A 115,343-nucleotide genomic window follows, 5' to 3' on the forward strand; every position below is an offset into this window, starting at 1 on the left:
TTTGTTAGGAATTATGTCCCAGCCTCTTTTAAACATAACTAGCATTATTATTTGGCAATATAAGTTGTCAAAGTACCAATGTTATCAATAGTTACTTTAACTTCATCACCTGGTTGTAAGAATTTTGGTGGTTGTAATCCAGCTCCTACACCCGCTGGAGTACCGGTTGCAATGATATCACCAGGATGTAAAGCAACATATTTAGAAATTTCTTGAATTAAGTCATCAATTTTATTAATCATTTGACTAGTGTTTCCATCTTGGCGAATTTCATTATTCACTTTAGTGACAATATTAACATTTTCTGGAGTAGGTAATTCATCTTTAGTAACAATATATGGTCCCATTGGGCAACCACCTGTTAAACTTTTAGATAAGAATGCTTGATCTTGTGTATTTTGAGCAGTGCGGTCTGTAATATCATTAATGATAGTATAGCCATAGACATAATCTAATGCTAAGCCTTTAGGAATCTTTTCGCCATATTTACCGATCACAATTCCTAATTCACCTTCGTAATCTAACTGATCTGTAATATCTTTATGATTTGGAATTGTTGCGTTATCACCAGTTAAAGAAGAAGCTGCTTTAGTGAACACATATAAACGTTGCACTTCATGATTTAACTCAGAGGCATGATCTTTATAGTTACGACCAAAAGCAATAACATTATTCGGTGGTGTTACAGGAGGTAAAAATTCAATATCATTAAATGAGAATTTATACTGATCTGCTTTTCCACTATTTTCAACAGCTACTATTGCTTTACGTACTTGTTCTTGGAAATCAAGTGTTTGGTTTTGTTGTAAACCTTCAAGTAGCGTTTGTGGATGGAAGTCTCCTTCACCAAATTCAGCAAAAATTTGTTTTAAATCCCATACAGCGTCTTCACGCTTTACTTTAACGCCATATGATTCAGCGTTATTGTATTTGAATGATAAAAATTTCATTCATTATCAACTCCTCATCTATATCTTATTTCATATTATAACTTTAATTATTAATAAATAACAAATATATATGTCTGAAATTTTAGAAATTTGACGCATCTTTTCTAAAATAAAATAAGATTGATATTATAAAGCATCTTCAATGCTCATCTCACCGAATTGGAAGAAATATAAATAGCCGTTCACTCTTTTATTTAGTATTGTTTCTAAGGTGTTTTTGTAATATTTCATTTGAATTTTATACTTATCACGTAATTGTATTCCAATCTCTTGATCCGTCAGCCCTCTTCTTCGATTAAAAGCATCTGTTTTGTAATCTACAAAATAATATTGATTATCTTTAATAAAAATCAAATCAATCATACCTTGGATAATGGAGACATCTTCATCTAAATCTGGTATTTCATCTACACGTGCTTGATTAACTACAAATGGTAGCTCTCTGTATACTTCATCAGCTTGTGCAATTTTCATATATAAGTCACTACGAATAAATTCCATAATTCTTTCAAATTGGATATCTTTTTTAGCGTCTTCTTCAATAATGTGTTGATCAATTAACATATGAATATAGTCATCTAACTCTATTTCAGTTAATCGTTGTTCTCTAAATGGAAGATGCTGCATAACGGTATGCATCAATGTACCAATTTCATTAGCTTTACGTTTTCTTTCTTGTCTTAAGAATTTAGGACGTTCATAAGTATAAGCACCAATGCGATATTGTCTTACTCTATCGTAACTTGTTCCATCTTCTTTAGTTTCTAATTGACGTTTTAATTCAGATACAGATTGTTTTGATGGCTTTTGAGTATTTTTTATAAATGGATACTTAAACGTTAATTGATGAATCATTTGTTGTTCGTTTTCTTTATTATTCGGAGCCTCTTCTTCAATATCATTGATAGTTCGATGTAATGTCTCATTTGAATCACTTATTAAAGATAATTCATCAAAATGAATGATTTTCAAATCTACATATGGTTTCAAACTGTCATCTAATTGATTGATAGATGTCTCAAATTGATAATCGGATGTGATAGATTGAGATAAGTGTTTCGCTAAAATACTATATACCAGATTAAAAGGTCGTTCTACTGATAATCTTTTATGAAGTGCAATGAGTTGATTTGAAATAGGCAAACGTTCATACTTTCTTAACTTTTCTTCTTTATCTACCGTTCCAATTAGAATGAGCTGTTCTTTTGCACGAGTTAATGCCACATACATTAAACGCATCTCTTCAGAAATCAATTCTTTTTCTGTTAACGATTTAACAACTACAGATGAAAGTGATGGATAAGAAATATTATCTGTTAAATCATAGTACTCCATTCCTAAACCATATTTTTGATTTAATACTAAAGGTTTCCGAATATCTTCTTTATTAAAATTCTTAGAAAGACCAGAATAAATAACATATGGAAACTCTAAACCTTTACTACTATGAATTGTCATCATTCGAACTACATTATCATTAGGTCCTATCACATTTTCTTCACCAAAATCTTTTTTACGCTCTATCAATTCATCGATAAATCTTATAAATTGATAAAGTCCTCTAAACGTAGAGTTTTCAAATTCTATTGCTTTATTAAACAATCCAAAAAGATTAGCACGTCTGCCTTTACCACCAATCAGTCCGCTAAAATATTGAATGACATAATGATCATTATAGAACTTATCAATTAACTGATACACAGGATGTGTTTGCCCATAATCTTGATATAAATGTATATCTTCAATAAAACGACGTAATTTATCAACTAATTGTGTGTTAGCTTGATCATATTTTATATAGTGTAAAATTGATTGATAAAAGTAATCATCATTTGAACTGACTACTCGAATTTCAGCAAGTTCATCTTCAGTAAATTGATAAATAACAGAGCGCATTAACCCAACTAGATAAATATCTTGCAATGGGTTATCAATCGTTCTAAGAAACGATAGTACTAGTCGTACTTCCGTTTGTTCAAAATAACCTTCCTTACTATTAACATGGAACGGAATATTATTATCTTTAAATACTTTTTGCAAACGTCTAGCATTACTCATTCCACGTTCTAAAATAACAATATCTTTATAAGTTGCTTTACGATAGGCATTGTTTTTCGCATCGTAAACGAGTTTATTATCAAGGATATGCTTTACTTGTTCAACTACATAATATGCTTCTTGTTCCTGTCTATCTAAGTCTGTGTCCTCATTTTCAGATTTAATCAGCGCATGTAATTCGAGTGGCATTGGTTTTTCTGGATAATAATGAGCGCCGAAATATAAACGCGCATCGACATCATAATTAATTTCTCCAACCGCTTCATCCATCATATGATCAAAAAGATAATTAGTCGTTGAAAGTACTTCCTTTCTTGAGCGGAAGTTATTAGATAAGTCAATTCGAAGTCCCGTTTGTTGCCCTTCTTTAGTGAATCGATGATATTTACTCATAAACAATGTAGGATCCGCTTGTCTAAACTTATAAATAGATTGCTTTACGTCTCCCACCATAAATAAGTTGCCATCTAATTCATCACCACGTTTGATAGTAGATATAATTGCCTCTTGTACCTGATTGGTATCTTGATATTCATCAATAAGTATTTCTTCAAATTGATGACGATAATCTTTAGCGATAGTAGAAGGCATCCCGTTTTCATCTGTTAATATTTGTAAGGCAAAATGTTCATAATCTGCAAAGTCTAGTACATTTCTACTACGTTTTTTCTTAGCAAAATCATTAATGATATCTTTAATGATTTGAACTAAATATTTTATCCGAGGCGCTAACTGTTTCATATCGTCTTTAAGTTCATCTACTGACCGCATTAAATATTTATTTTTTACATCTTGAATGGTTTCATTATATTCTTTATAGAAAGATTTAATATCTTCAAGTGTCTCTAAATCTTCATTTTCTTTTTTTATTTTTGATGACATTTGTGGAAATTTTTCAGGTGTATGATTAAGAAGTGCATCTCTATTCAAAACACCATCTTCTAATATGCTTTGACATATCATTTTCTCTCTTTGGACAACTTCTAAATGTTTTTCAACAGCATTACAATAGGATAAAAGATTTTCTGCTTCAAGAAGTGAGTCAAATGCTGCTTTCATATATATTTCTGCAAGTATTTTTAATTCTTTAAGGTAGTCTTGTTGCTTCTCATCATTCTCGTAAGGATCAACTAATGAATCTAACCATTTAAATGGTGAAGGATTAGCTATACTAAAATAATAAAATCGCTTTAACATTTCTCTAAATCCATCGTCATTTCTATCATTTGATAGTTGTTCGACTAAAGTCAAAAATTCAATATCAGGATTTTCATAATGATGTTCTAGTACTTCATCAATTGATTGCTCCAATAAAAGTACGTTTTCTACTTCACTAATCGTTCTAAAATTAGGGTCTAGTTGGATAACATCATAATGTTGTTGAATCACCTTTAAACAAAAACTATGCAGTGTAGAAATTTGAGCTTGATGTATTTTTATACGTTGACTTTTTAAGTGTTCATTCTTAGGATCCTCTAATGAAGCTTGTTGAATACGTTGTTCTACACGATGTTTCATCTCTCTAGCACTTAAGTTCGTAAATGTTACTACAAGTAATTTATCAACATCTACTTCATCTCTTAAGATTTTTTGAATAATACGTTCAACTAGAACAGCTGTTTTTCCTGAGCCAGCAGCTGCTGCAACTAGTATATCTTGTCCTTTTGCATATATACTGTTCCATTGTGCATCCGTCCATTGTGCGTCTTTAGGTTTTATCGGAATATTATTCATTGTCCTCACCGCTTTCTAATTCGACCTCTTGAATTGCTTGAATTGGATTAATCGATTCATCTACATGGCGATAATGTTTACTATCAATAAGGCTATCTACGTGACATACTGACTGGAAACTACAAAATTCACATGGTAATTTGTCTTCAAATTTAAGTGGAGCTACTTCTGTATGACCATCCATAATATTTGAAGCAGTCTCAATAAAATTATTTTTATTGTGTTGAATAAATTTATGAATCGTTGTTTCATCAGCAACTTGGCTTCCCCGTGCACTAATACCTCCATCTTTTTTTAATGTCACGGGTACAATATCTGATTTAGATATCTCGTTAAGTCTTATATCCATAGCATCGATAACTTCAGCATCACTATTGATTAATCCTTTTAATTTATATTCTTTTAGAATAGCTTGATTAATATTTTTCTTATTTAATGCCTCTTCAGTTAAATCGCCCCATTTTTCAAATTTCAAACGTTCATCATGAATGTGGAAATATAACAATCCACCTGGTTTAACCTCTGAACTTAAACCAAGTCGCTCTGAATTTTGTAATACGATATCCATATACGTCATCATTTGCATCTGTTTACCATAATAAACTTTTTTCAAATTTAAATTGGCGCTATGATTAGATGATTTATAATCAATAATATTTACAAAACTTGTATTATTTTTTGTATAAGTATCGATACGATCAATTTGTCCACGAATATGAATCGGAACCCCTTGTGTCGTCATTAAGGGATGTGCAATCAACTCTTCTTCAGTTCTTGGTTTCTTTCTAAAAGCAGTTTCAAAACGTTTTGGTCTAAATTTTGTATTCTCATTTTGATAACGAAGTGCCTTTAAAGTACTTTCAACAATGACACCTATACGTTTAGATACATAACGATAATATGCATTGGAATCCATTAAATTAAATTGCACTTGTGGTAAAACATGTTGTAGAGCTTCTTCTGTAAGTGCATGGATTTTCTGATTATCCAGTTGACTAAATTCTCCGTTTACTTTATCCGAAATATATTTTAAAGCATTATGAAAAATATTACCTAAATCAAAACTTTCAAGTTGATATTTGGTACGTTCATTTAAACGAAGACCGTAAGTAGTATAATGTTGGAACGGGCAATCATTATAACCTTCAAATCGTGAAACACTAGCATTAATAGACGTTCCATATAATGCTTCTGACAATTGTGGTGTGAGTTGAATGGTTTCATTATCATATGTTAATGCTGTTGATAAATAGTTTATACTGTCATTTAATTCTTCATTTTCACTTATAACTTTATAAGCATCAAGCCACGTATCTGCTACCGCTTCTTCTTCCAACCACGATTTCAATGCTTCAAATAAATGAATTTTAGTTTGATGTGGATGTTCCATTAATGTAAGAGGATATGCATGATGCAGATAATGAATATTTTGGATATCCAAATTACTGAACAATGCTTGAATCTGATTTAAAAATGGACTTTTTTCTTTTTCATCTCCTTGCATCCCCATAAGACTATATGAAAAAGTCATTTGTTCACATGCACGTGTCATAGCAATGTAGCATACAAATGCTTCATCCATTTGTAAGATATCAGAGGTTGGACTTAATTCAACACTTCCCTGTTCCTCTAACAAACGTTTTTCTTCATCAGTGATTAAACTTGAAGATGACATGGACTGTGGCATCACTCCATCATTCATCCCAACCATATAAACGTGTTTTTTATTATCAACTTTTGCTAAATCCATAGTCCCTATGCTCACTTGATCCAATGTTTGAGGAATCATTACAAATTCGAGTTGTTCAAGTCCAATGTCAAATACTTCTAAGAATCGATTTAAACTCATTTCTTCTTCTTCAAATACTGTGACTAAATCATCTAGTATTTGTATTAATCCATTCCATAATTGGTCAATTTCTTCTGCTTTCTCATGGTCCCCTTTTAAATCTAGTTCATCACGGTGAGCCATTAAATATTTAGGTAAATCAAAAGCTTCCATTGTTTCATAAAATGCAGTTGCATAATCTCTAACATTTTTAGAGTGAAGCATGGCTTGCTCAAAACGAAGTATTTTATTTACAACATCATCCTTTAAGCGTATGACGTCTTCAAATGCTTCTTTTTCTTCTTCAGTTAATTGATGCTCTTTACGTCCCATTTTTGTAAAATTACCGATATTAAACAATTTATCATCTAACCATTTTTTACCGTAAATACCTCGTTCAATGACAAAGTTTTCTAATAGATCAATTAAGTAACTACTATTTTTAAATTGATGAGATAAAATATTGGTTTTAAATAGTCTCATCATTGGACTAAGCCCCATATTACTTTGGATAACTTCTAATAAAGAACGTATCATTTCCATTATAGGATGATGTGTCATCGATTTTTTAGTATCAATATTATAAGGAATATCGTATTGTGGCAAAATAGATTCAAATAGATAAGCATATGTTTCATCTCTATATAAAATTGCAATATCTTGATATCTAAAGTGTTTATCACGTGTATCTTTAATAATACGTCGTGCTATTTCATTAACTTCTTCTCTCATATTCGATGACTCAAGTAAATCAATATAACCATGTGATTGAGTTGGATTAACTTGAAGTGCGTCAAATTGTTGTTCTAATTGTAATAAATCTTTATTTTTGAAACGATATGGTGTTGTAAAATAATGTTCATTTAAAGGTATATGTAATTCATTTGCAATTTCTTTTAAGTGAATAAGTACGTCAGAAGGTTTTCTAAACATACTAAAGTGATCTTCATTACCATCTGTAGTTAATAATATAGTAACTTGTTTAGCATTTTGTACTAATGCTTTAATAATTTGATATTCAAGTGTTGAAAAGTTATAAAATCCATCTATATAAATATCAGCATGCTTAATCCACTCAGATTTGTGCATTATTTCAATAAAATAATTAAGACTGTCTTCAGCGGTAATAAATTCTCCATTTAATCGTTCTTCAAAATAATGATAAATAAGCGAAATATCTTCTAGTTTATGTCGGGTTCTTGTTTGTAATTCATTATCTTCTAAAAATGAATCAAGTTGATGAGGTGTTACAGAATATTTCTTAAAATCTTGGATTTGTTCACTTAATTTTTCACTAAAACCATAATAATCTGCTTGAGATTGATATAATTTCATTTCTGATTTGTGTTGTTGAACGATATTGAATATCATCATTTCAATAGCTGCTTTAGTTAAACGTGTTTCAGTTAATCCTCCGAGTTCTTGAAAGATTCTATAGCTCAAACGTTCAAAATGTAAAACTTCCGTTCTTAAACTCCCGTTTAACTCTCGATCATTTACGAAAGATTGCTCCAATTGAAACGTACTTTGGGTAGGTGCAATCAAAATGATAGGATCTCCAAGAGGATTTTCTTTCATTTGTTGTTTAATATTTTTAATCATATGATACGATTTACCGGTACCAGCTCTTCCAAGATATGTATTTAATTCCATTATCTACACACTCCTTTAAACTCATTTTACCACGGAACATACGTTCTTAAAAAGTAAAGTAGATAAAATAAAAGTAGAATGTGAATTCACCTGAATTGACATTCTACTTTCATTTTTAAATTGATATCCTACTTATCTGGATTAAAATTAAATTTAAAATCATTTAGTGGCCAAAATCTAAATGATACTTTACCGACGATTTGTTGTTTATCTATTAATCCAAACGCTCTACTATCTTTACTAACTTCACGATTATCTCCTAGCACTAAGTATTTATTTTTAGGAATAACGTTAGACTTAGGATGAGCATTAAGAAGATCCTTAGTTTCAAAAGATCCTGTAATGTACTCTCCTTGTTTATGTTTTTCATTATAGTCTAAGTAAGGCTCATTTACTTTTTTTCCATTAACATATAGCTGATCTTTTTTATATGTCACACTATCTCCTGGTACGCCTATCACTCTTTTAACATAGTCATCAGATTTATTAGCATGGAAAACAATAACATTTCCTTTTTTTATGTTTCCTACCTTATAACCTAAAATGTTAACCATTACATGTTGTCCATCTTTTAATGTTGGATCCATAGAGTCGCCTTTTATTGTATAGGATTTGGCAACAAAAGTGACTACAAGCCATACAAGCAATAAGCCTACAGCTATCGCAACAATCCATTCTGTTATTTCTTTTTTCAAATATAACACCTCATCTATTTATTAAACTCATAGTTGAATGATCTAAAAGGATAATACCTTAGATATACATTTCCTATAACATCACTTTTTTTAATTAATCCATATTTTCTCGAATCAGTTAATGTATTACTATTATCATTCAACACTAAAAATGAGTCAGGTGGAATAATATCCCCATCAGTATTTTCTAAATCTCGTAATGCGAAATCATTAATATCTCTATTTTTAGCATAATATTTATTCACTTGTCTATCATCTTTATATAATTTACCATGCCTTATTTCTACCGATTCGCCTGCTTTCCCAATAATACGGCTAAAATGAATTTGATCATGATGACGATACATAATAATATCGCCTTCATTTAATAAATTAAATGTCACTTTCAATTTATTAATCATTATATAATCATTTTTATTTAGAGTGGGGGCCATCTCATTAGTATGAACAATTGCACTTCTTAGTAAAAAATTTTGGATAAATATCACAAAAATAATTGCTAAAATAATGGAGATACTCGTACTTATAATTCGACGCAAAATGTCACTCCTCATGTGTTCCCATAAAATGTTTTTCAACTCTTTTTCCAATAAACCATATGACTATAGTAACAATAATTAAAATAATTGCTCTTATAGGATGGGTTAAAAATGTAGTCACTTCTCTACCCATCACTGCTAAAAATGAGATGGAAATAAACTTTGAAAATAATAAAATAATAAAATAATTCTTCATTTTAATATGAGAAAAACTAGCTACAAAGTTTACTACTGTATTAGGTGTAAATGGAAAACACATTAATATAAAAATAGGAACAAGTCCTTGTTTATCTATAAAATGTGTAAGTTTTTTCACACCTTTTTTTGCTTTAACTCTTTGCATAAAAGATGCATCAACGAATTTCCTAAAAAAATAAAATACAGTAAATGTCCCAGCGACGATCCCTAACCAACTAATAATGGTTCCTGTAATAAAACCATAAGCATGAACATTTAAGATGACATATAGAGTTAAAGGAAAAACAGGAATCATAGCTCTTAAATAGAGAATAATAAAACCTGCAAAGTATCCTAATTGTTGTAACACATTAAACCAATGTTCAATTTGATGAAACACTATATCATCAAATCCTTTCTTGAAATTTCATCATTCTCTATTGAGTATAAAATTATTTTACACTCTTTTCTTAAAAAAACTATTAATTCAATAAGAAATCAGTCACAAGTACTAGATAACAGATTTAACATTAGTCATATTAATCATTTAAAAGAGAGTGAGACTGAATTCAAAACGAATTCAGTTTCCTTCTCTTGACCCCATATTACGTTAAACAAAAACTTCTTTTTATGAAAGTCTAGTATGTTGAAAAAGATTGATATAAGTATATATTCAATTGAGTCATTGACTGCCAATATATAAAAAACGCCTAAGACAGCTCATCATGTCCTAGGCTTTAAACTATCATTTTATTTAAATTTATGTTGATATTATAAACGTTCTTCTAATTCTTTTTTCTTATCTTCATAACCTGGTTTACCAAGTAAAGCAAACATATTTTGTTTATAAGCTTCTACACCAGGTTGGTTAAATGGATTAACACCTAATTGATAGCCACTCATCGCACATGCTAATTCAAAGAAGTAAACAACATAACCGAATGTTTCTTCATCTAAACGTGGGATATTCACAACGATATTAGGAACGCCACCATCAGTATGAGCTAATAACGTACCTTCAAATGCTTTTGTATTAACTTCATCGATTGTTTTTCCAGCTAAATAATTTAAGCCATCTAAATCGTCATCATCTTTTTCAATTGTAATATCATGTTTAGGTTGATTTACTTTTACAACAGTTTCAAATAAGAAACGGCGTCCTTCTTGAACGTACTGACCTAATGAATGTAAATCAGTAGTATAGTTTGCGCTTGAAGGATAAATACCTTTAAAGTCTTTACCTTCAGATTCACCGTATAACTGTTTCCACCATTCATTAAAGTACTGCATAGATGGTTCGTAGTTAATTAACATTTCAGTTGTATAACCTTTACTATAAAGAACATTTCGAATTGTTGCATATTGATATGCAATATTCTCTTCTAAATTTTCAGATGATAGTTCTTTACGAGCTTTATTTGCCCCATTCATAATTGCTTCAATATCAATACCTGCAGTTGCAATTGGTAATAATCCTACTGCAGTTAATACTGAATAACGACCACCTACATCATCAGGTACAACAAATGTTTCATAACTTTCATTATCTGCTAATTGTTTCAATGCACCTTTTGCTTTATCAGTTGTAGCAAAAATACGTTTTTTTGCTTCGTCTTTACCATATTTTTCTTCAACTAATTGTTTAAACAATCTAAATGCTACAGCAGGCTCAGTCGTTGTTCCTGATTTAGAAATAACATTTACTGAAAAGTCTTTATCAGACAAGTAATTCACTAATTCTTGTGTATAACTTGAAGATAAGTGATTTCCTACAAATACAATCTCAGGATATTCTGTACTGTTACGGAAAGATGAAGTAAGCATTTCAATTGCAGCACGTGCACCTAAATATGAACCGCCAATTCCGATAACTACCAATACATCTGAATTCGATTGAATATGTTTTGCTGCTTTTTGAATTCTAGAAAACTCTTCTTTATCATAATCTTCAGGTAAATTTACCCAACCTAAAAAGTCGCTTCCAGCACCTGTACCTTCATGAATCGTTTTATGAATTGTTTTTACAATATCTTTTTGTTGATCAAGTTCATGTTGACCAAAAAATTCTAACGTTTTTCCATAATCTAATTGAATATGAGTCATTTATAAATCCTCCAATGTTTATGAATTAGTTTCATTTTACTAACTTTAAGTTATCTATTCAATGAACAAGTTCAATTATTCAAAAAATAGTCTGTTTTTTTTAGAATCATTGAATTACCTTACCTTGTAATGAATACACAATCGAAACAGCAATAAACTCCTTAGTTGTAGTAATATTCAATAAATATAGAAATAACAATAGATGATTAATGATATTCTAATTATCTTTATTTTGTATAAATATGTAAAAAAATGGTTTTATTTTCATAATAAATCTGTTAGTATAGAATTATATCAATTTTCAGAAAACTTTGAGGTGACAATATGAAAGATAAAATTGTTTTAGCTTATTCAGGTGGATTAGATACTAGTGTAGCTGTTAAATGGCTTATAGATAAAGGGTATGACGTAGTGGCAGTATGTTTAGATGTTGGCGAAGGTAAAGATTTAGATGTTGTTTATTCTAAAGCATTAGACATGGGCGCCGTCGAATGTCATATTATTGATGCAACTAAGGAATTTAGTGAAGATTATGTAAGTTATGCAATAAAAGGAAATTTAATGTATGAAAATAGTTATCCTTTAGTATCTGCGCTTTCAAGACCCTTAATAGCGAAGAAATTAGTAGAAATTGCTGAACAAACAAAGTCAATCGGTATTGCACATGGTTGTACTGGTAAAGGTAATGATCAAGTACGTTTTGAAGTAGCAATTAAAGCACTTAACCCTAATTTGAAAACATTTGCTCCTGTTAGAGAGTGGGGCTGGAGTCGTGAAGAAGAAATCGACTATGCAATCAAACATGGTATTCCTGTAAGTATTAATCATGATTCACCTTATTCAATCGATCAAAATTTATGGGGTCGTGCAAATGAATGTGGTATTTTAGAAGATCCCTATGCTGCTCCACCGAAAGATGCATATGATTTAACTGCTGAATTAGAGGATACACCAGATACACCAGATGAAATTATCTTATCATTTAAAAATGGTGTTCCTGTTCAACTTAACCATAAAGACTATGATTTAGATCAGCTAATTCTAACATTAAATGATTTAGCTGGTAAACATGGTATCGGACGTATCGATCACGTAGAGAATCGTTTAGTTGGTATAAAATCACGTGAAGTATATGAAACGCCAGGTGCTGAAGTGATATTAAAAGCTCATAAATCTTTAGAAACATTAACATTAACTAAAGATGTAGCGCATTTTAAACCGGTCATTGAAAAACAATTTGCTGAACAAACATATAATGGTTTATGGTTCTCACCTTTAACAGACAGTCTAAAGCAATTCATTGATAGCACTCAACAATATGTTGAAGGAGATGTCAGAGTTAAATTATTTAAAGGTAATGCTATTGTTAATGGTAGAAAATCGCCTTATACACTTTATGATGAAAAGTTAGCAACTTATACTAAAGAAGATGCTTTTGATCAATCAGCTGCAGTCGGCTTTATCGATATTTATGGACTACCAACACAAGTAAATGCTTATTTACATGGAGGTTATAGTAATGAGTAATAAAGCATGGGGAGGTCGTTTTCAACAACAACCTGAAGAGTGGGTAGATGCGTTTAATGCTTCTATTGACTTTGACCAAACGCTTTTAGATGAGGATATTCAAGGTAGTATTGCACATGCAACAATGCTTGCACACCAAAACATTATTTCTGAAGAAGAAAAAAATGCCATTGTAAAAGGTTTGAAAGATATACAAGCAGATTTTCATAACCATAATATTGAATTTAAACATGCTTTAGAAGATATACATTTAAATATCGAACATGAACTGATACAACGCATTGGAGATCCAGGTGGCAAATTACACACAGGTCGTAGTAGAAATGATCAAGTAGCAACAGACTTACATCTCTATGTAAAAAAACAAGTCATTGAGATTCAAGCACTCATTCGTTCATTCCAAGAGTCTATTTTAACTTTAGCAAAATCTCATGTAGACACGATCATGCCAGGTTATACGCATTTACAACGTGCTCAACCTATTTCTTTCGCACATCACATCATGACATATTTTTGGATGTTAGAAAGAGACTATACACGTTTTGCAGATAGTTTAAAACGTATTGATATATCTCCACTTGGCGCTGCAGCATTGAGTGGCACTACACATCCTATCGATAGACATAAAACTCAAGAACTACTTGGTTTTGAATATATTTATGAAAATAGTCTTGATGCAGTGAGTGATCGTGATTACATTATTGAAACATTGCATAATATATCATTAACAATGACTCACCTATCACGTTTTGCGGAAGAAATTATTTTTTGGTCTACGGATGAAGCGAAATTTATTACACTATCCGATGCATTTTCTACTGGTTCATCTATTATGCCTCAAAAGAAAAATCCAGATATGGCTGAACTCATTCGTGGTAAAGTGGGACGCACGACAGGACATTTAATGAGTATGCTTGTCACACTGAAAGGATTGCCTCTTGCATATAATAAAGACTTACAAGAGGATAAAGAAGGTTTATTTGATTCAGTTCGTACGATTAAAGGTTCATTACGTATTTTTGAAGGCATGCTTAATACGTTAACAGTTAATACAAATCGTTTAAATGAAACAGTGCATCAAGATTTCTCTAATGCAACAGAACTTGCAGATTATTTAGTAGATAAGAATGTACCGTTTAGAACAGCACATGAAATTGTAGGAAAAATTGTCTTTGAATGTATTCAACAAGGCATCTATTTATTAGATGTACCATTTGAACATTATCAAGAATTAAATGATAAAATCGAAGAAGATGTATATGATTACTTAAAATCAGAAAATTGTTTAAATAGAAGAAAAAGTTATGGTTCTACAGGCCAAGATGCTGTGCGTCATCAATTAAACGTTGCAGAAAATATTTTAAAACAATAATGAATACTATTATTAAATGACTATGAATCGAATAAATAAAGATTCTAATAAAGCATCTACTTGAGGATTAACTCTAAATCGCTTAATCGTTTTATAAGAAAGTTTTTGATTTTGTGAAGATCACATCACTTGTAAGAATAAGTACTGAAGTTTCCTTTCGTAGAGTAAGTTAAGTCATGTTAGAATCTTTATACATAAGGCACTTCGTTAATTTAGTTTAGTGATGTTTATTAAATTATACGAAAGTGCCTTATTTTTTTAAGTATTTCAATGTAAAATTACATATAAATATAAAGTAAATTGGCAAGACTCATTTTTTAGTTAAATTTAATTTAATTATTTTAACTTTCTCTATATTTATTGTTAATAAATTAATAGTTTTGCTAAAATTTTGAAAAAATTATTCTAAAAATTTCTTCTCTTTGCTAAAGTTTTAATGTATTTTTAAATTGAACTGAGAGGATGAATTTTTTGAAGGTTTCTAAAAAAGCAATGATATCTAGTTTAGCAATAGCCACTATCGGTTTAGTAACATTACATAATCCAGTAGAAGCAAATAATAATCATAACAACTATAGCACTACTTCTAATTCCGCTGCAGAACATCAACAGTTTAATCAATCACAAAATAAATATACGTCAGTAGCGATTAGTAAACATCGTAATCAAGATCATTCGAATTGGATGACCAACTTAACTGGCGAACGTTTTACGACTATCGCTCATAGAGGTGCAAGTGGCTATGCGCCGGAACATACGTTTCATGCATATGATAAAAGTCATAATGAGTTAGGGGCGTCGTATATTGAATTAGACTTACAACGTACGAAAGATGGACAACTTGTAGCAATGCATGACGAAACCGTTGATCGTACAACAAACGGTACAGGTCGTGTCGAAGACTATACACTCGCACAACTTAAACAACTAGATGCTGGGTCATGGTTTAACAATGCTCACCCTGAATATGCGAAACCAGAATATAAAAATGCTAAAGTCCCTACTCTAGATGAAATTTTATCTCGATACGGTACAAAGGCTAATTATTATATTGAAACTAAAAATCCTAATGTATATCCAGGTATGGAAGAACAACTACTTGAAACATTAAAAAAACATCACATGTTAACTGGTAACTCTTTAAATCATGGACATATATTAATTCAGTCTTTCTCAGAAGAAAGTTTACAAAAAATGCATCAATTAGATTCACGAGTACCATTGATTCGATTACTTGATAAAAATGAATTGCAACAACAAAGTGAAGCAGATTTACAACATATTCTCTCATATGCCATAGGTGTCGGCCCAGATTATACTAGTTTAAACGCTGAAAACACTAAGCATTTAAAAGATTTAGGTTTCCTAATTCATCCTTATACAGTAGATAAAACTACAGATATGCAACGTTTAAATCAATATGGTATTGACGGTCTATTTACAAATTTTGCTGATAAATATAAAGCTACTATCCCAAACGAGTAATTTTATTAATTAAATCACTCTATAAAAAAACCTCCCAATGACGAGTATATATTTCTCATCATTGGGAGTTTCATTTTTAATAGTTATATTTACGCCCATCCACGATAGCGTGCTGCTTCAGCGGTACGTTTAATTCCTACAATATAAGCTGCCAATCTCATATCAATTTTTCTATTCTGAGCTAATTCATAAATAGTGTCAAAAGCCTCGATTAATTTTTCCCGTAATTTTTCATTGACTTCATCTTCTGACCAGTAATAACCTTGGTTGTTTTGTACCCATTCAAAATAAGATACTGTCACGCCACCTGCACTTGCTAATACATCGGGTACAAGTAAAATATCACGTTCAGTTAAAATACGTGTAGCTTCTGGAGTGGTTGGTCCATTTGCCGCTTCTACAACAATGTCAGCTTTAATATCGTGTGCATTATCTTCTGTGATTTGATTTGAAATTGCAGCCGGTACTAAAATATCACAATCAAGTTCGAATAATTCTTTATTTGAAATTGTATCTTCAAATAAGTTAGTTACAGTACCAAAGCTATCACGACGATCTAGTAAGTAATCGATATCTAAGCCATTAGGATCATGTAATGCACCATACGCGTCTGAAATACCAACTACTTTAGCACCCATATCATTTAAAAATTTAGCTAAGAAACTTCCAGCGTTCCCAAAGCCTTGAATCACAATACGTGACCCTTTAATTTCTTTTCCTCTACGCTTAGCAGCTTGTTCAATAGCAATCACTACGCCAAGAGCAGTAGAACGATCACGTCCTTGTGAGCCACCTAAGACAATTGGCTTACCAGTAATAAAACCTGGAGAATTAAACTTATCTAAAGCACTATATTCATCCATCATCCAAGCCATAATTTGAGAATTTGTAAACACATCTGGAGCAGGAATATCTTTAGTTGGTCCTACAAATTGAGAAATTGCACGTACATATCCTCGTGATAAACGTTCTACTTCATGAATACTCATTTGACGTGGATCACATACAATACCACCTTTACCTCCACCATAAGGTAAGTTGACAATGCCACATTTTAAAGTCATCCACATCGATAAAGCTTTGACTTCTTCTTCATCTACATCAGGATGGAAACGAACGCCACCTTTAGTAGGACCTACAGCGTCATTATGTTGTGCACGATACCCAGTAAATGTTTTAACTGTACCATCGTCCATACGTACTGGAATACGTACTTGCAAGAATCTTAATGGTTCTTTAATTAAATCATACATACCATCATCAAATCCCAATTTATGCAATGCTTCTTTAATGATGCTTTGTGTAGAAGTCACTAAATTATTATTCTCAGTCATAATCACTTTCGCCTCTTTTTTTTCACAAATGTTTTCGCTTTCATAAGTATTGTAACACGCCTATACTTTTTAAAGAAATTAAATCATGCCATATTACGTCATATCTATTTACTTAAATACACTTCTAATTCGATTTAATGCTTCATCTAATTCTTCTTTAGTAATAACCAAAGGTGGTGCAAAACGAATTACTGTATCATGGGTTTCTTTACATAATAAACCTTTTTCTTTCAATGCTTCACAAAATGGTCTTGCACTGTCGTGTAATTCCACACCAATGAATAACCCGCGTCCACGAACTTCTTTAATTGCAGGGTGATTAATCTTTTGTAATTCTGATTTAAAATATTCACCTAGTTCATTTGAATGTTCTGGTAAATTTTCATCGATAATGACATCTAAAGCCGCAATTGACACTGCACAAGCAAGCGGATTGCCACCAAAAGTAGAACCATGAGAACCAGGTGTAAATACATCAAGCACCTCGTTATCTGCTAATACAACTGAAATTGGTAAGACGCCTCCACCAAGCGCTTTACCCAAAATATATACATCCGGTTTAACATTATCCCAATCACATGCAAATAATTTTCCAGATCGTCCTAATCCAGCTTGAATTTCATCGGCGATAAACAAAATATTATGTTCATTACATAAATCTCTAATGGTTTTCAAATAACCTTCTGGAGGAATATTAATGCCTGCTTCGCCTTGAATAGGTTCAACTAAAACAGCTGCTGTGTTTTTATTAATTGCTTCTTTTAATTGTGTTTCATTGCCAAAGTCAACTTTACGAAAACCATCTAATAAAGGACCATATCCACGTTGATATTCAGATTCAGATGATAAAGACACAGGGGCCATTGTACGACCATGGAAGTTCCCATTAAATGCAATAATCTCAGCTTGATTTGGTTCAATACCTTTAACGTCATAGGCCCAACGACGTGCAGCTTTTAAGGCTGTTTCAACTGCTTCAGCACCTGTATTCATTGGTAGTGCTTTATCTTTACCAGCTAATTTACAAATTTTTTCGTACCATTCCCCTAAGTTATCACTATGAAAAGCACGAGAGACAAGTGTCACTTTATCTGCTTGATGTTTTAATGCTTGAATAATTTTTGGATGACGATGACCTTGGTTAACTGCTGAATATGCTGATAACATATCTATATATTTATTACCTTCTGGATCAGTAACCCAAATCCCCTCTGCTTTTGAAACAACAATTGGTAGCGGCACATAGTTATGAGCACCGTAATGGTTTGTTAGTTCAATAATTTTTTCAGATTTAGTCATAATATCTCCCCTTTGCTTATTGTTATATTAAAACTAATCACTATATTTACTGGCTTTCGCAATTCTATTTTAAAACATTAAAGTCTCTCTAAATCCATTTATGAAAGCCCTTACAAATATAATGACATATCCTCTTATCATTTTACAAGTAAATTATTTCTATTAGCTAAAATTTTAATATAAACCTTTTTTTCTTAATAAAAAAAGGTAGTGGACAAAATTCATTATGAGTTCTGTCTCACTACCATACTATTTCATATTTTATTAATTATTTATCTTTACGAGGTAACGGATAAAATCCTTTATTAAATTGTTCCCATAAATTTGGTGGTAACGCATGTTTATCTTCACGATTTGGATCAAAGTATGAGATAATTTCCTCTTCTTTACCCTCTTCAATTTTATGGATAAAGTTATAATCTAGAAGAATTCCACGACCTAATGCTACGAGTTCAATGCCTGTCGATTCTACTGCATCTAAAGCATCATCAGCAGTAAATACAGAACCTATACCAATGACTGGCATACGTCCATCTACCCATTGATGGATAAGTTTTAGACGTTCTTCTCCTTCATATTTACCCTCACGTGTTTGTGAATGAATATCCATAATTGAAATATGAACATAATCCATCGCTTTTTTTGTAATTGTTTTAATTAATTTTTCTGTGTGTTCCATCGAAATACCAGGTGATTCTGCTTCTTCTGGTGATAATCTATAACCTACAATAAAATCTTTATTTGCATAAGTTTCTTTAACTTTTAATACTTCATCAATCACTGCAAGTGGGAATTTTAAATGGTCTCCCCATTCATCTTCACGACGATTATAGTATGGAGAGAAGAATTGATGAATTAAGTAATGGTTCGCTCCATGTATTTCTACGCCGTCAAATCCAGCTTCAATGGCGCGACGTGTAGCTTCACCGAAATCTTTAATTGTTTGTTCGATTTCTTCAGTAGTGATTTCTCTTGCATGATGTTCCTGTTGTTGACCAAAACTTTTCATTGAAACGGGACTTGGTGCCACAACATCTCCATTAGGAGTCAATTCAGGTAAAGCTTGTGCACCACCATGATGAATTTGGACTAATGCTTTTGCGTCATTTTTCTTCATTGCTGTCGCTAAGCGTTTTAAACCTTCGATATCTGAATCGTGTGCGACAGATGGTTGGCCTGGGAAGGCTTTACCAATATCATTTACATTACTCGCAGCATTAATTGCAAGACCTACATCTTTGGCACGTTTCTCAATGTAAGAAATTTCAACATCTGAAATGGTACCATCATCATTTGATGATGTATGTGTTAAAGGGGCAAGTACAAAGCGATTTCTTAATGATACACCGTTGGGTAATGTAACAGTTTCAAATAATTTTTTATATTTATTATTCATAAGTAATTCCTTTCTAAATCTTTTAGTTTTATTATTTTCAAACTATAACATGAACATTTTTATGTCTCTACTTTTATGCTTATATGCATTAACCATCTTTTTAAATTTAGCAATATATTGACATAATAAAAAACGTTACTTAAAAAAGTAACGTTTTAGCGTGTTGACAGTCATTCAATTATTATTACGAATTGCACGTTTAGACTGCTTAATCCAGACCGGTAGGCGTTCTTCAAGCGTTTGAAACCCATACTTTTCTGTCTCTTTAATTTCATCTAATACAGACTGTTTTTCTTTTTTTCGTTCATAATTCTTAAAGTAATCATTATCTTTAAGTGACAAATTAAGCTTTCCTTCATCGTCTATAGAAAGGATTTTAGCTTTTACAATTTGACCTTCTGATAGAAATTTTTTTAGATTATGGACATAATCATCCATAATCTCTGAAATATGGATAAGTCCTTCAGTATGGTCAGGGGTCTCAACAAAAGCGCCATACGGTTGAATTCCAGTCACACGCACTTTAATATGCTGACCTTCTTTATAGTGAGTATTCAACTTGATAACCCCTTATTTCGTTTTTCTTAACATATTAATAATAGCATAAATCCCATACTTGGACTAACGATAAACTAATAAAAAATTAATTTCTTTAGAAATTTATATTTCTTCTTCATAAATTTACATTAAAAAGTTCGTTTTTAATATAAAAAGATGAGCGTAAATGTCTTATTTAAAACAGTTTACGCTCACCTTTTTTTATTTAATGATATTTCTTTGATGAATTAAGCTTTTTTATCTTCTACATCAATAGATTCAATAACCACATCATGTACAGGCTTATCTTGTGCCCCTACTTTAGTATTTGCAATATCTTCTAATGTAGTTTCACCGTCAATTAATTGACCAAACACAGTATGTTTTTGATCTAACCAAGGTGTTCCACCTTTTTCTGCATAAGCTTTAGCAATTGGTTCAGGCCAACCGCCATCAACAAGCTGATTAAGCATTGTATCTGGTACTTCTTTCATTTGAACAACAAAGAATTGTGAACCATTTGTATTTGGACCAGCATTTGCCATTGAAAGAGCACCATATAAATTAAATGCTTCTAATGAAAACTCATCCTCAAATGAACCTCCATAAATACTTTCTCCCCCCATACCAGTAGCAGTAGGGTCTCCACCTTGAATCATAAAATCATTAATGACACGATGGAATGTAATGCCGTCATAATATCCATTTTTTGCATGTGTCACAAAATTTTCAACTGTTTTTGGAGCAATCTCAGGAAACAGCTTAAATGTCATATCTCCTTTATTTGTATGTATAATTACTTTAATTTCATTATCTTGTATTTCTTTATTTAACTGTGGATAGTTAGTCATTTAAATTCTCCATTCATGTTATGATGATATAGATACATATTAACATATTTGAAAGGAAGTAATATAGCATGTTATATCGATTCTCTCACAAAACAGGTACTTATGGTGTAACGATTAAAGAAGATAGCGATCATCAAGTTTTAGTACAAATTGAACAAGTCATTAAACATCCTAAACAAGGAGATTTACATCATCCTGGTGAAACTGAAGGTGTTTTTTTTCATGAAAGACGTGCTTTAAGCCATTATGAAAAACGTTATGCAACACGTTCACAATTGAGAGATTTTAATGTAGAAGAGATGAAATATGAAGATTCTTTACAACAAGCGATTACTAAAATGGAAAACGAATTAAAACAACAACACACAGAATACGCAAAATTGGCATTAGACAATTTAAACAGTCTAAAAAAAGACTATTCTATCCAATATAAACAAAATTTTTTCTAGTCCATTTTACGTCTTTCTTCCTATTTAACAAGATAAGTAAAATTGCTGACTTTACATCTTTTCACAGTTTTTCAGAATAAATTGATTGATGTATAATAAAATTTATAACAATTTTTGAAGGAGGAAAATATAGTGAGTTTGATACATATTGCGGTACTTTTACCGTTAATATTCGCACTCATTATTCCAATCCTTTATCGTTTCTTTAAAAAGATTCATTTAGGATGGTTTGTATTACCTGTTCCTGTTGTCTTATTTATTTATTTTTTATCTTATATTTCAACTACTCAATCAGGTAATACAGTAATAAAAACTTTCAATTGGATGCCACATATCGGCATGAATTTTGATATTTATCTTGATGGCTTAAGCATACTCTTTAGTTTGCTTATAACTGGCATTGGAAGTTTAGTAGTTCTTTATTCAATCGGTTATTTAGATAAATCTGAACGATTAGGGAATTTTTACTGTTATTTATTACTGTTTATGGGTGCAATGTTAGGCGTCGTACTCTCAGATAATATCATTATCTTATATCTATTCTGGGAATTAACTTCATTCTCAAGTTTTTTACTCATTTCTTTTTGGAGAGAAAAGAAAGCTTCTATATATGGAGCACAAAAGTCACTGATTATCACTGTATTTGGAGGACTTAGTTTACTTGGTGGATTAATCTTAATTTCACTTGCAGGACAATCATTAAGTCTACATTATTTAATCCATCATGTATCTCAAATACAAGACAGTGCTTTCTTTACACTTGCAATGGTTTTAATTATGTTAGCAGCTTTCACAAAATCTGCACAAGTGCCATTTTACATTTGGTTACCTGATGCAATGGAGGCACCTACTCCTGTCAGTGCATATTTACATTCAGCTACAATGGTTAAAGCAGGGTTATATCTTGTTGCACGTTTAACCCCATTATTCGCGATATCAGAAGGATGGATATGGACTATTACTTTAGTAGGCTTAATCACACTATTTTGGGCTTCATTAAATGCAACGAAACAACAAGATTTGAAAGGGATTCTAGCATTTTCTACAGTTTCACAATTGGGAATGATTATGTCTATGCTAGGTATTGGAGCTATAAGTTATCATTTTGAAGGTAGTGACAGTCAATTATATATCGCTGGTTTTACAGCAGCTGCTTTCCATTTAATTAACCATGCTACCTTTAAAGGTGCATTATTTATGATTACAGGTGCCATTGATCATGTGACAGGCACACGTGATGTAAAAAAATTGGGCGGTTTACTTACTATCATGCCAATTTCTTTTACTCTTACTGTAATTACAGCATTAAGTATGGCAGGTGTGCCACCATTTAATGGTTTCTTATCAAAAGAAAAATTCTTAGAGGCTATGATAGAAGCTACACACACGCCTCTATTTAGTTTAAATACTCTAGGTATTGTTTTTCCAATTTTAGCGATTGTAGGTAGTATATTTACATTTGTATATTCAATTAAATTCGTACTACATGTATTCTTTGGTAAATATCATTCTGATTTATTACCTAAGAAAGCACATGAAGCATCATTATTAATGTTAATTTCACCAGCAATTCTAGCAACGCTAGTTGTTGTTTTCGGACTATTCCCTGGACTATTAACACATTCTATAATCGAACCAGCTACTAAAGCCATAAGTGGAATATCAACCGTACATGCAGAATTCCATATGTTCCATGGTATTACTCCTGCGTTCATCTCTACTTTAACGATTTGGATTGTAGGTATTATCTTATTATTTACGTTCAATTATTGGATTCGTTTATTAAAAGCACAACCAGACAACTTAAAATTAAATTATTGGTATGATACTACTGGCAAATGGTTACCAAATCATTCCGCTTCTCTAACTAATTATTATGTTAATGGGTATGTACGGGATAGTTTAGTCTTTATTTTTGGTACATTAATTGTGTTAACACTCATCACATTAGTGAGGGTACCGTTTAGCTTTAATTTTAAAAATATAAATACAATTCACATCTATGAAATGATTATTATCATAATACTTACTATCTCAGCGTTCTTAGTTGTTACAGCAACATCTCGTTTATTTAGTATTATTATGCTTAGTGTTGTTGGCTATGCAGTATCAGTTTTATTTGTTTTCTTTAAGGCACCTGATTTAGCTTTAACACAATTTGTTGTTGAGTCTATCTCAACGGGTCTATTTCTATTATGTTTCTATCACTTGCCTAACTTAAATCGCTATAATGAAAAAACATCATTTAAATTAACGAATGCTATCATCTCTATTGGTGTTGGTTTGGTAGTGACAATATTAGGTCTTATCGCTTATGGTAATAGACATTTTTCTTCTATTGGAGAATATTACAAGGCACATGTTTATGACTTAGCACATGGTAAAAATATGGTTAACGTTATTCTCGTAGACTTCCGTGGTATGGATACCTTATTTGAATCTTCTGTATTAGGTATTGCAGGTCTTGCAGTTTACACGATGATTAAATTACGAAGTAAACGTAACAAAACAAGTGAGGTGGAAAGCAATGAATAGACAAAATAACAATTTAATGTTTCAGTATTCAGCTGTAATTATTGCTTTCTTAATTGCTCTTTTTGGTATTACTTTATTTTTAGCAGGACATTACACACCAGGTGGAGGATTTGTTGGTGGATTGCTTCTATCAACCGCTTTAACCATTATTATGATTGCATTTGATATAAAAACGATGCGTAAAATCTTTCCTTGGGATTTTAAAATCTTAATTGGTATTGGTTTATTATTCTGTGTAAGTACGCCTATAACAAGTTGGTTTTACGGAAAAAGTTTCTTTACACATACAGAATTTAATATTCCATTACCACTTCTACACTCTGTTCATATGAATACACCAATGTTCTTCGACTTTGGCGTTATGTGTGCAGTAATTGGTACAGTAATGACTATTATTATAACGATTGGAGAGAACGAATAGTGGAAATTATTATGATTATTGTATGTGGCATACTTACATCAATCAGTGTCTATCTCGTTTTATCTAAAAGTTTAATACGTATTATTATGGGAACAACGCTGATTACACATGCATCAAATTTATTTTTAATTACTATGGGAGGATTGAAACATGGTGAAATGCCAATATATGAAAAAGATATTCATCACTATGTAGATCCAATCCCTCATGCATTAATACTTACTGCAATTGTTATTGCATTTGCAACTACTGCTTTTTTCTTAGTCTTAGCTTTTAGAACGTATAAAGAATTAGGCACAGACAACATAGAACAAATGAAAGGAGTGCCTAGTGATGATAGCAACTAATATGGTTGTTCTTACATTAGTTATACCAATCATTACCGCTATTATTCTTATCTTTTTGGGTCAACGCTATCCATTAAAGCGTGCGGTCACATTGATAGGTTTAGTTTTAACTTTGATTGTAGCGATGATTAATTTAATTAATGTTAGTAAATTTGGTCCTCTTAAAGTAGAATTAGGTTCTTGGCCAGCCCCATATGGTATTATCTTTTTATTAGATACGTTAGGGGCAATGTTGATTGTAACGAGTATTATCATTACTCTGCTCATTACGATCTATTCTTTTTCAACTGCCGGAATCGATAGAGAGCGTTACTATTTTCATTTTTCAATCGTCTTTATGTTAGTGGGTATTATTGGTGCTTTCACTACTGGAGATATTTTTAACCTTTTCGTATTCTTTGAAGTCTTTTTAATGTCATCTTATGCATTGCTTGTATTAGGTGGTACACGTATTCAACTTCAAGAAACGGTCAAATATTTACTTATTAATGTTGTAACATCGACATTTTTCGTTATTGCTGTTGCTATCTTATATTCAATCGTCGGCACTTTAAATATGGCTGACATTAGCGTAAAACTGAATGAATTATCTCATTCACATCAAGGATTATTAAGTATTGTCTTTATTTTGTTCATCTTTGTGTTTGCAACTAAAGCTGGTGTTTTTCCATTATATGTTTGGTTACCTGGATCATACTATGCGCCACCTTTTGCTATCATTGCATTCTTCGGTGCTTTATTAACTAAAGTTGGCGTCTATGCTATTTTAAGAACACTTAGTCTTTTTTTCCATAACACAATGAGTTTTTCTCACTATACTATTTTATTCTTAGCACTATTAACGATTATATTTGGATCCATTGGTGCCATTGCTTATTATGATATTAAAAAAATTATTTTATATAATATTATGATTGCAGTAGGTGTCATACTCGTTGGTGTTGCTATGATGAGTAAATTAGGAATTATGGGTGCTATATATTATACCATTCACGATATGTTAGTTAAGACTGCACTTTTCTTAATTATTGGTGTCATGTATCAAATTACCAAAACATCAAATCTTAAGTCATTCGGTGGTTTAATTAAGACATATCCTATACTTGGTTGGTCTTTCTTTATTGCAGCTTTAAGCTTGGCTGGTATTCCCCCATTTAGTGGGTTTTATGGAAAATACTTTATTGTAAAAGCCGCTTTTGAAAAAGGATTTTATATCAGTGCAATTATCGTATTACTTTCAAGTTTAATCGTACTCTATTCTGTGATTCGTATTTTCCTACATGGTTTCTTTGGTGAACCTAAGGGATATAAACTGAATAACAAAGTAAATGTAAAACAAGCAACAATCGTTTCAGTAATTGCCGTTGTCATTACTGTACTATTTGGTTTATCTGCTGATGCACTTTATCCATTTATATCAGAAGCAGCTAAATCTTTCTATGATCCTAATGTTTATATTAAAAGTGTATTAGGAGGTAGATACTAATGGCTCTTCAATTTGTGTTAAATATTATATTAGCTATTATATGGATGTTTTTAAGTGGCAGTTATACATTTAATAACTTTTTACTAGGATTTTTAATAGGAATTGGGCTTGTTTACTTATTTAAAAAAGTATTGCCTGGTAGTTTTTATTTAAAAAGAGTTTATAAAGTCATTAAATTGATTGTTGTCTTTTTTATAGAATTAATGAAAGCCAATATTGATGTATCCAAAATTGTGTTACAGCCAAGACTTAAAAATCAACCTGGTTTCTTTATTTATCACACAGATTTAAAACATGATTGGCAAATTGTTTTATTATCTAATTTAATCACTTTAACACCAGGAACTGTCGTTTTAGGTATTAGTGATGATAGAACTAAAATATACATTCACTCAATTGACTTTAGTACGAAAGAAGAAGAAATTGAAAGCATTAAATCATCACTTGAAAAAGTAGTGAGAGAGGTGGGCGAAGCTTAATGGTAAAAACAATTATTATTATTGCTTTAATTGTCGTAGTATTATCGATGCTAGCAATGTTTATTCGTATTATTAAAGGTCCCACTTTACCTGATCGCGTCCTTGCACTAGACGCTATTGGCTTACAATTGATGGCGTGTGTTGCATTATATAGTGTATTTATCGGCTCACAATACTTACTTGTAGTTATTTTACTTATTGGTATTTTAGCTTTCTTAGGTACAGCAGTATTCTCTAAATTTATAGATAAAGGTAAGGTGATTGAACGTGATAGCAAAAATCATCATTAGTTTAGCCATCATTTTCATTATCTTAGGTGCATTGATAAGTGCAATTACTGCTATTGGTATTATTCGTTTAAAAGATGTCTATTCACGCGGTCATGCTGCAGGTAAATCTGCAACATTAGGTGCTATATTTTTATTATTTGGAACGTTTTTATATTTTATGGGAACAGAAGGATACGCCAATATGCAACTGATATTCGGCATTATTTTCATTTTGATTACTGGCCCTCTTTCTAGCCATTTAATGATGAAAGCATCATATAATAATAAAACGCCTTATACTAAAGATACAAAAATTGATGAACTTAAAGATGAATTTAACAATAAGAAAATATAATTTGATAAAAATCGAGGTACTTTCTTAAAGTGCTTCGATTTTTTGTTTTGAAAAAGATAGTTTTATGTTATTATAAATCGTAATAATTACGTTTTAAAGGAGTTTTATTATGCATCGGACTATTATTGGTGGCGGTATACAAGGAACCACTATAGCAATTAAGTTACGTGAAGTAGGCATGTCCATCCAAAATCTTACAATTATCGACCCTCATGATTCTTTATGCGAACAATTTCATAAATGCACAAATAGAATTGCTATGCCTTACTTACGTTCACCTATTGTACATCATATTCATCCTGACCCATTTCATTTGAAAAAATTTGCAAAAATGAATTAGTATATTAATCCAACTTTTGGTCGTTATCAAAGATCTCAAACAGAGATGTTTATGGATCACACACATGCTCAAATACATAACTATCATCTAAATCAAAGTTATATTCAAAGTTATGTTCAACGCATTGAAAAAAATCAAAGAGGATGGAGTATTACAACAAGTCATCATTCTGTCATTCAAACTGATTGTGTTGTTTTAGCACAAGGATGTCATAATGAACCTTTTGTCCCTGCCGCATTTACTCAAGCTAAAGATGTATGTCATATATTTAGTGATCATTTTAATTCTCAATTATTTTCACAATCATCTCATGTCATTGGAAGTGGTATTTCAGCTGCTCATTTAACATTAAAGGTTTTAAAATTAGATAAGAATAAAATCGTTCATTTATGGATGAATAAAAATATAGATATTCAACATTTTGATGCTGATCCTGGTTGGCTAGGTCCCAAAAAAATGAAGGCCTTTTTAAATTATTCTTCACATGAAGAAAAACTTCAAACAGTGTTAACAGAAAGACATAAAGGTTCAATGCCTCACGAGTTATATTTACACTTAAAGAAATATGTTCAAAACAAAAGACTTATCATACATAAAGAAGAGATTAAGGACTTAAAATCGCATCAAATTATTACTGAAAATTTAAATATCCCATATGATTACATTCTTTTAGCAACTGGATTTAAGCCTTCAATTTTGCAGCAACCCATGATACAATCCCTAATTCAAAATGCTAATGCTCCCCTCCTATCTTGTGGATTTCCAAAAATCACACATGAATTAGAATGGTTACCTCATTTATTTGTTGCTGGTGGACTAGCTGATTTAGAACTTGGTCCATTTGCTAGAAATATCATGGGAGGTAAAGAAGCAGTTCAAAGAATTTATAGCGTATTTCAAAGAATAAATCACCATAGAGAAGTATCATAAATATAAAATACTAGCCCGTAGATGAATATTTTCTACGGGCTAGTATTGTATAGTTTGTTATTTTAATGGTTTAATTCCTATTGTACCTCTCATGATACTAATTAATTTATCTTGATCACTTTTAATTTCTATATTCCATACTTGTGTCGTATGACCTTTATGAATAATAGAAGCGGTAGCAATCACGCGTCCCTCTTTTACTGAGTGAATATGATTGGCATTCATTTCTAAACCTAATGGGATAAAGTGTTTCGTATCAATTAAATGGGCAGCGCCTAATGAACAAGCTGTTTCACCTAATGCAATACTTGCACCACCATGTAGATAGCCAAAGGGTTGTTTAACCTTATCAGTGACTGGCATAGAAATTACAACTATTCCCTCATCTACTGTTTCGATTTTCATATCAAATGTTTCAAGTAAATTAGACATGTTGTCACCTCTTTTTTTCTATAATACCATTGCAGCTATTGTACCAAAAATCATCAATGGAACATTATAGAAAAGGAAGTTAGGTATACATGTATCTCTAATGTGATCATGTTGACCATCTACATTAAGACCTGCTGTGGGTCCAAGTGTTGAATCACTTGCTGGTGAACCAGAATCTCCAAGTGCAGCAGCTGTTCCTACTAAAGCAATTAATGCCATATTATCTAAACCAAGAGATGAACCTAGTGGTATAAATAAAGCTGCAATAATTGGAATCGTAGCAAAAGATGATCCAATGCCTAACGTAACAATAAGGCCAACAATATACATTGCAATAATAGTAATTAATTTATGTCCATTTGTAATCTCAGTTAAACTAGAAACTAATTTTTCAATATCACCAGTAGCATTCATGACACCGGCAAAACCGTTAGCTGATAAAATAACGACACCAATAAATGACATTATTTTTATTCCTTCTACAAATTGACTATCTAATTCATTCCATTTATAAATACCAGAAATAAAGAATATCAGCACTCCAGCTAATGCTCCAAAAATCATTGAATCCGTAAATGTTTGAACTAAGAAAGTAGCGAAAATAGCAACAATCGTAACAACTAATACATATGGCCGAATTTCTGCTATTTCTTCTTCATTATCTTTAAGTACCTCTTGCTTATATTCACGTGGTTTACGATAAACAAACAACCCAATCACTAAACCGACAATATAACCAAGTGAAGGAATTAACATTGCTTTCCAAATCATATTAAATTCGATAGGATGATGAGCTTTTTGAAATCCACTTTGTATAATTTGGTGGAAAATCTGTCCAAAGCCATAAGGTAGTAAAACATATGGCCAACATAAACCAAATCCTATAACTAAACCAATTAATCGTCTATCAATTTTCAAATCGTTAAATAGACTAAGTAATGGTGGAATTACAATTGGTATAAATGCAATATGTACTGGAATTAAGTTCTGACTCATAATACTCATTGCTAGTAATACTAAAATAATAATCACTTTTACTTTAATCCTTGATAAGCGGCTATTCTCAGTATGAATCGCACGAATAATTTTATTTACTAAATAATCTGTGATGCCACTATATGATATCAGTGCTGCAAAGCCCCCTAATAAAGCGTAACTTAATGCCACTTCCGAACCATCTACAATATTTTTACCGAATACACTAATTACTTTGTTTAAACTCATGCCCGATATTAGACCACCTACAAGTGAACTAATAAATAAACTAATGATAACATTCAGTCTTAAGAGACATAATATAATCATTAATATTACGGCAATAACTACAGCATTAAACATTATACTCACATCCTTTATCACTCTACCGAACTAAAGTGTATAATTATGTGATTAATAATATCAAGTAGTTAGGCGGTTGTCAACGCCTAATATAATAGTATTTTAAAAAAATAAACGTCTAAGGTATCAATGTACCTCAGACATTTATCTATTTTGCCTCACAATGAATGTATATTCATTTCTAACATCCATTTTATATTGATTGTCTTAACCAATTCACAATGGTCATTATCATGCTTCCTGTCGGACCTTTAGGACCTTTATAGTTATTTTTATTAATCGTTGCAGGACCTGCAATATCAAAATGAATATGTGGCGTTTGCTCACTAAAATGCGTAACGAAAGCTGCAGCAAATAAGGCTTTACCTTGTCCATTTGTATGATTCACTAAATCAGCGACCTCTGTATTACGAATCAATTGTTGTTCAGTTTGAGTAATAGGTAATTCAAAAGCGAATTCATCAACTTCTCTAGCACTTTTTAAAATGTGTTTCATATCTTCATCTGCATTCGAACTAAATAAAGCCGCCTTATCTTCTCCTAATGCCGCTATAGCAGCACCTGTAAGAGTAGCAAAATCACATATTAAACGTGGTTGAAATTGATTTGCATAAAATACGCCATCTCCTAAAACTAAACGGCCTTCAGCATCGCTATTTAAAACTTCTACTGTTTCACCACTTAAGGCAGTATATACATCATCTGGTTTCATAGCCTGTTGACTAATCATATTTTCTGCAGAGACAATGACACCTACAATATTTACTGGTAAAGATAATTTAGACGCAGCATCAATCATTCCTACAACGTTAGCAGCACCACACATATCAAATTTCATTGTTTGCATCCCCATTTTAGATTTGATGCTATAGCCACCAGAATCATATGTAATCCCTTTCCCAACTAATGCAATAGGTGCTTCATTTTTATCTGTTCCATGATACGTTAAAGTAATAACAACAGGAGGGTGAGTAGATCCTTTACCTACAGCATGTAGTAAACCAAAACCTTCTGATAACAATGTGTCATTATTTTTAATATCTACTGAAACAGAAGACGATTTAAAGTGATGTGCTACTTCACTTGCAAAGTATTCTGGAGTAAGTATATTGGGAGGCATATTACTAAAGTCACGTGCTATATTCACCGATTCACCAATCAAATACCCTGCTTTTATATTTTTTGTATCCTCATCACTATTAGATGATTCTATATATAATTCCAGTTGATATGGTGTGGATTTGTTAGATTTATAGTTGTTAAATTCATAAATCGATTGTCTACTTTGTAATCCGAAAATCTCTGCAATACTTGTTTTGTCAATTTGTTTTGAATTAAATGTATCAAAAAGAACATTTGCTTCTGTCACACGCTCTTTTTTTAGATATTGAAAAAGTGTACCAAATACTTTTAAAAATGAAGCATAAGATAATGTTTTCAAATTTCCTAGTCCAACCGTAATTAAACGTTTAGGTTCATTATTTATGTATAAAATAGTCGAAGATGTTTTTCCTAATTGACTACTTACAATATGTCGATGTCGGTAATTTTCAATAGTTTGTGTAAGGTCACTATTTTGATACGTGATCTTTCCAATTTGATTAAGATGATCGGGTACTCCTAGAATAATAACGTCGGTCATTTTATTCGAATTATAATTAAAATGTATCATATAACTCTCCTTTAAAATAAAGGAGTGAGATATTGAAATCTAGTTTGCTTCACAGATTTCGGTCTCACTCCTTAATGATTAAATATTTAATTTATTAACTTAGAATTTACCTTTTTTAAATGCTAATCCAACGCCACCCATTTTGAATACAGCACGTGTATCAATCACTTTTTTCATGAACGCAGCTTTTTTACCAGTAATGTCTCTACCAAACACATGACCTACACCATCATGTGAACCTAAAGAACAAACTGTACCACGATCAATATATTCGAAGTCAGTTGTAGCTTGGCCATTTAAGATATTTTCAATATTTTTAGCAACATGCGCACCTTGTTGCATAGCAATTTGAGCAGTTGTTGGTAATGGACGTTCCTCACCTGCTGGGATAAACGCAGAAACATCACCAATAACGAAGATATCATCATGACCATCGATTGTTAAATCTTGTTTAGTTACGATACGACCACGTTTTACACCTTCGAATGATTCTTCCATAAGTTGACTACCGCGAACTCCAGCAGCCCACACTGCAGTATTGGCTTCAAGTTGTTGTTCTTGATCATTTGTTTTAACTTTGAAACCTTTTTCATTACAAGCAACGATTGGCGTACCAATTTTAAATTCAACGCCACGTTCTTCTAAATAATTAACTACATAATTTACAAGATTTTCTGAGAACATTGGTAAAATTTTAGGCATAGCTTCAACACATGTAATTTTAACTTTATTTTGATCTACACCATATTTATTACATAATTCAGGAATTCTGTCTGTTAATTCACCTAAGAATTCAATACCTGTAAATCCAGCGCCACCTACTAAAATTGCTAAATCATTTTCATCTTTCTCTTTTGATGCAGCGTAGTTCGCAAATTTATCTTCAATATGACGAGATAATTCGCGAGCAGTATGAATATTTTCAATTTGGAACGCATGTTCTTTCATTCCGTTAATACCGAATGTTTCACTTTCAAATCCTAAAGCAACAACTAAAATATCATATTCAAAAATACCATGAGTAGTTTCTACTTTTTTAGCGTTTCTATCAATTTTAGTTACTTCTGCATTGATGAAGTTGACTTTATTTTTGTCAATTACACTTTCAATTGGATAAATTAAATCTTCATAATTTAACGTACCAGCTGACGCTTCGTGTAACCAAGTTGCTTCATAATGATATTTGTTTTTGTTAACTAAAGTGATTTCTGCTTCATTTGCAGATACTTCTTTTTGTAATTTAGTAACTGCTTGTAAACCTGCATATCCTGCACCTAATACAAGTACTTTTTTACGATTCTGTGCCATTTCATTCACCTAAGCTTTCGTATTTTTTCTTAAATGTAGATAAAGGCTACAAGTTTCAGAACATGTTGAAACGTAGTATTTTTATAATACAATAGTATTGTAAAAATACTAATTGTTTCGAAAAACTTTGAACTTAACCTATTTGTTCATCCCCATTTATAGTCTTAGTCAACACTTTTATATCCATTTTTGTGAACATTTATTCACAAAAAAGACAAAATTTAATCCACTTCCAATTTTATAGTTTTTATATCATATTTTCAAGCAACAACAGAACGATTATTTAAATTTATTATTACTATATTGTATTAACTTAAAAATATGAAACTTAACAATTTTCAGGATGTCCAGCTACTTTTGCTGTTCTAAAAGAACTGCCACATCCGCATGATGCAATTGCATTTGGATTGTCGATTTGGAATCCACCACCCATTAGTGATTGTTTAAAATCAATTTTAGTGCCATTCAGTACGGGAGCATCATCTTTATCTACTAAAACTTTTAATCCATAATATTCTAATACTTCATCATTTGATCCTGGAGCTTCTTCTGCAGACATACCATAGGTTAAACCTGTACATCCGCCACCATTCACTTTAATTTTTAAATAACCGTTTTCCATATGATTACTTTTCAACATGTCTTTTACTTCATAAGCTGCTGCTTCAGTAAGTGTTACTGTTGGCATTTCTAATCACTCCTATAATAAGTTTGTAAAATCATTTTCTTCTATGTGTTTATAAATATTGTTTAACAAATCTTCAGGTGTATCCCCTTCTATGACTTCTCCATCTACCAATGCATATAACCCAGAAGAACATAAACCACAATTATTGAGACATCCATATTCTAACACATCTACCTCAGGATCACTTTCGAGTTTATCGTAAACGTAGTCTCCGCCTTTGGCCATATTCGATATACAGAATTCGACTAATGGAAACATACTTCACCTTCTTTTTAATTTAATTATATTATTATAACAAATCTCTTTATATGTTGCATTGCTATGGTTTTTAACTAATTGTATTTTGCAATAACATTTTACATTCGTTTGTCGTTATTATTAAAAACATATATAATAAAATTATATTAATCTTTCATTTATTTGTTAGGGGACAATAAATGAAAAATAAGCGTTAAAATAGGCTGAATCACTTATTATTGAACCTATACTTTATTTATACAGTCTGACATTATAAAGGTCTGACATTAATACTACATAGACAATTGATATTTTAATGTAAAGGGGTAACATAATATGAAACATTTAGTTCTGCTTGGTGGAGGGTATGGTAATATGCGTATTATGTCGCGCATTCTTCCAGATGTTCTTCCTCAAGAATACACATTAACTCTTATAGATCGAATGCCGTTTCATGGTTTAAAACCTGAATTCTATGCGCTCGCTGCAGGCACAAAATCTGATAGTGATGTGCGAATGAATTTTCCTAATTCACATCGCGTAAATACAATTTATGGAGAAATAAGTGATATCGACTTAGATAACCAAATTGTTTCGGTAGGACAAACTAAAGTAGATTATAGTGAGTTGATTATCGGACTAGGTTGTGAAGATAAATATCATAATGTTCCAGGAGCTAAAGAATACACGCATAGTATTCAAACGCTTTCTAAAGCCCGTGAAACGTTTCATAGTATTAGCGAGTTACCTAAAGGAGCGCGTGTTGGAATTGTAGGAGCTGGCTTGAGTGGTATTGAATTAGCAAGTGAACTACGTGAAAGTCGCACAGATTTAGAAATTATTTTATATGATCGTGGACCTCGTATATTAAGAAATTTTCCAGAAAAATTAAGTAATTATATTGCGAAGTGGTTCCGCGAAAATAATGTAAACGTGGTTCCTAATTCTTTGATTGATAAAGTTGAGCAAGGAACAATTTATAATGGAGGTACACCAGAGCCTGTTGATATTGTAGTATGGACAGCAGGTATTCAACCCGTTGAAATTGTAAGAAAACTGCCTATTGATATTAATAAAAGTGGTCACGTTATCGTTAATCAATATCATCAAGTACCAACTTATAAAAATGTTTATGTAGTTGGAGATTGCGCAGCTTTACCACATGCGCCAAGTGCTCAATTAGCAGAAGTACAGGGTGATCAAATTGCCGATGTACTAAAAAAACAATGGAATCATGAACCACTTCCTGAAAAAATGCCTGAATTAAAAGTTCAAGGTTTCTTAGGTTCTCTAGGAGAGAAAAAAGGGTTTGCCTATATTATGGATCGCACAGTCACAGGACGTTTAGCGCATATATTAAAATCAGGTGTTTTGTGGCTATATAAATATCATAATGGATAAATAAAACTGGGAAGCAGGACAGAATTTAATTTTATTCATCATCTCAAGCTTCCCCACATTTTTATAAAAATTGAATACTGCACTTTATATTAATTGTTTATAATATATTGTTCTATAAAATGAGTCACTTTTTTTGACTGAATATAACCGTCAGCCACATATTCATCGTTCATTGTAATAAGCGGGTAAAACAACTCATCATTTTCAATTTGCTCAATATATTGTTGATCATGATCACTTAAATTTTCAGTTTCTTTTTGAAAATCGATATATGTATATTCGAAATGAATATTAGGATATTTTCTTTCTAATAATGGTTTTAGCCACTCATACGTATTTTTAGAAGTTGGTGCATTGACACAACTAGCACACACTACATCCGCACCGTAAACAACAACACTTACTTTTGTCATATATTAATCCCCCGTTTAGTTTTATAGATTTTTCTTTCTTTATCTATTATAATAAATTAATAATAAGTTTATGAAGTATTTTACTTGAAAGGAGACATATCTCATGCCTACTGAGAATGCAACAATGTTTGATCAAGTAGCCGAAGTTATTGAACGTTTACGTCCGTTTTTATTACGTGACGGAGGAGATTGTACATTAGTCGATGTAGAAGATGGCATCGTAAAATTACAATTACATGGTGCGTGTGGAACATGCCCAAGCTCAACTATTACATTAAAAGCAGGTATAGAACGTGCTTTACACGAAGAAGTACCAGGCGTTATAGAAGTAGAACAAGTTTTCTAACGATATAAATTAAAGACACCCTACCCTCAGTATTTAATCAGAGTAGGGTGTCTTTTTTCATTTACTATTTAGAATGAGCTTGATGATCGTTCATATGTTTTTCAATTTGACGATCCATGTATACCCAACCTTTCCAACCTACATGTACCACATCACTTAATACATATTTTTCATAGTCTTTATTTGACATATCATACACTTTGCCACCATGTGCGACAACAGTTTTATGTATTTTTTTATAGACAGGTTCACGTGTTGAACGATGAATACCTAAATGATCGTACCATTTACCATTTACTGGAAGAATAACATATTGTACATCAGCACCTGCTTGATGCATTGTATCTACTAGTAAAGATAAATCCTTAAACTCTGGTGAATTCATTTTAAATTCATATTGGCGACGATTCATTGGTTTTTTATGCATTAGTTGTTTCCAATATTCGTTACGAATACCATAACCATTAGAAGTAGAACGTTTTTCACCAAGTTGCACTGCTTTATTACTCATATTTTTCCAAGAATCATTGGGAGATGTAAGTGAGTGTACATGAGCTAATGGTGATTTATCTAATGAAAAGTATGTTTTTATTGCTTCAATTTTAAGAAGTTGATTTTCTTTAAAATTAGAAATATAACGACCTTTTGTGTTGCTTGGATCTTTTACTAATTCTTTTAAATATTCCTTATTAGGTACACTTCTAAATTTTAATAATCGTTTAGCATAGCGTTGTTTTAACTCTGAAGGCATATCCTTTTGTTGAAATATCTGATTGATTTGATTTGGTGTCGTACGCGCAGCCATATCCATATCATTAACGCCATGTGTACTAAACCATTGTGGTGAAATGATAAATGTCATCTTTTTACCTTTAAGTTGATCATATTGACCCGCTAATTCAATAGCATTAATTAAATCTGTATTACCGCCCGTACCAACTAAGAATACGGGCTTTGTATTTTTTCGATGATACATTGCTATCGCAGGATTAAACGGATCACGTTTATTTAACTCACTTGAACCATAAAGTGGATAATATTTATCATTACTAAATAATTGATTTTGAATGAGCGTCCCTTTAAGTACTTGATCGGTTAGTGACGTCCTATTATCAGCAAGTGTCTTATTGTTAACGAGACCAGTAAACCAACTCGCAGGCATTAATACAAAAGCTAAAAATATGATTCCACTAATAAAAATTGGTAAAAATGGTTTGAATTTCATCTTAATTCTTCTAAAGCTTCAACAATTTTATTAGGAGTTGCCCATTCATCGCGATCAAAGTCCATAATTGATACTTCAATTCCTAATCTATTTTGAATTTCTAATAATAATCCAACGGTTTGAAATGAATCAATAATTCCTTCTTCAAAAATCTCAACATCTGGGTTTTCTTTAACTACGTCATTTTCTGCTACATCAGCTAATACATCTAAAACTTGTTCTCTAAATTCCATCATTTATTTCTCCCTTTAAATTAATTTTCCTGAGAATATCAAGAATCCAAATGCTACAAAATGGAATGTGATAATAACACTTAATGCTGTAGTAAAACCATTTTGAAAGCGAGGTGGATGTTTCTTTCTCCAGCGTTCATAATATCCATATCCGATAAACATTAAACCGTGATAAATACCATAAACAATATAAAATACTTCTAATCCGTGCCATACACCCATAATAAAGAAATTTAAGAAGAAGGCAAAATTTGACATTGCAAATTGATTCTTCATTATTTTTTTACGAGACATATAGAACAATGTTCTCATATAAACACAGTCTCTAAACCAGAATGATAATGACATATGCCATCTATTCCAGAAATCTTTAATGTTACGTGCTTTAAACGGCTGTTTAAAGTTTGGTGGTGTATTAATGCCATATAGATAACTCACTGCTATTGCAAATAAACTATAACCTGCAAAGTCAAAAAATAAGTAAAAGCTATAGGCATACATATATAACCATTTATGAGTAAAACCATGTAAATGCATTAATAATGGCATAATTGCATATACATTAATTAAATGAGCAATAATATATTTATATAAGAAGCCTATCATAATCATATGAATCGCTTTAACTACCATACCTCTGTATTGTTCACCAGTTGGTATTTTTTTATCGTCTTTGACAAAACGTTTATAACGGTCGATGGGTCCTGAAGATACTGTTGGAAAGAATGAAATAAATTGAATCAATTTCCCCACTTTAATCTCTTTAATAGAACCATCTCTAATTTCCATTATAAGTTGTACACTTTTAAAAGTAACATATGAGATTCCTAAGAATCCGACAAATTCAATTAACTTATGTTCATGGAAATGTATTTGATGTCCACCTAACCATGAACTTTGTAATATTTTAACAAGTGCTAAAGGTAAAATAGATAAAATCATAACAATTAAAAATTTAATAAAAGTATTATTTTTTTGTCGTGATTTGTAATACCACATGATTAACAGCACTTGCCATATTAAATAAATTACAAAACTGATTAATTGAACACTTAAATATTTCTGTCCAAATAAATTGTATGTATCTGAAGAGAAAATAATCACAATCATAATCACTGTACTTATCCCATTGTATACATAGCTTCGCTTACCTAAAAATCCGAGTATGATGACTGGTAAAAGAACGATAAATGCGACTAAGAAGAAGGTAAACGTACCATAAGGAATCATGCGTCGATATCCTCTGCAACTTGTTTACGATCAAGTTTTCCATTTGATGTTAATGGAAGTTGTTCCATCCAAACGAATTTTCTCGGAATCATATATTCAGGTAAGCGAGATTTCAATTCGTTTTTAATGTTTCTGGTCATCTCTAAGTCATTATCCACTTTTTTAGTAGGTACAATAGCACCTACAAGATAAACAACTTTTCCATTTTTATAAATTGGCACAACAACGGTTTCTCTAACGTATTTTGAGTGTCTTAGTTGTGTTTCAATTTCTTCTAGTTCCATGCGATAGCCGTTTAATTTTATTTGAAAATCGATACGTCCTTGGATAAACCAATAACCATCTTTTTCAATAGCTTTATCACCCGTGTGATAAATGCGAACGCTATTATCAAACTTAAATACTGCTTCAGTTTTTTCTTTGTTTTTTAGATATCCTAAACTCACACTTGTTCCTTTAATAACAAGTTCACCTTCATCAGTTGTTGATAGTGTAGTATTCGGTCTTGCTACACCTACTGGAAGTGGATTATAACGTTCTAAAATCTCGGGTGTGATTTTTACACCAGTAACTGCAACTGTCGCTTCCGTTGGTCCATATGTGTTATAAACAATTGCATTTGGATATCTATCAACAAGTGCTTTAGCTGTTCTATGCGGTAAAATTTCTCCACAAAAGAAGAAATGATTTAAACTTGGATAATCTTTTTCATTAAGGTTAGGAAGTAATAAACACATTTCTATAAATGATGGTGTTGATACCCAAGCATTAATTGGCGTTTGAACAAGCATTTCATTTAATAACTTCGGTTTTTTTATCATATCTTTATCTACTAAGTTAAGTGTTCCACCAGATGTTAAACATGGATAAATTGCCATTACAGATAAATCAAATGAAAATGGTGCTTGGTTCAACCACTCCTGATGATTATCTGTTTCATTTAATGAGACCATCCATTCTGCAAACTCTATTAAACTCGCATACTCAATTTGCACACCTTTAGGCTCACCTGTAGAACCAGAAGTGAATATAGTATAAACAACATCTGTTTTATCCATTTGACTATCAAAAACAATAGGATAATCAGAATGTTTAATATCTTCGATTGTAAGTTCTTTCCTTGGTTGATTCACACTTGAATCAGTTGTATTTAAAATAAATGTTGGATCTACTTTATTCATAATCATTTCTACACGTTCTATTGGAACTGACGTATCAATTGGGACATAGCCACATCCTGCTTTGATTGCTCCTATCATTCCAACTATCATATATGGTGACATATGACCATAGATGATTAATGGCTTATTTGTATCTTGCAAATAATGTGCTAGCTTACTAGATTCTTCTATAAGTTGACGATACGTTAACTCATCTGATTTATGTCTAATAGCTACTCGATCTGGATTTTTTTGTCCAATATCATTAATTAAATTTATAATATCTGTCATCCTTTGACTCCTTACTAGAATTCGTTATATATAAAGTTATTATGTGTATCGCCTGAACCATATATAAGATACAAAGCTATAAAAATTGCTAAGTATAGAATAGTCAGTAGATATGGTTTTGCTTTTTCATAAAAAACACTTATTTTTTTAGTTTCTTTCAATTGAATATTGCACCTCACAAACATTGCTATTTATTTTGAAGAACAATTCTACTTATTTTATATTTAGTAAAGTTATCTTACTATCAAGAAATATTATATCGCACTTTTATTTTTACACTTTATTATATAAAAATATTAATTATATATCAAATTTATTTTATATAATAATTAGTGAGTGTTAAATATGTATCTATCTTATCCGATATGTCCTTATTCTTATCTTTGATATTCTATATATTAGTACTAATGGTTACATATCACAATTACATAGAGCATAACAAAACTGTTAGATATAAAAACTTCTTATTACTCATATTATCAATTTAAGTAATAAGAAGTTATCATAGAAATTATTTTTATTAATTAGTATTACTTTCTAATTCAGCTATAGCCTCATTTAAATCTTTAAATGAATAGGTTGGCTTTGGTTGTTTAGTTTGAATTTCTTCATAAGATGTTACACCTGTTTGTACATGTACCGTATCCATCCCCACATTAATACCAGACATTATATCTGTATCATATAAATCTCCTACCATAGCCACTTCAGACTTATCGAGTTTCAAAATATCTAAAGCAATTTGCATGATGATGGTTTCTGGTTTACCAATAAATTGTGGCTGTTGTCCAGTAGATACACTAACCACACTTGTAATAGCTCCATTTCCAGGTAAGAAGCCTCTTTCTTTAGGAATTGAGACATCTGGATTCGTAGAGATAAATTTTGCGCCTTTACGTACTGCTAAAGTAGCTATTGCAAGTTTTTCATATGTGACTGCTTCATCTAAACCGATAACTACGTAATCTACATTCTCATCTTCTTTTACGGTTAAACCTGCATCGGTTAATGCTGTTCTTAAACCATTACCTCCTAGCATATACACACTAGCTTGACTATTTTCTTCTGCAATGTAATTTGCCGTAGCTAGAGCAGAAGTAACTACTTCGTCTGGTTTAGCGTCAATCTTCATTTCTTTTAACTTTTCTGTTACTTCTTCAGGCGTCTTAGTAGAGTTATTAGTAACATATAAATGAGGAATATCGTTTTTGTTCAAATAATCGATAAATTGAGCAGCACCATCAATTTCTGCTGTACCCATATACATTGTTCCATCTAAATCGATTAAATAACCTTTATAATTTTTCATTATGAATAATCTCCTTTTCCAAAAGCGGTAATTGGCACATTTTCTTTTTTTAGAAATTGAGTAACTTCTTTCACAAATTGTCGATAATACGGTATTGAGGTGTCAAATAATGGTACAAGTGTTTCAACTTCTAATTCTGTATAATGATGTGCAAACTGTTTTCTGATTTTAACTGTATCATTAATATGGTTTTGTGTATCTTTGGAAATCACCCCTTCAAGTTCTAAAATATCAATAACATCTTTATAGTTACCAGGATCTCTCAAAATAAAAGCGTCAATAATCATATTTCCAATATCTACTGATGATTCAATTAACATTTGCGCAATACGTTCAAATGCATAATGATTTGATTTATTTGTTTCATAATCCTTAATAAGCTGATTTAAATATTTTATTTTAAGTGCTAATTTATCTTTATCTACAAAATACATATCGGTCACCTCTTATTATTATTATCATATCATAGTTTTGCATCATGCATCATTTGTCGTTATACTAATTTCACATATTAAAAATAAAGGAGCATGACTGATATGATAGATATGTTTCTGTACGATGATGAGGAACAATCGCAAGCACAATTTGTAGGATTTGTAGGTGAACATAGTCGCTATGATTTAATGCTTATTCAGACCGATCGTCATTACGGTAAAACACTGGTATTAAATCTTCAAACTAATAAATTTGGCATCATAGGCACAGATGATATTGAAGAAGAAGGATATATTGCTCATATATTAGGTGTGTCTCAAGAAGAAAGCGAAGAAATCATTGAATATCTAAATCAAGTTATTCAATAAATGAAAGGTCAAAACAATGATATTTACAAAATATACATTGTTTTGACCTTTCATTATTTATTATTCTTTTTTTCAGTAGATTGCGTAGCTTGTATTGTTGGTTTTATTTTAACATCATGTAATTTATCCTCTACTTCATCTACACTATCTAGTTCTAATCGTTCATTATCATTAATATGTCTCACTATGAAATATGGACAACCAAAATTACAATATTCCAAAATATAATCTTGAATGGTTGAAAAACGTTTTGAAATTTCAGCTTTTTTATTTGAATCTTTATAAAATCCTTTTAAACGTAATTGATCATAACCAAAATCCCCAACTACAAAATCATATTTATCAAGTATATCTGAATATCTTGAAGCAAATAATTCTTCGTCAAAGCATTCTCTATAATCTTCAATTAATTCAAAATACTGTTGATTAACTTTAATCATAATAAGTCACCTTTAATTGTAATTATAATAAAAACTTAGATTGCCTATTTTAAAGAAAAAGAGCAATCTAAGTTTTAGCATCCATCTATTAATAAACATTGTTAATTGACTTTATGTACTCATATTATTGTTTCACAAGATAATATGACTTTATTATGCAATATCACTTAACAGAAAGTTTATTATAAATTTTTGGGTTAATATTATTTTTGTTGTAACTGTTCTTCTCCAAGACGGTGTTTTTCTTTTGCCGCTTCATTTACTTGTTCATCAGCATGATAAGAACTTCGTACCATTGGACCAGCTTCACAATGTTTAAATCCTTTTTCCATTGCAATTTTTCTTAATTTACCAAATTCTAATGGAGTATAATACTTTTCAACTTTTAAGTGTTTACGTGATGGTTGTAAATATTGACCAATTGTTAAAATATCAACATCATTTGCACGTAAGTCATCCATTGTTTCATAAATTTCTTCCAATGTTTCACCTAAACCTACCATTAAACTTGATTTAGTTGGAATATCAGGTTGTAACTCTTTAGAACGACGTAAGAATTCTAATGTTCTGTCGTAAGTCGCACGCGCACGAACTCTTGGAGTTAAACGACGTACTGTTTCAATGTTATGGTTTAAAATATCAGGTCTTGAAGCCATTAGTGTTTCAAGTGCTTCATAATCCCCACCCATATCTGACGGTAAAATTTCAATTGTCGTATATGGATTACGTTCACGTACTTTACGAACCGTTTCTGCATATACATTAGATCCTGCATCTCTTAAATCATCACGTGCAACAGCTGTGATAACAACATGTTTAAGATTCATTAGTTCTACAGACTCTGCAACACGTTCTGGTTCATTTAAATCTAGTTCATTAGGTAAGCCAGTTTTTACTGCACAGAAACGACAAGCTCTTGTACATACCGCACCTAAAATCATAAATGTAGCCGTACGTCTAGCTCCCCAACATTCATGTATATTTGGACATTTTGCTTCTTCACAAACTGTATGTAAATTTTTCTCACGCATCATTTTCTTGAGGCCGATGTAGTTTTCATTAGTGTTTAGCTTTATTTTCAACCAATCTGGTTTACGTAAAATCTCTTCATTTTTAGTAGCCATAACAACACATACCCTCCTGTTTAATCTATCTTCAACTATTATAACGAAATTTACATTAAATTAAAATGTAATAACTTATAAAATTAAGACATAACTATGAACATTTGTGTACTAAGAAGAATGATGCATATGAATTAATTTTTCTTTAAAGATATCTCTTAAAAATTCAGGCATTAAATAATCAATCGATGTTCCTTTTAATAATGGGAAATATCTTCCAAATGTATACATATCTACAGTTCCTAATATATAGGTACGGTTATCTTCTATTTCTTGTCCATCTACAAAGAAGCGATGTTCTGATTGAATAAATCCACATTTATATAATATATAACCACCAAAAATATCACCTCTAAATCCTAATCCTTGGACATGTTCATACATATATTCTTGCTTTTGACTTTTTAAGATTATCTTTTTCAATTCAGAACCTTTCAAACGTACACGAACTAAGTTGATTGGATGAGGTAACATAGTATGGATATCGTATTCAGTAAGTTGATCGCTCTCAACATTATTAACAATTAATCCAGCATTAATAATTGTACAATCTGCATTTGTAAATTCATACACACTTTCTGCAAGTAAATAAGTCGTTTTTGTAATCACATTTGTTTTACTAGATAAAGAAACTGGCTTATTAATAATCGCCTTATTCATCAAATCTTTTCCTTCTTCATCAAAATGTGTTTTAACCACTGGTAATGTGTCTACTGGATGTAATGTAGCCTCTTTAGTAACTACTTTTTTATTTTCAATCGTTAAATTCACTTCTCCAAGATAATGTCCATATTTCCCTGCTGCTGCCATAAGTACACCATTATTGACTTCACCATGATTAAAATGATGATGTGTGTGGCTTCCTAGTATCACATCTATCTCTGGGATTTCTTGACATAATTTTTCATCAAAAAAGACACCTACATGACTCATAACTATTAATACATCGTATTGTCCTTTGCGTTGTTCAATTTCGTCTTTGATGGCTTCTAATGGGTCTGTCACAATCCAATCAAGTGCTCGATAGAATGGCGTGAAAGGTGCCGTCGCTGCTACAAATAAAAAGCGTACATCTTCTATTTCTTTTATATAAGATGTGGCAATATGACGAGGTAAGTGGCCATCTTCGTCTAAAACATTAGCACATATGACTTTAAATTGTGCATCATTGTAAAGATTATTTAATGCTTCATGAGAAATAGTCATTCCTTCATTATTCCCAATTGTAGCAATATCACAATGAGCCTCATTTAAAAGTTCAATATTTTTTTTGCCCATAGTTGCTTCTGTTACTGGTGTAGATAAATCAACATGATCACCAATATCTAAATAAAGTGAAGGGTGTTGAAGTTCAGGTCGGTGTTCAGCCATGTACGTCATAATACGTGCATATTCATTAAGGTGACTATGAATGTCATTTGTATGAAAAATTGTAAGCTTCACTTAAATTCCTCCTGTTTTATTATAGAAACGATTTAATAATTAGATATACACCCATAATTAACATTACTGTGCGTAATAATAATACTACTGTTTCTGATTTAATCGAGTGATTTATTTTTACTCCAATTTGAGCGCCAATATAACTAGAAATGATTAGAATAATTGAATATGACCAAGCAACATGACCTTGAATAATATGACCAATTGAACTCATTACACTTGAAAAGAAAATCATCATCATACTTGTCCCTACTGCTACATGAGGTGGAAATCTAAATACTATAAGCATTAAAGGAGTCATCAACGCTCCACCACCAATCCCAAATAAACCTGTAAGTACACCTATAAATAATGTAGCAAAGAAGGCAAACATAGGTGGAACGCTATAATGATAAGTCATCCCTTTAGCATCGATGTATGTTTTACGATACTTTTCCTTATCGAATATTTTAAATGGTTTAATTTTATATCTAATCATCAATAAAATAGATACACAGATCATAAAAATACCAAAGTATAAATTAAACGAATTTAATGTTAAATATCTACTTAAAAACGAACCAATAAGTGAACCAGGTAATAATCCAAATAAAAATATGGACCCATTTTTAATATCTACTTGCTTTGTTTTCAAATAACCAATAGATGAAGAAAGTCCAGTTACAATAAGAATAACCGATGACGTACCAATTGCAATCTGAGTAGTGATGCCGTGTAATAGATGATGGTTCACACCTAAATACACTAAAGTAGGTACGATAATTATACCACCACCAATACCTACTAAAGAACCTAATACTGCAGATAATAATCCAATTAAAACTAATAAAATCATTGTTAAAAACATTATAATTCGCCTCTTAGAAAAATTTTAATTGCTGAGGTGCTAAGCCTGTATACTCTATATCTAAAATATCTTGATAGGTTTTAGCATTTTGAGCTGCATGACCACCAGAATTATTATTAAAAACAACATAGACCTTTTCAGCTTTTTGTTCTAATATTTGAACTTTATTTGCTAAATTTTTTAATTCATTTTCATTATAATTATATAAATATCTAACATCTCGCCACTCTTGATCAGTCATATCTTTTTTAGTCCAACCATGCTGATTTCTACCATGATAACGCACAAAAGCGGTACTAGAAGTTATACGATTGACTAAAGGTATAGACCCATCTTTAATTTGTGGTTCATCTACGACCGCATGAATAATTTGATGTTCGGTTAAAAACATTAAAGTTTGTTCTTTAAATTGGGAATTAAACCAAGATTGATGTCTAAATTCTACACACATGGGGATATCTTCTAGTTGTTGTCGAACATACAAAATATAATTTATATTTTGCGCTGTACAATCAAACCAAGGTGGAAATTGTACTAAGACCATTGCTAATTTATGATGTGCAATCAGTGGTTCAAGCATGTGTCTAAATTGTTTAAATAGTTCAGAGCGTGAATCAGCATAGGTTTTATAATCTGAATGAAGCGTTAATGCTTGATGAATCTTAACGATAAACTGAAACTTATCTGGTGTTTCATTGATCCATTTCAATATATTACGTTCAGGTTGGATAGCATAATATGAGGCGTCAAGTTCAACAACAGGAAAATGACTCGCATATGTACGTAGTTTATCTGTTTGTCTTTCAAGATCTTCATATAAAGAATAATGATCTCCCCATCCAGTTAGACCGATATTAATCATTTTTATCACCAGATATATGATACCATATTCAAAATTAATATATCACTTGTTGTATACTAACTTTACATTTTCTTATTATTTTAAAATTTCTACTATAACACCCTAAGTTTGCGTTAATAACTGATTCATTTGTAAAAATAATTAATCTATTAAATCGTTCACTTTTGATTAGTAGCTAATTTGTAACTACTTCTCTTCTAATAGATTGTGTTAACTGGTTTTAAACTGGATAAGGTGGAATATCGCCATCATAATTAATCATTGCTTGAAAAACAAAAGAACTAGAATGTTAAACATTCTAGTTCTTTTAACTATTAGCTTAAGCTATATCTTAAATTATCCGATTGAACCTTCCATTTCAAATTTAATAAGACGGTTCATTTCTACAGCATATTCCATTGGTAATTCTTTAGTAAATGGTTCGATGAATCCCATAACAATCATCTCAGTTGCTTCTTCTTCAGAAATCCCTCTACTCATTAGATAGAATAATTGTTCTTCAGATACTTTAGAAACTTTCGCTTCATGTTCTAATGAAATATTATCATTAAATACTTCATTGTATGGAATTGTGTCTGAAGTTGATTCGTTATCTAGAATTAATGTATCGCATTCGATATTTGAACGCGCACCTTTAGCTTTGCGTCCAAAGTGAACGATACCGCGATAGATTACTTTACCACCGTTTTTAGAAATTGATTTAGATACGATAGTTGAAGATGTATTTGGGGCTTTATGAATCATTTTAGCACCTGCATCTTGAACTTGACCTTTACCCGCAAATGCGATGGATAATGTACTACCTTTCGCACCTTCACCTAATAATACACAGTTAGGGTATTTCATTGTTAACTTAGAACCTAAGTTACCGTCAACCCATTCCATATTACCATTTTCATGAACAAACGTACGTTTAGTAACTAAGTTATACACATTGTTAGCCCAGTTTTGGATAGTAGTATAACGAACATGTGCATCTTTATGAACAATAATTTCAACTACTGCTGAGTGTAATGAACTTGTAGTATATACTGGCGCAGTACAACCCTCAACATAGTTTACTGAAGCCCCTTCATCAGCAATAATTAATGTACGTTCGAATTGACCCATATTTTCTGAGTTAATTCGGAAGTACGCTTGTAATGGTGTATCTAATTTAACGTTTTTAGGTACATAGATGAATGAACCACCTGACCATACTGCTGAATTTAATGCTGCGAATTTATTATCAGCTGCTGGAACAACAGAAGCAAAGTATTCTTTAAATAAGTCTTCATTTTCACGTAAAGCACTGTCTGTATCTTTAAAGATTATCCCTTTTTCTTCTAATTCTTTTTCCATATTATGATATACAACTTCTGATTCATATTGTGCAGAAACACCAGCTAAATATTTTTGTTCTGCTTCTGGTATACCTAATTTATCAAATGTACGTTTAATTTCTTCAGGTACTTCATCCCAAGAACGTTCAGTATGCTCTGAAGGCTTAACATAATAAGTAATGTCATCAAAATTCAATTCTGATAAATCGCCACCCCATTGAGGCATTGGGATTTTATAGAATAGTTTTAAAGCTTTTAATCGGAAATTAAGCATCCATTCTGGTTCTTCTTTCATCTTAGAAATTTCTCTAACAATATTTTCTGTTAGACCACGTTCTGATCTGAAAATGGAAACATCCTCATCATGGAAACCATATTTATAATCTCCAACATCAGGTGCTTTTTTAGCCATTTCAATCACTCCTTAAATATATTTAAAACGATATACGCATCATTTATCTTTCACTACTATCTATAGTCATTGTAACAACATGAAAACTATATAAAAAGAAATATGTGTAAAATGTCACAGCACCATAGTGCTTAGAATAACATTTATTACCTATTCGTATTTTATTCTTCAGTTGTACCTTCTGCTTTACCTTCTTTTTGCACTGTACCTTTTTCTAAAGCTTTCCACGCTAACGTTGCACATTTAATACGCGCTGGGAATTGAGAAACCCCTTGTAATGCTTCTACATCTCCCATATCTTCAGTGATGTTATAATCTTCACCTAACATCATTTTAGTAAATTCTTGACTCATTTGCATTGCTTCACCTAATGAATGACCTTTAACTGCTTCAGTCATCATCGATGCACTTGACATTGAAATTGAGCAACCTTCACCTTCGAATTTCGCCTCTTGAATGATACCATCTTCGATATCAAATGTTAGTCTAATGCGATCACCACAAGTAGGATTATTCATATCTACTGTCATTGATCCATTATCTAAAACGCCTTTATTACGAGGATTCTTATAATGATCCATAATTACAGATCTATAAAGTTGATCTAAATTATTAAAACTCATATGAGAAAAACTCCTTCGTTTGTTTCAATGCTTCTACTAATTGGTCAACATCTTCTTTAGTATTATAAATATAAAAACTTGCTCTTGCAGTAGATGATACATTTAACCATTTCATTAATGGTTGCGCACAGTGATGTCCAGCTCTAACAGCGACACCTTCAGTATCTACTGCTGTAGCAACATCATGTGGATGAATATCAGCTAAATTAAAAGTGATCACACCTGCACGTCTTTCTTTAGGGGGACCATATATTTCTAATCCTTCAATTGAAGATAATTGCTCATATGCATATTCTGTTAATTCTTTTTCATGCTGATGAATGGCATCAAAGCCTATATTTTCGATATAACGAATAGCTTCAGCCAATCCAATAGCTTGAGCAATAATCGGTGTACCAGCTTCAAATTTAGTAGGTAAGTCAGCCCATGTTGCATCGTACTTACTTACAAAATCAATCATGTCCCCACCATACTCAACAGGTTCCATGTTTTGAAGTAGTTCACGTTTTCCATATAATACACCAATACCAGTCGGTCCTAGCATTTTGTGACCGCTAAAGCTAAAGAAATCAACATCTAAATCTTGAACATCGATATCCATATGAGGTGCAGATTGTGCTCCATCAACACTAATAATAGCACCGTGTTCATGCGCAATCTTAGCAATTGCTTTTATATCATTAATGGTACCTAAGACATTAGACACATGAGTAATAGCTACAATCTTAGTATTGTCATTAATTGTCGATTTGACATCTTCAATTCTTAGTTCACCATCATCAGTCATAGGAATAAATTTTAAAGTAGCTTTTTTTCGTTTAGCTAGCTGTTGCCAAGGCACAATATTAGCATGATGTTCCATCTCTGTCACAACGATTTCGTCGCCTTCGTTAATATTAGCGTCTCCATAACTATGTGCAACAATATTAATTGAAGCAGTCGTACCTCTAGTAAAAATAATTTCTTCAAAATATTTAGCATTAATGAAACGTCGTACTGTCTCACGAGCACTTTCATATCCATCTGTTGCTAAAGAACCTAGAGTATGCACACCACGATGCACATTAGAATTGTAACGTTTATAATAATCATCTAATACATTTAATACTTGCACTGGTGTTTGACTTGTTGCTGTTGAATCAAGATAAGCTAATCGTTTTCCATTAACTTTTTGATTTAGTATAGGAAAGTCTTCAATAATTTCTTGTATGTTTAATGAAGTTTCGGCCACTACCTTCACGACCTTTCTTTTATTGAAAATCTCAATGACCTATTTATTTACTTTAAGTTCGATGACTTCTCGTAATTGACGTTTCACATCTTCAATTGGTAATTCACGGACAACTGGATCTAAGAAGCCATGAATAACAAGACGTTCTGCTTCTTTTTGAGAAATACCACGGCTCATTAAGTAGTAAAGTTGTTCTGGATCAACACGACCAACCGAAGCTGCATGACCCGCTTCAACATCATCTTCATCGATAAGTAGAATAGGGTTCGCATCTCCACGAGCATGCTCTGAAAGCATTAATACACGAGATTCTTGATTTGCGATAGATTTTGTACCGCCATGTTTAATATATCCGATACCGTTAAATACAGATGAAGCATTTTCACGCATTACACCATGTTTTAAGATATAACCATTTGTTTCTTTACCATATTGAACAATTTTAGATGTTAAGTTAATTTTTTGATCACCAGTACCAACAACGACTGATTTTAGTTCACTTGTTGAACGGTCACCAATTAAGTTAGTAGTATTATCAATAATTTGACTTCCCTCATTCATTAAACCTAAAGCCCAATTAATTGATGCATCTGCTGCCGTCACACCACGACGGATAATGTGACCTGTAAATCCTTTATCTAGATAGTCAACTGAACCATAAGTAATGTTTGAATTTGCTCCTGCAATCACTTCAGAAATAATATTTACTTGATTACCTTCACCACTTGCAGTTGAGAGGTAATTTTCAACATATGTTACTTCAGCACTTTCTTCCGTTACAATAATGGCATGATTAAATAAACTTGCATTCTCATTATCATGTAATACTACATATTGAATAGGATCTTCAACTACTACATTTTTAGGAACATATACAAATACGCCACCATTCAATAATGCTGTATGCAAAGCAGTTAATCGATGTTCATCTACTGTAACTGCATCTTTCATTAAATATTTTTCTACTAACTCACTATGATCTTGTAGCGCTTTTGATAAACCTTCAATAATAACATTATTATGATTTGCTTGTTCTGATACTTGTGTGAAAGCTAAATCATTATTATGTTGAATAATTAAATTTTTAGAATTTTCTATATCAATAATATTTTTAACTGATTCAGGAAGTTCTGATACATCATTATATGATTCACTTTCAACATGATGTTGTTTAAATGCATCGAAATCCCATTTTCTTAGTTTTGTTTTATCTGGTTTAGGCATTTCTAAAGTTTCTGTTAATTTCAAAGCTTTTTGACGTAGTTCAGTCATCCAAGAAGGTTCATTTTGTGCTTTAGAATAATCAACAAGTTGTGCTTCAGAAATATTTAAAGTTTCTGTTGTCATAATGCTTTTTCCTCCTACTTGATGAAAAATTTTAGTAACTGAATCGATATATAAACTGTTTATTTCCACATTTTAAAATCAATCAGTTCTTTTAATGAATAGTGTTTATTTTGTTTAATGACCTATTCAGTTGCACCAAATTCTTCTTTAACCCATTCATAACCTTCTTCTTCAAGACGTTTAGCTAATTCTGGACCGCCTGATTTTACAACTTTACCGCCATACATAACATGTACTTTATCAGGAGTAATATAGTTTAATAAACGTTGATAGTGTGTAATCATTAATGCACCGAAATCTTCGCCACGCATTTCATTGATTCCTTTAGAAACGACTTTTAATGCATCAATATCTAAACCTGAGTCAATTTCATCTAAAATCGCAAATTTGGGTTCTAACATCATTAATTGTAAGATTTCATTACGTTTTTTCTCCCCACCTGAGAAACCTTCATTTAAATAACGTTGCGCCATATCTTTATCAATATCTAAGAAATCCATTTGTTTATCTAATTTTTTAATAAATTGCATTAAGTTAATTTCTTGACCTTCTTCACGTTTTGCATTAATCGCTGAACGCATAAAGTCTGCATTTGTTACACCAGTAATTTCTGATGGATATTGCATCGCTAAGAAAAGACCTGCTTTTGCTCTTTCGTCAACATCTAATTCTAAAATATTTACACCATCAAGTAATACTTCACCTTGAGTGACTTCATAACTTGGGTGACCCATAATTGCAGAAGATAATGTTGATTTACCTGTACCATTAGGTCCCATGATTGCGTGAACTTCACCAGTATTAACTGTTAAATTAACACCTTTTAAAATTTCTTTATCTTCAATAGACACATGTAAGTCTTTAATTTCTAATGTTGATGACATTTATATTCCCTCCATAAAATATAAAGTTTTCTTAACTAGTTTATAGTAATTTTAATTTATAGTCAAAAAGACTTCTAACACTTTAATACACTTAATTATAACGTAAATAGTCCTTAATATAAACTTATTAAAATAACAAAAAAGACTATATTTTCGCCAAAACTGTTTCGAAATCACTTCAATTTTCAAGTGCGACTGATAATCAAAAGGCATCTGTTCTCAATAGGTAACTAGATACTAACGATGATTAACTACTTAATATTTCAATGTAAGGTGAAAATTTGGTAATATTCGTATTAACTTAATAAAGAAAGAAAGGAGACCTTTATGACATTCAAATGGAAAAATATTTTAAAAGGATTTGCGATGGGGACTTCAGATTTAGTTCCAGGAATCAGTGGAGGTACCATTGCTTTACTTTTAGGGATTTATGATGATTTTATTTCATCCATTAGTGGATTGTTTTCTAAACGGTTTTGGCCAAGTCTAAAATTTTTACTTCCTATATTAATAGGAATGATTTTAGCGATTGGTGTACTTAGTAATTTAATTCATTACCTACTCGATCATCATCATGTAATAACGATGTTCTTTTTTACTGGTTTAATTATAGGCATTGTCCCTTACCTATTAAAAACTTCAGATTTTAAAAAAACATTTACAACTAAACACTATGGATTATTAATTTTAGGAATCATAGTTATAGTAGCATTAACATTATTAAATCCTAGCACACAGCAATCAAGTTTAACACTTCAATTATCTTTTAGTCTTATTATTAAATATTTTATAGCAGGTGTTTGTGCTTCTAGTGCAATGCTACTTCCAGGTATCTCTGGCTCATTTATGCTACTTGTATTCGGTGCATATGGAACAATAATGTTAGCTATTGCTAATTTAGCTAAATTTAACTTTACCGGTCTGCCTATATTAATAGTAGTTGGTTTAGGTATTTTATGTGGATTTCTATTTTCAAGCCGTATTATAAAATACTTTTTAACCCACCACTTTATTGGAACATTTGCCTTAATTACTGGTTTTGTTATTGGTTCAATTTATGCTGTATTCCCAGGAATTCCTAAATCACCAGTAGAATGGATTGTTTCGATTATTTCTTTAGTAATAGGATATATAGTAAGTTATTCATTAGGACTGATTACGTCTAACAATGATACTCAGACATAATATTCTAAAATAAACAAAAAACGCATGTGTTTAACACATGCGTTCTCTTCTAGTTAAAACGACTTATTTATCGCCTTTTAATTTATCAATAACATCATTTGCTTTATCTTTAACGTTATCAACCACTTCTTTAGCTTTACCTGAAGCTTTGTCGCCTTGACCTTCTTTTTCTAAATCTTTATTATCAGTTGCATTACCAACTGTTTCCTTAATATTACCTTTAGCTTGTTCAAATTTATCTTCTGCCATTTTAAATTCCTCCTTGTTAAACATTTCATTCTTAAATGATTTTTGTAATATTAACATACCCAATACATATCATGTATAAACATAAATTCTGTTATTTTTTTATATTTTCTGTCTAATTAAAATAATTGTTATAATAACATTGTTCAATTTACTTATCCAATTGGAGATGATAACTATGACATTTGTTAATTTTACTGCTATGACAGAAAAAGGTTTAAATAAAAAAGTCAATGCATTCTTAGAAGAACATCCATATATAGAAATTGTTAAATTTGAATATGCGATGGGTCAAGGTGGTATCGGCGTTGGAATACTATATCAAGACGATTCAAGTTTATAATATAAATGACTGCAATAAATGTATTGATATAAAATAAAAAAACGGTTCACATATTTGTTTGTGAACCGTTTTTTACTGCATTATTATTCATTATTTTGCAGGTACAACTGCACCTTTGTATTTTTCATTGATGAAATCACGAATGTCTTTAGATTGTAATACTTCAACTAAAGCTTTAATTTTTTCATCATCTTTATGATCTTTACGAACTGCAATTAGGTTTGCATAAGGGTTATTATTAGGTTTTTCAACTACAATTGAATCTTTTTGTGGACTTAAGCCTTGATCAATAGCATAGTTTGAATTAATAATAGCTGCATCTACATCTTGATTTTGATAGATTTTTGGAAGATATTCAGCCGATTGTTTGTTATTGAATTTAATATCTTTTTTGTTTTCAGTAATATCTTCAAATTTAGCGTCTTCAATTTTTACGCCTTTTTTAATTTTAATTAAGCCTTCATCAACGAAGAATTTTAAGAAACGACCTTGTTCAGCTGGGTTATTTGAAACATAAACTGTCGCACCTTTAGGAAGGTCTTTTAAACTTTTGTATTTTTTAGAATAAACAGCCATTGGCTCTAAATGAACTTTACCTGCATCTTCAATTTTGTATCCTTTTTCTTTACTTTCAGTTTTTAAATAAGGAACGTGTTGGAAGTAGTTAGCATCAAGTTCACCTTTATCTAACAACTTATTAGGTGTAGTGTAATCATTGATTGTTTTAATTTCTAAATCATAACCTTTTTTCTCAAGAAGTGGTTTTGCTTTTTCTAAGATTTCAGCATGTGGTGCTGGTGAAGCACCTACAACGATTTTTTTATCTTTTTCGTCTCCGCCTTTACCACAAGCAGCTAATACAACTGTCAGTGTAAGTACTAATACTAAACTTAAAAGTTTTTTCATTTAATCTGTCCTCTTTTCTATTATCGTTTATCAATTTTATTTGTAAGCCAATCCCCGATGAATTGGATTATAAATACAATAATTAAAATAAATACGGTTGACACTAGAATGACGTCGTTTTGGTTACGTGTAAAACCAGTTAAGTAAGCTAAGTTACCTAAACCACCTGCACCAATAACGCCGGCAATAGCAGTTGAACCAACTAAAGCGATAGCAGTTACTGTAATACCTGAAACAAGTGCTGGCATTGCTTCTGGAAGCAATACTTTTCGAACGACTGTCCAAGTATTTGCACCCATAGACCATGCTGCTTCAATAACGCCTTTATCGATTTCTTTAAATGCGATTTCAACTAGTCTTGCGTAGAACGGTGCAGCACCAATGATTAATGCTGGAAGTGCTCCCGTCGGTCCACTAATTGTACCTAATAATACACTTGTGAACGGAATTAATAACAAAATTAAAATAATAAATGGAATCGCACGGAACAAGTTAACTATAAATGAAACTACCGTATAGAAAATCTTAGCTCCAGGTGCGTCACTTTTAGCTGATAAGAAAAGCAACACGCCTAAGATTAAGCCAAAGATAAAAGCAAAAATGGTTGACACTATAGTCATATAAAGTGTTTCATAAATTGCTTGCCAAACTTCAGGCCATTGCACATTAGGCATAGTAATCATTTCATGGAAGATATCACCATATGATTTATCCATGTTTAATCACCTCCACATTTACGTGTTCTTTATGTAACTCAGTTACGAATGTATTAAATCCATCTTCACTAATATGTGGAATGTGTACAATTAAAAATCCAACTGAACCTGTACGTGTATTTTTAATATTTGCTTCCAAAATATTTAATTCAATATTCTGCGTTCGCGTAATATCAGATACAACAGGTTGTGTGGTATTATTACCGTTGAAATTCAATCTTACAATATAAGCGTCTTTGTTCAATGGTTCTAGATGTTTAATTGAATCTTCAAAATCGTCGTCTAAATCGTCTTTCACGAATCGTTTTGTCACCTCATGTTGAGGATTTTCAAATACTTCATCAACATTACCTTGCTCAATAACACGCCCATTTTCCATCACTGCAACTTCATCACATATGCGTCTAATCACTTGCATTTCATGTGTAATAATCACAATCGTTAGATTTCTTTCTTCTTTTATTTTTAATAGTAAATCTAAAATTTCATCCGTTGTTTGTGGATCTAGCGCACTTGTAGCCTCGTCACATAATAAGACATTCGGATCATTCGCTAATGCACGAGCAATCCCAACTCTTTGTTTTTGACCACCTGATAATTCTGAAGGATAAGCTTTTTCACGACCTTTTAAACCGACCAACTCTACAAGTTCTAAAGCTCTTTGTTTTGCTTCTGCACGAGATACTCCAGCTATTTCTAGTGGGAACATAATATTACTAATGACAGTACGTGACCATAACAAATTAAAATGTTGGAAAATCATACTTACTTTTTGTCGTTTTTTTCTCAAATCTGACTTAGAAAGTTTGTTAATATTGTCTCCATCTATAATGATATCCCCTGAAGTCGGTTCTTCTAGATTATTAAACATTCGAATTAACGTACTTTTACCAGCACCAGAAAACCCAATCACTCCAAAAATTGAGCCTGATTCTATATTCAAGTCAACGTGATCTACTGCTAGTACATCTTTGTTCTTTGTGTGATAGCGTTTAACAACTTGATTTAACTCAATCACGTTAAATGCCTCCCTTAAATTCCTTATGTAATTAAAAAATGCTTTCCCATCTAGAGAGATGAGAAAGCATTTAAAATTATCTTTCTCTCATCTTCTAAAGTCTTAAACTTTATGTGAATTGGCACCATTTCCATTATAGACGGTTGCCGGGCTTCGTAGGGCACATCCCTCCACCTCTCTCGATAAGAGTTTTCGCACTATTTAATTAATTTATATCCTATCACTGTACTAATAATTCGTCAATCATTTTTTTAACTTTTCTAACAAATATGGCACGGATTGAAATGCATAGATTCTATCTACCTCTTTATCCTTATCCATAATTAACAGTACAGGTACAGACATAATTTTATATTCTTCACTAAAATACTTATGGAAATTTAAATCAATTTTTTTAAGTGGTAATTGTTCGATATCATTTGCAATATCTAGCATGCGCTCTGAAATCTTACATGTTCCACACATAGGAGTATATCCAAATATTAAATGTTTATCTTTATCAAAGTGTTCTTTGATGTCTTCGATTTTAATAGAATTATTCATTCACAAGTACTAACCTTTCAGAACTTAAATTAGGTATAAGTTTTTTCTCTTTTTTTACGTTAAATCCGTATTTACTCAATACATGAGCAAGATAATTTTTGGGACAACGTGCGACTTCACAATATGTTTTATCTACATAGATATGTTCACTTTCACTTAAATAACGTTTAAACCACTTTCTAATTTTTTCGCCCTCATCATCTGAATCGGCAAGAATATAGACCTGTTTTCCATATAACGTTTCTATCATATCGTCTAGTTTGTCGATACTCATTGTACCATGTGTACAAATAATATTTACAGGTTCAGCTATGACTTGTTGCACTTTCTTCTTATCAGATTTACCTTCAACAATGATAACTTTATTTAAAATTGCCATGTTCATCCACCTTCTAAGTCGATATTAAACAATCATTTACTTTTTCACGTTATTGATGAATATAAACACAATTTACAGATAATTAATATAATTATATAAAAAACTCCTAGATTTAATATCAAGGAGTTTTAAAAAATTATTCGCCAATCATTTCAGAGTATTGTTCAGCTGATAGTAATTCATCTAATTGACTTTCGTCACTTAATTCAACTTTTACCATCCATGCTTTTTCATAAGGTGATTCATTAACAAATTCTGGACTATCTTCTAATTCGTCGTTTGTTTCAACAATTTTCCCAGAAACAGGTGCATACAATTCAGATACTGTTTTTACTGATTCAACACTACCAAATGTATCCCCTTCATTAATTTCATCATCGACATCTGGTAATTCGACAAATACGATGTCTCCTAATTCACCTTGCGCGTATTCAGTAATACCAATTGTTGCCGTATTTCCTTCAACTTTAACCCATTCATGTTCCTTAGAATATTTGAATTCGCTCGGTACTGCCACGAAAATCCCCTCCTAAAAATAATTACAATTTAATGATGCCATACCGTAAGTTTTCATTCAACTATTAATATTAAAAGTTGTGATTATACTTTCTATAACCATACATCTTTGTATTGTTCTTCATTAAAACCTAATGTAACTTTTTCACCCGAAACCGCTAGCGGACGTTTTACCAACATTCCATCTGAGGCTAAGAGTTCTAATTTTTCATCATTAGATAATTCATTTAATTTATCTTTCAAACCAAGTTCTCTATATTTCACACCATGTGTATTAAAGAATTTATTGATTTCCACTTCTGATTTAACTACTAACTCTTTGAATTCTTGCTTTGTAGGTGTGTGTTGCACAATATCTATAGACTCATAACTCACTCCATGCTCATCTAAAAATCGAGCAGCTTTTTTACAAGTTGTACATTTTGGATATTGATAAAATTTAATCATTCAGTATTATCCTCCTATTTAAACTTATTCTAAATATATCAGATTATTTAAATAAACGCTCTACTTTTTAAGCTTTATTTTTTTCTAAACATTAGTAATTAGTTATAATATATAAAACAAGCTAAAAGGAGTGTAAAGTATGAAAAATATTACTACTACTGAAGAATTTAATTCAGTTATTCAAAGTGAACAACCTGTTATTGTAAAATTTGAAGCTGGTTGGTGTCCTGATTGTAAAGCAATGGATATGTGGATTGATCCAATCGTTGACAAGTATAACGACTATAAATGGTATTCAGTAAATCGTGATGAATTAGAAGATGTAGCATCAGACAATGAAGTCATGGGTATCCCAAGTTTACTTATATTTGAAAATGGTCAAAAACATGCCCATTTACATTCTGCTAATGCAAAATCACCTGAACAAGTTGAATCATTCTTAAAAGAAACATTTAATAAATAATTAAAAAACCACACTCGTTATTTTGAGTGTGGTTTCTTTAATATTCTGAGATTAAATGTTTATTTTTACGTTTTGCTTTAGGTGGAACCTCTTCTAAATCAGTAAGATACAATAAACCTGCAATAGCTTCATCTTTAGCAATACCAAATGCTTTTCTTACTTTTGGTTCAAAGATGTACAATGGCGTTTTCCAACATGTACCAATACCTTTTTCATAGAGTAATAACATTAGATTCTGAGTGTATGCACCCATCGCAAAAAAGTTTTCGCGATTTTGTCGTTGTCGTGGGTCAGTTTTAAGTACTAAAACTAACATACCTCCTAAATTTGTCACCGCGTTATAATGATCTTCTTGTTTTTCCGGACTATTTGGAAAGGCAAAACGTGTAATATCTCTACTCATATCTCCTAATCTATCTTTAGAAACATGAATAACTCTCCACGGTTCTCTCATACCATGATTAGGAGCGTCAGTAGCTTGTTCTATGGCTTTAAATACATCTTCATCATTAATAACCATATCATGTTTAAATTTCTTTATACTTCTTCTTAAAGAAATTACTTCTTGTAATTCCACAATTATCGCTCCTCTATATTGATAACTATTATCAATTATACGCGGATATCGATGACATTTCAATGTATACTACATGTTTTCGTAAAATAATAATTGTTTTTTTAGTTCTTTAACATGAATCTGTCCTGGCGCTTGAGGTTCACCTAAACAACCATATGACACTGTCCCCCCAAAAACACCTTGAGCAGTTCGGCTCACTAATCCTAAACGAGACATAGATATCCCAATAACTTGTTGAGAAATCGCTTCAGATGTGTAAGCTACTGCTTCTAATAGCGTTGCTACGTCCTGATTTTCCTTAGGCATTACTGCAATTTTTACATACTCAGGATTTAATTTTAGCATTTTATAATATGTGAATTTTAATTCTTCTAACGGTGGCGTTTCTAAAAAATTATGATATGAGACAATTATTTGCTTCTGATGACGATGTGCATTTTCTATAATACGTTTATGCGTCTCAACATCTATATTTGACTCCCATTCTATATCTATCATTTGAAATGCATCTATTGAGGAAATTGTTTCAATTAACTGTAAATATTCTTTATTAGTTAACTGACCTTTTCCACCTTGAGAAAGTGTGCGATATGTCACCAATATTTTGAAATGACCCTTTATTTCATTTAGAAGTGAAAGGTTTTTCATTAAATGTTCGTGATGATGACTCTCCCATTGATCTATACGCAACTCAATGATATCTATATATGCATGATTATCATTTATACTATTTAACGTTTCATTATCTATTATATCTTGAGGTGCTATGGTTGCAGCTACCTTTACTTCTGCCATATAATCCCTTCTTTTCTTACCATTTACAATTTTATATTATTTTAAACTATTTATGTCACACTCGCCAATGTTTAAAATTCATGTTAATTTTTACAAATCATGATTTAAAACGTTTTAGTTGGGTATACAATAATTATATTCGAATTTAGGAGGTAATAATAATGGCAGTTCAATATGAAACTAAAGCAACAAACGTTGGTGGACGTAAAGGACACGTACACACAGACGATAATGCAATAAATGTAGATGTATTACCACCACAACAAGCAGACGGAAAAGCAACTAACCCTGAACAATTATTCGCAGCTGGCTATGCTTCATGCTTCAATGGTGCATATGACCTTATTTTAAAACAAAACAAAGTTCGTGGGGCAGAACCTGAGGTAACTTTAACTGTACGCTTAGAAGATGATCCAAATGCTGAAAGTCCAAAATTAAGCGTATCTATTGATGCAAAAGTTAAAAATGTATTATCTCAAGAAGATGCTGAAAAATATCTACAAGAAGCTCACGAATTCTGTCCATATTCAAAAGCAACTCGTGGCAACATCGATGTAGATTTAAATGTTCAAGTTGTTGACTAATTAGTATTACGCTTTAAAATCTAAATTTTATAATTTTAAAAAATTCTGAGACGTCTCATTATGTCTCAGGATTTTTTTATGTTGATAGATAAAGATTGAATTGAAAAGAGCTGATATCAAGTTATTTCAATAGTAGTACAGAAGTTAACATAAAGACTTTCAATAAAAACATCTACGTTCTTTGGGCTGTATTGCTAGAGTTGAACGACGAGTTCAAATTGAATCCTATCCTGCCCATTTCCTATCTAAAAAATTAAGTTTAAAAATATCGATGTATGATAGATATTATTTTAATGTCTATATATTCTCACACTTTTTGTATAATTTTTTAAAATAAGCTATTCTATGTATATAGTTATTAATTAAAGTTTATAAAATATTTATAATTCAATTAATTTGTATAAATAGATTATTAAATGCTAATGATAATTTGAGGTGAGTATAATGTCAGAAGTTAGAATTCTTACTAACAATGATTTAAATCAATATATTACTTTAATATCAAATGATTCACATACTTATTCATGGGATAAACTTTATTTTCAACATGTGTCTCCAAATTATTTAAAACACATTCTATCTAAAGAAGAAGAGTATTGTAATATTTTTGGCAATTTTAAAAATGAAAAACTTGTGGCTGGTGTTACATTGCGACAACTCAAACAAGTAGGCACACAACATAAAGCAATGTTAGAAAATCTCTTTTTAAAAGACAAAAAAGACGAGATTACTTTGCAAAATTTAATCTGTGAAGTGATTAATTATGCAAAGGCTCGTCATATTGAAAAACTAATGACTTGTATTACGTCCAATCATATTAGTGCAAAGATTTTTTTCACTGCACTTGGTTTTGAAACTTTAGGGATTGAAAAAAACTCATTTAAAGTAGATGATACTTATTTCGATGTTCATTGGCTACTCTATGATATTAAATAGCCAGGATAATGATTTATTTATTGGCATCATCGATTGTAGGATCAACCATATCGAGAAATTTAAACTTTCCATGTGTATAAATAAATTTTAAAATACAACAATTTCCAATGACATATTGATTTGCCATATCATCACCTATCCATTTTCTTAAAAAAACCTGAATGGCTGTACCATGGCTTACCGCTAAGAATGTTTTTCCATTAGAGGACTCTAATAAATTACTTAATGTCGTAACGATACGATGTTCAACTTCATTTTTCGTTTCTCCTCCAAAAGGGCGTAGTCTAGTTCCAAAAATATCGTGTTTATCCCAAACTGCATCCAATAATTGAACACTATCCCCTTCAAATAGCCCAAAACTCCATTCTTTTAATCCTTTATTACGTTGATATGCTTGATCAGGTAAAACATTTTCTAACGTATCACATGCTCGTTCCGAACTAGATGAATATGCTTCGTCAAAAGTAATATGATTATGTTTAAAGTAATGACCTGCTTGCTTCGCTTGAGATATTCCTAATTTAGTAAGTGGAGAATCACTTGCACCTTGTACTTTCCCTCTTAAATTAAACATAGTTTGTCCATGTCTCATTAAATAGAGTATTTTACTCATTACATTCACCTCAATATATTTTTTAAATAATATAGGCAACTTTCTTTTACACCACTTTATAATCCATACATAGTATACCTTAATTTTTTTATACTTAAAAATAACTAAAGGTAAAAAATTAATTACTACTCGTTTGATTCTCATTATAAGGGGTATAATGAATTATAAGTTTTATAAATAAAGGAGCGTTCATTATGAATGATCATAATCAATACAATTATGTCAATCCTAATAACCTCTCATTAGATTGGGAATGTTTTGTAATAAGTAAATCAGAAATGTTACTTGATGGAGTTCCTAGTGAACTTATTCATTCGTGGTTAGATAGAGAAATTATAGAACCTTTTTCAATTAGAGATAATGAATTAAACTTTAAAACTAAAGATATATGGAATGCGCTAAAGCAACAAAATTGGTACTATCCTAATTCAAATTAATTTATAGAGGCTAATTGCTCGATTAGCGCTTTCGATAAGTTGGTGATCAACGTAATTTGACATAACATATGCTCTAATTTCTTTATTATTGCGTTCGTTTTTGGGAAATTTATGATCATTTACAATGTAGTTTGCTAAACTTCCTAGTGGTGTATCATCATTAATAAATCCAATAACAAAATCATAAAATGTCATTTTTTCCTCCTCACATTACAACATTTCAGTATCTCCTATCATCTTATTATTTCTAAATGAGTGATGTTTATTTATATAAGCAAATCAGTAAGTTAGATTTTTATAAAAGTTGTAATGTTTTAATTGGTTTTATTAAAATAATTAAAACACTTTATTTTTAATTATTCACTAAAAACATTCTATGCGGATATTAACTTTCTGTAAATGTGATGATTTTTTGAACTTTTATACTCTTCTATTTACTTTTCTGATTTTCCCTTTTAATTGATATGTTTATTAGTGTAATCATACATATTTATGACTGCCGATGAGTATATTTTAGTTTAATCGCCAGCTTTTTTTCTGTGTATTTACGAAGTAATTCTTTTAATAAGAATTAAAGTTTTACCTTTCTTTTAAAGAAGTGATATGATGATAAAAAAGACATCATTGTTATAGAGGTGACACTACCTATGAATATTAATAAATTATTTTGGATTAATATTATGATTACCCTTTTATTTCTAGGTTTTAATATTACTGTCACCTATTTTCCTAAGTTAGATGATTATTTTTGGCTCATACCTGGTTTAATCATATGTGGCCTTACTATTTCATTCAGTTTAATTGCCGCTATTTTGGATAAAAACCTTATAAGCGAAATAATTTTTTTATATTATATATATCCACTGATATATAACTTTTTTTAATTAAAATGTGGGAGGTTTACAAATGAGTACACATTTAACGATTTTACTTTGGCTCGGTATTATATTTGTTGTTGCTGCTTCAATTATATTAGGGTTATTGCTAAAATCTAAAAAAGAAGAACGTAAAGAATCATATTTAGGCTTTACAGTCATCTTTTATATTTTTGGTTTTGCTTTACTGATATATGTACTAATATTTGGTATTTTATAAATAGAGTTTAAAAGAACAAAATACAATCTTATTTTGTTCTTTTTTATATATTCCTCTATAAAACAATTAAGGAGATATAAATTGAAGACTATTCAATTGAAGCGTATTATATTTGTTATTTTCACTTCATTACTATTTTTCGCGTTCCCTTCTCATACTTATGCATCTATAAGTTCCACTTCTTCATCTTCAGGAAAAGGAAATGATTTCAAATTACAACCTGGTGACATTATTCTTACAAAAGGTCCGGTATTATTTGGTTTCTTTGGACATTCAAGTATTGCTTTAGATCATGATACTGTTTTACAAATTGAAGGACCTGGCGATAAGCCTATTACTGAATCTTTCGAATCATTTAAACAGCGATTTGGCGTTAAAAAAAATGATTGGATTAAAATATATCGTTGTGAATATCCTAATGCAGGTCAAAAAGCAGCTGATTGGGCAAAAGCTCATTATAAAAATAGTGATAAAACTTATTTAGTTACACTTAATTTAAAAAGTGAACGCTTTACATATTGTACTAAAATTATTTATCAAGCATATAAATACGGTGTAAGTAAAGATACGATAAATGATCATGGTTTACTGATTATCTCTCCATATGCTTTAGTTGATAATTTTAATAATGACTATCGCCTTAAGCTTGTAAAAACATACTAATAGTTAAAGACTATGGCGTTACGCTATACTTTTCTATACTAAGAAATGATATTTAAAGGAACAACTTATTTTTATGAAAAACAAAAAATTAAATTATCGATTTTTTTATTACATCTTTTTAACTCTTATTATTATATTATTTATTCTTTTCTTTCTTTACTTTTATAAACATTTTGATTTAAAACAAAATCAATCTTTAGATTACTATGCTAACTTTAATGATTTAAAACAACATACAACAAAAAATAAAGATTGGAAAATAATCACAAAACACCGTAAGCACAGCGATACCTTAATTACAGCGATTCATGGTGGAAGTATTGAACCTGGAACCACTGAACTCGCTCGTCGTATTTCAAATATTGGTCAATATAATTTTTATTCATTTGAAGGTCTACGTTCAGATAATAATGCTCAACTACATATTACTTCTACTGTTTTTGATGAACCTCAATTATTAGATATGCTCAACCATTCGTCAAAAACAGTATCTATTCACGGATATGCAGGCGATGAACCCATTGTTTACGTAGGTGGTCAAGATAAAAAATTGGTTCAAACATTACGTCATTCATTAACTGATCATGGATTTACAGTACAAAAAACGCCTAAAGGAATTGAGGCCCTTTCCAATAATAATATTATTAATAGAGATAAAAAAGATACAGGAGTGCAACTAGAATTGACGACTCGCCAACGAGCTTTGTTTTTTAAACATAACAACTTGGATAAAAATAATAGACGATCCCCCAAAAATTATACGAGAACATTTTATAGATTTGCCGAAGCAGTAGATCAAGGTATTAAAAAAGCTCAATAAATGTAATATCGTTTTTTTAGTTTTTTAATTAAATTAAATTGGGTATATATAAGTAATGAGTTTAGGAGGCGTTTCTATGGACGAATTAACTAACGAACAAAAATATACAGTAGCAAAATTTTATAAGCTATATATGGAACGTTCAAATAGTGGTCAAACAGAGGAAGAAGCAAATAATTTTAAAGATAGTATTACAGCTCAAGATGATTATTTTTGCGATAGAAAATATAGCGATTTCTTAGAAAATTGTAAAGTTCTTATTGATCATGGCTATCTAGATGGTAATATTATGTCTGATAGAATTTATAATATTAAAGTTACAAATAAAGCTTTTACTGAAATTGAACAAAGCTTTAATTAAAAATATCTAATTTTTTCAAGTTATTCCTATTCAAGGATCTTTGCTTAAAAGTCTTAAATAAATATATTTATTTAACTATGAATATAACTTTTAAAGCCTGCACATATGTATTGAGTATGTTTCAGGCTTTTTATTTTTAATAGAGGTGAGTTTACATGAATCATTGGAAAATTAATAATATGACGAATAGAAATCTACTTATACAACAAAACGAAAATGATGTATCTATAGTTGAACCTTTAAATAATGGTTCATTTAAAATTCTATCAGAGTTTAAACTGAATACACCGTCTCTTCCTATTAATACATATGATGACCAGTTATATGTTTCAATCAATTTTAAAAATGAAGAAATTAACATTTACAATAAATCGAATGAATAACACTATTATATTAATAATTTTATTAACTAAATTGTTTTAAAAAAATAATAAAATGTTAAATAAATATTAATATTTATTATGTAATAATTATAGTAATATTTGATTGATATGTTGTAATTATGGAGGTCAGTTATGGATAACATTATATTCTATCTAGGCATTACTTTATTTTTAATCGCATGTATAGTCATTATTTTTGGTATTATTGCTATTTTTAAGAATAAAAATTACTTAAAAATGCTTGCTATGGCTATTATTATTATCTTATTAAGTATGCTTGCACTGGGTATTCATAAAGTCATTGAGAGTAATAATCCCTCTAAAAGTGACATCACTCCTGTAAAAAAAGAAAAGCCTAAAGATAATAAAACAAATAAAGAAAATAATAATAAAAAAGATAATAATTCTAAGAAAGATCATAAGGATACATCAAATGAGTCTATTCAGGACACTCCTGCCACTCAAGAAAACACACCCGCCACAGAAGAACATTCAATTCAGTCATCAGAATCACCAACTACACAACAAGAAAACCCAACTACTGAACAAAATAATGCGACTACAAATAACCAAAATTCTACACAACGACACCAAGAACCTTCAACACACCAACAAGACACATCTCAATATCAGACGAATTCAGCAAATAATGATTTAAAACAAACAAATTCTACTCAAACCCAGAATAGTCAAAATAGTACTCAATATAATCATACAAATGAATCTAATACAACAAAAAACAACACTAATAATGTAAATCAAAATAGCACATCAAATACAACTCAAAATACACAAAGCGGTAATACGAATAATAATATAAACCAAATAAACAATTAATAATAAAAAAGGTAGAGTTTTGAGGCTCTACCTTTTATTTTCGACTTCTTTTTAAAACTTATAAATATTTATTGAATATTACATTTAATATGCCATACTAAAATATGATACGACTTAAAACAAAGGGATGAGACAATGAAAAAATTAGCCTTACTAACACTTTCAAGCTTTCTAGTATTAGGTGCATGTAGTCATAGTAATGATACAGTCAAAGATGTAAACGAAAGTGCACATAAAAAAAATAATCCAAAAGCACACAAATCTAAAGGCAATTCTGAACGCGTAGATAGTAAAAAAATAAATAAAAACTAAAAATAAGGAGTAGAAGCGCTCTTACTATCCATCGCTTCTACTCTTATTTAATTATCATTCTTCGTATTGTTTAAAGTAATCTTCATCTAAATGGTTAAGATGAATATTTTCAATTTGTAGTGTAACATGTTCTAAATTATATTTTTCTTTCAACAATTCAGAAACTTTATTAACCGTTGAATATGGCCATTTAGTATATTCATCACTTAAAACAACATGAGCACTCAATGAACTATGGTTTGTAGTGATACTCCATAAATGAAATTCATGCACATCTATAACGCCTTCAACGCTTTTCATTGCATTAATAATTTCATCTGAATCATATCCATCTGGAATACTCTCCATTAACACTTTCCAAGCATTTTTAATTATTTTATATCCACCATTTAAAATGATAAGAGAAATGATGATACTAATGATTGGGTCAATAATTTCCCATCCAGTAAAATGAATAAGTACTACTGCTACGATAACGCCAATTGAATTTAATAAATCTCCGAAAAAATGCCATAATGCGCTTTGAATATTAACATTATCTTCTTTTCTTAAAGATCTATATAAAATAAGTGTTAAAATGATATTTATAATAAGACCTAATACAGCTACAAATATCATGATACCACTTGCTACCGATTCAGGATGTATGATTCTCAAAATGCCTTCATACATAATACCTAACGAAATAACAATTAATGCTAAACCATTTAAGAAAGCTACAATAATTTCTAATCTTAAAAATCCATACGTATAATGTTTCGTTGGAGGTTTACTTGCAAAATAAATAGCAAGCATAGACAACCCTAGTGCCAAAACATCACTTAACATATGGAATGAATCTGATAATAAAGCAAGTGAATTAGCATATAACCCACCTACAAACTCTACAATTGTAAAAATCAACGTAATAATCAAAGAAGACCAAAGCGTTGCTTTTGAACTACTTTGAAATTTCCTATGTTCTACATGATGAAAATATTTTGATTGATTGTTCATTACTTCTCTCCAAACAATTAAATTATAAATTATTTTCTTTAAAACTACCCTAATATATATTAAAAAAAACGTTACAAACATTAATATATCAACGTTTTAATGTTATTACAATAAATAATTGAAATTTAAAAACATTGTATATTTGAGGCAAAATGATTTATCACATAAATGTAAATATAAATTGCATTACATTTAATCACCACAGTTGATTTACCAATCATAAAAGTTCGTTATTTCTATTTTGTCTTAGACTAACTGACTTATATCTAGTGTTAGTCAAAAGTATTCATCATTCTTTAATTTATTAACATCATACTTACATTATTTTTTTCGTTACATTATTTCTATATAATATTAAGAAAGAAGCTCTTCAAAAACATGAAAAAGGAAGTTATCAAATGCTTTTATTTCCTTCAAGTATTTTTATGATTTTACTAGGAAATTTAATTATTAAAAACCCACCTAAAAAGATAAACCGCTTCTACGGATTTAGAACAAAAAAATCAATAAAAACTCAACATAACTGGGACAAAGGACAAATAGACAGTTAGCATATTTTAAATATAATGAAATGAAAGATACTTATAGTGAAGATGAGAAAATTCATGATATTATCCTTGAAATTCACAATGATAAAAATGAAATAGTTTTATACAAAAATATTGCATCTTAATTATAGGGTGCATTTTTATTGGGGCATATTTGGAGCTGTATTGGAGCAATAAAAATAAAAAGCCTGCAACCAATAGGGTTACAAGCTATGAGATGGAGGCGGCGGGATTCGAACCCGCGTCCAGAGGTCCTGATACAAATCTTTCTACGTGTGTAGTCTATTGATTCATTTCGCATATTGGTAAGCAATAGACAACCAACAATATGCTAGTTTGATTAAATTTCATCTAAACAGACTTCAAACGGCAGTGTTTAGCATATCCTATTAGGGTTGAATCGCGTTAACAGCACATAGGAAATGCTGTTAGGCGATGCAGAGCGCTATTACGCAGCTACTGCTAAATTATTGTTTGATTTGTCAGTTATATTTAACCGAATGTGTTGATGACGGAGACAACCCTCCGACACGCTTAATAAGCTCGGGGGACCCCTGTCGAATCCAAAAACGCCCCCGCAATATAATAAAATATAAGATACAGTTTAATTTAAACAACTTTACTTATCATAACAAATAGAGCCCGATTAAGCAACAATTATGCTTAATAACGGGCTTTCATTGCACGATCAACATCTCGTTTCATTGCTTTATCTTTCAATGCTTGACGTTTATCATGCAGTTTTTTACCACGAGCTATGCCTAATAAAACTTTACATTGTCCATGTTTTAAATACAATTTTAAAGGAATAATCGAATATCCAATTTCTCTTGTACGTTCGCCGAGTTTGATAATCTCTTTTTTATGCAATAACAGCTTTCTTGATCGTAATGGATCATGATTAAAACGATTTCCTTCTTCGTATGGAGCAATATGCATATTATTAATGTACATTTCTCCACGCTTCACTTGTGCATAACTATCTTTTAAGTTCGCACTACCACGTCGAATCGATTTAATTTCTGTACCTTGAAGCGCAATACCTGCTTCAATGGTATCTTCAATATTATAATCATGTCTTGCTTTACGGTTTTCAGCCAACGTACCTGGTGATTTTGTTTTTTTCTTGGCCATTACTGTATGTCACCTCTTTGCTGATTATTTTTTCTTACGACGCGCTTTTTTCTTAATATTTTTATCTTTATAAAAAGGTTTATGCTTAGTTGAGCTTTGTTTATCACGTTGACGTTGATTTTTACCCTTACGTTGTTTACGTTTTTTCTTTTTGTTTTTATGATGATTATCTTTGGATTTATCTAAAGATTTACCACGCGTTTTAGCTTGAATCGTTTTTCCACGAGCAGGACGCTGTGATTTATCATTTTTAGGTAATGGCATGCCAACAATTTGGAAATCTATCATGCGTTCATCTACGTCTACATGAGTAACTTTAACTTTTACCTCATCACCAATTCTAAACACTTTAGCATGTCGTTCACCTATCAACGCCATTTGTCTTTCATCAAATTGATAATAATCATCTGTCATATTAGAAATATGAACCATACCTTCTATCGTATTTGGTAATTCAACGAACATACCAAAATTGGCAACAGAGCTTACAATACCTTCAAATTCATCACCAATATGTTGAATCATATACTCTGCTTTCTTCAACTCATCTGTATCTCTCTCTGCTTCAATTGCGCGACGTTCACGTTGAGATGTATGTTCTGCTAATTCTGGTAATGTTTCTTCCCATTTATGCATCTCTTTATGATTCATAGAGTGATCGACAAGATACTTACGAATTAAGCGATGGACAGTTAAATCTGGATAACGACGAATCGGGGAAGTAAAATGTGTATAATATTCTGCTGACAAGCCGAAATGACCTAAATTTGTATCATCATAATGTGCTTGTTGCATCGAACGTAACATCATTGTTGAAATAACCATTTGCTCAGAACGACCTTCAACTTCTTCTTGGATAGATTGTAATGTTGAAGGATGAATATCTTCACCTGTGCCTTTAACCATAATACCAAAATTAGTAATAAAGTCGAAGAACTGGCGTAATCGATCTGATTTTGGTTGTTCATGAACACGATAAATAAATGGCACTTCTAATTTGTTAAAATGTTCAGCAACTGTTTCATTGGCTGCTAACATAAATGATTCAATTAAACGCTCTCCTTCACCACGTTCTCGCATTATTACATCTGTAGGTAGTCCTTCTTGATTGACCAACACTTTTGCTTCATTAATATCAAAATCAATTTCACCACGACGTTTACGCATACGGATAAGTCGATTAGATAAATCTTGTGCTAAATCTAACATTGGGACAATTTCACTGTATTGTTGACGCACTTCTGTATTTTTTTCGGTAATAATTTGATTTACTGCATCATATGTCATACGATAGTTTGAATGAATAACACTATCAAATATGTCATGATTCACCACTTCGCCACGCTCATTTATTTCCATACGACAACTTAACGTTAAACGATCTACTTCAGGATTTAATGAACAGATACCATTACTTAAACGGTGTGGAATCATTGGAATAACACGGTCTACTAAATATACACTCGTTGCTCTATCATAAGCTTCTTTATCTAGCGCAGAGCCTTCTTTTACGTAATAACTTACGTCTGCAATACTTACTGTCAATTCCGTATGGCCATTATCTAGACGTTTAACGCTAATTGCATCGTCTAAATCTTTAGCATCTGCACCATCTATTGTAATTGTAAGATCGTTTCTTAAATCTCTTCGTCCCTTAATTTCTTCAGGTTTTATTTCTTCAGGGACTGATTCCGCTTCTTTTAATACCTCATCAGGAAATTCAATCTCAATTCCATGCTGATAAATAATTGAAAGAATATCTACTCCTGGGTCATTTTTATGACCTAGAATAGCAGACACATGTCCTTCTGGATTATCTGTGCCATCAGCATATTTTGTGATTTGGACAAGTACTTTATGACCATCTACAGCTCCAAGACTCTGTCCTTTAGGTATAAATATATCTTGCATAATACGTTTATCGTCAGGAATGACAAAACCAAAATGTTTTGCTTCACTATACGTACCTACCACTTGTGTGACAGAGTGTTTTTCTATAGATTTTACTTCACCTTCAACTTTTCCACGATGTTCTCCTCTGGATTTTTGTAATTCAACTATTACTGTATCTCCATCTAAAGCACGATTAATCTTTGTTGGTGGAATAAAAATATCTTCAAGTTCTTCGTTTTCTGGGCGTAAAAAAGCAAAGCCTTTTTTATTTTGACTTAAAGTACCTCTTATTAATTTTGAACTTAAATTCTTATTTGATACTTTACGTTGATAGCGATCTGTCTTTGTTCGCTCTACCAATCCTGCTTGTTCAAGTTCAACGAGCACCTTTATTAATTCTCTAAATGAGTCGGCACTACTAAGACCTAAAACATCTTGAAAGTCTGATACAGACATCGGTTCATAATCAGGTTGTTTTACAATTTCTTCAATGGATTGCTTTAAATTCATCATGCCCCTCCTTTCTTCAATCAATTATTTTTATGATTTATTCAGACCAGTCTAATCCTTCTAAAAACGCATATACATCTTCAAACACTTGCTCTTTTTCTTTATCAATTGTAATGACATGTCCTGAATTTGCATACCATTTAATTTGTTTTTCATCTGAATCTACATTTTCGTATATATAATTTGCTGACTGAGGATCAATCATTTCATCTTTTTCAGCTTGAACTACTAAAATGGGATCTAAGACTTCATCTACATCATTACGCACACGACTTAAAGTATCACTAAGTTCTTTGAGTGTTTCAGTAGGATGAAAATCTTCCATTTCTTTATCAATCGTTGCTTGATCTTTACCTTCGTATTTTTTAAAATTACGTGCATATTCTAAAAAACCTTCATAGATTGTACCTTCTGTTTTTACTTCGGCAGGTGCACACATTGTTATGATACCTTTTACAGGACGGTTTAAACTTAACTTCAATGCAAATACGCCGCCTAATGACAATCCAGCTACCGCTATGTCTTCATAACCTTGTTCTACAAGATAATCATAGCCATCAAGTACATCTTTAAACCATACATATGGACTAGACTTTAATATTTCTTCTGGCGGTGCAGCATGACCTTCATACTGTGGCGCATAAGAAGTATAACCTTTTTTTTGTAAAAATCTACCAAGTTGTCTTACATCTGAGGAATTACCTGTGAATCCATGTAGGAGTAAGACTGCTCTTTTACCTTCTTGGAAAAAGAAAGGTTGAGGTAACTTAATTTGCATTTTTTATCCCTCTCTAACAAAAATTATAATATGATTACTTTTTTTATTTTGTACTAATAGACTGCATTCATTATATAATCAATCTATTTTATTCCCTGAATAGCTTAAAAATATGCATTGATGATTATATTAAAATAATGATTTCTTTATAAAATGTGTTAACTCTATTATAAATAAAAAAGCCCGACATTGATATCGTCGGACCTTATAAACCAAAATAACTTATTCCAATCATTATTAAAAAGAAAATGATGGCTAACACAATTGTTAATCTATGCAAGAATAAATCGACGCCACGTTGTTTTTGCTTACCAAATAACTGTTCAGCGCCCCCGCTAATCGCACCCGAAAGTCCATTACTTTTACTTTCTTGGAGTAATACAACAGTAATTAATGCAATACAATCAATAATTAATAAGACCATAAATAATGTATGCATGAAAATTGTCCTCCGTTCATTATATACGTTCCGAATTATAACATATTCTTAATATAGTTATCAAATACTATCGATTAAATGTACTTTTACGTACAATTGAAATAATTAACATATATATGGCTAATATTGCTGAACCAATCACGACGATTAAAATAGGTAAAATAAATAAAACCGATTTTGTTTCAATAATAGCATTTAACACCATTGTTAAGTTGACAAGTGTAAATAATACATTTGATACATATACGGCAAACATAAACCACCAAAGATATTTATGTCGATTCCATAAAGCAATCACTCCAGCTAAATATGCAAGAATATACATAATACCTGTATATCTAAAACTATTTAAAATATTATCTACTGCACTGCTTGACGCTTTTTGATGTGCTAGTGTTAACAGTGTTTTAGCAGTGCGAGCATCTAAAGCAATAAAATTATGGATAATTAATAATATACAAAATACAAGCGAACTATATCCAATCAATTGACCAGTAATACGTTCTCTTTTATTTGACTGATTAAGTTGTTGATCCATCTTCAATTCTCCTTCTTTCAATTACAAGATTATTATATCAGTTTCATCAATGAAGTTAAATCTTACACTTCTATACTATTATTTAAAGTTTTATATTAAAAAAAGCCTGTCATAGTCTCAACTCTATGACAGGCAAACGCGTGAACTCTATTGATTTTAGTATAGTGCTAAAATTATTTATCTAAATTGTAGAAAGATTTAATTCCGTCAAATTTTGCTGTTTCAAATAATTCATCTTCAATACGTAGTAATTGATTATATTTCGCAATACGATCTGTTCTTGATAATGAACCAGTTTTAATTTGACCAGCATTTGTTGCTACTGCGATATCAGCAATTGTTGTATCTTCAGTTTCACCAGAACGGTGAGATACTACTGCAGTGTAACCAGCTTTTTGAGCCATTTCAATAGCATCAAATGTTTCAGTTAATGTACCAATTTGGTTTACTTTGATTAAGATTGAGTTACCAATACCTTGTTCAATACCTCTAGAAAGAATTTCAGTATTAGTTACGAATAAATCGTCACCTACTAATTGAACTTTATCCCCGATACGATCAGTTAATTGTTTCCAACCGTCCCAGTCATTTTCATCCATACCATCTTCAATTGTAATGATTGGATATTTACTAATTAATTCTTCTAAGTAGTCAACTTGTTCAGCTGCGCTACGTTTCGCACCATGTTCACCTTCGAATTTAGTGTAGTCATATACATCATTTTCATAGAATTCAGATGAAGCACAGTCAAATCCTAAGAATACATCTTCACCTGGTTTGTAACCAGCTTTTTCAATCGCTTTAATGATTGTTTCAACTGCATCTTCAGTACCGTCAAATCTTGGAGCGAAACCACCTTCGTCACCTACAGCAGTTTCTAATCCACGTTCACTTAAAATTGATTTTAAGTTATGGAAAATTTCAGCACCCCAACGTAATGCTTCTTTAAATGATTCAGCACCAGTTGGTAAAATCATGAATTCTTGGAATGCAATTGGTGCATCTGAGTGAGAACCACCGTTAACAATATTCATCATTGGGACTGGTAATTGTTTACCGTTAAATCCACCGAAATATTTGTATAATGGTTGACCTAATAAGTCAGCTGCTGCGCGTGCAACGGCAATAGATACACCTAAAATAGCGTTTGCACCTAATTTACCTTTGTTAGGTGTTCCGTCTAATTGAATCATCATTTTATCAATTGATACTTGATCTAAAACTGAAAATTCACCTTCAACGATTTCTGGAGCGATAATTTCGTTTACATTTTCAACAGCTTTTGTAACGCCTTTACCGCTATAACGTGATTTATCTCCATCACGTAATTCAACTGCTTCGTGTTCACCAGTAGAAGCACCTGAAGGTACTAAAGCACGACCAAAAGCACCACTTTCAGTTAATACTTCAACTTCAACTGTTGGGTTACCACGTGAGTCTAATACTTCGCGAGCATAAACATCTGTAATAATTGGCATAATAAATAATCTCCTTTAAATTTAGATTCCTTAATTATTATAACTATTTTTTGTTATTTAATAAAATATTTATACTAAGATGACTTAATATTAAAGAATAATATTAAATCATCTTATCATTTACAGTTTTACTAATGCTTAATTAAAGATTCACCTGTCATGTCTGACGGTTGTTCAACATTTAATAAGTCTAGTAATGTAGGTGCTAAGTCACCTAAACGACCAGTTTCACGTAATGTTACATCTTCTTTAGTAACAATTACCGGAACTGGGTTTGTAGTATGAGTAGTCATAGGTTGATCATCATCAGTTAAAACTTGATCTGAGTTACCATGGTCAGCTGTAATAATTGCATAGCCATTCATATCTAAAATTTTATCAACCACTTCACCTAAACATTCATCTACTGCTTCAATTGCTTTGATAGTTGGTTCAAGCATACCACTATGACCTACCATGTCAGGGTTAGCAAAGTTTAAAATAATTAAATCTAAATCACCTTTGTCTAACTCTTCTAACAATGTATCTTTAACTTCGTATGCACTCATTTCAGGTTTTAAATCATACGTAGCAACTTTAGGTGAATCGATTAAGCGACGACGTTCACCTTCAAATTCTTCATTACGTCCCCCACTCATGAAATAAGTAACATGTGGGTATTTTTCAGTTTCTGCAATACGTAATTGTTTTAAATTATTATTTTGAGCAACTTCACCAATTGTATTCGTTAAATCAACTTTTTCAAATACGACTTCTGCATCAACATTATCATTGTATTTAGTAAACGTTGCATAGAATAAATCATTTACACGCTCAACTTTAAAGCCGTCAAATGCTTTATTTGTAAATATTTCAGATAATTGTGCTGCTCTATCAGGACGGAAATTGAAGAAGATAACAGCATCACCATCTTGAACACCTTCATTTTGTCCTTCAACTATGAAAGGTTCAACAAATTCATCTGTAACATCATTTGCATAATTCGCTTCTACACCTTCTTTAGCGTTCGCATAAGAAGGTCCTTCGAAATTGCGAATAGCATTATAAGCTTTTTCTTCACGATCCCAACGTTTATCACGGTCCATTGCGTAATAACGACCTGAAATTGATGCGAATTGACCTACACCAAGTTCTTTGAATTTAGCTTCTGTTTCTTCAATATATTTAATTGCTGATTTTTGATCTACATCACGACCATCTAAAAATGCATGTACATACACTTTATCTAAACCTTTTTGTTTAGCAAGTTCTAATAATGCAAATAAATGTTTGTAATGACTGTGAACACCGCCATCTGAAAGTAAACCAAATACATGTAATGCTGAATCGTGATCTTTAACGTGTTGAGCTGCTTTACCTAACACTTCATTTTCGTAGAAATCACCATCTTCAATGGATTTATTAATACGAGTTAAACTTTGATAGACAATACGGCCTGCACCTATATTCATATGACCTACTTCAGAGTTACCCATTTGACCTTCAGGAAGACCAACATCTAAACCACTTGCTTCAATTTGAGTCGTAGGATATGTGTTGTAATAACGATCAAAATTTGGTTTATGCGCTTGTTTTACTGCATTACCATGTTCACTTTCACGGTTAGCAAAACCGTCTAAAATAATTAATGATGTTGGTTGTTTAGCCATAATTATTTAGCACCTTCTAACAATTGTACAAAATCATCTACTTTAAGTGATGCGCCACCAACTAATGCACCATCGATATCTGATTGAGCCATATATTCTTTAACATTATTTGGTTTCACACTACCACCATATTGAATACGAGTCACATCAGCTACATCTTGACTAGACACGTCTGCTACTGTTTTACGTACTTGTGCACACATTTCATTTGCATCTTCTGAAGTAGCTGATTTACCAGTACCGATTGCCCAAATTGGTTCATAAGCAATAACAACTTCTTTAAGTTGATCTTCTGACAAGCCTTTTACTGCTTCTTTTACTTGGTTGCTTACTACTTCGTTAGCTTTGCCATTTTCTCTTTCTTCATCTGTTTCACCAACACAAATAATTGGTGTCATTCCATGATTAAATACTGCATGTGCTTTTTTATTTACATCTTCATCTGTTTCATGGAATAATTCACGACGTTCTGAATGTCCAATAACGACATATTTAACACCTAAATCAGCTAATGCTACTGGAGAAGTTTCTCCTGTATATGCACCATTATCTTCAAAATAAGTGTTTTGAGCACCAATTTTTAATCCTTTTGCTTTGCCATCATTCACTAGAGAGATTAATGCATCTAATTGAATTGTTGGCGCACAAATTACTGATTCAACTTCCTTTTCATCAGGTAATGTAGGTAAATTGTTTACAAAGTCTTTAGCTTCTTGAACTGTTTTATTCATTTTCCAGTTACCAGCTATGATTGGTTTTCTCATTATTGACACTCCTATTATTAATAAATTTAAACTTAATTATAAATATTTACGTTCTTTTATTGTTTTCCCATGAAAATCATAAAAGAAACATTTTTATTATTCAAATAAATATTATTTATCGTTAATTGCTTTGATACCAGGTAATTCTTTACCTTCAAGGTATTCTAATGAAGCACCGCCACCAGTTGAAATATGAGTGAAATCATCTTCAAATCCTAGTGAAATTGCAGCCGCTGCTGAATCACCGCCGCCGATAATTGTGATTGCATCTTCTAAGTTAGCAATTGCTTTACATACACCGATTGTACCTTTAGCAAAATTACTAAATTCAAATACACCCATAGGTCCGTTCCATACTACTGTGTGAGCACCTTGTAATTCTTTAGTAAATAACTCGATTGTTTTTGGTCCAATATCCATTGCTTCTTGATCACTTGGAATTTCATCAATAGACACTTCAGTGATTTTAGCATCATTTGAAAATTCTTTAGCTACTTTACAATCAACAGGTAATACAATTTGATCGCCATTTTTTTCTAAAAGTTCTTTAGCAAAGTCAATTTTATCTTCTTCTAATAAAGATAGACCAATTTCTTTACCTTGTGCTTTTAAAAATGTATATGCCATACCGCCACCAATAATGATTTTATCAGCGATATTCACTAAATTTTTAATAACACCAATTTTGTCAGATACTTTAGCACCACCTAAAATAGCCACAACTGGTTTATGTGGATCATTTACCACACCACCGATAAATTTAATTTCTTTTTCCATTAGGTAGCCTGCAGCTGTTTCTAGATGAGTAGAAATACCAACATTTGAAGCATGTTCACGGTGTGCAGTACCAAATGCATCATTTACAAACACATCACCTAATGATGCCCAATACTTACCTAATTCAGGATCATTTTTAGATTCTTTTTTACCATCTAAATCTTCAAAACGAGTATTTTCAACTAATAATACATCGCCTTCATTTAAATTTTTAATTGCAGATTCTAATTTTTCACCGCGTGTTTCTGGAATAAACACAACTTCTTTGCCTAATTTTTCAGTTAATGAATCCGCTACTGGTTTTAAAGTTAACTCTTTTTTATCACTTTCTTCTTTAACTTTACCTAAATGAGAGAATAATACTAATTTACCGCCTTGTTCTAAAATATATTTAATTGTTGGTAAAGCTTGAACAATACGGTTATCATTTGTAATTTCACCGTTTTTTAAAGGTACATTAAAATCAGCACGTTCAAGTACAACTTTCCCTTTTAAGTCTAAATCAGAAACAATTTTTTTTGCCATTATAATTTCCTCCTTTAAATAGGAATTATTAATATAAAAATAAGCGGAGAAGCGTTAGTGCTCCCCGCTTACTCATAAGCTAACTTCATTCAACATTTTATATAAGTGTACTGAGCACAAGTTTTTATTAAACTAGGCTACGAAATTATTTAGTTAATTCAGCTAAATATTCTAAAGTACGTACTAATTGAGAAGTATAAGACATTTCGTTGTCATACCAAGCAGCTACTTTAACTAATTGTTTGTCGCCAACTGAGATGACACGAGTTTGAGTTGCATCGAATAATGAACCAAAGTTCATACCAACAATATCTGATGATACGATTTCATCTTCAGTGTAACCGAATGATTCGTCAGCAGCATTTTTCATTGCTTTGTTAACATCTTCAACTGTTACTTCTTTTTCTAATACAACTGTTACTTCAGTTAATGAACCAGTAGCTACTGGTACACGTTGTGCTCCACCATCTAATTTACCATCGATTTCAGGAATTACTTTACCGATAGCTTTAGCTGCACCTGTTGAGTTAGGTACGATGTTTTGTGCTGCTGCACGTGCACGACGTTTGTCACCTTTTTTGTGTGGACCATCTTGAGTCATTTGGTCGCCAGTGTAAGCGTGAATAGTTGTCATTAAACCTTCAACAATACCAAATTCGTCATTTAAAACTTTAGCAACTGGTGCTAATGAGTTTGTAGTACATGAAGCACCTGATACTACTGTTTCAGATCCGTCTAAATCTTTGTGGTTTGTGTTAAATACGATAGTTTTAACATCACCTTTAGCTGGAGCAGAAATTAATACTTTTTTAGCTCCTGCATTAATGTGTGCTTCAGCTTTTTCTTTTTCTGTATAGAAACCAGTACATTCTAATACTACGTCGATATCTAAATCGCCCCATGGTAATTTACTTGCATCTGGTTCTTCAAAAGATTTAACTTCTTTACCATTTACACGGAAACCACCTTCAACAACTTCTACGTCTCCGTTAAAGCGACCTTGCATAGTGTCATATTTTAATAAATGAGCTAACATTTCGTCGTCTGTTAAGTCGTTTACTGCAACTACTTCAATACCTTCTACGTCTTGAATTCTTCTGAATGCTAAACGACCAATTCTACCAAAACCATTAATTGCTACTTTTACTGCCATTATAATGGCCTCCTTTAAAATGATATTTAAAAAGTTAAATAACTTTTTATTCCTTATTTAGTATTACTTTAGCTGCTGCTTCATCAGTAATTAATATTGTATTTTGGGGAGCAATACTGAGATATGCTTTGATAGCTTCTCCCTTAGACATGCCGCCAGCAACAGCATATATAAATTCTTTGCTTTCTAAATCTTCAAGTTGTAATCCAATAGTTTTTACTTTTTGAACTACATGACCTTGAGCGTCAAAATAATATCCGAAAGCTTCTCCGACGGCTTGATGATGTTGAAGTCTTTCAATCACCTCATCAGATGATTGTCTACGATGCGCCATCTTCAGCGCATCACCAATACCGTGTATTGTTATATTTGCTTGTTTAATCTTTTCTAATGTGTGCACAACTGATGGTTCCATCAGTAATGTATTATATGTTGATTCGCTTACATTATCTGGTACATATAGGGTAGTATAATACCCACCACTTTGTTGTGCCATACTTGCTGCAATTGTATTTGCTTGATAAACCATATTTTCACCAAGACCACCACGTGCCGGAACAAAAAACACATTAAATGGTAATAAATGCATTGCTCGGCTAACATTAGCCATTGTTGATCCGCCTGTCACTGATACAATTGCATCTTCATACAATATATCTTCTAGTAAATGACCTGCTTGTCTACCCATCTCAGACTTAACTTCTTCATGCATGTCAGCATTTCCAGGTATGACATATACTTCTTTAACTCCAAAGTTGGACTTAATATGTTTAGCATAATGATTATCATCTTTATACACTTTAAAGTAATCACTTAATTGATTAAGTACTTTTGTACCTTCCTCGGTGATTTCCATACCAGTTGATTTTACTTGTATAAGATTTTGCTTTTTTAATATGTCTGTTTCTGTTCTTAAGACTCTTTCTGTAATATCCATATGTTCGCTTAAACTTCTACGCCCAACAGGTTCATTATTTGAAATTGTCGTTAAGATAGAGAAACGTCGATACATTTTATCAACTAAGTCAGGAACCAACTTTTGTTGTAGTTTAATCAGGTCTTTCACTACTACCTTCCTCCTATTTTTCTCAAAAGGTAATCGAGAGTTAGAGGGGGTTTGACTTTTTTTGTCCCAGGTGGGACAAAATTCAACCTCTTTACAATTGCAATACTACTATTGTCGTTATAAAAAAGCAAGCGAAAACCCTTATTATTTTAAATAATCTGTTAAATATTTAAAATAGGGTATAGTAAATGCAATAGAGTTAACTTTATAGGTTTTTCAAAAATGATGAATTATAATTGAAAATTAACTAGATAGGAGGAATTACTTTGAAATATAAAGACAATAAGGATATAGAAGTTTTAGATCCTTCTGATAATAGATATAAAGATGATGACTATTTTAAAAAAGAACAAGAATATCGAGATATGTCTGAACATCACAATACAATACGATATCACTATGGTTGTGGTTGTCCTTTTGGTTGTTTCTCTTCCATTTTTATATCGATTGTTCTTTCAATTATCTTAACGTTCTTGCTCAACTGGATATTTTAAAAAAACCTAGAGATACACACATGGTAAAATGTGTATATACCTAGGTCTTTTTTTATTCTTCGTTTGAAGATCTCTGAGATTGTTGGGTATTACTTTTTGATTCTGAAGTTGTTGAACTAGATGATTGTGTTTTAGGCTCGGCAGTAGATGGTTGCGTCGTTGATTTTTGTGTTTGTGATGATTGATTTGTATTAGCTCGTTCTTGTGTAGTAGTTGTGTCATTGTTACTTGAATTATGTTGTGATGTTTCAGTTGAAGCATTAGAACGAGAAGATTGACTTGACTGAGTGCTTTCAGTTGATTTATTTGTTTCTTCTTGCGTTGCTTTTTCTTGAGTTTGTGAGTTTTCTTTTTGTTGAGTACTTTGAATTTGATTTGTACTAGGTTGTTTTGTAGGTGTTTCTTTAGAAGATTGTTGTGTTTGTGCTGTTTTACCTTGATTAGTAGGTTGTACTCTTATTGAATTACTTTGCTCATTAGAATAGTTATCAGTGACATTTGGATTTTTTACATTATCTAATTTATTTTCCTTACTATTATTTGTATTGTTTTCACTTGTTGTATTTTCTTGCGTACTTTCTTCGTTCTTTTTATCACTTTCAGTATCTTTATCTTTCTTATGTTTATGTTCTTCCGTTGATTGATTATTTAAACGTTCATTGACTCTGTTTGAATTATCTACAAAAGCAAAAACTGCAAACACTAATCCACCAAGTAATAGAAGCACAATAAGTGTACTAATTATTTTAGAAATACCACTCATTTTTTTCTTTTCATGTGCTTCATAGTCTTTAAGATTTCTATTTTTTTTTGACATGGACTCCCTCACTTCTTAATTATCTATTCATCCTTTAATATAGCAATCTATTTTACATTATTTCCTTTTAAAAAAATAAAAAAACACTTAAGTACATATATAAATGAAATACTCATTCAATTATATATGATAACATCATATATAAATAACTACACTATCAATATAAAGTGAATTTTGGAGTGACAAAATGAAAAAAGATACTTTTAACACATTATTTAAAAATCCTTCAAGCAATAAAATTAAATCTATGATGTTAAGTAATGATGATTTTGATGAAAGTAAAAATTCAAAATTTGATATATTAATTGGCATTTTAATTCCTATAATCATATTATTCTTAATCTTATTTATAAAGTAATATAATAGAAACTTGAAAGAGAATAGAAAGAAATTAAAATGACTTTTGTTTTGTATATTATTAAAGGTATAAACATACTTTTTAAATATTCTACTATTCTCTATGGCAAAGCTATACTTATATTATAGCTAAATTTAGGTAAATTTAATGACCGTATTTTCTAAAGTTAATGACATATTATTGAATAAATCTTGAATGCTTTTTGAGCATCTTTCTCTACATTGTCATTAAAAAATTTATTTTCTTTATAAAAAATGAGGTGTTAGTAAATGAAACAATTTTTAATTACTGGTGGAACTGGAATGGTAGGTAGTCATTTAGTAAATGAAATTAAAAAAAGAGAGGCTCATATTACAATTTTAACCCGTAGTGATAAACAAAGTGATGAGCCTAAGATTACGTATGTTAACTGGTCTAAAAAAGGATGGGAAAATCAAGTGCCAGATATTGATGTAGTTATTAATTTAGCAGGCGCTACATTAAATAAACGTTGGACACCCTCTTACAAACAAACGATTATGACAAGTCGTATTCAATCGACTGAATCTTTAGTTCATTTATTTGAGCAACGTCAACATAAACCTGAAGTGCTTTTTAATGCAAGCGCTATGGGTTATTATCCTCCAAGTTTATATCGAACTTATACAGAACAATATCAAACACTTCCTTTTGATTTCCTGTCAGATGTCGTTTATCAATGGGAACGATTTGCTCGTCGTTTCGAAAATTTTGGTACACGTGTTGTATTAGGAAGATTTAGTATGATTTTGTCTTCTGAAGGTGGCGCACTTCAAACGATGAAACTACCATATAAATTCTACGTAGGCGGTAAATTAGGTTCTGGACATCAATGGTATTCTTGGATTCACATAGATGACTTAGTGCGTGCGATTTTATTTACAATTGACGAATCAAATGCAAAAGGTCCATTTAATATGGCTTCTCCAATTCCTGAACGTCAAAATTTATTTGGTTATACGCTTGGACGTACGATGCATAAACCACATGAAACGTGGGTGCCATCATTAATTATGCGTGCTGTACTAGGAGAAATGTCGACAGTAGTTCTCGATACTCAAAAAGTCTTACCTAATAAATTAGAAGCATTAGGGTTTAATTTTAGGTATAATAATTTAAAAGTTGCACTTGAAGACTTAATTAACGAATAGTAATTGGAGATTTAGTGATGAATGACAACAAGTTAACGTATATCTTACTACTTATCGCTAGTATATTTTTAATTTTAAATGGTGTCTTTGCTTTCGAAAAGAGTATCATTATGGTACTTTTATCTTTTTTCTTTATTATTATAGGATTATTATTAGGGTTTGTAGCTATACAATATTTATTAAAAACTAAAAAACCATAAAAAAGGAAGAGCATCAATGCTCTTCCTTTTTTACATATTAAACAATTCTATTTACATATCTTCAGGTTGCATTACGTGATCAATTAAACCATATTCTTTTGCTTCATCAGCAGTTAAGAAGTTATCACGATCAGTATCTTTTTGAATTCTTTCAATACTTTGACCTGTACGTTCAGCTAAAATACGATTTAATTTTTCACGTGTTTTTAAGATATGGTTAGCAGCAATTTCAATTTCTGTCGCTTGACCTTGAGCGCCACCTAATGGTTGATGAATCATAACTTCAGCGTTTGGTAAGGCAAAACGTTTACCTTTTGTACCAGCTGCTAATAAGAATGATCCCATTGACGCAGCCATACCAATACAAATTGTTTGTACATCTGGTTTAATGTGTTGAATTGTATCGTAAATAGCAAATCCTGCTGTTACACTACCACCTGGAGAATTGATGTATAAATAAATATCTTTTTCAGAATCTTGAGCTTGTAAGAATAATAATTGTGATACAATTGAATTTGCAACATTATCATCAATTGCTGAGCCTAACATAATAATGCGGTCTTTTAATAGACGAGAATAAATATCATATGCGCGTTCACCGCGATTTGTTGTTTCAATAACTGTAGGAATTAAATTCATTATATTTCCTCCTTGTAATTAACTGTTATATTTATTTTACAACAAAAGTCAAAAATGGTCAAAAATAATACTTCTACTTTTATTTGACGTTGCTTTTTATAATTTTATACACTATTCATATATTCAAATTGTACTGTTAATTATATATTTAGTACAGAAATTAGTTTTTATATTATACTCCTCGTAGTGTAATGGATAACACGTAAGATTCCGGTTCTTAAGATAGAGGTTCGATTCCTCTCGAGGGGGCTATTATTAAGAAATAGGATGAAACGTTATATTAATGTTTCATCCTATTTCTTAAAACACATTTTATTTTATAATTCGACTTTTTCTCCATTTCTAATTTTATCAGCGAGTTCATTTAATTTTCGTAAGCGATGATTTACTCCTGATTTAGAAATAGGCCCATTTGATATCATTTCTCCTAATTCTTTCAAAGAAATTTCTTGATGTTCTACTCGTAATTTTGCAATCTCTCTTAAACGATCAGGTAAATTATCTAAACCTATTTCTTCATCAATTAATTGAATGCTTTGTACTTGTTTCATAGCTGCACTCACAGTTTTATTTAAATTAGCTGTTTCACAATTTACTAATCTATTGACAGAGTTTCTCATATCTCTCACTATTCTTACATCTTCAAATTTTAATAGTGCTTGGTACCCCCCTATCAAACTTAAAAACTCAGAAATTTTCTCCGCTTCTTTCAAATAAGAAATACTTCCTTTTTTTCGTTCTAAATGCTTAGCATTCAGTCCATAACTGTTCATTAGTTTAGTTAATCCCTCAGCATGTCCTTCATATTGAGAAAAAATTTCTAAATGGTAGGAAGAGGTTTCTGGATTATTTACTGATCCACCCGCTAAAAATGCCCCTCTTAAATAGCTTCTACGCATTTCATCATCTTTAATCATACTCGCATCAATGTCATGAACGAAAATACCATTTTTTAAAATACCTAATTTATCAAGTATTTCTTTAGCACGTACTTTAGTTCGACAAATGTAGATATTATTCTTTTTTAATTTCATTTTTTTTCGTACTAAAATTTCTACTTCGACATTAAAAATACGCTTAATTAATGAATATATTCTTCGAGCCGTAGTCGCATTTTCAGTTTGAACATTAATTACAAATTGTTGATTAGATAAACTGAGTGCACCGTTCATCCGAATCAAAGCGCTAAGTTCAGCTTTAGCATTACTTTCATCGACTTCAATGCGGGTCAATTCATTTTTCATATCTGATGCAAAACTCATTGATGCTCCCTCCTTTTCTCATCATCATTATTATATGTAATTAACATCTCAAAATATATAACACTCTATATCAAATTATTTTTAAATTCATTAAAATTTATTTTTTAGGTTTAAATTGAATTGTACTTGTTAATTCAAGTGCTAAATCATATACAAGTTTAGCAAGTACCTTTGTATTATGACGAACAAAGACATGGTCATAAATTTCTACAAGATTTTTAGAAGTAATCATTTTAATATTATTTTCTGTTAATTTTATTTTATTCGTACTTACAGGATGAGCATTACGTTCTTTATATCGTTGAAGAATCTGTTCATCAAATGCATCATTACTACAAATAACATAATCAATAAATGGTTCACCAGCATGTTGATGAATAGCTTTAACATGATCGTAGACATCATAATCATTTGTTTCTCCTGGTTGAGTCATAATATTAGAAATGTATAATTTCGGTGCTTGTGAACTTATGATTGCTTTAGAAATACCTTCAATACACAAATTTGAAATTACACTTGTATACAGTGAACCAGGACCTAGAACAATTAAATCCGCTTCTTGTAAAGCATCAACGGCTTCCTGCATGGGTTCTACATTAGATGGTTCTAAATAGACACGTCGAATTTTTTTATTTTTTTTAGGTATTTTAGATTCACCTTTAACAATCTCACCATCTTCTAAAACAGCATTTAACATAACATTAGTATTAGTAGATGGAATCACTTTTCCTTTAATGTTTAAAATTTTACTTAATTCTTTCACTGCATGACCAAAGTCATTTTTTATATTTGTAAGTGCTGCAAGTAATAAATTACCTAATGAGTGACCTTCAATTTGATGTTCTTCAAAACGATACTGAAATAATTCTTCTAGAATTGGTTCTGCATCACTTAGCGCTGCAATGACATTTCTAATATCTCCTGGAGCAGGAATAGACATTTCATCTCTAATTTTACCTGTACTACCACCATCATCTGCAACTGTAACAATAGCAGTAATATCTATTGGATATTCTCGTAACCCTCTAGCTAGTACTGAGAGTCCTGTGCCTCCTCCGATTAGTACTACTTTCAACTGTTTCATTTCTTCACGCCACTTTCAATATGTGCATCTCTATGATGAACATACACATTATAATCAAATATATCATTTAACTCTTCTCCGATACGTTTAGCTAAGGCTACAGAGCGATGTTGTCCGCCAGTACAACCTATTGCTATAACCAGTTGTGATTTACCCTCTTTTTTATAGCCTGGAATCATAAAAATAAGTAAATCCATTAGTTTTTCAAAGAAAGTTTCAGTTTCTTTCCATTTCATCACATAATTATAAACTGCTTCATCTTCTCCAGTCATCGGTCTCAAGTCTTCAACATAATATGGATTAGGCAAAAAGCGTACATCGAATACTAAATCAGCATCTTTCTGAATACCATGTTTAAATCCAAAACTAGTTACATTAATACTAAATGAATTCATTTTTTCATCGGCGAAATGACGTTTGATTCTTTCTTTTAATTCTTTAGGCTTTAACTCTGTAGTATCAATAATATAATTCGCTATTGATCTAATATTTGAAAGTAATTGTTGTTCTTCTAGAATTGAATCAATTAAAGACATTTGACCATTTTGATTTAAAGGGTGCGCTCTACGTGATTCTTTATATCTAGAAATTAATTTTTCAGTTGTAGCTTCTAAAAACATAACATCTACAATAACATCATTTCTCGTTTTAATTACATCAATTTCATCTATAAGTGATTTAAATAACTCTTTTCCTCTTAAATCAATTGCAATTGCTACTTTTTGAAGTGAAGGGTTACCTTGCTCCATTAACTCCACAAGTTTAGGTAGTAATATAGGTGGTAAATTATCTACACAGAAAAAGCCAATATCTTCTAAACATTGAATAACTAATGATTTACCAGCGCCAGACAATCCTGTAACAACTAATAGTTCACTTTTGCTCATTTCATCATTTATTTGATTAACCATTCTAAGCACCATCCATTTAAGCATACATGTATTTATATAACATCATAGCATATATTTTTACCTTGCTAACAATTTGTATCGACTTTACTGCTAAGAAAAAAGCTAGTAATAATACTTCTATCAGAAGTGATTATTCTAGCTTTAATTAATTCCTTAAGCTTCTTCTTTATCTTTTAATTCTTCGATATAATCAATTGCACTTTGTGCAGCAATACTACCATCACCTGTAGCAGTTACGATTTGACGTAATCCTTTATCTCTCACGTCTCCAGCTGCAAAAATCCCTGGTACAGAAGTAGTCATATCATCTTTTGTAATAATATAACCCATATCATTTGTAATACCTAAGTTATTAAATGGTGCTGTTAAAGGTTTCATCCCAATATAAATAAATACACCGTCTGCATCTAACGTTTGTTCAGACGCATCTTTTGTTGAAACTAACGTTACAGATCCAACTTTTCCATCTTTTTCATTAATTGATTTCAAAGTGTGACTCCAAATAAAATCAATTTTTTCATTTTTAAATGCACGATCTTGTAGAATTTTTTGGGCTCTTAATTCGTCTCTTCGGTGAACAATTGTTACTTTATCAGCGAATTTAGTAAGGAATGCGCCCTCTTCTACCGCTGAATCGCCTCCACCAATAACAAATATATTTTTGTTTTTAAAGAATGCACCATCACATACTGCACAATAACTTACGCCACGGCCACCTAATTCTTGTTCACCAGGAACACCAATTTTTTTATATTCTGCACCTGTTGAAATAATCACTGCTCTAGCTGTTATAGTTTTATTTCCTAGATTAATCACTTTGTGATCGCCATTATCTTCAATTGATTTGATATCTCCATATTGATAAGAAGCACCAAATTTTTTCGCATGTTCAAACATTTTTGTTGATAAATCTGGACCTGTAATCATTTCAAAACCTGGAAAATTTTCAACTTCTTCCGTATTTGCCATTTGTCCTCCAGGCATACCACGTTCAATCATTACTGTATTTAGATTTGCACGTGATGCATAAACTGCAGCAGTCATTCCAGCTGGTCCAGCCCCAATTATCGCAACATCAAAATCTACTTCGTTCATTTTTATACCTCCTACGTTTATATTAATACGCGCATTATATAGTATTATTTGCTTTTCATAAATTTATATGCTCAATAATTTATCAATTGCGTTATCTAATTTATATCTTGTAGTATTAAAAATTTCAATAATTTTCTTTTTAGTTATATGTTTTTTATGATAACGGTAATATAAATAAACATGTGCTGCAATATATCTATTTAACTCTTTAAAATTAACGCCTTCAACGATTAAAGCTTCTCCTTTATCAACCCAACTGACAAATAATTCTGTATCAAACGATAGTTCTTCAACGTCATACATTTTCTTTAAGCCTTTATGAATAAAATCAAGCTTATTTAAATGTAATCCTTGAACTAAGTAAGTTAAATATAACTTTTCATAGTCATTCATGTTTTCCAATACTGACCAAATGTCTTCAGTCATTAGTATTTCTTTTCCGTTTAACTGATTTAATAAAAATACGCCATATAATCGATAATGACTGTCATCATCTAATAATAAAGGTAATATTTTTTGTTCAAATGTATATTTACTTTCTTCTAATACCCATGGGGCATACCCCACATCTACTTCAGAAATTTGCAATAATTTATCCCAAAATAATTTACTTTGTTTTTTATTTCCTAAGTAATAATAGTTATAGCTTAAAGCATTAAACATTTGAATTGAAACAAACTTACCCTTTTTATATAAAGGTAATAAAAGTTGTTGAGACGCTTTGTACTGTTTGAGATAACTTAGTACAATACCTAACTTAAAACTTTCATCTTCGTTCATCGGCATCACTTTATTTAATATTTTTATATATTTGTGATACTTCTCTGTTTCATTAGTATTATATAATAGCAATGTATAATGACATAGTGCATGTACATCCGAGTTATCTTCAGCAAGCAATGTTTCGAATAATTCTTTAGCAATCTCATATTCACTCAAATAAAGATAACACATTGCTAGTAAATTTCTAATAACGCGATGCGACTGAATATCATCGTTTTGTTTTAAAATATACGTTCGTGCTTCTTGTAAACGTCCTTGAGCGAATAAATATTGAAATAATAATTGAACTGCAAATAATTGTGCTTCCATTTCAATTTTATTTTCTTCAATATAAGAAACTTCGAACATTTTTTCTAATTCTTCTCTAAAAGAATCATCATTTGATAAAATTACATAATTAATACCAAACAAGAAGGCCTTGTTTGGCTCGTTAAGTTTAATATTCAGTTGACTCAATTGATAATAACTTTCTGCTACATTATGATCATTTATAATGCTTTCATAAAACATTTTTTCTGCTTTTTTATTCAAATTCAATTCATTTAAACAATCGGCATACTTAAGTCTTATATCAAAATCTTCAGGTGACAAATCTAGCACATTTCTATAATATTCAGCTGCTTTTCTATAATCTCTCTGTTTATATTTTTGATCTGCCATCTTTCGATAAAAATTCTCATCAAAAGTCATTGGAATAATTTTTTGTTCCTTTCGTGCCATGCTTTGTCACCACTTTCTTATTTATTATGAATTTGCATGGGGTTTCCAAAAGCAATAGTATCATCGGGAACATCTTTAGAGACGATAGTACCTACTTTAATTATAACGTTATGACCGATTTTCACCCCAGGTAAAATGGTCACATTTGCTCCAATTAAAGTATGAGAACCAATGTCCACTCGTCCATAACGATACTCATTTACTAAAATTTCATGCGTTAATATTGTTGTATTATAACCAATAACAGTATTACTGCCAATAGATATTAACTGGGGATGAAAAATATCAGGCATTACCTTATAGGCAAATGCAGTTCGTTCCCCAATTGACATCTTCAAGAAATGAATATAAATATAACGTTTTACATTTAAAAAAGGAATAAAGCGACTTATTTCTATTATTACTGTATTTTTTAACACTTTAGAAAAACGAACAAATTGGTAAATGCGCCATAAGGGATTCATCGACTGTGTATTAATAATAGTTAATCGTCTCATTATTTTACCTTCACTCTTGAATTCCAAGTTAATGGTCCAGCATTTTTATAAATAACTGGTTGATGTTTGATTCGACGATAGATAATTAAAATAATACCCATAATCATTAAAATAACTGAAACAAGTTGAGCTACGCGAATATGACTTGTTAACATTAAACTGTCTGTTCGTAATCCTTCAACGAAGAAGCGTCCTATTGAATACCAAATGAGGTATAATGAAAATGTTTCTCCAACGCGTAGATGCTTTCTAAGGGTAATTAATATAATAAATCCAAGTATATCCCAAATAGATTCATATAAAAAAGTAGGATGATAGTATACACCTTCAATATACATATTTCGAATAATAAATTCTGGAATATGCATGCTTTCTAGAAATGTTCTTGATACTGGTCCGCCATGAGCTTCATGATTCATAAAATTGCCCCATCGCCCTATACCTTGAGCTAATATAATACTTGGTGCAACAATGTCTCCAATTTGAAAAGGATTAAGATTTTTCAATTTACATAGAATAATTCCAGTAATAAAGCCACCTATTAATCCACCGTGAATAGCTATCCCGCCATGCCAAATTTTAGGTATTTCTGATGGATTTTCCATATAATAAGGCCATTGAAATATAACAAAATAAATTCTTGCAACTAGAAATCCGAAAATTGCACAATAAAAGATAATATCTACTAATGTATCTTTATGTAATCCTATAGATTTCAAGCTTTCTTGAGCAATAAAATATCCTATTAATATTCCTACTGCAATAATAATTCCATACCATTTTATCGATAAAGGACCTATATCGATAGCAGTAGGATTGATATAATTCAAATTAAAAAGCATATACTATTTCCCTTCATTCTGATTCCCATTCTTGATAATTTCTTCATTCAAACGTTGATTAAATTCTTCAGCTGTATTAATACCCATGATATTTAAACGATAATTCATTGCAGCTACTTCTATAATAACAGCAACGTTTCTTCCTGGTCTTACAGGGATTGTTTTTTTAGTTATTTCCGTATCTAAAATCTTTAATGTTTCTTCATTTAATCCAACGCGATCATATAATTTATTCTTATCCCAATTTTCAAGATTTATATTTAACCGTATTTGTTTTTGGGTTAGAATTGACCCCGCTCCAAATAAAGTCATGACATTGATAATTCCTAGTCCACGTATTTCTAATAAATGTTCAATTAACTTAGGTGGTGTACCAACCAATTCGTCTTTCGTAATTTCACGAATTTCAACATTATCGTCTGCTACTAAACGATGACCTCGCTTTACTAATTCTAATGCTGTTTCACTTTTCCCGATGCCAGAGTCTCCTGTAATTAATACTCCTACACCATATACGTCTACTAAAACACCGTGTAGAGAGGTCGTTTTAGCTAACTCATGTTCTAAAAATGTCGTTAATCGACTCATTAAACTTGTTGTAGCATCTTTAGAAACAATCAAAGGTGTATCCATTTCTTGAGCCGCTTCAATCAGTTCCTGAGGTGGCTCTAATCCTCTTGTCACAATAATTGCTGGCGTTTCAGGACGACATAATTTTCTCATTCGTCCCCGTCTTTCTTCATCTGGTAATAAATTGTAAAATGATAATTCAGTGGTACCTAATAATTGAATACGATTTGCTGCATAATGAGAAAAATAACCTGCCATTTCTAAACCAGGTCTAGAAATATCAATGTTTTTAATCGTTTTATTTAATCCTTTTTCTCCAGTAAATAGCTTCAGTTTTAATACTTTAACCAATCTATCTGTCGTTAACATGAGTTCACCTCAAAATTCCCTTGAATTAATTCATCTCTTATCATATCAAAAATATAACAATATGTTATATAAAAAAGGAGTAGAAAATGATTTTTCTACTCCTTTTTTCAAAATCAGTAAAATGATATTCTACTTCATTTGTACTCTAAAAAAACACTATCGCACATTAAATGCTATTTTATTCATCTCGCACTTTATCACGTTCTAACACTGTTTTTAAATACTTACCAGTATAAGAAGCTTCCACACTTGCAATGTCTTCTGGCGTTCCAGTTGCAACGATAGTACCGCCACCTTCGCCGCCTTCTGGTCCTAAATCTATAATATAATCTGCTGTTTTAATAACATCTAAATTATGTTCAATAATAACCACTGTATCTCCATTTTCCACAAGGCGATTTAATACTTTTAATAATCGACTGATATCGTCAACATGAAGACCTGTAGTAGGTTCATCTAAGATATAAATTGAGCGTCCTGTAGAACGTTTGTGTAATTCTGAAGCCAGTTTCACACGTTGTGCTTCCCCACCAGAAAGTGTGGTTGCTTGTTGTCCTAAAGTAATATAGCCTAATCCTACATCTACAAGTGTTTGTAATTTTCTATGAATTTTAGGAATATTTTCAAAGAAATAAGTCGCTTCTTCTACTGTCATTGCTAATACATCTGCAATATTTTTCCCTTTATATGTGACTTCTAAAGTTTCTCTATTGTATCGTTTGCCATCACACACTTCGCATGGAACATATACATCTGGTAAGAAGTGCATTTCTATTTTAATGATGCCATCGCCTTTACAAGCTTCACAACGACCGCCTTTAACATTAAAACTAAAGCGTCCTTTTTGATATCCTCTAATTTTAGCTTCATTCGTTTGAGCAAAAACATCTCTAATGTCATCAAATACACCTGTATATGTCGCCGGGTTAGAACGTGGTGTTCTTCCTATAGGTGATTGATCAATATCTATAATCTTATCTAATTGATCAATACCTTTAATTTCCTCATGCTCTCCAGGTTTAACTTTAGAATTATTAATTGTTTGAGCTAATGATTTATATAACACTTCATTAACTAATGAACTTTTACCTGATCCAGAAACACCAGTTACAACCGTCATTACAGACAATGGAATATCTACATCAACATCTTTTAAATTATTACTTTTTGCACCTTTTATTGATATTTTACGATTCGTGATTTCTCTACGATGTTCCGGTACGTCAATACGTTTTTTACCGCTCAAGTATTGACCTGTTAAGGATTTCTTGTCTTTCATTACCTTTTTAGGAGTCCCACTTGAGACAATTTCGCCGCCATGGTTACCTGCACCAGGTCCGACATCAACAAGGTAATCTGCTGCTCTCATCGTATCATCATCATGTTCAACGACAATTAGTGTGTTACCTAAATCTCTCATCTCTTTTAATGTATTGATTAAACGATCATTATCGCGTTGATGTAACCCGATAGAAGGTTCGTCTAATACATAAAGCACGCCTGTCAATCGTGATCCAATTTGAGTAGCAAGACGAATACGTTGTGCTTCTCCACCTGATAATGTTCCTGAAGAACGATTCAGTGTTAAATAATCAAGGCCTACATTATTTAAAAATGTCAATCTTGAAATAATCTCAATTAAAATTTGTTTAGCAATCGCTTTGTCTTGCTCTGATAACTCTATATTCTCATAAAATTTGAGTGCATTTTTAATTGAATATTCTACAACTTCTCCAATATTGTATCCACCAACATATACTGAAAGTGCTTCTTTACTTAAACGTTTACCGTGACATGTTTCACACGGAAGTTCAGTCATATATCTACTCATCATTTCACGTGTATATTCTGATGGTGATTCGTGATAACGTCGATCTATATTAGCGACTACGCCTTCAAATTTCATTTTTCTACGGCGTGTGCCTCCATTTCGACTATGAAATGAAAACTCAATTTCTTTATCGCCTGACCCATTCATAAGAATACCTTTTTGTCTATCAGTCAATTTTTTATATGGCTTATCCATATTAATTTTATAAACTTCACATACTCGTTTTAATAATGTTGGATAAAAGTCGGAACTTGTAGGCTCCCAAGGTTCAATCGCACCTTCATTTAAAGTTTTATTAGTATCAGGAACAACCAAATCTAGATCCACTGTAAGTCTTTGACCTAATCCATCACATGTTGGACAAGCACCGAATGGACTATTAAAACTAAACATTCTAGGCTCTAATTCACCTATAGAAAATCCACAAATTGGACAAGCATGATTTTCAGAGAATTTGAGATCTTCTCCACCAATGACATCAACAATAAGGTTTCCTTCACCTAACTCTAAACTTGTTTCTATTGAATCTGCTAATCTTGTTTCTATTCCTGATTTTACAACTAAACGATCTACAACTACTTCAATAGTATGATTTTTATTTTTATCTAGTGCAGGAACGTCGTTTACATCGACTACTTCACCATCGACACGTAATCTGACATATCCCTTTTTACCAATATCTTCAATTAATTTTTCATGGCTTCCTTTTCTATGTGAAACTAAAGGAGCTAAAATTTGAATTTTAGTTCTCTCTTCTAATTCTAATATACGATCTACCATTTGCTGCACGGTTTGCGATTCGATTTCGATTCCATGATATGGACAAAATGCTTTCCCCACACGTGCATATAATAATCGAATGTAATCATATATTTCAGTCACAGTAGCTACTGTAGAACGTGGGTTTTTACTTGTCGTTTTTTGGTCAATTGAAATTGCAGGTGATAGTCCTTCAATGGTATCAACATCCGGCTTATCCATTTGTCCTAAAAATTGTCGTGCGTAGGCACTTAACGATTCTACATAGCGACGTTGTCCTTCAGCATATATTGTGTCAAATGCAAGTGATGATTTTCCCGACCCAGAGAGACCAGTCATCACTATAAGTTTGTTCTTTGGTAACTCAATATCGATATCTTTTAAGTTATGTGCTCTTGCACCTTTAACTACGATACTTGGACCTTTCATTTAATAATCACCCTTCTGCTTTTAGTTCAAATAACATATCTCTCAATTCTGTTGCTCTTTCAAAGTCTAAATCTTTAGCTGCTTTTTTCATTTCTTTTTCAATATTTTCAATTGTTTTCTGACGCTCTTTCTTTGTCATTTTCTTAGGTACTTCAGTTTGTTGTTTTTCATTTGTGTCATCATTATCCACTGTAGCACTAATGACGTCACGTATTTTTTTATTGATTGTTTTAGGAGTAATACCATATTTTTCGTTATGTGCCATTTGTATTTCTCGACGACGCTGTGTTTCATCAATTGCGTACTGCATAGAGTCTGTTATCTTATCGGCATACATGATAACTTCTCCTTTATCGTTACGTGCAGCACGTCCGATAGTTTGAATAAGTGAACGATTTGAACGTAAAAATCCTTCTTTATCTGCATCTAAAATAACTACTAACGACACTTCAGGTATATCAATACCCTCTCTAAGCAAATTGATACCTACTACAGCATCATACGTGCCCATTCTTAAATCACGTATGATTTCTATACGTTCAAGTGTTTTGATTTCAGAATGAAGATAATTCACTTTAATTCCTGCCTCTTTCATATATGTTGTCAAATCTTCACTCATTTTTTTAGTTAAGGTTGTAACAAGCACACGTTCATTCCTATCAATTCTTTCTTGAATTTCACTGAGTAAATCATCAATTTGATTCTTCGTAGGTCGAACATCAATTTTAGGATCTAATAAACCAGTTGGTCGAATAATTTGTTCTACCATTTTATCAGTATGTTCAATTTCATATGGACCAGGTGTTGCAGAAACATAAACGAGCTGTTTAGTTTTTTGTTCAAATTCTTCAAATTTAAGTGGACGGTTATCCATAGCACTTGGTAAACGGAAACCATGATCTACGAGTACTTTTTTACGTGCTTGGTCTCCATTGAACATACCTCTAATTTGTGGTAACGTCACGTGCGACTCATCTATCATTACAAGCCAATCATCACCAAAATAATCAAGTAACGTATAAGGCGTGGAACCAAGTGGTCTTAATGTTAAATGAACAGAATAATTCTCTATTCCTGAACAAAAGCCCATCTCTCTCATCATTTCTAAGTCATAATTTGTACGTTGTTCTAGACGTTGTGCTTCTAATAATTTATTTTCAGCTTTCAATTCTTTTAATCGCTCTTCAAGTTCTTTTTCAATACGTTCAATAGCGACTTTCATTTTTTCTTCTCTAGTAACGAAGTGGGAAGCAGGGAATATAGCAAAATGTTCTCTTTCACGTATCACTTCACCAGTTAGATAATTTACTTCTCTGATTCTATCAACTTCATCGCCAAAGAATTCTACTCGGATACACATTTCTTCCCTTGAAGCAGGAAAGATTTCTACAACATCTCCTCTTACTCTAAATGTACCACGTTGAAAATCGATGTCGTTTCTTGAATATTGAACATCGACTAATTTTCGAAGAAGCTCACTTCTATCCATTTCCATCCCTACTCGAACGCTAACAACTAAATCTTTGTATTCTTCTGGATTACCTAAACCATAAATACAACTTACACTTGCAATAATAATCACATCATCACGTTCGAATAAAGCACTTGTAGCTGAATGTCGTAACTGATCGATTTCATCGTTAATTGAGGCGTCTTTTTCGATAAATGTATCCGTTGATGGCACATATGCTTCAGGTTGATAATAGTCGTAGTAACTTACGAAATATTCTACCCTATTTTCAGGAAAGAACTCTTTAAATTCACTATACAATTGACCTGCTAACGTTTTATTATGCGCTATAATTAATGTAGGTTTTCCAACTTCTTTAATTACATTACTCATGGTAAATGTTTTACCAGTACCCGTTGCACCAAGTAATGTTTGATGACGTTTACCAGCTTTAACACCTTCAACAATTTTTTTTATGGCTTGAGGCTGGTCCCCTTGTGGTTCAAATTCAGAATTTAATTTAAAAGGATGATGTTCTACCATTCTTTCAAGCGCCTCCTCAGTTTATTTTATTAAATGTTTATTTCAGTAAAAATAAAATTATTTATACTTATCTTAACAAAAAAGCGAATAAAAAAACAAACGTTTGTTCGCTTACGTTTGCCATCACTTTTTATACATATATAAAAGATGAGACACAAATATAAATTCACTTCTATATTTATGCCTCATCTTAATATGTTGACGTATTTTTATTAGATATGTATTAATAATATAAAACAAATGGTATCGTACTGCAATTTTTTTAGCTTAGTCTTGATGTTTGTGAAATTCTAAATTATCAATAATCACATAACCAGCTAGGATAGATACTACATCTAAAAATATAATCCATTCATTATGAAAAAATCCTTTATACACTGAAGCGGCAATTAATATCAATGTTACAATGACGCCTACCCATTTACTTCTGGTAATTACACTGAATAAAATAACTAAGATACAAGGAAAGAAGGCAGCTAAAGTATACCATATCATTATATTCACTCATTTCGTCTTCGTCGTTCTAAGATTGACATTGTTGTTTCACGTAGTTCAGCACGAGGAATAAAGTTTTCCGTAAGCATTTCCGGTATAACGTGATCGATAAAATCTTGTACTGAACTTAAATGATCAAACTGCATTATTGTTTCTAGGCTATGTTCATAAATTTCAAAAAACAGATCTTCCGGATTACGTTTTTGAATTTCACCAAACGTTTCATATAATAAATCAATTTTATCAGCTACTGATAAAATTTGGCCTTCTAAAGAATCATCTTTTCCCTCTTGAAGTCTTTTACGATAAATATCTTGGTATGGCTTCGGAATTTCTTCATTAATGAACGTATCTACCATTTCTTCTTCGACTTGGGAAAATAACATTTTTAATTCTCTGCTTGCATATTTAACTGGTGTCTTAATATCCCCTGTAAATACTTCTGCAAAATCATGGTTAAGGGCTTTTTCATACAAGCTTTTCCAATCAATTGAATTACCATGATATTCTTCAACTGTTGCTAAGTATTGAGCTATTTTAGTCACTTTAAATGAATGTGCTGCAACATTATGCTCAAAATATTTGAATTTTCCTGGCAATCTTATTAATTTTTCAAGATCAGATAAACGTTTAAAGTATTGATGAACCCCCATAATGCGGTTATACCTCCTTATATTATTAAATAGAAATTATACTTGTATTTATTATATCAATCAATCGTTTAGTAAAAATTTTTAATTGTGATAATTTCGTAACTTTTATTTCTTCTTTTAAATAATACATTGCATTATTAATAACTAAAAAACATCAACAAAACATAAGCTTTGTTGATGTTTTAACATTATAAATCCTTTGAAAAATTTAATGTATAAAATTATAAATAGACGAATTATAAATTGTTCTATTTGTAACATCATTGAAATGACCATTCCAATTCATTTCTGAAACGTAAAACGAACCATCATTATTCACACGTTCTACGATACCTACGTGACCATAGTAACCCGCTGATGTTTGGAAAACCGCTCCTACTTCAGGACGATGATCGACCACTAAACCAGCATTTCTAGCTGAGCTTGCCCAATTATTTGCATTTCCCCAATAGCTCCCTACTGAACGTCCTAATTGTTGTCTACGATCAAATGCATAATATGTACAGTTACCAAAATAATAATGATTACCTTGGTTATTTAAAGCGCTATTATTATAATATACTGGTGCACTGACTGTTTCTGTATTGTCATTACTACTAGTAACATATGATGGAGACGCTACATACGGCGTAGTTTCAGCGCTATTATAACTTAATGGTGCAGTTTCACTTGAATAAGGCGTAGCATATACACTACTATCACTTATCAAGTGACTTTCTAATGTTGCTGAACCTTTGTCACTTACTGCGATTAAATCACCAGGATGAATTAACGGTTTTACTCCTGGATTAAATGCATATAATTCATCTAATGTTAAATGATGAGCTTTCGCAATGTTGTTTAATGTATCACCAGATTTAACTTCAACAATATCTTTATCAGGTACAACTATTGAAACATCTTTTTCAACTTCATCATTACCTATATGATTTAATTTTTTTATCTCATCTGCAGTTGTAGAAAATTGTTGTGCCACTGCTTCTACATTTGTTTTTTCTTTAACAATGTGTGTTTGTTGTGCATGTGCTAACGTATTTAAACCTGTAATTGCTGCAATTGAAGCAAATGTTACAGTTATTGATTTTTTTAACATGTTGTCATTCCTTTGCTGTAGTGTATGCTTGTTCATTAATACTTTAGCATAAACAACATTAAAAAAGAGGAATGTTAAAACCTTGTAATATAAAGGTTAAATAACACTCCTAAATTAGTTTAAATTGATTAAATTAGTAATATTACAAGTCACGAATTACATTTTAAAGTTAGATTTATTTAGATTTTAAAATTTTATTTTTTATTAATAAACAACTCAATCAATCATTTTGTGACATCGTTTGTCGTAAATAAGCTTCTATAAATGGCGCAATATCTCCATCCATTACTGCATCTACCTTAGCAGTTTCTTCATTTGTACGATGATCTTTTACCATAGAATATGGATGGAATACATACGAACGAATTTGACTACCCCATCCTATTTCTTTTTGTTCACCACGAATTTCTGCCATTTCACGTTCTTGCTCTTCTAACTTCAATTGATATAATTTAGATTTCAACATTTTCATTGCAGCTTCACGGTTCTTGATTTGAGAACGTTCATTTTGGTTGTTCACTACAATTCCAGTTGGATGGTGAGTAATACGGATTGCAGACTCTGTTTTATTGATATGTTGTCCACCTGCACCTGATGCTCTAAATGTATCTACTGTAATGTCATCAGGATTAATTTCTATTTCTATTTCATCATTATCAAATTCTGGTATAACATCACAAGAAGCAAATGACGTATGGCGTCTTCCAGATGAATCAAAAGGTGAAATTCTTACAAGTCGATGTACTCCTTTTTCTGCTTTTAAGTAACCGTAGGCATTATGACCTTTAATCAATAATGTGACGCTTTTTACTCCCGCTTCATCACCTGGTAAATAATCGATGGTTTCTACTTTAAAACCTTGTTGTTCACCATATCTTTGGTACATTCTTAATAACATGCTAGCCCAGTCTTGAGATTCGGTCCCTCCAGCACCAGGATGCAACTCTAAAATAGCATTATTTGCATCATGTGGGCCATCTAATAATAATTGTAATTCAAACTGATCGATTTGTTCTCTGAATGTTACAATATCTTGTTCTAAATCTTCTTTGATTTCATCATCATATTCCTCTTGAAGTAATTCCCATGTTGCATCCATATCTTCTAATTTATGGTTGAGTTCATAGTAACCATTAACTATCGATTTTAATGCATTATTTTTATCAATAACATCTTGAGCTTTATTTTGGTTATCCCAAAAGTCCGGTTCTGTCATCATTTCTTCATATTCTTGAATATTTGTTTCTTTATTTTCTAAGTCAAAGAGACCCCCTAATTTGTTCTAAATCATTATTATATTCATCAATATTACGTTTGATTTCTGATAATTCCACTATATATGTCTCCTTTATTTATAAATTCTTTAAATAAAATACGAGATCGTGACAAAAGCTTTTAAATGATAAGCAATATACGTCTCGATCTCGCCTAATTATAATTACTTGATATTAATCTTCTTTACCATGGCAATTTTTATATTTTTTACCACTACCACAAGGACAAGGATCATTACGTCCAATTTTTTCACCTTTTACAATAGGCTGTTTTTTTGCTTTTTCTTTGCCATCTTCAGCAGATACGTGTTGTGCCTTACCAAAATCTGTTGTTTTTTCACGTTCAACTTGTTCGTCTACTTGAATAACAGATTTTAATATATATTTAGACGTATCTTCTTCAATAGCTTGCATCATTAAGTCAAATAACTCGTGTCCTTCATTTTGGTAATCACGAAGTGGATTTTGTTGTGCATATGAACGTAAGTGTATACCTTGGCGTAACTGATCCATTGTATCAATATGGTCAGTCCAATGAGTATCAATAGAACGTAATAAAATCATACGTTCAAATTCAGGCATTTGATCTCCAATTTTTTCTTTTTGGATTTCATAACCTTTTTCAATTTTAGCCCATACCACTTCAAAAATATCTTCAGAATCTTTACCTTTAATTTCTTCTTCAGTTAATTCTCCTTCTTGAATAAACACATCATTAACATAATCTATAAATGGTCCATAATCAGGATTATCATCTTCATCGTTAATATAGTAGTTAATAGCTCTCTGTAAAGTAGTACGCATCATCGCCATAACAATTTCTGAACTATCTTCTGAATCTATAATGCTATTACGTTCATTATAAATAATTTCACGTTGTTTACGTAATACTTCATCATATTCGAGAATTCGTTTACGTGCATCAAAGTTATTTCCTTCAACACGTTTTTGAGCTGACTCAACTGCACGTGAAACCATTTTAGATTCTATTGGCGTTGAATCATCCATACCTAAACGATTCATCATTTTTTGAAGTCTTTCAGAACCAAAACGAACCATTAATTCATCTTGTAATGATAAGTAGAAACGACTATCCCCTTTATCTCCTTGACGACCTGAACGACCACGTAATTGATCATCAATACGACGAGATTCATGTCGTTCAGTACCTATTACGGCAAGGCCACCTATTTCTTCTACGCCTTCACCTAATTTAATGTCTGTTCCACGTCCAGCCATATTAGTAGCAATAGTAACTGCACCTTTTTGTCCTGCATTTGCTACAATTTCAGCTTCTCTTTCATGATTCTTCGCATTTAATACATCATGACGTATACCGCGTTTTTTCAATAAATTTGAAATGTATTCACTTGTTTCTACTGCAACAGTACCTAATAAAACGGGTTGTCCTTGTTTATGTTTTTCAACTACATCGTCTACAACTGCATCAAATTTTCCTTTTTGACTAATATAAATTAAATCAGACTTATCTTGACGTTGAACAGGTTTGTTCGTTGGAATTTGAGTTACTGTCATATTATAGATATTACGGAACTCTTCTTCTTCAGTTTTAGCAGTACCAGTCATTCCAGCTAATTTATTATACATACGGAAGTAGTTTTGGAAAGTAATTGAAGCCATTGTTTTAGATTCATTTTGAATTTTCACGCCTTCTTTAGCTTCAATAGCTTGATGCAATCCTTCAGAAAAACGACGTCCCGGCATTGTACGACCAGTGAATTGATCTACAATTAATACTTCTCCATCTACGACCATATAATCGACATCGCGTTGTAAAGTCACATGTGCTCTTAAAGCAGTATTAATATGACTAATAATATCTACATTTTGAACATCATATAAATTATCGATTTTAAACATTCGTTCTGCTTTATCTGCACCTTGTTCTGTTAAATGAACAGCTTTTGTTTTTTCATCATATTTATAATCTTCATCTGCTTTTAACATCTTAGCAAAAACATTCGCTTGAGTATAAAGAGACGTTGACTTTTCAGCTTCACCTGAAATAATTAACGGTGTTCTTGCTTCATCTATTAAAATAGAGTCAACCTCATCAATAATCGCAAAATGTAATGGTCTCATTACACGTTCTTCCGCATAATTCACCATATTATCTCTTAAGTAATCGAAGCCTAATTCATTATTTGTACTATAAGTAATGTCTTTTGCGTATGCTTCTCGTTTTTCTTCTGTAGATTTACTATTTAGATTTAAACCAACTGTTAAACCTAAAAACTCATATAATTCAGCCATTTCTTCACTTTGAACACTAGATAAGTATTCATTGACTGTAATAACATGAACACCTCGACCTGCTAAAGCATTTAAATACGTTGGCATTGTCGCAGTTAATGTTTTACCTTCACCAGTTCTCATTTCTGCAATATCACCTTTATGAATAGCAATACCACCCATAACCTGAACTTTATAAGGTGACATGTTAAATACACGTTTTGCACCTTCACGTACTAATGCAAATGCTTGCGGCAAAATTTTATCTAAATAGTCATTTTGTTTTTTTACATCTTCAATTGCTTGTGCTTCTTCTTGAAATTGTTTCGTTTTATTTCTGATTTCTTCGTCAGTTAAAATCGCTATTTTTTCCTCTAAAGCAAGTACTTCATCAGCTTTTTTACTTAAACGTTTCACTTCTTTCTTATTGCCGTCAACAATTTTTGATAAAAATCCCATTATGTTCGCTCCTTTAGCTAAAAAAACTGTTTGGCCTACAACAATTTATAATATCATTTATAAGTTCAAATTTATACTTAAATACTCATATAAATGATATGCTTAATTGTGTACAATAATTACTTTTATATTTATACTTTCTTTCTATTTTAAAAAACTTACTATCCTTTAATTTTTAATTACCTCATTACATTAGCATAGCATGATTATACCGTCCATGAATAAGTGTAAAAGTAGCTAGTCGATAGTAGCTTCATACTTATTCTTCACATTGTACGATACATATAATATTTATTATTCTCTTCTAAATAATAAAAGTACCTGGGACATCAACTTGTCTCAGGTACCTTTAAACAAGGAAGTAGTCATTGACTGAATTGAACACGTGCTTATGTCATGTATTTTCAATTCTAGTCATAGTTCCTCATACTTAACTTTCGTAAAGAACGTCTACATTCAACTATTCAGTTGTTTCAATCAGACCATATTTACCATCTTTACGTCGATACACAATACTTGTACCATCTGTTTCACGATCTGTAAAAATGTAAAAATCATGCCCTAATAAATCCATTTGTAATACTGCTTCTTCAGAATCCATTGGTTTTAAACTAAACTGTTTAGAACGAATAATTTCTATTTCATTCTCATTTGATGATTCTGAAGTATCTTCCACATCCTCATTCACTACTGTTTGTTGCTCAGCAATAAATGGTTCTTGTTCTCCATTATCTCTATTTTTACGATTCACACGCGTTTTGTATTTACGAACTTGACGTTCTAATTTGCTTGTAACTAAATCAATTCCTGCGTATAAATCGTCGTGTCGTTCTTCAGCTCTCAATGTAACATTTTTCAAAGGAATTGTTACCTCGATTTTAGTAGCTGAATTTTGATACGTTTTAACTTTTACATGTGCAACTGCATTTGGCACATTATTAAAATAACGTTCAAGTTTACCAATTTTTTCCTCAATATAGTTGCGAATAGCATCTGTAATAGTGAGGTTATCTCCATGAATTTCAAATCTAATCATAGTTATCTCTCCTTTAACCTCTAATATTGGTAATTCTTACTATTATAATATCATGTTTAAGTCATCTTGAAAACGCAAACACTTTGAATTTTCTGACTTTTTTATTACATAATACACTCCCCGCATAATGAACTGTCAAACCTGTAGTATAGATATCATCAATCAGTAAAATATTTTTATTTGTAATATCTATATTTTCTTTAAGATAGAACGGATTGTCAGCTTTAAATCGTTCTTTTTTTCCAAGTCTTGATTGCTTAGGTCGTGAACGTGTGCCTAATAATTCTATATAGCTTATACCCATTTTGTCCAAAACAGTGGTTACTGGATTAAACGTTCGATGTTCATCTCTTTTATAAGGGGATGGAATAGGGACAATATAATCGTATGACGTTTTAGGCAATGTTAACTTTGAAGCTAAAACCTCAGCTAAATAATAATCTTTCATAAATTTATAATGATGAATCGTTTCTTTCATTATTCCATCATATTTATAATCACAATACAGTTGTGACATTAGCGTAAATTGCTGATTGAGACATTTACAGTCTAAACATTCATCACCTGTATTTATTTTATAATTAAGGCATCTTGTACATCTTTTTTCATCATTGATATCAAGCTTAATGGCTTGCCATTGTTTTTTGCATGTTTCACAAAATTGTTGTGGTGGTTTATAAAAATTAAATATAGATAACTCTTCGTGAATAGAAGTAGCACACTGAATACATTTATTCATCGATCCACCCTCTTTGAATCCCTAATTTATTCATTCTTGTAATATCTTTTTTAGCCATCAACATTGATATACTCACACCTTCATGAAGAAATAATACCATTCCTGTGGGAGCTTCTTGTTTACGTCCAACTCTTCCAGCAATTTGTACTAATGCAGCCTTTTCAAATGTATCTGCATTAATTACGATAACGTCTAATTGAGCCATAGTAAATCCACGTTCTAAAATTGTTGTTGTAAAAACAATTCGATGTTTTCCTTCACGAAGTGCTTTCACTTTTTCAAAACGTAAAGCATCTTCACTTGAAATACATATCAAATCTGAAAATATTTTTTTATAGTATTCGGATATCTTAATCATCTTTTCTATATTATTAAAAAATACTAACGTAAATCTTTTATGTTCAATCTGATTTAATAACATATACTTTAAAAAACTTTGAGTACGATTCATATTTAATTTAAAATATTTAAATTTTGGAACTGGTAATGGGTGTCTATGAAAGCGAGCAGGTAACTGTATAATGCGATGTTTTGGTATTTGACGCAGTAAATGTCTAGGTGGCGTTGCAGTCATATAAATCAATGTAGATAGCGGTTTAGCCGCTTGTTTAATAGCATTTTGTAGATGATGATCCATAGGCAGCGGAAATGCATCAACTTCATCGACAAAAATAACTTCAAAGTGATTTTTAAATCGATATAGTTGATGGATAGTACAAATTACAAAATGTCCGTTATATTGTTGTTTACTTGATTGATGCAATACGTCAATATCTTCTTTCAAAAAAACTTCTTTAATACGCTGGCTAATCTCTACTACTACATCTACTCTTGGAGAGATGATTGCTACATTAAATCCTCTTTTACGTGATAAGCTAATACCCTCATATATCATCTCTGTTTTTCCTGCACCAGTTACCGCATATAATAATAAGTCTTCACAGTTTTCTATAGCAGATAAGATTTTTTCAGATGCATAACATTGCTGTTCAGATAATTTAAAAGATAATGTATATAATCCCTCTGATTTAACATTTTTACTTTTAATGATTTTATATTCAGTAATATTATCCATTCTTCCTAGATGTATACATTGTCGACAATATATTACTTCTTTATTAAGAATAGAGGAAAAATATTGATAGAAATGAGCACTATCTTCATTACCACATTGAATACATCGATATCCTTTTGAACTCTTTACGATACCTAACGTTTTCTCACTGATTATTTCATCTTTTAATTCTATTTCTGAAGATACTAATCTTCCATAATATTTAATATTTCATCACTTCCTTATTAAAATAAAAAAAGTCTAATCGAAAAGGAGATGGGTACCTTAGCCCTCCATGTTCTCACTTTTAACGATTAGACCTTCATCTTATTCGATTACAATTTTTCTTGGGAAATATCCAACTCCGATTCCACCTGAACCTAAATGAGATGCAATGACTGGCCCATATTCACAATATTGAATATTAATGTTTGAATATTTCTCTTTTAATTTAGCACAAAAATCTTTACCCTCTTTTATTTTATCGCCATTAATCACAAACACTGTTACATCATTAATATTTTTCGCAATATCAAGTGCATGTTGTTCTATAGAATTATAAGCTCGCTTACGTGTACGTACTTTTTCTAAAGGATGAATTTTTCCATCTTCTTCAAACTTAAGCACTGGCTTCATTTGTAAAAGTGTTCCAATCCATGCTTGGGCACCAGTAATACGACCACTTTTTTGTAAGTTTTTTAAATCATCAACAAATAAGTATGCACCTGTATCTTTACGAATAGACGTTAATTCATCAATAATTTCGTTAGGGGTTGCTCCGTCTTCAATCAATTTTAATGTATAAATCACATAGCTGCCTTCAATCATAGAAGCTAATCTTGTATCAAATGTGTGGACTTGAATGCCATCTACCATTTCACCTGCTTGTGTTGCTGATTGATAACTACCACTAATCCCACTTGATAAATTAAAGACGATAACATCTGTATAACCTTTATCTCTTAATTCCTCATAGTTCTTTATCCATTCACCAATAGCTGGTTGACTTGTTGTAGGAATTGTTTTAGATGCGGCCATTTTTTTATAAAAAGATTCTTTTGAAAGATCTGGATGTTCAGTAAATGTTTCTCCATCATCAAATGTTACACTCAGTGGTGCAACTGGTATCTGATATTTTTCAATAATATGTTTTGGCAGATTCGCAGTAGAGTCTGTCATTACTGCAATTTTCATAATCGTCCTCCTCAATTATACTCAACAGTATTATAAATTATTTTAATAAAAAAGGAAATTCATAATCAATTATTTATCTAAAAGAAAACAAACGTGTATAATAAAATTCATATTAATCATATCGTGGAGGTATTTATCAATTGAGTGATCATGTTATTACTATAAAAAAAGAACATATTATTGAAAATACAATTAATAAATCTCGATTTATTGCTCATATCAAACCTGTTTTCTCAGAAGAAGAGGCTAAGATGTTTATAGAAGAAGTAAAACAAACTCATAAAGAAGCAACACATAATTGTTCTGCGTATACTGTTGGCAATCAAATGAATATACAAAAAGCCAACGATGATGGAGAACCAACAGGAACAGCAGGTATTCCTATGCTTGAAATATTAAAAAAACTGGATATTCACAATGCTTGTGTAGTAGTTACTCGGTATTTTGGTGGCATTAAACTTGGCGGTGGCGGATTAATTCGTGCATATAGTGGTGCAGTACGAGATGTGATTTACGATATCGGCCGTGTAGAATTAAGAAATGCTATTCCCACTACTGTTACCATTAATTATGACTTAACAGGTAAATTTGAGTATGAACTTGCTTCAACCTCTTTTTTTCTAAGAGACAAAGTTTACACTGATAAAGTGAGTTATAAGATTGATGTTGTAGAAACAGAATACGACTCATTTATCGAATTTTTAAACCGTAATACAGCAAGTCAATATGATTTAGAAAAAGATACACCTAAGCAATTACCTTTTGATATTGAAACAAATTAATTAAATTACAAAAGCCAGCAAACGCTTAAGATTGCTGGCTTTTGTAAATAAGTGAATAAAAGTATTATTTATGGTTTGTCTTATGGCGAGATGCATCGTCATTTTTTTTAGAAATTAAATTAAGAATAGGACGATAGCTATCATCTATTAAGCCAGTAAATTCAACGATGAGTTCAATTGTGATGACGATTAAGATAAACATTAGTAATACACCTAATGGTTGAGATAAATACAATATAATACTCGATAAACTAAACATAATCGCAATAGAGTATATCAGTAATACTGTTTGACGATGTGTATATCCTAATGCAAGAAGTTTATGATGTAAATGTGATTTATCTGCTTGCATAATGTGTTGACCATTTCTCACTCTTCTAATCATTGCAAATAAGGTATCAATAAATGGTACCGCTAAAATAACAATTGGGAAGAATAAAGAAATAAATGTGATGTTTTTAAAACCTAGTAAGGATAAAAAGCCAATAATAAATCCAATCATTAATGCTCCACTATCGCCTAAAAAGATTGAAGCAGGATGGAAATTAAAGAATAAGAAGCCAAGTAATGCGCCAATCAACAAGCTACAAATCATAATGATAAATACATTTCCTTGTAATATAGCTATGAAACCAATGGTAGTTAAACCAATAACTGACACACCTGATGCCAAACCATCTAAACCATCTATTAAATTTATTGCATTTGTTATTGCTACAATCCATATAATTGTAATCGGTATACTTAAAATACCAAAATGAATGGTTGGACCAATTGGAAAAGAAATAAAATCTATGGTAATCCCGTAAAAAACGACAACTGACGCTGCTATAATTTGTCCAATTAATTTTAAAATTGGCTTCAAATCATAAATATCATCAATGATGCCTACAAAATACATAATAATTAAACCAATTACCAAAGGTTTGACTGCTCTCTCTATGGGATGACCTAACCATAAACCAATAAGAAATGAAAGTAGTATGACAGTACCTCCCATGACTGATACTGGTTTTGTATGTACTTTTCTATAGTTAGGTCGATCTACTAAATTAAATTTAAAAGAAACCTTTATTATAATAGGTGTTATTATTAAACTGATTACCAATGTTACAACAATAAGTAATAAAGTATACATCAGTTCACCTTCAATATATTCCTGTTATTTTTTCATCTATACTATTTAAACAATTATTATTAATTTTTTAAATTAGACTATAGTAGTATATATACTTTTTCAATTTTATATATTATTAGTCTATTTATTTTCTTCGTAATAATCTATTCATTAAATAGACCACTTTTAATCATGTATCATAAACTAATTAAAATTAATTGTAAATTTTTTGTAAAGATACGTATTTTTTATATCATATCATTTTGTTATAAATTTGAACATGAAAGTCTATCTGAAATTCATAATATATATTTTATAACAAACAACTTAATGACAAATAGTAAGTTTTCACTTACAATTACTAATGGTTAATTTAAAGGAGTCGATCCCAATATGATTGAAGCAATTATTTACAATATTGCCGTTATGGTAGCTGGAATTTATTTATTCCATCGATTACAATATTCAGAAAATAAAATCGTGATATTTTCTAAAGGTTATGTCACAATTTTAATGACTTTGGTGGCATTACTATTAACAGCTTACCCTATTCCTTTTCATCATCAATATCTTATTCGCCTAACTTTCGTTCCGTTACTATTCCTTGGTCGCTATACAAACGTCGGTTACACTTTTATTGCCTCACTTATCATAAGTCTAGTGGATATATTTTTATTCGGAAATTCATTTTTTTATGGCGTCGTTCTTATTATAATAGGTATTATTGTTAGTTTAATTGGGCCGTTTCTTAAAAAAAATGATATTATTGCTTTAATTATTTTAAATGCTATCAGTATTGTTATTATTTTTGTTTTATCTATCTTCACAACTTTATATGATTTAACTGAATTAATTATGCTTATACCTATTTCATTCGTACTAACGATTACTTCTGCTATTACCTTTGTTGATATCTGGCATTTCTTTTCGCTTGTTACACGGTACGAAAACGAGGATAAGTACGATTATTTAACAGGTTTAGGTAATGTAAAAGAATTTGATAGACATTTAAATAAGATTTCTCAAAAAGCCGAAATAGAACATACTAGTCTCGCACTTTTACTCGTTGACATTGACGGATTTAAAGATGTTAATGATACATATACTCATAAAGCAGGAGACGCTGTACTAAAACAAATGTCTCAATTGCTTAAAAATTATGTACCACATCAATTTAAAATCTTCCGTAATGGCGGTGAAGAATTTTCTATCGTTATCTTCGATTATTCTTTAGATCAAAGTGTGAAACTTGCTGAAAATATTAGGATGGCAGTCGAAAAATCTTCGTTCCATTTACCTAATAAGGAAGTTATAAAATTATCTGTATCTATTGGCGTTGGTTATTTATCTCAAGATGAATATAAATCTCAACGTAAAGTATTTAAAGACGCCGATGATATGGTCCATGTAGCTAAAAAAGAAGGTCGTAATCAAGTAATGTTTAATCCTATAATTAAATTATAGACGTTACGATTTAATTTGAGATGGAACGTGGAATTCGAAATGAATTCTGTTGCATCTCTTTTTTATACTCATTTAACATCTATATTATTTATTTGTTATTCTACTTTTAAAATGACTGATTTAGTAATAAAGTATTAATACAAGCGAAGAATATTATAGATATACACGAAAATCATTATATATTTTAATTATTGTGGAGGTGCTTTTATGAATAATTCAATCACTATTATCGATGAAAATAAGGTGATTGATGTTGTGTTAATAGCTGGTCGTATTCTCTTAGAATCTGGAGCTGAAACTTACCGTGTTGAAGACACTATGAATCGAATTGCTCACAGTTATGGTTTAAATGATACATATAGCTTTGTCACATCGACCGCTATCATTTTCTCACTTAATGATCGAACAAATACAAGGCTTATAAGAATTAGAGATCGTACTACAGATTTAGAAAAAATTGCTCTTACAAATAGTCTTTCTAGAAAGATTGCTAAAAATGAGTTAACTATTGATGAAGCTAAATCAGAACTGATTCATCTAAGTAAAGCTTCATTACAATATTCTTTTTTATTGAATTTTTTTGCTGCGGCAATTGCATGTGGCTTTTTCTTACTCATGTTTGGCGGTGTTGTTTCTGATTGCTGGATTGCTATTTTAGCTGGCGGTGCTGCGTTCTTAACTTTTAGCTTTGTCCAGCGTTTCATTCAAATTAAATTCTTTTCTGAATTTGTAGCATCAGCAGTAGTCATTACAATTGCTGTTACATTTACTAAACTAGGCATTGCTACAAATCAAAATATTATAACAATTTCTAGTGTTATGCCCTTAGTACCTGGAATTTTAATTTGTAACGCTATTAGAGATTTAATGGCTGGCGAGCTACTTGCTGGAATGTCTCGTGGTGTAGAAGCTGCACTAACATCATTCGCTATTGGTGCAGGCGTAGCGATTGTTTTATTAATTCTTTAAGAAAGGCTGTTTATGTATGTTATTTTATTTATTTCATTTTGTTATAAGTTTTATTTCGACAGTACTTTTTTCTATTATATTTAACGCGCCTAAACGACTTTTACTTGCTTGTGGATTTGTCGGCGCCTTAGCTTGGACAATTTATCAATATACCGTAGATATGGATTTAGGAAAAGTTGGCGCTGCGTTTTTAGGTAGTTTAATTCTTGGTTTATTAAGTCATGTGATGAGTCGACGCTATAAAAGACCCGTGATTATCTTCATTGTGCCAGGTATAATCCCTCTTGTTCCTGGTGGTACAGCATATGAAGCAACACGATTTTTAGTATCTAATGACTATACTCATGCTGTGAATACATTTCTAGAGGTCACATTAATTTCTGGTTCAATTGCTTTTGGAATATTAGTAGCAGAAATTCTCTATTATATTTACACACGTATTAAGCAATTTTATGGTAAAATCAAAGGAAAAACGTACAGAAAATCTTACAATATGAACAATAGAGTCTAAGGGGATGTTTCGTCATGAAAGTACAGATTATAGATAGATTATCAAGATATGTGAAAATAGATACACAATCAAATCCCGAATCGAAATCGACGCCTTCTACTGAGAAACAATGGGATTTATTACATTTATTACAAAAAGAACTGCAAAACTTTGGATTAGAAACAGAATTGGATAATAATGGTTATCTTTTTGCTACTTTAGAAAGTAACATAGAAAAAGAAGTTCCTACGGTAGG

General features: G+C 31.2%; 118 protein-coding genes, 1 tRNA gene, 1 other RNA gene, 2 pseudogenes and 1 riboswitch (1 of these 123 running past the window's edge). Of the genes and pseudogenes, 39 read left to right on the plus strand and 83 right to left on the minus strand.

Features of this window, described 5'->3' with window-relative positions:
- Positions 1 to 47: 47 nt before the first annotated feature.
- From HMPREF2561_RS02085 to HMPREF2561_RS02115, 7 genes are all read right to left on the minus strand, one after another.
- Positions 48 to 950 carry a fumarylacetoacetate hydrolase family protein gene (locus tag HMPREF2561_RS02085; RefSeq protein ID WP_049379475.1) on the minus strand — a complete coding sequence of 301 codons (903 nt, stop codon included), beginning with the start codon at positions 948 to 950 and terminating at the stop codon, positions 48 to 50.
- 126 nt (positions 951 to 1,076) lie between these two features.
- Positions 1,077 to 4,742 carry a helicase-exonuclease AddAB subunit AddA gene (gene addA / locus HMPREF2561_RS02090; RefSeq protein WP_017175837.1) on the minus strand — a complete coding sequence of 1,222 codons (3,666 nt, stop codon included), beginning with the start codon at positions 4,740 to 4,742 and terminating at the stop codon, positions 1,077 to 1,079.
- The gene (gene addB, locus HMPREF2561_RS02095; RefSeq protein ID WP_049415331.1) at positions 4,735 to 8,223 is read right to left on the minus strand and encodes a helicase-exonuclease AddAB subunit AddB; all 3,489 of its coding nucleotides are present in this window, start codon (positions 8,221 to 8,223) and stop codon (positions 4,735 to 4,737) included. The genes addA and addB overlap by 8 nt, the downstream gene beginning before the upstream one ends.
- A 128-nt stretch (positions 8,224 to 8,351) precedes the next feature.
- Positions 8,352 to 8,918, minus strand: a complete 567-nt coding sequence (lepB, locus tag HMPREF2561_RS02100; protein WP_017175839.1) for a signal peptidase I — start codon at positions 8,916 to 8,918, stop codon at positions 8,352 to 8,354.
- A 14-nt stretch (positions 8,919 to 8,932) separates the two neighbouring features.
- Complete coding sequence (gene lepB / locus HMPREF2561_RS02105) at positions 8,933 to 9,457, minus strand: signal peptidase I (RefSeq protein ID WP_049382051.1); 525 nt, start codon at positions 9,455 to 9,457, stop codon at positions 8,933 to 8,935.
- A gap of 4 nt (positions 9,458 to 9,461) precedes the next feature.
- The gene (locus HMPREF2561_RS02110; protein WP_025987168.1) at positions 9,462 to 10,037 is read right to left on the minus strand and encodes a TVP38/TMEM64 family protein; all 576 of its coding nucleotides are present in this window, start codon (positions 10,035 to 10,037) and stop codon (positions 9,462 to 9,464) included.
- Positions 10,038 to 10,405: 368 nt separating this feature from the next.
- On the minus strand, positions 10,406 to 11,737 hold the full coding sequence (locus HMPREF2561_RS02115) for a glucose-6-phosphate isomerase (RefSeq protein ID WP_017175842.1): 1,332 nt from the start codon (positions 11,735 to 11,737) through the stop codon (positions 10,406 to 10,408).
- Positions 11,738 to 12,061: 324 nt separating this feature from the next.
- Here HMPREF2561_RS02115 and HMPREF2561_RS02120 point away from each other — a divergent pair, with 324 nt between their 5' ends.
- The 3 genes and pseudogenes from HMPREF2561_RS02120 to HMPREF2561_RS02130 form a co-directional block, all read left to right on the plus strand.
- Positions 12,062 to 13,264: an argininosuccinate synthase gene (locus tag HMPREF2561_RS02120; RefSeq protein WP_049419840.1), complete on the plus strand. Its 1,203-nt coding sequence runs from the start codon at positions 12,062 to 12,064 to the stop codon at positions 13,262 to 13,264.
- A complete protein-coding gene (gene argH / locus HMPREF2561_RS02125) occupies positions 13,257 to 14,636 on the plus strand; it encodes an argininosuccinate lyase (protein ID WP_070468284.1) in 1,380 nt (459 codons plus the stop codon). The genes HMPREF2561_RS02120 and argH overlap by 8 nt, the downstream gene beginning before the upstream one ends.
- Before the next feature lie 681 nt (positions 14,637 to 15,317).
- Positions 15,318 to 16,121 (plus strand): annotated as a pseudogene (locus HMPREF2561_RS02130) (glycerophosphodiester phosphodiesterase); the annotation flags it as partial.
- Between the two features lie 89 nt (positions 16,122 to 16,210).
- On the opposite strand, the gene HMPREF2561_RS02135 reads toward HMPREF2561_RS02130, so the two are convergent.
- The 5 genes from HMPREF2561_RS02135 to HMPREF2561_RS02155 all read right to left on the minus strand — a co-directional run bounded on the left by HMPREF2561_RS02135 (position 16,211) and on the right by HMPREF2561_RS02155 (position 21,538).
- Positions 16,211 to 17,455, minus strand: a complete 1,245-nt coding sequence (locus HMPREF2561_RS02135) for a Glu/Leu/Phe/Val family dehydrogenase (RefSeq protein WP_002448212.1) — start codon at positions 17,453 to 17,455, stop codon at positions 16,211 to 16,213.
- Between the two features lie 108 nt (positions 17,456 to 17,563).
- On the minus strand, positions 17,564 to 18,754 hold the full coding sequence (locus tag HMPREF2561_RS02140) for an ornithine--oxo-acid transaminase (protein ID WP_049419837.1): 1,191 nt from the start codon (positions 18,752 to 18,754) through the stop codon (positions 17,564 to 17,566).
- Between the two features lie 268 nt (positions 18,755 to 19,022).
- Positions 19,023 to 20,150 carry an NADH-dependent flavin oxidoreductase gene (locus HMPREF2561_RS02145; RefSeq protein ID WP_070468286.1) on the minus strand — a complete coding sequence of 376 codons (1,128 nt, stop codon included), beginning with the start codon at positions 20,148 to 20,150 and terminating at the stop codon, positions 19,023 to 19,025.
- Between the two features lie 174 nt (positions 20,151 to 20,324).
- Entirely contained in the window at positions 20,325 to 20,708 is a 384-nt protein-coding gene (ygs, locus tag HMPREF2561_RS02150) for a S1 domain-containing post-transcriptional regulator Ygs (RefSeq protein WP_002455545.1), read from the minus strand.
- A 227-nt stretch (positions 20,709 to 20,935) separates the two neighbouring features.
- Positions 20,936 to 21,538 (minus strand): peptidylprolyl isomerase, encoded by a 603-nt coding sequence (locus HMPREF2561_RS02155; protein WP_049419835.1) that lies wholly within the window; start codon positions 21,536 to 21,538, stop codon positions 20,936 to 20,938.
- Between the two features lie 68 nt (positions 21,539 to 21,606).
- Here HMPREF2561_RS02155 and kapB point away from each other — a divergent pair, with 68 nt between their 5' ends.
- From kapB to HMPREF2561_RS02200, 9 genes and pseudogenes are all read left to right on the plus strand, one after another.
- On the plus strand, positions 21,607 to 21,987 hold the full coding sequence (kapB, locus tag HMPREF2561_RS02160) for a sporulation phosphorelay system protein KapB (protein WP_002448064.1): 381 nt from the start codon (positions 21,607 to 21,609) through the stop codon (positions 21,985 to 21,987).
- Positions 21,988 to 22,119: 132 nt separating this feature from the next.
- Positions 22,120 to 24,522, plus strand: a complete 2,403-nt coding sequence (locus HMPREF2561_RS02165; protein ID WP_049419834.1) for a Na+/H+ antiporter subunit A — start codon at positions 22,120 to 22,122, stop codon at positions 24,520 to 24,522.
- Positions 24,515 to 24,943, plus strand: a complete 429-nt coding sequence (locus HMPREF2561_RS02170; protein ID WP_049419833.1) for a Na(+)/H(+) antiporter subunit B — start codon at positions 24,515 to 24,517, stop codon at positions 24,941 to 24,943. Before HMPREF2561_RS02165 ends, HMPREF2561_RS02170 begins: the two co-directional genes overlap by 8 nt.
- A complete protein-coding gene (gene mnhC1, locus HMPREF2561_RS02175; RefSeq protein WP_002448250.1) occupies positions 24,943 to 25,290 on the plus strand; it encodes a Na+/H+ antiporter Mnh1 subunit C in 348 nt (115 codons plus the stop codon). Before HMPREF2561_RS02170 ends, mnhC1 begins: the two co-directional genes overlap by 1 nt.
- The gene (locus HMPREF2561_RS02180; RefSeq protein WP_017175852.1) at positions 25,277 to 26,776 is read left to right on the plus strand and encodes a Na+/H+ antiporter subunit D; all 1,500 of its coding nucleotides are present in this window, start codon (positions 25,277 to 25,279) and stop codon (positions 26,774 to 26,776) included. Before mnhC1 ends, HMPREF2561_RS02180 begins: the two co-directional genes overlap by 14 nt.
- Positions 26,776 to 27,255 carry a Na+/H+ antiporter subunit E gene (locus HMPREF2561_RS02185; RefSeq protein ID WP_017175853.1) on the plus strand — a complete coding sequence of 160 codons (480 nt, stop codon included), beginning with the start codon at positions 26,776 to 26,778 and terminating at the stop codon, positions 27,253 to 27,255. Before HMPREF2561_RS02180 ends, HMPREF2561_RS02185 begins: the two co-directional genes overlap by 1 nt.
- On the plus strand, positions 27,255 to 27,545 hold the full coding sequence (locus HMPREF2561_RS02190; protein WP_017175854.1) for a Na(+)/H(+) antiporter subunit F1: 291 nt from the start codon (positions 27,255 to 27,257) through the stop codon (positions 27,543 to 27,545). Before HMPREF2561_RS02185 ends, HMPREF2561_RS02190 begins: the two co-directional genes overlap by 1 nt.
- Positions 27,523 to 27,879: a Na+/H+ antiporter subunit G1 gene (locus HMPREF2561_RS02195; protein WP_017175855.1), complete on the plus strand. Its 357-nt coding sequence runs from the start codon at positions 27,523 to 27,525 to the stop codon at positions 27,877 to 27,879. Before HMPREF2561_RS02190 ends, HMPREF2561_RS02195 begins: the two co-directional genes overlap by 23 nt.
- Before the next feature lie 109 nt (positions 27,880 to 27,988).
- Positions 27,989 to 29,149, plus strand: a pseudogene (locus tag HMPREF2561_RS02200) (NAD(P)-binding domain-containing protein).
- A gap of 57 nt (positions 29,150 to 29,206) precedes the next feature.
- Here HMPREF2561_RS02200 and HMPREF2561_RS02205 read toward each other — a convergent pair.
- The 6 genes from HMPREF2561_RS02205 to HMPREF2561_RS02230 form a co-directional block, all read right to left on the minus strand.
- Positions 29,207 to 29,581, minus strand: a complete 375-nt coding sequence (locus HMPREF2561_RS02205; protein ID WP_017175858.1) for a PaaI family thioesterase — start codon at positions 29,579 to 29,581, stop codon at positions 29,207 to 29,209.
- An 18-nt stretch (positions 29,582 to 29,599) separates the two neighbouring features.
- Positions 29,600 to 30,919 (minus strand): Na+/H+ antiporter family protein, encoded by a 1,320-nt coding sequence (locus HMPREF2561_RS02210; protein WP_019835068.1) that lies wholly within the window; start codon positions 30,917 to 30,919, stop codon positions 29,600 to 29,602.
- Between the two features lie 193 nt (positions 30,920 to 31,112).
- Positions 31,113 to 32,591, minus strand: coding sequence for a M17 family metallopeptidase (locus tag HMPREF2561_RS02215; protein ID WP_049415341.1), 1,479 nt, complete (start codon positions 32,589 to 32,591; stop codon positions 31,113 to 31,115).
- A gap of 99 nt (positions 32,592 to 32,690) precedes the next feature.
- Positions 32,691 to 33,899, minus strand: coding sequence for an NAD(P)/FAD-dependent oxidoreductase (locus HMPREF2561_RS02220; protein WP_017175861.1), 1,209 nt, complete (start codon positions 33,897 to 33,899; stop codon positions 32,691 to 32,693).
- A gap of 328 nt (positions 33,900 to 34,227) precedes the next feature.
- Positions 34,228 to 34,587, minus strand: coding sequence for a HesB/IscA family protein (locus HMPREF2561_RS02225; RefSeq protein WP_002448110.1), 360 nt, complete (start codon positions 34,585 to 34,587; stop codon positions 34,228 to 34,230).
- Positions 34,588 to 34,599: 12 nt separating this feature from the next.
- A complete protein-coding gene (locus HMPREF2561_RS02230; protein WP_017175862.1) occupies positions 34,600 to 34,845 on the minus strand; it encodes a YuzB family protein in 246 nt (81 codons plus the stop codon).
- 315 nt (positions 34,846 to 35,160) lie between these two features.
- On the opposite strand from HMPREF2561_RS02230, the gene HMPREF2561_RS02235 reads away from it, so the two are divergent.
- Positions 35,161 to 36,225 carry an NAD(P)/FAD-dependent oxidoreductase gene (locus HMPREF2561_RS02235; RefSeq protein WP_049419832.1) on the plus strand — a complete coding sequence of 355 codons (1,065 nt, stop codon included), beginning with the start codon at positions 35,161 to 35,163 and terminating at the stop codon, positions 36,223 to 36,225.
- A gap of 89 nt (positions 36,226 to 36,314) precedes the next feature.
- Here HMPREF2561_RS02235 and HMPREF2561_RS02240 read toward each other — a convergent pair whose 3' ends face one another.
- Positions 36,315 to 36,638, minus strand: a complete 324-nt coding sequence (locus HMPREF2561_RS02240; protein WP_048679904.1) for a YuzD family protein — start codon at positions 36,636 to 36,638, stop codon at positions 36,315 to 36,317.
- A 103-nt stretch (positions 36,639 to 36,741) separates the two neighbouring features.
- Between HMPREF2561_RS02240 and HMPREF2561_RS02245 the strand changes: the two genes are divergently transcribed.
- Positions 36,742 to 36,984: a NifU family protein gene (locus tag HMPREF2561_RS02245; protein WP_002433501.1), complete on the plus strand. Its 243-nt coding sequence runs from the start codon at positions 36,742 to 36,744 to the stop codon at positions 36,982 to 36,984.
- 64 nt (positions 36,985 to 37,048) lie between these two features.
- Here the strand turns inward: HMPREF2561_RS02245 and dltD are convergent, their stop codons facing one another.
- The 7 genes from dltD to HMPREF2561_RS02280 form a co-directional block, all read right to left on the minus strand.
- Entirely contained in the window at positions 37,049 to 38,209 is a 1,161-nt protein-coding gene (gene dltD, locus HMPREF2561_RS02250; RefSeq protein WP_049419831.1) for a D-alanyl-lipoteichoic acid biosynthesis protein DltD, read from the minus strand.
- Entirely contained in the window at positions 38,206 to 38,442 is a 237-nt protein-coding gene (gene dltC / locus HMPREF2561_RS02255; RefSeq protein WP_002448193.1) for a D-alanine--poly(phosphoribitol) ligase subunit 2, read from the minus strand. The genes dltD and dltC overlap by 4 nt, the downstream gene beginning before the upstream one ends.
- Before the next feature lie 15 nt (positions 38,443 to 38,457).
- Positions 38,458 to 39,672 (minus strand): D-alanyl-lipoteichoic acid biosynthesis protein DltB, encoded by a 1,215-nt coding sequence (gene dltB / locus HMPREF2561_RS02260; protein WP_049419830.1) that lies wholly within the window; start codon positions 39,670 to 39,672, stop codon positions 38,458 to 38,460.
- Positions 39,669 to 41,123, minus strand: coding sequence for a D-alanine--poly(phosphoribitol) ligase subunit DltA (gene dltA, locus HMPREF2561_RS02265; RefSeq protein WP_049419829.1), 1,455 nt, complete (start codon positions 41,121 to 41,123; stop codon positions 39,669 to 39,671). Before dltA ends, dltB begins: the two co-directional genes overlap by 4 nt.
- 14 nt (positions 41,124 to 41,137) lie before the next feature.
- Positions 41,138 to 41,308: a teichoic acid D-Ala incorporation-associated protein DltX gene (locus tag HMPREF2561_RS02270; RefSeq protein WP_227944882.1), complete on the minus strand. Its 171-nt coding sequence runs from the start codon at positions 41,306 to 41,308 to the stop codon at positions 41,138 to 41,140.
- Positions 41,309 to 41,643: 335 nt separating this feature from the next.
- Positions 41,644 to 42,432, minus strand: coding sequence for a TIGR01457 family HAD-type hydrolase (locus HMPREF2561_RS02275; RefSeq protein WP_061544361.1), 789 nt, complete (start codon positions 42,430 to 42,432; stop codon positions 41,644 to 41,646).
- Positions 42,432 to 42,866: a DUF86 domain-containing protein gene (locus tag HMPREF2561_RS02280; RefSeq protein ID WP_017175868.1), complete on the minus strand. Its 435-nt coding sequence runs from the start codon at positions 42,864 to 42,866 to the stop codon at positions 42,432 to 42,434. The genes HMPREF2561_RS02275 and HMPREF2561_RS02280 overlap by 1 nt, the downstream gene beginning before the upstream one ends.
- A 102-nt stretch (positions 42,867 to 42,968) precedes the next feature.
- Between HMPREF2561_RS02280 and HMPREF2561_RS02285 the strand changes: the two genes are divergently transcribed.
- Entirely contained in the window at positions 42,969 to 43,235 is a 267-nt protein-coding gene (locus HMPREF2561_RS02285; RefSeq protein ID WP_002448201.1) for a DUF3055 domain-containing protein, read from the plus strand.
- Between the two features lie 53 nt (positions 43,236 to 43,288).
- On the opposite strand, the gene HMPREF2561_RS02290 is transcribed toward HMPREF2561_RS02285, so the two are convergent.
- The 10 genes from HMPREF2561_RS02290 to sufC form a co-directional block, all read right to left on the minus strand.
- The gene (locus HMPREF2561_RS02290; RefSeq protein ID WP_017175869.1) at positions 43,289 to 43,675 is read right to left on the minus strand and encodes a YutD family protein; all 387 of its coding nucleotides are present in this window, start codon (positions 43,673 to 43,675) and stop codon (positions 43,289 to 43,291) included.
- Between the two features lie 203 nt (positions 43,676 to 43,878).
- Positions 43,879 to 44,799, minus strand: a complete 921-nt coding sequence (gene lipA, locus HMPREF2561_RS02295; RefSeq protein WP_002448197.1) for a lipoyl synthase — start codon at positions 44,797 to 44,799, stop codon at positions 43,879 to 43,881.
- Positions 44,800 to 44,910: 111 nt separating this feature from the next.
- Entirely contained in the window at positions 44,911 to 46,242 is a 1,332-nt protein-coding gene (locus tag HMPREF2561_RS02300; protein ID WP_069723665.1) for a bifunctional metallophosphatase/5'-nucleotidase, read from the minus strand.
- A 19-nt stretch (positions 46,243 to 46,261) separates the two neighbouring features.
- Positions 46,262 to 47,089, minus strand: a complete 828-nt coding sequence (locus tag HMPREF2561_RS02305) for a sulfite exporter TauE/SafE family protein (protein WP_017175871.1) — start codon at positions 47,087 to 47,089, stop codon at positions 46,262 to 46,264.
- Between the two features lie 13 nt (positions 47,090 to 47,102).
- Entirely contained in the window at positions 47,103 to 47,951 is an 849-nt protein-coding gene (locus HMPREF2561_RS02310; RefSeq protein WP_061544627.1) for a DUF72 domain-containing protein, read from the minus strand.
- A 336-nt stretch (positions 47,952 to 48,287) separates the two neighbouring features.
- Positions 48,288 to 49,685 carry a Fe-S cluster assembly protein SufB gene (sufB, locus tag HMPREF2561_RS02315; protein WP_002448087.1) on the minus strand — a complete coding sequence of 466 codons (1,398 nt, stop codon included), beginning with the start codon at positions 49,683 to 49,685 and terminating at the stop codon, positions 48,288 to 48,290.
- A gap of 161 nt (positions 49,686 to 49,846) precedes the next feature.
- Positions 49,847 to 50,308: a Fe-S cluster assembly sulfur transfer protein SufU gene (gene sufU, locus HMPREF2561_RS02320; protein WP_002448166.1), complete on the minus strand. Its 462-nt coding sequence runs from the start codon at positions 50,306 to 50,308 to the stop codon at positions 49,847 to 49,849.
- A complete protein-coding gene (locus HMPREF2561_RS02325) occupies positions 50,298 to 51,548 on the minus strand; it encodes a cysteine desulfurase (RefSeq protein ID WP_172457916.1) in 1,251 nt (416 codons plus the stop codon). Before HMPREF2561_RS02325 ends, sufU begins: the two co-directional genes overlap by 11 nt.
- Positions 51,549 to 51,578: 30 nt before the next feature.
- Complete coding sequence (gene sufD / locus HMPREF2561_RS02330; protein ID WP_069723664.1) at positions 51,579 to 52,886, minus strand: Fe-S cluster assembly protein SufD; 1,308 nt, start codon at positions 52,884 to 52,886, stop codon at positions 51,579 to 51,581.
- Positions 52,887 to 53,008: 122 nt separating this feature from the next.
- The gene (gene sufC, locus HMPREF2561_RS02335; RefSeq protein ID WP_049379460.1) at positions 53,009 to 53,770 is read right to left on the minus strand and encodes a Fe-S cluster assembly ATPase SufC; all 762 of its coding nucleotides are present in this window, start codon (positions 53,768 to 53,770) and stop codon (positions 53,009 to 53,011) included.
- 327 nt (positions 53,771 to 54,097) lie between these two features.
- On the opposite strand from sufC, the gene HMPREF2561_RS02340 reads away from it, so the two are divergent.
- Positions 54,098 to 54,955, plus strand: coding sequence for a polyprenyl-phosphate transporter PopT (locus HMPREF2561_RS02340; RefSeq protein WP_054105342.1), 858 nt, complete (start codon positions 54,098 to 54,100; stop codon positions 54,953 to 54,955).
- A gap of 63 nt (positions 54,956 to 55,018) precedes the next feature.
- Here HMPREF2561_RS02340 and HMPREF2561_RS02345 read toward each other — a convergent pair whose 3' ends face one another.
- Positions 55,019 to 55,204, minus strand: a complete 186-nt coding sequence (locus HMPREF2561_RS02345) for a CsbD family protein (RefSeq protein WP_002448111.1) — start codon at positions 55,202 to 55,204, stop codon at positions 55,019 to 55,021.
- 175 nt (positions 55,205 to 55,379) lie between these two features.
- Here HMPREF2561_RS02345 and HMPREF2561_RS10835 point away from each other — a divergent pair, with 175 nt between their 5' ends.
- On the plus strand, positions 55,380 to 55,544 hold the full coding sequence (locus HMPREF2561_RS10835; RefSeq protein WP_002448129.1) for a hypothetical protein: 165 nt from the start codon (positions 55,380 to 55,382) through the stop codon (positions 55,542 to 55,544).
- A gap of 90 nt (positions 55,545 to 55,634) precedes the next feature.
- On the opposite strand, the gene HMPREF2561_RS02350 is transcribed toward HMPREF2561_RS10835, so the two are convergent.
- From HMPREF2561_RS02350 to HMPREF2561_RS02380, 7 genes are all read right to left on the minus strand, one after another.
- On the minus strand, positions 55,635 to 56,450 hold the full coding sequence (locus HMPREF2561_RS02350) for a MetQ/NlpA family ABC transporter substrate-binding protein (protein ID WP_049382066.1): 816 nt from the start codon (positions 56,448 to 56,450) through the stop codon (positions 55,635 to 55,637).
- A gap of 20 nt (positions 56,451 to 56,470) precedes the next feature.
- A complete protein-coding gene (locus HMPREF2561_RS02355) occupies positions 56,471 to 57,166 on the minus strand; it encodes a methionine ABC transporter permease (RefSeq protein ID WP_002448101.1) in 696 nt (231 codons plus the stop codon).
- Positions 57,159 to 58,184, minus strand: a complete 1,026-nt coding sequence (locus HMPREF2561_RS02360; protein WP_069723663.1) for a methionine ABC transporter ATP-binding protein — start codon at positions 58,182 to 58,184, stop codon at positions 57,159 to 57,161. The genes HMPREF2561_RS02355 and HMPREF2561_RS02360 overlap by 8 nt, the downstream gene beginning before the upstream one ends.
- Positions 58,185 to 58,268: 84 nt before the next feature.
- A riboswitch (SAM riboswitch) is annotated at positions 58,269 to 58,373 on the minus strand.
- A gap of 54 nt (positions 58,374 to 58,427) precedes the next feature.
- Positions 58,428 to 58,727: a thioredoxin family protein gene (locus HMPREF2561_RS02365; protein WP_002448091.1), complete on the minus strand. Its 300-nt coding sequence runs from the start codon at positions 58,725 to 58,727 to the stop codon at positions 58,428 to 58,430.
- Positions 58,720 to 59,106, minus strand: a complete 387-nt coding sequence (locus HMPREF2561_RS02370; protein WP_002448075.1) for a toprim domain-containing protein — start codon at positions 59,104 to 59,106, stop codon at positions 58,720 to 58,722. The genes HMPREF2561_RS02365 and HMPREF2561_RS02370 overlap by 8 nt, the downstream gene beginning before the upstream one ends.
- Before the next feature lie 136 nt (positions 59,107 to 59,242).
- Complete coding sequence (gcvH, locus tag HMPREF2561_RS02375) at positions 59,243 to 59,623, minus strand: glycine cleavage system protein GcvH (protein ID WP_017175879.1); 381 nt, start codon at positions 59,621 to 59,623, stop codon at positions 59,243 to 59,245.
- Positions 59,624 to 59,715: 92 nt separating this feature from the next.
- Positions 59,716 to 60,069, minus strand: a complete 354-nt coding sequence (locus HMPREF2561_RS02380) for an arsenate reductase family protein (protein WP_048761460.1) — start codon at positions 60,067 to 60,069, stop codon at positions 59,716 to 59,718.
- Positions 60,070 to 60,208: 139 nt separating this feature from the next.
- On the opposite strand from HMPREF2561_RS02380, the gene HMPREF2561_RS02385 reads away from it, so the two are divergent.
- Entirely contained in the window at positions 60,209 to 60,532 is a 324-nt protein-coding gene (locus tag HMPREF2561_RS02385) for a thioredoxin family protein (protein ID WP_048682682.1), read from the plus strand.
- 37 nt (positions 60,533 to 60,569) lie between these two features.
- Here the strand turns inward: HMPREF2561_RS02385 and HMPREF2561_RS02390 are convergent, their stop codons facing one another.
- Entirely contained in the window at positions 60,570 to 61,109 is a 540-nt protein-coding gene (locus tag HMPREF2561_RS02390; protein WP_002448165.1) for a nitroreductase family protein, read from the minus strand.
- 69 nt (positions 61,110 to 61,178) lie between these two features.
- On the minus strand, positions 61,179 to 61,904 hold the full coding sequence (gene aroD, locus HMPREF2561_RS02395) for a type I 3-dehydroquinate dehydratase (protein WP_054105338.1): 726 nt from the start codon (positions 61,902 to 61,904) through the stop codon (positions 61,179 to 61,181).
- A 161-nt stretch (positions 61,905 to 62,065) separates the two neighbouring features.
- Between aroD and HMPREF2561_RS02400 the strand changes: the two genes are divergently transcribed.
- On the plus strand, positions 62,066 to 62,488 hold the full coding sequence (locus HMPREF2561_RS02400; protein WP_054105337.1) for an organic hydroperoxide resistance protein: 423 nt from the start codon (positions 62,066 to 62,068) through the stop codon (positions 62,486 to 62,488).
- 444 nt (positions 62,489 to 62,932) lie between these two features.
- A complete protein-coding gene (locus tag HMPREF2561_RS02405; RefSeq protein WP_048761455.1) occupies positions 62,933 to 63,424 on the plus strand; it encodes a GNAT family N-acetyltransferase in 492 nt (163 codons plus the stop codon).
- A 13-nt stretch (positions 63,425 to 63,437) separates the two neighbouring features.
- Here the strand turns inward: HMPREF2561_RS02405 and HMPREF2561_RS02410 are convergent, their stop codons facing one another.
- Positions 63,438 to 64,037 (minus strand): histidine phosphatase family protein, encoded by a 600-nt coding sequence (locus tag HMPREF2561_RS02410; protein WP_049415371.1) that lies wholly within the window; start codon positions 64,035 to 64,037, stop codon positions 63,438 to 63,440.
- Positions 64,038 to 64,231: 194 nt separating this feature from the next.
- On the opposite strand from HMPREF2561_RS02410, the gene HMPREF2561_RS02415 reads away from it, so the two are divergent.
- Entirely contained in the window at positions 64,232 to 64,474 is a 243-nt protein-coding gene (locus tag HMPREF2561_RS02415) for a hypothetical protein (RefSeq protein ID WP_017175884.1), read from the plus strand.
- Here the strand turns inward: HMPREF2561_RS02415 and HMPREF2561_RS02420 are convergent.
- The gene (locus HMPREF2561_RS02420) at positions 64,466 to 64,669 is read right to left on the minus strand and encodes a sterile alpha motif-like domain-containing protein (protein ID WP_017175885.1); all 204 of its coding nucleotides are present in this window, start codon (positions 64,667 to 64,669) and stop codon (positions 64,466 to 64,468) included. The genes HMPREF2561_RS02415 and HMPREF2561_RS02420 overlap by 9 nt on opposite strands.
- Positions 64,670 to 65,121: 452 nt before the next feature.
- On the opposite strand from HMPREF2561_RS02420, the gene tsaA reads away from it, so the two are divergent.
- The 8 genes from tsaA (at position 65,122) to HMPREF2561_RS10840 (ending at position 68,945) form a co-directional block, all read left to right on the plus strand.
- Positions 65,122 to 65,358 carry a type II toxin-antitoxin system antitoxin TsaA gene (gene tsaA / locus HMPREF2561_RS10955; RefSeq protein ID WP_070468288.1) on the plus strand — a complete coding sequence of 79 codons (237 nt, stop codon included), beginning with the start codon at positions 65,122 to 65,124 and terminating at the stop codon, positions 65,356 to 65,358.
- 22 nt (positions 65,359 to 65,380) lie between these two features.
- Complete coding sequence (gene tsaT, locus HMPREF2561_RS02430) at positions 65,381 to 65,569, plus strand: type II toxin-antitoxin system toxin TsaT (RefSeq protein WP_017175887.1); 189 nt, start codon at positions 65,381 to 65,383, stop codon at positions 65,567 to 65,569.
- Between the two features lie 96 nt (positions 65,570 to 65,665).
- Positions 65,666 to 66,232 (plus strand): lipoprotein N-acylation protein LnsA, encoded by a 567-nt coding sequence (gene lnsA, locus HMPREF2561_RS02435; RefSeq protein ID WP_371089541.1) that lies wholly within the window; start codon positions 65,666 to 65,668, stop codon positions 66,230 to 66,232.
- A gap of 73 nt (positions 66,233 to 66,305) precedes the next feature.
- Positions 66,306 to 67,052, plus strand: coding sequence for a poly-gamma-glutamate hydrolase family protein (locus tag HMPREF2561_RS02440; RefSeq protein ID WP_049379259.1), 747 nt, complete (start codon positions 66,306 to 66,308; stop codon positions 67,050 to 67,052).
- A gap of 76 nt (positions 67,053 to 67,128) precedes the next feature.
- Positions 67,129 to 67,413 carry a hypothetical protein gene (locus HMPREF2561_RS02445; protein WP_019835715.1) on the plus strand — a complete coding sequence of 95 codons (285 nt, stop codon included), beginning with the start codon at positions 67,129 to 67,131 and terminating at the stop codon, positions 67,411 to 67,413.
- Positions 67,414 to 67,568: 155 nt separating this feature from the next.
- Positions 67,569 to 67,796, plus strand: coding sequence for a hypothetical protein (locus HMPREF2561_RS02450; protein WP_019835716.1), 228 nt, complete (start codon positions 67,569 to 67,571; stop codon positions 67,794 to 67,796).
- A gap of 132 nt (positions 67,797 to 67,928) precedes the next feature.
- Positions 67,929 to 68,633 (plus strand): hypothetical protein, encoded by a 705-nt coding sequence (locus tag HMPREF2561_RS02455; RefSeq protein WP_017175892.1) that lies wholly within the window; start codon positions 67,929 to 67,931, stop codon positions 68,631 to 68,633.
- 135 nt (positions 68,634 to 68,768) lie between these two features.
- A complete protein-coding gene (locus HMPREF2561_RS10840; protein WP_019835718.1) occupies positions 68,769 to 68,945 on the plus strand; it encodes a hypothetical protein in 177 nt (58 codons plus the stop codon).
- A gap of 54 nt (positions 68,946 to 68,999) precedes the next feature.
- Here the strand turns inward: HMPREF2561_RS10840 and HMPREF2561_RS02460 are convergent, their stop codons facing one another.
- From HMPREF2561_RS02460 to HMPREF2561_RS02520, 13 genes are all read right to left on the minus strand, one after another.
- Positions 69,000 to 69,941, minus strand: coding sequence for a cation diffusion facilitator family transporter (locus HMPREF2561_RS02460; protein WP_019835719.1), 942 nt, complete (start codon positions 69,939 to 69,941; stop codon positions 69,000 to 69,002).
- Positions 69,942 to 70,704: 763 nt separating this feature from the next.
- Positions 70,705 to 71,066, minus strand: a transfer-messenger RNA (tmRNA) gene (ssrA, locus tag HMPREF2561_RS02465).
- Positions 71,067 to 71,152: 86 nt separating this feature from the next.
- Positions 71,153 to 71,623 (minus strand): SsrA-binding protein SmpB, encoded by a 471-nt coding sequence (smpB, locus tag HMPREF2561_RS02470; RefSeq protein ID WP_017175898.1) that lies wholly within the window; start codon positions 71,621 to 71,623, stop codon positions 71,153 to 71,155.
- 24 nt (positions 71,624 to 71,647) lie between these two features.
- Positions 71,648 to 74,026, minus strand: a complete 2,379-nt coding sequence (gene rnr, locus HMPREF2561_RS02475; RefSeq protein WP_070468290.1) for a ribonuclease R — start codon at positions 74,024 to 74,026, stop codon at positions 71,648 to 71,650.
- Between the two features lie 37 nt (positions 74,027 to 74,063).
- Positions 74,064 to 74,804: an alpha/beta hydrolase gene (locus HMPREF2561_RS02480; RefSeq protein WP_017175900.1), complete on the minus strand. Its 741-nt coding sequence runs from the start codon at positions 74,802 to 74,804 to the stop codon at positions 74,064 to 74,066.
- Between the two features lie 205 nt (positions 74,805 to 75,009).
- Positions 75,010 to 75,243, minus strand: coding sequence for a preprotein translocase subunit SecG (gene secG / locus HMPREF2561_RS02485; protein ID WP_002448159.1), 234 nt, complete (start codon positions 75,241 to 75,243; stop codon positions 75,010 to 75,012).
- A 67-nt stretch (positions 75,244 to 75,310) separates the two neighbouring features.
- Positions 75,311 to 75,781, minus strand: a complete 471-nt coding sequence (locus tag HMPREF2561_RS02490) for a hypothetical protein (protein WP_017175901.1) — start codon at positions 75,779 to 75,781, stop codon at positions 75,311 to 75,313.
- 173 nt (positions 75,782 to 75,954) lie between these two features.
- Positions 75,955 to 77,259 carry a surface-displayed alpha-enolase gene (gene eno / locus HMPREF2561_RS02495; protein ID WP_017175902.1) on the minus strand — a complete coding sequence of 435 codons (1,305 nt, stop codon included), beginning with the start codon at positions 77,257 to 77,259 and terminating at the stop codon, positions 75,955 to 75,957.
- A gap of 131 nt (positions 77,260 to 77,390) precedes the next feature.
- Entirely contained in the window at positions 77,391 to 78,908 is a 1,518-nt protein-coding gene (gene gpmI / locus HMPREF2561_RS02500) for a 2,3-bisphosphoglycerate-independent phosphoglycerate mutase (RefSeq protein ID WP_070468292.1), read from the minus strand.
- 2 nt (positions 78,909 to 78,910) lie between these two features.
- Positions 78,911 to 79,672, minus strand: a complete 762-nt coding sequence (gene tpiA, locus HMPREF2561_RS02505) for a triose-phosphate isomerase (RefSeq protein WP_049419773.1) — start codon at positions 79,670 to 79,672, stop codon at positions 78,911 to 78,913.
- A gap of 111 nt (positions 79,673 to 79,783) precedes the next feature.
- Positions 79,784 to 80,974 (minus strand): phosphoglycerate kinase, encoded by a 1,191-nt coding sequence (gene pgk / locus HMPREF2561_RS02510; RefSeq protein WP_017175905.1) that lies wholly within the window; start codon positions 80,972 to 80,974, stop codon positions 79,784 to 79,786.
- A 145-nt stretch (positions 80,975 to 81,119) separates the two neighbouring features.
- On the minus strand, positions 81,120 to 82,127 hold the full coding sequence (gene gap, locus HMPREF2561_RS02515; RefSeq protein WP_017175906.1) for a type I glyceraldehyde-3-phosphate dehydrogenase: 1,008 nt from the start codon (positions 82,125 to 82,127) through the stop codon (positions 81,120 to 81,122).
- A 46-nt stretch (positions 82,128 to 82,173) separates the two neighbouring features.
- Positions 82,174 to 83,193, minus strand: coding sequence for a sugar-binding transcriptional regulator (locus HMPREF2561_RS02520; RefSeq protein ID WP_070468294.1), 1,020 nt, complete (start codon positions 83,191 to 83,193; stop codon positions 82,174 to 82,176).
- Positions 83,194 to 83,459: 266 nt separating this feature from the next.
- Between HMPREF2561_RS02520 and HMPREF2561_RS02525 the strand changes: the two genes are divergently transcribed.
- Positions 83,460 to 83,687: a hypothetical protein gene (locus HMPREF2561_RS02525; protein WP_049415386.1), complete on the plus strand. Its 228-nt coding sequence runs from the start codon at positions 83,460 to 83,462 to the stop codon at positions 83,685 to 83,687.
- 52 nt (positions 83,688 to 83,739) lie between these two features.
- Here the strand turns inward: HMPREF2561_RS02525 and HMPREF2561_RS02530 are convergent, their stop codons facing one another.
- A complete protein-coding gene (locus tag HMPREF2561_RS02530) occupies positions 83,740 to 84,504 on the minus strand; it encodes a DUF4887 domain-containing protein (RefSeq protein ID WP_049415388.1) in 765 nt (254 codons plus the stop codon).
- A 187-nt stretch (positions 84,505 to 84,691) separates the two neighbouring features.
- On the opposite strand from HMPREF2561_RS02530, the gene HMPREF2561_RS10845 reads away from it, so the two are divergent.
- From HMPREF2561_RS10845 to HMPREF2561_RS02540, 3 genes are all read left to right on the plus strand, one after another.
- The gene (locus HMPREF2561_RS10845; protein WP_169925294.1) at positions 84,692 to 84,862 is read left to right on the plus strand and encodes a hypothetical protein; all 171 of its coding nucleotides are present in this window, start codon (positions 84,692 to 84,694) and stop codon (positions 84,860 to 84,862) included.
- A gap of 269 nt (positions 84,863 to 85,131) precedes the next feature.
- The gene (locus HMPREF2561_RS02535; RefSeq protein WP_049419774.1) at positions 85,132 to 86,031 is read left to right on the plus strand and encodes a TIGR01777 family oxidoreductase; all 900 of its coding nucleotides are present in this window, start codon (positions 85,132 to 85,134) and stop codon (positions 86,029 to 86,031) included.
- A 17-nt stretch (positions 86,032 to 86,048) separates the two neighbouring features.
- Positions 86,049 to 86,231 carry a hypothetical protein gene (locus HMPREF2561_RS02540; protein ID WP_048683232.1) on the plus strand — a complete coding sequence of 61 codons (183 nt, stop codon included), beginning with the start codon at positions 86,049 to 86,051 and terminating at the stop codon, positions 86,229 to 86,231.
- A 51-nt stretch (positions 86,232 to 86,282) separates the two neighbouring features.
- Here the strand turns inward: HMPREF2561_RS02540 and clpP are convergent, their stop codons facing one another.
- Positions 86,283 to 86,870, minus strand: coding sequence for an ATP-dependent Clp endopeptidase proteolytic subunit ClpP (gene clpP, locus HMPREF2561_RS02545; RefSeq protein ID WP_017175911.1), 588 nt, complete (start codon positions 86,868 to 86,870; stop codon positions 86,283 to 86,285).
- Between the two features lie 177 nt (positions 86,871 to 87,047).
- Here clpP and HMPREF2561_RS02550 point away from each other — a divergent pair.
- Positions 87,048 to 87,119, plus strand: a tRNA-Arg gene (locus HMPREF2561_RS02550).
- 68 nt (positions 87,120 to 87,187) lie between these two features.
- Here the strand turns inward: HMPREF2561_RS02550 and whiA are convergent.
- The 19 genes from whiA to fakB1 all read right to left on the minus strand — a co-directional run bounded on the left by whiA (position 87,188) and on the right by fakB1 (position 110,265).
- Positions 87,188 to 88,132, minus strand: a complete 945-nt coding sequence (gene whiA, locus HMPREF2561_RS02555; protein ID WP_049419775.1) for a DNA-binding protein WhiA — start codon at positions 88,130 to 88,132, stop codon at positions 87,188 to 87,190.
- Positions 88,133 to 88,229: 97 nt separating this feature from the next.
- Entirely contained in the window at positions 88,230 to 89,216 is a 987-nt protein-coding gene (yvcK, locus tag HMPREF2561_RS02560) for a gluconeogenesis factor YvcK family protein (RefSeq protein ID WP_019834951.1), read from the minus strand.
- The gene (gene rapZ / locus HMPREF2561_RS02565; RefSeq protein WP_017175914.1) at positions 89,213 to 90,127 is read right to left on the minus strand and encodes an RNase adapter RapZ; all 915 of its coding nucleotides are present in this window, start codon (positions 90,125 to 90,127) and stop codon (positions 89,213 to 89,215) included. Before rapZ ends, yvcK begins: the two co-directional genes overlap by 4 nt.
- Before the next feature lie 153 nt (positions 90,128 to 90,280).
- Entirely contained in the window at positions 90,281 to 91,222 is a 942-nt protein-coding gene (gene trxB / locus HMPREF2561_RS02570) for a thioredoxin-disulfide reductase (protein WP_017175915.1), read from the minus strand.
- 63 nt (positions 91,223 to 91,285) lie between these two features.
- Positions 91,286 to 92,725 (minus strand): tetratricopeptide repeat protein, encoded by a 1,440-nt coding sequence (locus HMPREF2561_RS02575; RefSeq protein ID WP_069723662.1) that lies wholly within the window; start codon positions 92,723 to 92,725, stop codon positions 91,286 to 91,288.
- 17 nt (positions 92,726 to 92,742) lie between these two features.
- Positions 92,743 to 93,222, minus strand: a complete 480-nt coding sequence (locus HMPREF2561_RS02580; protein WP_070468296.1) for an acyltransferase — start codon at positions 93,220 to 93,222, stop codon at positions 92,743 to 92,745.
- A complete protein-coding gene (gene lgt, locus HMPREF2561_RS02585) occupies positions 93,222 to 94,064 on the minus strand; it encodes a prolipoprotein diacylglyceryl transferase (RefSeq protein ID WP_049382074.1) in 843 nt (280 codons plus the stop codon). The genes HMPREF2561_RS02580 and lgt overlap by 1 nt, the downstream gene beginning before the upstream one ends.
- 3 nt (positions 94,065 to 94,067) lie before the next feature.
- On the minus strand, positions 94,068 to 95,003 hold the full coding sequence (hprK, locus tag HMPREF2561_RS02590) for an HPr(Ser) kinase/phosphatase (protein WP_017175919.1): 936 nt from the start codon (positions 95,001 to 95,003) through the stop codon (positions 94,068 to 94,070).
- Positions 95,004 to 95,181: 178 nt separating this feature from the next.
- Entirely contained in the window at positions 95,182 to 98,022 is a 2,841-nt protein-coding gene (gene uvrA / locus HMPREF2561_RS02595) for an excinuclease ABC subunit UvrA (RefSeq protein WP_048761412.1), read from the minus strand.
- Between the two features lie 7 nt (positions 98,023 to 98,029).
- Entirely contained in the window at positions 98,030 to 100,015 is a 1,986-nt protein-coding gene (gene uvrB, locus HMPREF2561_RS02600) for an excinuclease ABC subunit UvrB (RefSeq protein WP_069723660.1), read from the minus strand.
- Between the two features lie 267 nt (positions 100,016 to 100,282).
- Positions 100,283 to 100,510 carry a CsbA family protein gene (locus HMPREF2561_RS02605; RefSeq protein WP_017175922.1) on the minus strand — a complete coding sequence of 76 codons (228 nt, stop codon included), beginning with the start codon at positions 100,508 to 100,510 and terminating at the stop codon, positions 100,283 to 100,285.
- A gap of 5 nt (positions 100,511 to 100,515) precedes the next feature.
- Positions 100,516 to 101,163 (minus strand): YfbR-like 5'-deoxynucleotidase, encoded by a 648-nt coding sequence (locus HMPREF2561_RS02610; RefSeq protein WP_017175923.1) that lies wholly within the window; start codon positions 101,161 to 101,163, stop codon positions 100,516 to 100,518.
- A 208-nt stretch (positions 101,164 to 101,371) separates the two neighbouring features.
- On the minus strand, positions 101,372 to 102,256 hold the full coding sequence (locus HMPREF2561_RS02615; protein WP_070468297.1) for a CHAP domain-containing protein: 885 nt from the start codon (positions 102,254 to 102,256) through the stop codon (positions 101,372 to 101,374).
- A gap of 220 nt (positions 102,257 to 102,476) precedes the next feature.
- Positions 102,477 to 103,590, minus strand: a protein-coding gene (gene prfB / locus HMPREF2561_RS02620; protein ID WP_100442621.1) for a peptide chain release factor 2 whose coding sequence is annotated in 2 segments (ribosomal slippage) — positions 102,477 to 103,517 and positions 103,519 to 103,590 — 1,113 coding nt in all. Because the reading frame shifts where the segments join, the coding sequence is not laid out codon by codon here.
- A gap of 114 nt (positions 103,591 to 103,704) precedes the next feature.
- Complete coding sequence (gene secA / locus HMPREF2561_RS02625; protein WP_017175926.1) at positions 103,705 to 106,242, minus strand: preprotein translocase subunit SecA; 2,538 nt, start codon at positions 106,240 to 106,242, stop codon at positions 103,705 to 103,707.
- 460 nt (positions 106,243 to 106,702) lie between these two features.
- Positions 106,703 to 107,278, minus strand: coding sequence for a ribosome hibernation-promoting factor, HPF/YfiA family (hpf, locus tag HMPREF2561_RS02630; protein WP_017175927.1), 576 nt, complete (start codon positions 107,276 to 107,278; stop codon positions 106,703 to 106,705).
- A gap of 61 nt (positions 107,279 to 107,339) precedes the next feature.
- Entirely contained in the window at positions 107,340 to 108,017 is a 678-nt protein-coding gene (locus HMPREF2561_RS02635) for a ComF family protein (RefSeq protein WP_017175928.1), read from the minus strand.
- Positions 108,010 to 109,092, minus strand: coding sequence for a DEAD/DEAH box helicase family protein (locus HMPREF2561_RS02640; RefSeq protein ID WP_019834943.1), 1,083 nt, complete (start codon positions 109,090 to 109,092; stop codon positions 108,010 to 108,012). Before HMPREF2561_RS02640 ends, HMPREF2561_RS02635 begins: the two co-directional genes overlap by 8 nt.
- A 306-nt stretch (positions 109,093 to 109,398) precedes the next feature.
- Positions 109,399 to 110,265, minus strand: a complete 867-nt coding sequence (gene fakB1, locus HMPREF2561_RS02645; protein WP_048679876.1) for a fatty acid kinase binding subunit FakB1 — start codon at positions 110,263 to 110,265, stop codon at positions 109,399 to 109,401.
- Between the two features lie 140 nt (positions 110,266 to 110,405).
- On the opposite strand from fakB1, the gene HMPREF2561_RS02650 reads away from it, so the two are divergent.
- Positions 110,406 to 111,047: a YigZ family protein gene (locus HMPREF2561_RS02650; protein ID WP_017175931.1), complete on the plus strand. Its 642-nt coding sequence runs from the start codon at positions 110,406 to 110,408 to the stop codon at positions 111,045 to 111,047.
- A 64-nt stretch (positions 111,048 to 111,111) separates the two neighbouring features.
- On the opposite strand, the gene HMPREF2561_RS02655 is transcribed toward HMPREF2561_RS02650, so the two are convergent.
- Positions 111,112 to 112,185 carry a glycosyltransferase family 4 protein gene (locus HMPREF2561_RS02655; RefSeq protein WP_017175932.1) on the minus strand — a complete coding sequence of 358 codons (1,074 nt, stop codon included), beginning with the start codon at positions 112,183 to 112,185 and terminating at the stop codon, positions 111,112 to 111,114.
- A 372-nt stretch (positions 112,186 to 112,557) separates the two neighbouring features.
- Between HMPREF2561_RS02655 and HMPREF2561_RS02660 the strand changes: the two genes are divergently transcribed.
- From HMPREF2561_RS02660 to pepT, 4 genes are all read left to right on the plus strand, one after another.
- On the plus strand, positions 112,558 to 113,628 hold the full coding sequence (locus HMPREF2561_RS02660) for a GGDEF domain-containing protein GdpS (RefSeq protein WP_070468299.1): 1,071 nt from the start codon (positions 112,558 to 112,560) through the stop codon (positions 113,626 to 113,628).
- 207 nt (positions 113,629 to 113,835) lie between these two features.
- Positions 113,836 to 114,597, plus strand: a complete 762-nt coding sequence (locus HMPREF2561_RS02665) for a threonine/serine exporter family protein (RefSeq protein ID WP_002448186.1) — start codon at positions 113,836 to 113,838, stop codon at positions 114,595 to 114,597.
- A 16-nt stretch (positions 114,598 to 114,613) separates the two neighbouring features.
- Positions 114,614 to 115,108: a threonine/serine exporter family protein gene (locus HMPREF2561_RS02670; RefSeq protein ID WP_002448047.1), complete on the plus strand. Its 495-nt coding sequence runs from the start codon at positions 114,614 to 114,616 to the stop codon at positions 115,106 to 115,108.
- Between the two features lie 14 nt (positions 115,109 to 115,122).
- Positions 115,123 to 115,343, plus strand: the 5' portion of a protein-coding gene (gene pepT / locus HMPREF2561_RS02675; protein ID WP_017175934.1) for a peptidase T. It continues 1,009 nt past the right edge of the window; the window shows 221 of its 1,230 coding nt (coding positions 1–221); it begins with the start codon at positions 115,123 to 115,125; the stop codon falls past the right edge of the window.

The sequence above is a fragment of the Staphylococcus sp. HMSC069E10 genome, assembly GCF_001809205.1.
In the GTDB taxonomy this organism is placed as follows: Bacteria; Bacillota; Bacilli; order Staphylococcales; family Staphylococcaceae; genus Staphylococcus; species Staphylococcus hominis.

What these genes read in the sequence shown, in the direction of transcription:
- HMPREF2561_RS02115 (WP_017175842.1), bottom strand. Translation starts at nt 11,737, where the DNA reads ATGACTCATATTCAATTAGATTATGGAAAAACGTTAGAATTTTTTGGT.
- HMPREF2561_RS02230 (WP_017175862.1), bottom strand. Translation starts at nt 34,845, where the DNA reads ATGTTTCCATTAGTCGAATTCTGTATATCGAATATGGCCAAAGGCGGA.
- HMPREF2561_RS02580 (WP_070468296.1), bottom strand. Translation starts at nt 93,222, where the DNA reads ATGAGACGATTAACTATTATTAATACACAGTCGATGAATCCCTTATGG.
- HMPREF2561_RS02400 (WP_054105337.1), top strand. Translation starts at nt 62,066, where the DNA reads ATGGCAGTTCAATATGAAACTAAAGCAACAAACGTTGGTGGACGTAAA.
- HMPREF2561_RS02380 (WP_048761460.1), bottom strand. Translation starts at nt 60,069, where the DNA reads ATGATTAAATTTTATCAATATCCAAAATGTACAACTTGTAAAAAAGCT.
- HMPREF2561_RS02385 (WP_048682682.1), top strand. Translation starts at nt 60,209, where the DNA reads ATGAAAAATATTACTACTACTGAAGAATTTAATTCAGTTATTCAAAGT.
- HMPREF2561_RS02155 (WP_049419835.1), bottom strand. Translation starts at nt 21,538, where the DNA reads ATGACTAACTATCCACAGTTAAATAAAGAAATACAAGATAATGAAATT.
- HMPREF2561_RS02410 (WP_049415371.1), bottom strand. Translation starts at nt 64,037, where the DNA reads ATGAGTAAAATACTCTATTTAATGAGACATGGACAAACTATGTTTAAT.
- HMPREF2561_RS02415 (WP_017175884.1), top strand. Translation starts at nt 64,232, where the DNA reads ATGAATGATCATAATCAATACAATTATGTCAATCCTAATAACCTCTCA.
- HMPREF2561_RS02640 (WP_019834943.1), bottom strand. Translation starts at nt 109,092, where the DNA reads ATGGATAATATTACTGAATATAAAATCATTAAAAGTAAAAATGTTAAA.
- HMPREF2561_RS02245 (WP_002433501.1), top strand. Translation starts at nt 36,742, where the DNA reads ATGCCTACTGAGAATGCAACAATGTTTGATCAAGTAGCCGAAGTTATT.
- trxB (WP_017175915.1), bottom strand. Translation starts at nt 91,222, where the DNA reads ATGAACGAAGTAGATTTTGATGTTGCGATAATTGGGGCTGGACCAGCT.
- HMPREF2561_RS02365 (WP_002448091.1), bottom strand. Translation starts at nt 58,727, where the DNA reads ATGAATAATTCTATTAAAATCGAAGACATCAAAGAACACTTTGATAAA.
- HMPREF2561_RS02440 (WP_049379259.1), top strand. Translation starts at nt 66,306, where the DNA reads ATGAAAAACAAAAAATTAAATTATCGATTTTTTTATTACATCTTTTTA.
- rapZ (WP_017175914.1), bottom strand. Translation starts at nt 90,127, where the DNA reads ATGGTTAATCAAATAAATGATGAAATGAGCAAAAGTGAACTATTAGTT.
- HMPREF2561_RS02085 (WP_049379475.1), bottom strand. Translation starts at nt 950, where the DNA reads ATGAAATTTTTATCATTCAAATACAATAACGCTGAATCATATGGCGTT.
- dltD (WP_049419831.1), bottom strand. Translation starts at nt 38,209, where the DNA reads ATGAAATTCAAACCATTTTTACCAATTTTTATTAGTGGAATCATATTT.
- HMPREF2561_RS02190 (WP_017175854.1), top strand. Translation starts at nt 27,255, where the DNA reads ATGGTAAAAACAATTATTATTATTGCTTTAATTGTCGTAGTATTATCG.
- HMPREF2561_RS02240 (WP_048679904.1), bottom strand. Translation starts at nt 36,638, where the DNA reads ATGACAAAAGTAAGTGTTGTTGTTTACGGTGCGGATGTAGTGTGTGCT.
- HMPREF2561_RS02280 (WP_017175868.1), bottom strand. Translation starts at nt 42,866, where the DNA reads ATGTATTTTGTAGATAAAGATAAATTAGCACTTAAAATAAAATATTTA.
- HMPREF2561_RS02220 (WP_017175861.1), bottom strand. Translation starts at nt 33,899, where the DNA reads ATGGCACAGAATCGTAAAAAAGTACTTGTATTAGGTGCAGGATATGCA.
- HMPREF2561_RS02285 (WP_002448201.1), top strand. Translation starts at nt 42,969, where the DNA reads ATGATAGATATGTTTCTGTACGATGATGAGGAACAATCGCAAGCACAA.
- HMPREF2561_RS02145 (WP_070468286.1), bottom strand. Translation starts at nt 20,150, where the DNA reads ATGAATAATAAATATAAAAAATTATTTGAAACTGTTACATTACCCAAC.
- secG (WP_002448159.1), bottom strand. Translation starts at nt 75,243, where the DNA reads ATGCATACATTATTTATGGTCTTATTAATTATTGATTGTATTGCATTA.
- gap (WP_017175906.1), bottom strand. Translation starts at nt 82,127, where the DNA reads ATGGCAGTAAAAGTAGCAATTAATGGTTTTGGTAGAATTGGTCGTTTA.
- HMPREF2561_RS02185 (WP_017175853.1), top strand. Translation starts at nt 26,776, where the DNA reads ATGGCTCTTCAATTTGTGTTAAATATTATATTAGCTATTATATGGATG.
- HMPREF2561_RS02615 (WP_070468297.1), bottom strand. Translation starts at nt 102,256, where the DNA reads ATGTTAAAAAAATCAATAACTGTAACATTTGCTTCAATTGCAGCAATT.
- HMPREF2561_RS02355 (WP_002448101.1), bottom strand. Translation starts at nt 57,166, where the DNA reads ATGGATAAATCATATGGTGATATCTTCCATGAAATGATTACTATGCCT.
- hprK (WP_017175919.1), bottom strand. Translation starts at nt 95,003, where the DNA reads ATGTTAACGACAGATAGATTGGTTAAAGTATTAAAACTGAAGCTATTT.
- HMPREF2561_RS02450 (WP_019835716.1), top strand. Translation starts at nt 67,569, where the DNA reads ATGAATCATTGGAAAATTAATAATATGACGAATAGAAATCTACTTATA.
- HMPREF2561_RS02210 (WP_019835068.1), bottom strand. Translation starts at nt 30,919, where the DNA reads ATGTTTAATGCTGTAGTTATTGCCGTAATATTAATGATTATATTATGT.
- HMPREF2561_RS02455 (WP_017175892.1), top strand. Translation starts at nt 67,929, where the DNA reads ATGGATAACATTATATTCTATCTAGGCATTACTTTATTTTTAATCGCA.
- HMPREF2561_RS02225 (WP_002448110.1), bottom strand. Translation starts at nt 34,587, where the DNA reads ATGCCAACAGTAACACTTACTGAAGCAGCAGCTTATGAAGTAAAAGAC.
- HMPREF2561_RS02405 (WP_048761455.1), top strand. Translation starts at nt 62,933, where the DNA reads ATGTCAGAAGTTAGAATTCTTACTAACAATGATTTAAATCAATATATT.
- dltC (WP_002448193.1), bottom strand. Translation starts at nt 38,442, where the DNA reads ATGGAATTTAGAGAACAAGTTTTAGATGTATTAGCTGATGTAGCAGAA.
- tpiA (WP_049419773.1), bottom strand. Translation starts at nt 79,672, where the DNA reads ATGAGAAAACCAATCATAGCTGGTAACTGGAAAATGAATAAAACAGTT.
- HMPREF2561_RS02670 (WP_002448047.1), top strand. Translation starts at nt 114,614, where the DNA reads ATGTTATTTTATTTATTTCATTTTGTTATAAGTTTTATTTCGACAGTA.
- HMPREF2561_RS02205 (WP_017175858.1), bottom strand. Translation starts at nt 29,581, where the DNA reads ATGTCTAATTTACTTGAAACATTTGATATGAAAATCGAAACAGTAGAT.
- sufD (WP_069723664.1), bottom strand. Translation starts at nt 52,886, where the DNA reads ATGACAACAGAAACTTTAAATATTTCTGAAGCACAACTTGTTGATTAT.
- HMPREF2561_RS02420 (WP_017175885.1), bottom strand. Translation starts at nt 64,669, where the DNA reads ATGACATTTTATGATTTTGTTATTGGATTTATTAATGATGATACACCA.
- HMPREF2561_RS02180 (WP_017175852.1), top strand. Translation starts at nt 25,277, where the DNA reads ATGATAGCAACTAATATGGTTGTTCTTACATTAGTTATACCAATCATT.
- HMPREF2561_RS02655 (WP_017175932.1), bottom strand. Translation starts at nt 112,185, where the DNA reads ATGTATACTTTATTACTTATTGTTGTAACATTGGTAATCAGTTTAATA.
- HMPREF2561_RS02345 (WP_002448111.1), bottom strand. Translation starts at nt 55,204, where the DNA reads ATGGCAGAAGATAAATTTGAACAAGCTAAAGGTAATATTAAGGAAACA.
- HMPREF2561_RS02270 (WP_227944882.1), bottom strand. Translation starts at nt 41,308, where the DNA reads ATGTTTGTGAGGTGCAATATTCAATTGAAAGAAACTAAAAAAATAAGT.
- pgk (WP_017175905.1), bottom strand. Translation starts at nt 80,974, where the DNA reads ATGGCAAAAAAAATTGTTTCTGATTTAGACTTAAAAGGGAAAGTTGTA.
- kapB (WP_002448064.1), top strand. Translation starts at nt 21,607, where the DNA reads ATGTTATATCGATTCTCTCACAAAACAGGTACTTATGGTGTAACGATT.
- sufC (WP_049379460.1), bottom strand. Translation starts at nt 53,770, where the DNA reads ATGTCATCAACATTAGAAATTAAAGACTTACATGTGTCTATTGAAGAT.
- sufB (WP_002448087.1), bottom strand. Translation starts at nt 49,685, where the DNA reads ATGGCTAAAAAAGCACCTGATGTTGGAGATTATAAATATGGTTTCCAT.
- HMPREF2561_RS02350 (WP_049382066.1), bottom strand. Translation starts at nt 56,450, where the DNA reads ATGAAAAAACTTTTAAGTTTAGTATTAGTACTTACACTGACAGTTGTA.
- HMPREF2561_RS02635 (WP_017175928.1), bottom strand. Translation starts at nt 108,017, where the DNA reads ATGAATAAATGTATTCAGTGTGCTACTTCTATTCACGAAGAGTTATCT.
- aroD (WP_054105338.1), bottom strand. Translation starts at nt 61,904, where the DNA reads ATGGCAGAAGTAAAGGTAGCTGCAACCATAGCACCTCAAGATATAATA.
- HMPREF2561_RS02480 (WP_017175900.1), bottom strand. Translation starts at nt 74,804, where the DNA reads ATGCAAATTAAGTTACCTCAACCTTTCTTTTTCCAAGAAGGTAAAAGA.
- fakB1 (WP_048679876.1), bottom strand. Translation starts at nt 110,265, where the DNA reads ATGAAAATTGCAGTAATGACAGACTCTACTGCGAATCTGCCAAAACAT.
- HMPREF2561_RS02370 (WP_002448075.1), bottom strand. Translation starts at nt 59,106, where the DNA reads ATGGCAATTTTAAATAAAGTTATCATTGTTGAAGGTAAATCTGATAAG.
- hpf (WP_017175927.1), bottom strand. Translation starts at nt 107,278, where the DNA reads ATGATTAGATTTGAAATTCATGGAGATAACCTCACTATTACAGATGCT.
- HMPREF2561_RS02275 (WP_061544361.1), bottom strand. Translation starts at nt 42,432, where the DNA reads ATGAAAAATTATAAAGGTTATTTAATCGATTTAGATGGAACAATGTAT.
- HMPREF2561_RS02460 (WP_019835719.1), bottom strand. Translation starts at nt 69,941, where the DNA reads ATGAACAATCAATCAAAATATTTTCATCATGTAGAACATAGGAAATTT.
- HMPREF2561_RS02140 (WP_049419837.1), bottom strand. Translation starts at nt 18,754, where the DNA reads ATGACTAAATCTGAAAAAATTATTGAACTAACAAACCATTACGGTGCT.
- rnr (WP_070468290.1), bottom strand. Translation starts at nt 74,026, where the DNA reads ATGAATTTAAAGCAATCCATTGAAGAAATTGTAAAACAACCTGATTAT.
- HMPREF2561_RS10835 (WP_002448129.1), top strand. Translation starts at nt 55,380, where the DNA reads ATGACATTTGTTAATTTTACTGCTATGACAGAAAAAGGTTTAAATAAA.
- gpmI (WP_070468292.1), bottom strand. Translation starts at nt 78,908, where the DNA reads ATGGCTAAACAACCAACATCATTAATTATTTTAGACGGTTTTGCTAAC.
- whiA (WP_049419775.1), bottom strand. Translation starts at nt 88,132, where the DNA reads ATGAGTTTTGCATCAGATATGAAAAATGAATTGACCCGCATTGAAGTC.
- tsaA (WP_070468288.1), top strand. Translation starts at nt 65,122, where the DNA reads ATGAATATTAATAAATTATTTTGGATTAATATTATGATTACCCTTTTA.
- uvrA (WP_048761412.1), bottom strand. Translation starts at nt 98,022, where the DNA reads ATGAAAGGTCCAAGTATCGTAGTTAAAGGTGCAAGAGCACATAACTTA.
- HMPREF2561_RS02310 (WP_061544627.1), bottom strand. Translation starts at nt 47,951, where the DNA reads ATGATTAATATCGGTCTAACTGGATGGGGAGATCATTATTCTTTATAT.
- secA (WP_017175926.1), bottom strand. Translation starts at nt 106,242, where the DNA reads ATGGGATTTTTATCAAAAATTGTTGACGGCAATAAGAAAGAAGTGAAA.
- HMPREF2561_RS02170 (WP_049419833.1), top strand. Translation starts at nt 24,515, where the DNA reads ATGAATAGACAAAATAACAATTTAATGTTTCAGTATTCAGCTGTAATT.
- HMPREF2561_RS02540 (WP_048683232.1), top strand. Translation starts at nt 86,049, where the DNA reads ATGAATGACAACAAGTTAACGTATATCTTACTACTTATCGCTAGTATA.
- lgt (WP_049382074.1), bottom strand. Translation starts at nt 94,064, where the DNA reads ATGCTTTTTAATTTGAATTATATCAATCCTACTGCTATCGATATAGGT.
- uvrB (WP_069723660.1), bottom strand. Translation starts at nt 100,015, where the DNA reads ATGGTAGAACATCATCCTTTTAAATTAAATTCTGAATTTGAACCACAA.
- HMPREF2561_RS10840 (WP_019835718.1), top strand. Translation starts at nt 68,769, where the DNA reads ATGAAAAAATTAGCCTTACTAACACTTTCAAGCTTTCTAGTATTAGGT.
- tsaT (WP_017175887.1), top strand. Translation starts at nt 65,381, where the DNA reads ATGAGTACACATTTAACGATTTTACTTTGGCTCGGTATTATATTTGTT.
- addB (WP_049415331.1), bottom strand. Translation starts at nt 8,223, where the DNA reads ATGGAATTAAATACATATCTTGGAAGAGCTGGTACCGGTAAATCGTAT.
- HMPREF2561_RS02530 (WP_049415388.1), bottom strand. Translation starts at nt 84,504, where the DNA reads ATGTCAAAAAAAAATAGAAATCTTAAAGACTATGAAGCACATGAAAAG.
- HMPREF2561_RS02235 (WP_049419832.1), top strand. Translation starts at nt 35,161, where the DNA reads ATGAAACATTTAGTTCTGCTTGGTGGAGGGTATGGTAATATGCGTATT.
- HMPREF2561_RS02660 (WP_070468299.1), top strand. Translation starts at nt 112,558, where the DNA reads ATGATTGAAGCAATTATTTACAATATTGCCGTTATGGTAGCTGGAATT.
- clpP (WP_017175911.1), bottom strand. Translation starts at nt 86,870, where the DNA reads ATGAATTTAATTCCTACAGTTATTGAAACAACAAATCGCGGTGAACGC.
- dltA (WP_049419829.1), bottom strand. Translation starts at nt 41,123, where the DNA reads ATGACAGATATTATAAATTTAATTAATGATATTGGACAAAAAAATCCA.
- HMPREF2561_RS02340 (WP_054105342.1), top strand. Translation starts at nt 54,098, where the DNA reads ATGACATTCAAATGGAAAAATATTTTAAAAGGATTTGCGATGGGGACT.
- smpB (WP_017175898.1), bottom strand. Translation starts at nt 71,623, where the DNA reads ATGGCCAAGAAAAAAACAAAATCACCAGGTACGTTGGCTGAAAACCGT.
- HMPREF2561_RS02490 (WP_017175901.1), bottom strand. Translation starts at nt 75,781, where the DNA reads ATGGATCAACAACTTAATCAGTCAAATAAAAGAGAACGTATTACTGGT.
- HMPREF2561_RS02665 (WP_002448186.1), top strand. Translation starts at nt 113,836, where the DNA reads ATGAATAATTCAATCACTATTATCGATGAAAATAAGGTGATTGATGTT.
- HMPREF2561_RS02290 (WP_017175869.1), bottom strand. Translation starts at nt 43,675, where the DNA reads ATGATTAAAGTTAATCAACAGTATTTTGAATTAATTGAAGATTATAGA.
- HMPREF2561_RS02135 (WP_002448212.1), bottom strand. Translation starts at nt 17,455, where the DNA reads ATGACTGAGAATAATAATTTAGTGACTTCTACACAAAGCATCATTAAA.
- HMPREF2561_RS02575 (WP_069723662.1), bottom strand. Translation starts at nt 92,725, where the DNA reads ATGGCACGAAAGGAACAAAAAATTATTCCAATGACTTTTGATGAGAAT.
- eno (WP_017175902.1), bottom strand. Translation starts at nt 77,259, where the DNA reads ATGCCAATTATTACAGATGTTTATGCTCGCGAAGTATTAGACTCACGT.
- HMPREF2561_RS02605 (WP_017175922.1), bottom strand. Translation starts at nt 100,510, where the DNA reads ATGATATGGTATACTTTAGCTGCCTTCTTTCCTTGTATCTTAGTTATT.
- argH (WP_070468284.1), top strand. Translation starts at nt 13,257, where the DNA reads ATGAGTAATAAAGCATGGGGAGGTCGTTTTCAACAACAACCTGAAGAG.
- HMPREF2561_RS02535 (WP_049419774.1), top strand. Translation starts at nt 85,132, where the DNA reads ATGAAACAATTTTTAATTACTGGTGGAACTGGAATGGTAGGTAGTCAT.
- lipA (WP_002448197.1), bottom strand. Translation starts at nt 44,799, where the DNA reads ATGGCTACTAAAAATGAAGAGATTTTACGTAAACCAGATTGGTTGAAA.
- yvcK (WP_019834951.1), bottom strand. Translation starts at nt 89,216, where the DNA reads ATGAAACAGTTGAAAGTAGTACTAATCGGAGGAGGCACAGGACTCTCA.
- dltB (WP_049419830.1), bottom strand. Translation starts at nt 39,672, where the DNA reads ATGATTCCTTATGGTACGTTTACCTTCTTCTTAGTCGCATTTATCGTT.
- HMPREF2561_RS02215 (WP_049415341.1), bottom strand. Translation starts at nt 32,591, where the DNA reads ATGATACATTTTAATTATAATTCGAATAAAATGACCGACGTTATTATT.
- sufU (WP_002448166.1), bottom strand. Translation starts at nt 50,308, where the DNA reads ATGAGTTTTAATAATTTAGATCAACTTTATAGATCTGTAATTATGGAT.
- addA (WP_017175837.1), bottom strand. Translation starts at nt 4,742, where the DNA reads ATGAATAATATTCCGATAAAACCTAAAGACGCACAATGGACGGATGCA.
- HMPREF2561_RS02305 (WP_017175871.1), bottom strand. Translation starts at nt 47,089, where the DNA reads ATGTTTTTAACAATGATTTTATTAGTTTTAATTGGATTATTATCTGCA.
- HMPREF2561_RS02120 (WP_049419840.1), top strand. Translation starts at nt 12,062, where the DNA reads ATGAAAGATAAAATTGTTTTAGCTTATTCAGGTGGATTAGATACTAGT.
- HMPREF2561_RS02610 (WP_017175923.1), bottom strand. Translation starts at nt 101,163, where the DNA reads ATGGGGGTTCATCAATACTTTAAACGTTTATCTGATCTTGAAAAATTA.
- HMPREF2561_RS02445 (WP_019835715.1), top strand. Translation starts at nt 67,129, where the DNA reads ATGGACGAATTAACTAACGAACAAAAATATACAGTAGCAAAATTTTAT.
- HMPREF2561_RS10845 (WP_169925294.1), top strand. Translation starts at nt 84,692, where the DNA reads ATGAAAAAAGATACTTTTAACACATTATTTAAAAATCCTTCAAGCAAT.